This is a genomic window from Streptomyces sp. LBL (assembly GCF_029893585.1).
In the GTDB taxonomy this organism is placed as follows: Bacteria; Actinomycetota; Actinomycetes; order Streptomycetales; family Streptomycetaceae; genus Streptomyces.
Genome location: NZ_JARXYX010000032.1, coordinates 1 through 115,343, shown reverse-complemented (window position 1 = coordinate 115,343; position 115,343 = coordinate 1). Strand labels below are relative to the sequence as shown.

Below are 115,343 nucleotides of genomic sequence, written 5' to 3'. Positions count from 1 at the left end.
GATCCTGGGATCATGTCCCCCTCCTCTTCGGCCTCCGGGTCCGTGTGCTCGGCTGCGGCCGTGAACGAGGACATCCGCGCGCTCCTGCTGCGGCGGCGGGGCAGCCGGCTGAACCGGACGGCCGGGGAGTGTACGAGCGGCTACGGGCGGAGTGGGCGGCGGCGGTACGGGCCGAGGTCGTCGAGCCGGCCTGGCTGCTCCCCGGGCTCCTCCGCCGTGACGGTGTCACCGATCGACACCCACAAGATCTGAGCCGCGCCGATACGAAATCGCCCTCGCGATGGTCGGGCCTGTTGCTCCAGCTCGGTATACGCCAGGCCCGGCTCAGCTGGCTCCATCCTCCGCGGGTCACTCTTTTGCACAGCCTCCGAGCTTGATCACGGTCCGGAACTGATCGTGCTTCGGTGGGTTCTGTAACTCGGACCGCTGCACTGATCAGTGACTGACCAGCTGTGATCAGTTGATCTTCCCGCATGGGTGACCTGCGGAGAACGTGGCTAGCGCGTGGCGTACTCACGTCTCCGGCTACTCCCGATCCCCGTGCGCGTGTGCGTGCTTCAGCGTCATACGGGCGCCCACCCGCCCCGCCGCGACGACCTCCGCCCAGAAACGGTGGCCGCTGACGAAGACCGCGAGTTCGTGCTCGCGCTGCCGGAGCTTCTCCACCTCGGCTTGTTCGTCGGCCGTCCAGCCGGGGGAGGCGGGGCGCTCCACTTTGCGCCAGCCGTTGTCGTCGCTGAAGCCGTCCAGCGGTTCGACCGACCAGGGGAGTCGCTTCAGCAGGGCTGACAGCTCGGTCCGGACCTGATGCAGCTCCTCCTGACCGGCGAGGAGGTCACTCGGAAAGTCATAGGGCGTAGCCACAGGGTAATGCTACGCCTGTTCGATTTTGAGTTGCGAGTTGCTCAGGGAGGTTCTTCGAAGGGTGTGAGCCCGTTTGTCCTGTGCCACTGATCCTTGACCGATTGCCATCGAAGGTGGGTCACCGCTCGGTTCGTGCCATCGAATCTTGATCGCCCTGGTCAGGGCCTCGCCGTGCACTGCCCCCTGCTGGGCGCCGGTCCGGGACACCGCAGGGGGCAGCCGGGTGTCAGTTACTGAAGCTGAGAACGACGCAGCCCGCGCCACCGCCACTGCCGTTGTAGGCGGTGCTACGGCCGCCGTCGCCGCCCGCGCCGCCGGCCCCGGCCCTTGACCCGCAGGCGCTGTAGGGCAGGGAGGTGGTGGCTGAGACGGTGGCCCCGGCGCCGCCCGAGCCGCCGGAGTCGTTGGTGGTCCCGTCGGTACCGCTCTTGCCGTCGCTGCCGGTGTCACCGGCACTGGTCCACCTGCCGACGGTGCAGGCGGTGCCGCCGCCGTCGCCGCCCGCCTGGCCCCTGCCTTCGTAGCCCTGGCCGTTACCGCCGATGAAAATGCCCCTGCTGCCTGCGTTGCCCCCAACGGCGCCCTTGGCTTCTACGAAGGACGGGTCCGCGGTGCCTTCGCCGAACGTGACGCTGGTCGGCTCGCCCGAGCCGCCGTCCAGACCGTGGGCCGAGGGGCTGATACCGCTGCCGCTGCCCACTCCGCCGCTGCCACCCCTGCCGCCGCTGCCCACCTTGATGACGATGTCCTGGCCGGCGATGTACGGACCGCTGCAGGTGATGATGCCTCCGCCCCCACCTCCGCCACCGCCCCCACCGCCGAAACCGCCCATGCCTCCGCCACCGCCACCGCCGCCACCACCAGCGCCGATCAGAGAGACCGTCAGGATGTGCTTGCCCGCGGGCCCCGCGCAGGTGTACGTCCCCGAGTCCTTATAGGTGGTCGGGTTGAAGGTAGTGCCCAGTGCGCAGGTCGACGCTGCTGCCGCGGTCGCAGGACCACCGTCCCAGAGCGCCCCGCCTGCCAGGACCACACCGGCCGTACACAGTGCCGCCGACCGCTTTCGATTCGTGAAGATCAGCTTCATGCGCTGACAACGATCTGCGACACGACCCGTCACCCATGAATCAGCCTGACCAGGCCGATCGAAGTTCGTTGGCACGAACCGCGCAGTGATCCATCTTCGATGGCAATCGGTCAAGGATCAGTGGCACGGGACACCGTTTGGCCGGATGCGCCGAGGCGCGACAGTCGTGACATTCAGGATGGAACGGCCAAGTGACTGCACTGCGGGTGATCAAGGCTGCCCAGTGGGTCGGGCTCACGCTGGAGGAGCCCGCAGAGCTCCTGGAGGTCGGCCGGCCCCGCCATGACCGCCCTGTGGCGGGGCTCCAGGTACGGGTTGCGGCCAACCTCCCCGAGGGTGTCGCGAAGATCGCGGATCGGGCCACCATCCGCATCGCATCGCACCGCCCTGGCCGCGAAAATCAGCGGCACGGGCCGCCGGTAGTCTCACCGACCATGACTGTCGCTCGTTCCCTTGCCCTGTTCGTCGTCGCGGCCCTCTTCGAGATCGGTGGCGCCTGGCTGGTCTGGCAGGGCATCCGCGAGCACAAGGGGTGGATCTGGATCGGCGCCGGCGTCATCGCCCTCGGTCTCTACGGGGTCGTGGCCACCTGGCAGCATGACGACAATTTCGGGCGCATCCTCGCCGCGTACGGCGGGATCTTCGTCGCCGGGTCGATCGCCTGGGGCATGGTCGCCGACGGCTACCGGCCCGACCGGTACGACGTCACCGGCGCCCTGGTCTGCCTCGCCGGGATGGCAGTGATCATGTACGCGCCCCGCAGCCACTGACCCCAGCCGCCGACCCTCCCCGCAGGGCCGGCCAACCAGAACGCCCAGTGGCCGGCCGAGCTGGACATCGACATCGACATCGACATCGACTTGACCTGATCGCCCCCAGGCCCGGTCGCTAGTGACTGTCGGCCTCGGCGGGCAAGGATGCCAGCCACTCCACCAGATGGCCGTTGACCTCCGCGGGGCGTTCCTGCTGGATCCAGTGGCCGCAGCCTTCGAGGAGGTGGGAGGCGTGCAGGCCCGGCAGAGTGGTGGGGAAGGCGTCGATCGCGTCGGACAGCCAGGTCGTGGAGGCGTCCAGGGTGCCGCCGAGGAACAGTGACGGCTGGGAGACCGGAGCGCCGGTGTGGTCGGCGAGGTCCTTCCAGTCGAGGTCCATCGCGCGGTAGCGGTTCAGGGCGCCGGTGAGGCCCGTACGCTCGAACTCCTCGGCGTAGGCGTCGAGTTCATGCTGGCCGAGCCAGGCAGGTCGGCCGTGCGGGAAGCGGTCGCGCAGGGTGCCGCCCCGGCTCACGAAATGCGGATCAGAGGCGTCGGGTGCGGGCATCGTGTCGGCCGACAGGGCGGCGTAGAAACCGGCGAGCCAGCCGCGTACGTCGGGCTCGATCTCCCGCTCGGCCCGGCCCGGCTCCTGGAAGTAGGAGACGTAGAACTCCTCCTCCCCACCGCCCAGTTGGGCGAAGATCTCGGTGGGGCGGGGGCCGCCGGGCGGCGTGTACGGGACGCTCAGCAGGCCGACGGCGCGGAACACGTCGGGCCGGAGCAGGGCGGAGTGCGCGGCGATCGTCGCGCCCCAGTCGTGCCCGACGACCACCGCGGGCTGCCTACCCAGCGGCCCACCCAGCGCCTCGACGACGGCGACGTTGTCCGCCACCAGGTTGAGCATCCGGTACGCGTCCACCGCGTCCGGTTTCGAGGAGCGCCCGTATCCCCGCACGTCCACGGCGACCGCGCGGTACCCGGCGGCGGCCAGCACCGGCAGTTGGTGCCGCCACGAGTACCAGGACTCAGGGAACCCGTGCAGCAGCAGGACCAGCGGCCCCGTCCCCTGTTCCACCAGGTGGATCCGGCCGGCGGGTCCGGGGACCAGGTGGTGGGTGAGGTCTGTGGAGCGGGGGTCCGGTTGCGGCATTGCCTCGTCCTCCGTGGGTCGGGCGCACCGGCCGCGGGACAGGGTCCGGACGGCGGTGCTACGGCGTCTCGTACGCCGATCCTGCGACGGTCCGGGGAGGGGCCGCGAGCGTTTTTGCCAGTTCGGCAAAGCCGTGCGGACCCCCGGGTCGTCGTCCAGGTGGAGGTGCCTCTCGTCGGTCGGCCCTTCGCGGTGGCCGCCTCGCGGGCGATCACCGCAGGCGTCGGGTTCCGGTGAGGGGACAGGTGTCGGCCTGAGGGGTGAGACTGGGGGTATGTGCCGCAGTATCAAGACGCTCCGTCCGCCGGTTCTGCCCGAGGAGGCGACGGAGGAGGACATTCGGGCCGCTGCCCTGCAGTACGTGCGGAAGGTGTCCGGGTTCCGGGCGCCCGCCGCGCACAACCAGGAGGTGTTCGACCGTGCGGTCGACGTGATCGCCGAGGCCACGGCCGAGTTGTTGGCCGGACTGGAGGTCCGGGGGGCGACCGCACGGAGGGCCGGGTGACAAGGGCCGGTGTGGGGGGCGCGACCCTGACCTGGTGCCGGCCTGACCTGGCCTGACCTGGTGCTGTGGTGCATGCGGGTGGCGGGGCGAGCGTGGTCGTCCCTCGTTACGACGCCTCCGCCGTTGCCGGCTGCCGTCGCATCACGTACGCCGCCCCCGCACCCGCGCCGAAGAGGGCCAGCACCGACACCCCCGTCGCCAGCCAGGCCGAGGTCGTGCCGAGCCAGCGGGCGCCGAAGTAGCCGAGGGTGACGCTGTAGGCGGCCCAGGAGAGGCCGGCCAGGGCGGACCAGGGGAGGAAGTCGCGGACCCGGCGGTGGGCGGCGCCGGCGCCGAGGGAGACGACCGAGCGGCCGGCCGGGGCGAATCGGGCCAGGACGACCAGGGTGCCCCCGCCCCGGGCCAGGGCCGTGCCGAGACGTTCCTGCGCGACGCTCAGCCGACGGGAGCGGGAGATCGCGCGGTCGAGACGTTCGCCGCCTCGCCAGGCCAGCCGGTACGCCACCAGGTCCCCCAGCACGGATGCCGTGGTCGCGCAGAACATCAGCGCCAGGATGTCCGGCACCTTGTCCGGTACCTCGCCGGCCGCCGCGCCGGAGCCCGCGGCCGCGGCGGTGGCGGCCGTGATGACCAGGACACCGCTCGGCAGGACCGGCAGGAACACGTCCAGGAGCACCGACAGCGCCACCATGGCGTAGATCCATGGACTGCCGGTCAACGCCCCCACACTCTCTGACACCGTGACTCCCCGTATCCCCGTTTCCCCGTATCCCGGTGTGGCCGGTCGTGCTGCGCTGCCGCGGGTGTCGCGGGGGTGCGGCAGGGGCGTCCTGTAACAGCCATACAGCGTACGCCTGGAGGCTGACAGTCCCTTCACCGGGGCTCGGGGCCCGGGAGCCGGGGCGATCGGCGACACGGAGCGGCGCCCGCCCCCGCGTGAGCCGCGGGAACGGGCGCCGTCGTCACGGGTGGGCCGGCCGGGTCAGGCCGCCACCGGGGTCTGCTGCGTGGACGGCTGCTCCGCGGCGGCCGAGTCCTTGGTGAACAGGCGGTCCAGGCCGAAGGCGCCGGATCCGGTGAAGATCAGCAACAGGAAGGCCCAGCAGAACATCGCGGCGCCCTCACCGCTGTTCTCCATGGGCCACAGGGCGTTGGGCTGGTGCACCTTGAAGTACGCGTAGGCCATCGAGCCGGAGGAGATGAGCGCGGCGACCCGCGTGCCCAGGCCGAGCAACACGAGGCAGCCGCCGACGAGTTCGATGACGGCCGCGTACCAGTTGGGCCAGGCGCCGGTCTCGGCCGTGCCGCCGCTGCCGTCGGCACCGCCCAGGACGCCGAAGAGTGAGGCGGCGCCGTGGCAGGCGAAGAGCAGGCCGACGACGATACGGAACAGGCCGACGGCGTACGGCTGGGCTCTGTTGAGGCGTTCGGTCATGGTCATGGTGGGGGCACTCCTTCGGTTGGCCGGCCCGTGGGGGGCCGGTCGGGGGACGAACCGAGTGGAGCACCTACGTTAGGTGAGCCTAATCGATGCTTGCAAGTTCAACATTCAGCCGCGGGGTCGCCCCCGCTTTCCCTTCCGTCTCGCCTGTCGTCGCACGTAGAACGGCTCGGGCCACCGCGTCCGCGTCCGAAAGCGTGACCGAATCCACACCCGGCCGGGCTCCCGCCGCGGTCACCCAGTGCACACCTTCCGTCGGGACTCCGAAGGCGAACCGCCTTGAGTGCGCGCGTCCTTGACGGTCCATCAGACGGTATGGGCGGCGGGTCACGTCCAACCCCCCGGTTTCGTAACCGTCCACGGTGTGTGGCCGGCACTGCCCGGTCTTCAGCAGGTGGGCGAGCAGTTCGTCGGCGGTCCTGCGCACGTCGGCTTCCGGGAGCCGCGCCTCGACGAGGGTCGTCACGCGTACGGCGGAACCCGGTACCTCGGGCGAGTGGGCCACCCACGCCCCGTCCTCCTCGCGCACCTCCAGACGCGGCCCGAGCACCTCCACCACGCCCGCCGCCACCAGCGCCGCCAACTCCTCGATGCGCCGCCGGGGCGGTCCGATGGAGAGGAACGCGTTCAGCGGGGTGTACCAGCGGTCCAGGTGGTCGCGGCGGGAGGCGCCCCCGAGTCCGCCGTGGTCGACGATCTGCCGCAGCTCGTTGCGCAGGTCACGCAGCACGTCCAGGGCCGCCTTCAGTGGCCCGGAGACATTGCCGAGGGCCGCCTGGACGGCGTCCTCGCGAAGGTGTCCGAGCAGCCACTCCCGCCAGGCATCGGGGTCGCGGAAGGCGTGCTCCGTGTACGGGCGGGAGATCCGGTCCCAGCACCAGCGGTCGTTCTCCGGCACGCCGAACTCGTCGAGCACGGACGCCTCTTCGGGACTGCCGTGCGCGGTGCCGAGGAAACGGTCCCGGAAGACGGAGGGGCCGACCTTGGTGGCCCAGAGGTCCGTGGCGCCGAACTCGCTGTCCCCGACCAGTCCTTCGTAATAGACCGTCTCCACCTCCTTCGCGACCAGGGGCCATATCTCCGCGAGGAAGTCCGGGGCCTCGCCGGAGTCGGCGCGTTTACGGAAGCGGGCGATCACCTCGTCGGTGAGGACCTGCGGGAGGTGACGGCCGTAGGGGCCCTTCGCGTTGTCGCCCCGCGCCTGGTACGGGATGCCGCGCCGCGAACCCGCGTACAGCCGCGGCTCGCGGCCCGATGGCAGGTAACGCAGCCCCTCGCCGTCGGGGACGAAACGGCCGCCGCGGCCCGTCGTCAACAGGGCCGTATGGTCGAAGAAGTTGAGGCCCAGGCCCCGCAACAGCACCGGTTCACCGGGGGATACGGCGGACAGGTCGACGTCGGCCGGGTTGGCGGGCGGGATGTGGCGCAGGCCGTGGCGATCGGCGTACGCGGTGTGCCGCCGCACCGTCGGGTCCGCGGCGACCGGCAGATGGCCCTGGGCGAGGACGACGGCGGACAGGCCGGTCAGGACGCCGCCGTGGTCAAGGGCGAGGGTCTGGCGGCCGTCGGGGGCGTCGTCGAGCCGTACCGCGCGTGCCGTGTGCGTCCGTACGCACAGCCCGGGCGGCGCCTCACGCACCGTCCGGGCGAACACCCACTCCAGGTACCGGCCGTACTCGGCACGGGTCGGGTACTCGTCCGGCCCCAGCCTGCCGCCCGCCCACTCGTGCAGGCTGGGACCCGGCCGGACCGGTCCCGAGCAGTCCACGCTGTCATCGGTGAACAGGGTCACCTGGGAGGCCACGGTGTTCATCAGCAGCTCGGACGACTGAGCGGTGCGCCAGACGCGGCCGGGGCCGGGCGGGGCCGGGTCGACGACATGGACGGTCAGCCGGGTGCCGGGAAGGAGGAGTTCCGGTGCGGAGGCGCAGAGGCGTTCGAGGACGCTGGTGCCGCGCGGACCGGCGCCGACCAGGGCGACGGAGACGGGCGCGTGGTCCGTGGTCGGTGCGGACAAGGGTGGGACTCCCGGGCGTGTGGGGCGCGTGGTGGAGCTCGTTCGGGGCGGGCGTGCGACTGGAAGCGGACGGTCCGCCTCATCATGCCGTCGGCGGCAGCGGGAGCCGACCCCTGAGGGTACGGAGTGTGGGAGGCGTCACGAGCATCACGGGTCACCTGTGCAACAAAGGGGCGCAACGGGGGGATTGCCCTCCAGAGCCGTACCCGCCGGGCATGCGGGGCGGACCATGACGTACGCGGACAACTGTCCGACGGGTACTCGTGGACGCGGTGAATCCCGCGGGTTCGTGAATCCGTGGGCTCGTCGACCCGTGGGCTCGTGAACCCGTGGCTCCGTGAATCCGCGGGTCCGTGTGTCCCCCGGCTCCGTGAATCCGCGGCTCAGGGAGGGGTCCCGTGGCCCCGCGGCCCCGTGAACTACGGGGCGAGTTCGGATTCCATGACCGTCCGCAGCCTGGCAGCTGCTCGCCGCTCTCCGCGCGCCCCCTGCTCTCCGCGTGCACCCTGTTCCTCCGGCTCCCCCCGCTCCTCCCGCGCCTGTTCCAGTCGCAGGAGGGCCGAACGGCCGTGCAGGGTCAGGGTCATCAGCTGATTGCCGAACCAGGGGCCGCCTGTCTTCCGCCAGCTGACCGGTGGCCGGGCGCAGTCTCCGTGCTGGGCGAAGCGCCGGCCGAGGGCCCGGGCCGCGGCGCTCCAGCCGAAGCGGAAGCCGAGCCGTATGGACAGCGGGATGGAGTTGTGGACGGGGGAGCAGGTGAGCTGGAGCACCCGCGCGTCCGGTGACTTCGAGGGCCACGTCGCCTCGGCCACGTACGCGTGGTGCACGTCCCCGGACAGCACCAGCACGGTCGCCGGCGCGTCCGGTCCCGAACCGGCCTCGGCGATCAGGTCCGCCAGCGCTTCGAAGGACGCCGGGAAGGCCGCCCAGTGCTCCAGGTCGGCCGCCCGCCGCAGCTTCTCCCCGAAACGGGCCCAGCGGGCGCCCTTGTCGCCCCGGCACAGGGCGGCGTCCCACGCCTCGGCGTCGTGCACCAGGTGCGGCAGCAGCCAGGGCAGCGAGGTGCCGATGAGGAGGTGGTCGTACGACTCCCGCGCGTCCAGCGCCTGTTCGCGCAGCCACCGCATCTCGCCCGGGTCGAGCATCGAGCGGTTCTCCTCATCGAGGACACGGGCCGCCCGGGAGTCCACCATCAGCAGCCGGACGCGGCCGAAGTCGCGCCGGTAGCTCCAACGCGCCGCGGTGGCGTCGGCATCGGCCTCGGCGGCGAAGGAGCGCAGGACGGCCGTGCCGTCCGGTGCCGCGCGGACGGCCGCGTAGAGCGGGTCGGCGGCCAGTTGGTCGGGGGGAAGATTGCCCAGGTGCTGGTGGACCCAGTAGGACATCAGGCCGCTCAGCAGCCGCTCCTGCCACCAGTCGGTGGCCCGCATGTCCGCGAGCCAGGAGGCGGAGGTGTTCCAGTCGTCGACGACGTCGTGGTCGTCGAAGATCATGCAGCTGGGCACGGTGGACAGCAGCCAGCGCACTTCGGGGTCGAGCCAGGACTCGTAGTAGAGGTGGGTGTACTCCTCGTAGTCCGCGACCTCGTTGCCCGGCGGGTCGCTCAGGTCGCGGCGGGCGGCCAGCCAGCGGCGGGTCGCGGGGGAGGTCTCGTCGGCGTACACCTGGTCGCCCAACAGCAGCAGCACGTCAGGTCGTTCGCCCTCGGGGTCGGCGGCGATCCGGGTCGCGAGGGTGTCCAGGGCGTCCGGGCCGACCGGGTCCTTCTCGCCGGACGGGGGCGCGGCCCACCGGCAGGAACCGAAGGCGACGCGGACGGGTGTCCGGTCGGTCGGGGTGTGGATGGCGGAGTCCGGGAACGGGGAGTCCGGCAGCGGCCACACGCGTGTGCCGTCCAGGTGGACCTCGTACGCCCGAGTCGTGCCCGGGGTCAGGCCGGTCACCGGGACGAGCGCGTAGTGATGGCCCTCGATCTGGAAGGTGCGGGCCTCCCCACCGGTGCCGTCGGCGCAGCGCACCTCCGCGGTGCAGGGTCGGCTCGTCTCGACCCACACCGTCGCGGATGTGCCGTCGACGTACCGCAGCAGTGGCCCCAGGCGCAGTCCCGCCACGTGATCCCCTTCCTCCGTCGCCCCGTACGGTACGGAACGACGGAGGTGGGCGGGGAGGTTCCGCAGGTCACGGTTCGGGAATCCCGGTGTGTGGATCCTGTGGCAGCGGTTCGCGGGAGCCGGAGCCGGAGCCGGAGCCGGAGGAGGAAAGGGAGCGGGAACGGGAACGGGAACGGGAACGGGAACGGGAGGAGAAGATCAGCAGCTCGCGAGGTAGTTCGTGAGCGCGCTCTTCTCGGCCGAGTCGACGGAGAGGTCGTAGTAGTACTTCACCTGGACCCAGGCGCGGACGTAGGTGCAGCGGTAGGCCGTGCGCGAGGGCATCCAGGTGGCCGGATCCTGGTCACCCTTGGACTGGTTGACGTTGTCCGTGACGGCGATCAGCTGCGGGCGGGTCAGGTCGTTGGCGAAGGACTGGCGTCGGGCGGTCGTCCAGGCGTCGGCCCCCGAGTCCCAGGCCTCGGCGAGCGGGACGAGGTGGTCGATGTCGAGGTCGGAGGCGGCGGTCCAGGTGGCTCCGTCGTACGGGGAGTACCAACTGCCGCTGGTGGCGGCGCAGGCGGAGTCGGTGACGACGTTCGTACCGTCGCGCTTGAGGACCGTCTCACGGGTGTTGCAGGTGCCGGACTGGGTGATCCAGAGCGGGAAGAGGTCGCGGTCGTAGCCGGTGCGGTCCTCGGTGGCCACGGTGAGCGAGGCGAGGTAGGTGCGGGCGGTGGCGGCGCTGACCGGGGTGGGGAGGGCGGCGGAGGCCGTCGGACCGTTGAGAACGGCGACGGAGGCCATGACTCCGGTGAGCGCCGCGAGTATGCTGAGTCGTCGACGCGCGTAGAACTTCGGCATGCGAACTCCCTTGGGGTGTGGGGGCGTTGGAGTGCGAGCGAAGAAATGCTCGCCACGCCGTGTTGCCGGGAGATGTGCGTACGGTGAGAAGTTAGTGACGTGTGCATGACATGACAAGGTGTGCGACGTGGAAACTTCGCGTGTGAAGACGTGCGGTGGGGAGTTCTCGTGCGCGAGGCAGGCGAGGGGGCTTCGCGCGCGGGGCAGGTGAGGGGGGCTCGCCTGCGAAGGCGCGTCATCGGGAGGCGTCGCGTACGATGGACGGCGCAGAAGGGGAGTAGCTCTTCGCCGGACCGTCGACATACTGCTCAGCTCGTCTGAGCCGGCGCCCGGAGGTAGGCCCATCGGTGTGGGTCGGCCAGCGAGACCTTCGGCAAGCAGTGCACAACCGTGTCGTACGGCACGGGTGGACCGTGTGCTGCCGTGCCGAGGCGTCTGGTGTGAAGGCTCATGACTCTCGGCGGGGCGGCCCGACCGATTGAGGAACCTTGATCAGCTTCACCGTGACGGCGCTTGTCTTCGGCGTCGTCTTCCTCGCCGAACTGCCGGACAAGACCGCGCTCGCCGGCCTCGTCCTCGGCACCCGCTACCGCGCCTCCTACGTCTTCGCGGGCGTCGCTGCCGCCTTCGCACTCCATGTCGCGCTGGCCGTAGCGGCGGGCAGCGTGCTGACGTTGCTGCCGCAACAGATCGTGCACGCGCTCACCGGTGTGCTGTTCCTGGGCGGCGCGGCCGTGCTGCTGATGGCGAAGGACGAGGACGACGGCGACGCCGGGATCCGCAAGCCGGAGAACCAGTCCTTCTGGAAGGTCGCCGGGACGGGCTTCATGCTCATCCTGGTCGCCGAGTTCGGCGATCTGACCCAGATCATGACGGCCAACCTCGCCGCCCGCTACGACGACCCGCTCTCCGTCGGCCTCGGCGCGGTGCTCGCGCTGTGGGCGGTGGCCGGGCTCGGCATCGTCGGCGGAAAGGCACTGATGAAGAAGGTGCCGTTGCGCCTCATCACCAAGATCGCGGCCGTGCTGATGCTGGGGCTCGGGGTGTGGAGCCTTTGGGAGGCGGTGGCCGGCTGAGCGGGTTCGGGGTGGGCCGGGTGGTGGCTCCGGGGTTGGCTGGATGGGGACTTCGGTGTGGTCGGTCGGGTGGCTCCGGGGTTGGTTGGATGGGGGACTTCGGTGTGGTCGGGTCGGGTGGCTCCGGAGGGTCGGCCGGTCGACTTCGGGGTTGACCGGTCGGGCGGCTCCGGGACCGGGTGAGCTGAATGGCGGGTGAACTGTTTCCGGGAAGGGTGGCGGGAAGTCGGACTGGTTTTGTACCGTGTAGGAACAAAGTGGTTCCCGCCTGTTTTCCCTGACCGGCGGGCGGGGCCACCTTGTCCCTCCAGGGGACGGCCCTCCGGGGGCGGCCGGAAACCCCCTGCGCCCCCTCGTTCCCGTGCCTTGGAGCTTGCCGATGACGGCCACCACCGCGCCCACCGTTCTCACCGCCCGCGCCCTTCTGCTGGACATGGACGGCACGCTCGTCAACTCCGACGCCGTGGTCGAACGGATCTGGCGCCGCTGGGCCGTACGGCACGGGCTGGACGGGAACGAGGTCATGAAGGTCGTCCACGGCCGCCAGGGCCACGCCTCCATGGCCCTGCTGCTGCCCGACCGCCCCGTGGAGCAGAACCACGCCGACAACGCCCGCATGCTCGCCGAGGAGACGGCGGACATGGAGGGCGTTGTCGCGATCCCCGGCGCGCCGGAGTTCCTCGCGTCCCTGCGGGGGCTGCCGCACGCGCTGGTCACCTCCGCCGACGTTCCCCTGTCCACCGCGCGCATGGCCGCGGCGGGACTGGACCTGCCGGACGTCCGGGTCACGGCGGAGTCCGTCGGCGCGAGCAAGCCGGACCCCGAGGGGTTCCTCAAGGGGGCGGCTGAGCTGGGGGTGGCTCCGGCCTACTGCATTGTCTTCGAGGACTCCGGCGCGGGCATTCAGGCGGGGCGGGCGGCGGGGATGCGGGTCGTCGGGGTCGGGCCCCGGGCCGGGTTCCATGGACCGGATGCGGTGGTGCGGGATCTGACGGCGGTGCGGGTGGAGGCTGTGGGCGATGGGGCGGTGAGGGTGTACGTGGGTTAGGGGGCGATACGGGCGGGCCCGGCAGGGGCGGACGCCGGATCACGGCCCGGCCCGGCACGTGTCGGTACGTGCCGTCGGCTCGGCGTCCGTTCTGCCCCGGCCCGGCATTCGCCCTGCCTCGGCTCGGCTCGGCTCGCGCAGCCCTACGGCTCTGACGTCTGCGCCTCCAGGGACGTCCGGGTCTCCGGGTCGTAGACGCCGAGGTTGTCGGTGCCGACGCGGCGGGACCACTGGTAGTTGCGCAGCGCGTCCTCGACCTGGTTGCTGAAGTTGCCGTCGGTCTCGCCGTTGTAGAGGAACAGCTGGTGCAGACGCTGCTGGAGTTCGGTGACCTCGGGACCCTGGTCACCGCGCCGCAGGACGGGGGCGAGGGTGTCCTGGTCGCTGTCGTCGCCCTCCTCGGTGGAGCCCGAGCTCGGGGTGGGACCGACGGCGCTGCTCGTCGGCGTCCCGGTCGGTGTGGCCGAGGTGGAGGGGCTCGGCGAGGCGCTGGACGCGGACGCCGAAGGCGACGACGAGGTGGGCGTGGGGCTCGCGCTGGACGGGGACGGCGTGGTGGACGTCGACGGTTCCGACGCGCTCTGAGTGGCCGGGGACGTGGACGCCGCGCTGGTCGAGGTGTCCGGGACGGCCGCCCGTACGTCCTTGGGCGGTGCTCCCTCCCGGGCGGGCGCCTCGTAGGAGAACAGTCCGCTGGCGATCCCGGCGGCCGCCACGACGGCGATGACGGCCCCACCGACAGCCAGCACGGCGCCACGTCGCCGCCGACCGGTCGGCGGCCGCCCCTCGCCGCCCGGCCCGGACACGGCGGGCCCGCGCCCGCCCGCGCCCGCGTCGAACATACGCAGATCGGTGGCGCTGGGGGAGGTGGCCGGGGGAGCCAAGGGGGTGGGCAGGACGGAGGTCGCGTCGGCGGGCGGTGTGGTGGGTGACGTAGGAGATGTACGGGACCCGCCCGCGCCGGGCAGCACGGTGGTCGCATCCGCCACGTGCAACCGCATGGTCGCGTCGGCCCCGGGCGATCCGGGCGATCCGGGCGCCGTGCCGGCCGTGGGCAGCAGGACGGTGGCGTCGGACGCACCGGACGCACCGGACGCACCGGACGCGCCTGGGGCGTCAGCCGCGTATGCCGAGGGGCCGGCGTGGCCCGCGTGGCCTGCCCCCGGTCCGTCGGTGGTTCCGCCCGGCCCCCTGCCCGGGTTTGCGACGGGCGACGCGGCGGTGGCGTCGACCGCGGGCAGCACGGTGGTCGCGTCGGTGGCGCCGGGTAAGTCGGTGGTGCGGGGATCAACCGCCCGCAGCACCATGGTGGCCTCAACTGCCGCCGGTCCCGCAGTCCTCGACGCTCCCGCCGGACCGGTCGCTCCCGACCCGCCCCCGGTCGGCTCCCCGCCCCCGTCGGCGTCAGTCGCGTAAGGCCACTCGGTGTCGCCTCCAGTGCCGCGCCCGCGCTCCCCCTCCGGCTCGGGCTCCGGGGCCCCCGGCTCCGGCGCCGACGTCGGCTCCCGCTCCGGCGCCGACGTCGGCTCCCGCTCCGGCGCCGACGTCGGCTCCCGCTCCGGTGTCGACTCGGCTGCCGGCTCGGAATCCGGCTCCAGTTCCACATACGGCCGTATCCGCAGCGGATCGAAGTCCTCCGCCGCCGCTGCGTCCGCCGTGCGGGCGTCGCGCAGGGCGTCGGACGCTCGTTGGGTGCAGCCGCAGGCCGACGTGTTGTCAGCTCCCCGCGGCGTTCCGCACTCCGGGCACAGGTGTGGCTTCGGCTCGTTCACGTGTTCGTCCCTCCCCTCGCGACCTTCAGAGATTATGCAGATCTCCTCCACAACGTCTCCCGAAAGCCGTGGAAAGCCCCCGGAGGCAGGGCTTCCAAAAGGACTCAACGGGCCATAATCGGTCACACCGATCACGATGGAGTGGAAACCGGAGCCTCAGGAGGTCTTCATGGCCGGGGACGCGCGCGCTGTGCCGGGGCATGTGCGAGACGGACGGGACGAGCGGGACGAGCACGTGCCCGGCAACGTCCTCGTCTCCCTCGGCGCCCTGCTCCTCGGGATGCTGCTCGCCGCCCTCGACCAGACGATCGTGTCGACCGCGCTGCCCACGATCGTCAGCGAACTCGGAGGGCTGGACCACCTGTCCTGGGTGGTCACCGCTTACCTGCTGGCCTCGACCGCCGCGACCCCGCTGTGGGGCAAGCTCGGCGACCAGTACGGGCGGAAGCGGCTCTTCCAGATTGCGATCGTGATCTTCCTCGCCGGCTCGGCGCTGTGCGGCGCCGCACAGGACATGCCCCAGCTCATCGCCTTCCGCGCCCTGCAGGGCCTCGGTGGCGGCGGCCTCATGGTGCTGTCGATGGCGATCGTGGGGGACCTCGTCCCGCCGCGCGAACGTGGCCGCTACCAAGGGCTGTTCGGCGCCGTCTTCGGGACGACGAGCGTCCTCGGTCCGCTGCTCGGCGGGCTGTTCACCGAGCACCTGAGCTGGCGGTGGGTGTTCTACATCAACCTGCCGATCGGCGTCGTCGCCCTCGCCGTGATCGCCGTCGTCCTGCGGATCCCGCGCAAGTCCACCCAGCATGTCATCGACTATCTCGGCACCTTCCTCATCGCCTCGGTCGCCACCTGCCTCGTCCTGGTGGCGTCCCTCGGCGGCACCACCTGGGGCTGGGGTTCGCCGCAGATCGCCGGCCTGGCGGCCTTGGGCGTCGTACTCGTCGTCGCGTTCGTGACCGTCGAGCACCGGGCCGCCGAACCCGTGCTGCCCCTCAAGCTGTTCCGGATCCGTACCTTCGCGCTCTCCGCGGTCATCAGCTTCGTCGTCGGCTTCGCGATGTTCGGCGCGATGACCTTTCTGCCGACCTTCCTCCAGGTCGTCCAGGGCGTCAGCCCGACCATGTCAGGTGTGCACATGCTGCCGATGGTGCTGGGACTGCTGCTGGCGTCCACCGCCTCCGGCCAGATCGTCAGCCACACCGGCCGCTGGAAGGTGTTCCCGATCGCGGGCACCGGCGTGACCACCCTCGGTCTGCTCCTGCTCCACCAACTCGACGAGCACAGCTCCACTCTCGAGATGAGCGCTTTCTTCTTCGTCTTCGGAGTCGGGCTCGGCCTGGTGATGCAGGTCCTCGTCCTCATCGTGCAGAACGCCGTCTCGTACGAGGATCTCGGCGTCGCCACCTCCGGCGCGACCTTCTTCCGGTCCATCGGGGCCTCCTTCGGCGTCGCCATCTTCGGCACGGTCTTCGCGAACCGCCTCGGCGACCAACTCACCGACGCCTTCAGCGGCACCCGGCTTCCGCCCGGCGTCTCCGTCGGCGCCCTGGAGGCCGACCCGCGCGGTATCGCCGCCCTGCCGGCCGCCCTGCACCCACCGGCCCTGCACGCGTACGCGACCTCGATCACCGACGTGTTCCTGTACGCCGCTCCCGTCGCCCTCCTCGGCTTCGTGCTGGCCTGGTTCCTCAAGGAGGACCGGCTGCGTGGCTCGGTCACGGCACCGGACATCACGGAGACCCTCGCCAGCAACCCGGTGGAGCGTTCGTCGTACGACGAGGTGTGCCGTGCGCTGTCCGTGCTCGGCACCCGCGAGGGCCGACGCGAGATCTACCGGAAGATCACCGCACGCGCGGACTACGACCTGCTCCCCGCGGCGAGTTGGCTGCTGCTGCGCACCAAGAAGTACGGCCATGCGGAACCGGCCGTGCTCGCCGAGCGCGCCACCGTCCCGCTGACCGTCATCATCGAGGCCGCCCGGCAGGTCGAGGAGCGGCATCTGGCCGTCCGCGAGGGCCTCGACCTGATCCTGACCGAGCAGGGACACGAGGTCGCCGACCGCCTCTCCCAGGTCCGTGAGGAGTCGCTGGCCGAACTCCTCGGTGACTGGTGGGGCCCGGACCGGCCGACGGACCTGATCCAGCTGGTGAAGGAGCTGAACGCCGAGCTGTGCGGCTCGGACGCGGAGCGCCCGCACGACGGGCGCCCGGCGACCCGGTTCAGCTGAGTGTTCACCTCGACCGGCCGCCGGCGGCCGGTGACCCGGCGCAGTTGAGCGCCCGCGCAGCAGGTACCAGCGGTCGCTGACCTCCGTGCAGTACGCCCGCCAGAGTGCCGCGGCGGCGGGGGAGTCGAAGGGTTCCGGGGCGATGGTTTATGTCATGTACGCATTCTCGGACCGTTTGGGGGACCGTTGTTGGGGCTACCCGGTCGGGGAACCGGCCCGCACGGAGGGCCGGTTGGCTCGAGAACCCCGGAAGGCATTCATGTCCACTGGCGTGATCATCGCTCTGATCGTGATAGTCGCGGCCGTCCTCGTCATCGCGGCCGTACTGGCCATGAGGGCCCGGCGTGGGCCCGGCGGCCAGAACCTGAAGCGGCGCTTCGGTCCCGAGTACGACCGGGCCGTGGCCCGGCACGACGGGGACGCCAAAGCCGCCGAGCGCGAGCTTGCCGAGCGCGTGGAACGGCACGGTTCGCTGCGCGAGCGGCCGCTGGAGCCGGCCCAGCGCGAGCAGTACGAGGCGCGCTGGACGGCCGCCCAGGAGCGCTTCGTCGACTCGCCGCGGGAGGCCGTGGCCGAGGCTGACCGGCTGCTCGCCGATCTGGCCGGCGCCCGGGGCTTCCCGGACGGCGGGCAGTACGAGGAGCAGCTCGCCGCACTGTCCGTCCACCACGCACACCATGTACATGGCTACCAGCGGGTACACCGCGTCACCCACGCGGGCACCGTCGCCGGTCAGGACGGTGACGGCAGGGCCGGCACCGAGGAGATGCGCGAGGCCATGGTCGAGGCCAGGGCCCTGTTCGAGGACCTGGTGAGCCCGGTCCGGCACGAGAACCACAGCGACCACCGCGACCACCGTGACCACCGTGACGACCGGGCGGAGTCCCGGAAGTCGCTCGAAAGGTCCGACCGGGATACGGCGCCCGCCCGCGCCCACCTGCCGGGCGGATTCACCAGGCGCCACGCGAAGGGGAGTTGAGCGACATGACGGACGCTATGACCGGCCCGGGCGCCGAGGGCGCCCCGCGCGACGGAAAGCAGAGGGGCCGGGCAACGTTCCCGGCCACACCCCCCGGCCACGACCCGGCGACGGAGCCGCCGACGGCATCCCGCCACGGCGAGACCGGCACGGGAACAGGCGCGGCACCGGGCGCCGACACCGCCCGGGGGCGTGAGCAGGTACCGGGCGCCGACACCGCCCGCGGCGGGGCCGACCCGATGGGTGGTGAGACCCTCGCGGGGCGTGACAGCGTCCCGGACTCGTCCGGCGCCCAGGACAGCCAGGCTGCCGGCACCTGGGGCAACCCGGCCGCCGGCGCCCAGGACAGCCAGGCCGCCGGCACCCGGGGCAACCAGGCCCCCGGCACCCGGGGCAACCAGGCCCCCGGCACCCGGGACAGCCAAGCCGCCGCCACCATCACCACCACCACCCCGGACCTGGCGACCACCCGCGACCGGCAAGGTACGCACGGCGGCTCCGCAGGGACTCGTGGCCGTGGCCGTGAGGCCACCGGTGCCGAGGCGGGCGGTCACGACAGTCGGCTGCTTCCGCGGGACGAGTGCGACAAGCTCGCCCAGCAGTTGCAGCACGCCGTCACCGGGTTCGTGGACGGGCCGCGGGACTCCGTGGCCGAGGCCGACCACGTACTGGAGGAGGCGGCCGCCCGCTTCACCGAGGCCGTGACCCGACGCCGCCGTACGCTCCGCAGGTCCTGGCAGGCCACGGACGGCGGCGACGAGGGCAAGCCCGCGACCAGCACCGACACCGAGCAGCTCCGGCTGGCCCTGCAGGACTACCGCGAACTGGCCGACCGGCTGCTGCACCTCTGAGAAACCGCCCACGGAGAGGCCGGCATCTCTGCGACGCCGGCACCATCGTTCTACTCAGCCGCCTCCCGGCGCTCCCGCCACTGCCGTACGACCTCTTCGACGTCGTACGGCTTCATCCCCAGCGGGGGCCCGGGCGGCGGCTTGAACATGACGTCACGGATCTTGACGTTGACGTCCTCGACGAGCTTGCGGACGATCCGTTCGCTGGGTGCCCGCAGCGCCGCCGCGAGCGTGTCCTCGGCCTCCTTGCGCAGGGCCAGGGTCGGCGGCAGCACGGAAAGACCCTCGCGGGCCATCTTCTGCTTGATCCACCACAGTTCGTCGTACGTCGTGTCGGTGCCCTGCGGCAACGGCTTGCCCGCGCCCGGGAGTCGGGCGAACTCACCGCGGCGCTCGGCGTCTCGGATCTGCTTGTCCACCCAGGACTCGAACGGAACACCGGGTGGTTTTCGCTCGGTCATGGGTCCAGTGTGCCGGACGTGTCGGGGCCGGGCGATTTATCATGCGGCGGCTGTACCAACGACACTTCAGGCACTTCAGAAGGAGCGCACGTGCTCGAACTCACCATGGCCGCCGTATCCGCGGCGGACTCGGGCGCCACGGCCGGCATGCTCATGGCCGACTCGCCCAGTGACCCGGGCGCCGTGCTGCGGGTGGGCCGGGACAGATCGGTGTGCCGGCTCTGGACGCCCGACGACTGGCTGTTCGTCTCCCGGGTCCACCTGGAGTTCCTGTGCGGCCCCGAGGGCACCTGGCAGGTGACCTGGCTGCAGGGCTCCCAGCCCGACCCGTCCTCCGAGGTCCGGCTGACCGTCGGGGAGTACGCGCAGCCCCTGTCGTACGGCGGTACGGTCCCGCTGCCCAGGAGCGGCAGCGGCGAGATCATCATCCAGGACCGCACCGCCCCGCGCAGCGTCAACGTCGTCTTCTATCACGAGGAGTGACCCGAGCGTCCAGGGCGACGCGTTCACGCGATCGTCCTGGACGAGGCCGTCGCACGAGCGTCCTGGCGACGGCTTCACGCGAACTCCCGGACCGAAGCCCTCGCCCGAGCACCCCGTCCGACGCCCTTACCCGAGCACCCGGGCCAGCGCGAAGCCGTCGTAGCCCTTGCCGCCCACCGTCTGGATCGCCGTGCCGGTCAACCGCGGGTGACTGCCGATCAGTTCGAGGGCGGTGCGGGTGCCCTGGACGTCCGGCGCGGTGCTGTCGGCGTCGGCCACCCGGCCGCCCCGTACGACGTTGTCGAGGACGATCAGGCTGCCCGCGCTGGTGAGTTTCAGCGCCCACTCCACGTAGTGCGGGTTGTTGCCCTTGTCCGCGTCGATGAAGACCAGGTCGAAGGGGGCCGGGTTCTCGTCGGCCAGCTGCGGCAGCGACTCCAGTGCCGGACCGACGCGTACCTCGACCAGCTGGCCGAGGCCCGCGCGGGCGATGTTGCGGGTGGCGACCTCGGCGTGCCGGGGGCTGTACTCCAGCGTGACCAGCCGGCCGTCGGCGGGCAGCGCGCGGGCCAGCCAGATGGTGCTGTAGCCGCCCAGGGTGCCGATCTCCAGAATGGTGCGGGCGCCCTGGATCTGGGCGAGGAGCTGGAGCAGCTTGCCCTGGGGTGCCGTGACGGCGATATGCGGGAGCTCGGCCGCCTCGCTGTCCCGCAGGGCCGCAACGAGGGCCTCGTCGTCGGGCGAGAGGTGGGCGGTGAAGTAGTCGTCGACGGCGTCCCAGAGCTGCGGCTCGCTCATACACCTGTACCTTTCGTGTGTCTAGTTAGATCCGCTAACTAGCTGCACTAACGAATATAGTCGCGCGTCGGCCACCTGTCAGGAGGCCGCGCCCGCACGCCCACGCGCAGACCGATTTATGAACCTTGTCGTGTTCTGCGGAGGCAATCGCACCGTCCGCCCACTATCGTCATTCGGACAAAAGGAGGAAAAGGGGTCAGGTGGAGTGGGGGTTGCCTGCGACCTCTCCGGGGGTGGTGTGAACCCCATCGGGTTGGCAGAGCACTCCGATGCGCGCGACGCGTGGGACGAACGCAGCGGGAGGCCGACGAGGCGTGGCGAATGCGGAGCACAGCGGGCGACGACCGGCGGAAGCTCTCGGAGCGACGGCCGTCGGCCCGGCGACAGCTGTCCAGGCCCGTCTGCACGCGGCCCGGCTGGCTCTGTGGCTGGTCGCGGTCGTACTCGCCGTACGGCAGGTGGCCGTCGTCCTCGGGACGCCCCGGGGTGAGCGGCTGACGGATCTGGAGACCTGGGTCGGTCCCGCCGGCGTGCTGCATGTGAACGGCTCGCTGTACGACTCGACGCGGTTCACCGGCACCCCCTTCGGCGGCCTGGTCATGAAGCCGCTGACCAGAGCCGCCGAGCAGGCCCTCGGCTGGGGCTGGACCTTCGGCACGCTGCTGCTGGTCGTCGCCCTCGGCCTGGTCGCCGCGCGCGCCCTGCCCCAGCCGGTCAGCAGACGCACCTCCCTGCTCGCCGCGCCGGTCGCGATCAGCCTGCTGATGCTGTCGCTGCCGGTGCGCAACACGCTCTGGCTCGGGCAGACCAGCATCATCCCGGTCCTGCTGGTACTGCTCGGCTGCTTCGCCGTGCGCGGCCGGCGGGCCGGCGGCCTGCTCATCGGCTTCGCGGCGGCCCTGCAGCCCGCTGTGCTGCTCTTCGCCCCGCTGCTGTGGTTCACCGGCCGTCGTAGAGCGGCCCTGTCCACCGGGCTGACGTTCGTCGCGTGCACCGCGGTCGGCTGGGCGGCGATGGCGCAGGACTCGTACACCTACTGGGTGCACCACATGGCCGGCACCGGCCTGGGCGGCGAGGCCGACGGCCTCGCCAACCAGTCCCTGCACGGCGCCCTGCTCCGGGTCGGCCTGTCAGGACCGCTGGAGGTCACGCTCTTCCTGCTGCTCGGCGCGGGCGTCGCCGCCCTCGGCCTGCGCCGCGCCGTGCGCTACGCGCGGGACGGACAGCTGCTGCTCGCCGTCGCGATCACCGGCTGCGCCGCGATCACCGTTTCGCCGACCACCTGGCAGCACCAGCTGCTGTGGGTGCTGCTCGCGGTCGTCGGCCGGGTCGGCAAGCGGGCCTCGGACCGGTTCGTGTGGCCGGTCGCCGTCGTCCTGGTGATGACGCTGCCCGCGAGGATGATGCTGCCGGACATGCCGGCGCTGTATCCCCTGCGGGACAACGCGGTGCTGCTGGCCGCCGTCGTCGCCGCCACCGTCGTGCCCTTCCTCTCCCGCACCTCGCCGTACTACCGGGCACCGGTCCCCACCGAGTACGCGCCCCCGGCGCCCGCCCGCTCCAGGCGCGTCCCGCTCCTGCCCCTCCCACCCTTCCTGCCCCTCCCACCCTTCCTGCCCCTCCTTCGCAGGGTTCTCACCCGCCCGAACCTGCTGCTGGAGCTGCTGCTCATCCGCGTCACGTACGCCGCCTACCAGCAGGTCCGGCTCGGCGTGACCGCCGACCGGGCCACCGCCGAGCACCACGGCCACCAGGTCCACGCGCTGGAGAAGTGGCTGTCCGTCGACATCGAACGCTGGGCGAACCACACCGTGGTGAAGGTGAACTGGCTGCGGAGCTTCTTCGACTTCTACTACGCGTCCTGCCATTTCGTCGTCCCGCTGACGATCCTCGCCGTGCTCTACCTCCGTCGCCCCCTGGACTACCGCTGGGCCCGCTCCGCGCTGGGCCTCGCCACCCTGCTCGGCCTGCTCGGCTTCTGGCTCTACCCCCTCGCGCCGCCTCGCCTGATGCCGGGTCTCGGCTTCAGCGACACGGTCCACGGCGCCCAGGACTTCTCCCGGCCGGACTACGGCGTGATGACCGGGCTCACCAACCAGTACGCGGCGATGCCCTCCCTGCACTTCGGCTGGTCCCTGTGGTGCGGCATCGTCATCGCGGTCCTCGCGCCCAAGCGGTGGATGAAGGCCCTGGGCCTGCTGCATCCGCTGTTCACCGCGTCCGCGATCGTCGCGACCGCCAACCACTGGGTCCTCGACGCGGCCGGCGGCGCGGTCGTGGTCGGCGCGGGCTTCGGCCTGACGCACCTGCTGACAGGACCGCGCGCGGTCGCCGTGACGGCCGCCGCGGACAAGCCGTTCTCCGACGACCGTGGCGTACCGGCGGGGGAGCGGTCACCCACCGGAGGATGACGGGATCGCCGGCCGCGCGCGTGGGGAGTGACCAGCTCGCCGCTTCTCGGGAGGACGTCATCACTCAGCACCTGAACACCGGGGGGCCTTCGCGGACGACGGCGGAGCCCCGCCCGTGACCTCCGGCACGCTCCGACGGGCCGGCCGTCGCGGCACGCGATCGGTGCCGGTCGTGGTCCCCGCGCTGGTCGCCCTCGCCCTGGGCCTGTCAGGCATCGACCGTCGGAACAGCATGTGGCGCGACGAGTCGGTCACCTATCAGGTGGCCCACCGTTCGCTCGGCGACCTGTGGGGCCTGCTGGGCCACATCGACGCCGTACACGGCCTGTACTACGTTCTCATGCACGCCGTGTTCACCGTCTGGGACGACGGCGGCCTGGCGGCCCTCAGGCTCCCTTCGGCCCTGGCGACAGCGGTGGCGGCTGCGGGAGTCGGCGCGATCGGCGCGCGACTGGCGGGCCGCCGCTCCGGCACCTTGGCGGGCCTGGTCTTCGCGGTGATCCCGATCACCCAGCAGTACGCCCAGGAGGGCCGCTCGTACGCGCTGGTCACGGCGGGTGTGACCTGGGCGACGTACTTCTTCGTATGGGCCATGGCGGACCCCCGCGCCCGCTGGTGGACCGCGTACGCCGTCGCTCTCGCTCTCGCCTGCTGGCTGCACGAGTTCGCGGTGCTGGCACTGGTGGCCCACGCGCTGACGCTGTGGCGGTCGCGGGTGCCCCGCCAGGTGTGGCGGAAGTGGGGGGTCGCGGCGACCTGCGTCACGGTGAGCCTGCTGCCGCTGGCCGTGGCCGGCGCCGGACAGGCGGAGCGGCAGCTGGGCTGGCTCGGCCGCCCGAGCCCGAGCGCGTGGCTGCTGTTCCTGGGTCTCTCGGCGGCGGGCGCGCTGCTGTGCCTGCTCCTGGTGCGCACGGGTTCCGGCGAGGCCCTCGCCCGCCTCGCCCTCCCGCTGCTGATCGCGCCGACCGGTCTGCTGATGGTGATCTCGCTGGTCGAACCCTGGTACGTCGACCGGTACGTGCTGTACGGCATGACCGGGCTGGCGTTGCCGACCGGGGCCGCGCTGGCATGGGCGATCGGGCAGCGGCACCGGCTCGCCCCCGTGCCCCGCGCGCTGGCCGCGGGTCTGCTGGCGGGCGCGGCGGTCGCCGTTCTGCTGCCGTGGTCGTCGCTGGTGCGCTCGCCTCAGAGCCGTGAGGACGACGTCGTCGCGGTCGCCCGCGCCGTGGAACGGACCGCGCGCCAAGGCGACGGCGTCCTGTTCATGCCCGCCCGCCGCCGCGAGTGGCTGCTGTCGTACCCCAAGGTCTACGGCCGTCTCGACGACCTCGCTCTCGCCGAGTCACCGGCGTCCTCGCACACCCTCCAGGGCATCGAACTCCCCGCCGCCGAGATCAGCCGCCGCATCCTGGAGTCGGACCGTGTCATCGCCCTCACCGACCCACCGGGGCAGCCACTCGACCCCTTCCCTCAGGAGAAGGCCAAACGGCAGGTCCTGAGGGAGGACTTCGAGGTCTGCGAGCGCGTCCCACTACTCGGCGCGCAGGTCCTCGTCTACGCCCGCCCCGGGCGCTGCCAGCTCCCGGTGCTGCAGGTCCCGGGGCTGTCAGGTCCCGGCACGGCAGACCCGGGGCACTGTCGGCCTTCGGGCACTGTCGGCCCTCGGACACTGTCGGCCCGTGGGTGCTGTCGGCCCTCAGGCACCGACGACCCTCGGGCACGGCCGTGCCGGGGGCACCGCCTGACACGGACGGGCCGACGGCGCCGGGAAGCCGTCGGCCCGAGTAACCCGGGGGCCTCAACCGGTGCTGACCTGGAGCTCCTTCACCCCGTTGATCCAGGCGGAGCGCAGCCGGCGAGGGTCGCCCGTCGCTGTCAGGGTCGGCATGGCGTCGGCGATCGCGTTGAAGATGAGGTTGATCTCCAGCACGGCCAGGGACTTGCCGAGGCAGTAGTGCGGGCCTCCGCCGCCGAAGCCGAGGTGCGGGTTGGGGTCGCGGGTGATGTCGAAGGTGTCCGGGTTCTCGAAGACCTCGGGGTCGTGGTTGGCGGAGGCGTAGAACAACCCCACCCGGTCGCCCTTCTTGATCTGCTTGCCGCCGAGTTCCGTGTCCTGGGTGGCGGTGCGCTGGAAGGAGTTGACGGGCGCCGCCCACCGCACGATCTCCTCGGCCGTCGTCGCGGGCCGCTCCCTCTTGTACAGCTCCCATTGCTCGGGATGGGTGAGGAAGGCGTGCATGCCGTGGGTGATGGCGTTGCGCGTGGTCTCGTTGCCCGCCACCGCCAGCATCAGCACGAAGAACCCGAACTCGTCCGAGTTGAGGTTGCCCTCGTCCTCGGCCGCGACCATCGTGGTCACGATGTCCTTCGCCGGACACTGCTTGCGATCGGCGGCCATGTTCATGGCGTACGCGATGATTTCGGTGGCCGACTCCGCGCCCACCTCCTCGGTGATCGCGTACTCCGGATCGTCGTACGAGATCATCTTGTTGGACCAGTCGAAGATCCTGGCCCGGTCGTCCTGCGGTATGCCGATCAGCTCCGCGATGGCCTGGAGGGGCAGTTCGCAGGCGACCTCCGTGACGAAGTCGAAGGAGCCGGTGCGGGCGCGGGCGTTCGCCGCGATCGCCTGGGCGCGGGAGCGCAGCTTGTCCTCCAGCGCCCGGATGGCCCTCGGCGTGAACACCCGCTGCACGATCTGCCGGACCCGGGTGTGCTCCGGCGGGTCCATGTTCAGCAGGATCAGCCGCTGGGCGTCGATCGCGTCCCGGTCGATGTGCTCGTTGAAGCGGATGATCGCCGTGTTGAGGTACGAGGAGAAGATCTCGGGGTGCGTGGAGACGTACTTGACGTCCGCGTGCCGGGTCACGGCCCAGTACCCCTGGTCCCGGAACCCGGCGAGGTTGCTCGTCTGAGGGATCCAGCGAACCGGTTCCGCCCGGCGCAGCTCGGCGAACTCCGGGAGGGGGACGCGGTGTTGCAGCAGGTCGGGATCGGTGAAGTCGAACCCGTCGGGGAAAGCTGGACAGGGCATGAGCGACTCCGGCTGAGACTCTTGGCCGCATTGATTCTGACGGTCCATCAGGAATGAGGTGTCGTGAAGGTAGTAACGGGTTCCAGAAGTAGCAAGGGGCAGGGGGTGCCCAATTACCTGCATACCCCTTGCGGTTGCGGGCGAGCGGTCAGCAGACTGCAGGTGGAACTAGAACACGTACTAGTTCCGCGTGGCGGGCTGGGCCGGGACGCCCCCGCGCCGCGCGGGTACCGGAGGAGAGGAACTCCGAATGGCCGCGGAACCCGTGATCGTAGAAGCCGTACGCACCCCCATCGGCAAGCGCGGCGGCGCGCTCGCCAACCTGCACCCCGCCTATCTCCTGGGCGAGACCTACCGTGAACTCCTCGGCCGCACCGGCATCCCCGCCGACGCGGTCGAACAGATCGTCGGCGGCACGGTCACCCACGCCGGCGAACAGTCCATGAACCCCGCGCGCACGGCGTGGCTGTCGGTCGGTCTGCCCTACGAGACGGCGGCGACGACCGTCGACTGCCAGTGCGGCTCCTCGCAGCAGGCGTCGCACATGGTCGCCAACATGGTCGCGGCGGGGGTCATCGACGTCGGCATCTCCTGCGGTGTCGAGGCGATGTCGCGGGTGCCGCTGGGCTCGGGATCGAAGCACGGCCCGGGCAAGCCGTTCCCCGACGAATGGAACGTCGACCTGCCCAACCAGTTCGAGGCGGCGGAGCGGATCGCCCGTCATCGCGGCCTGACGCGCGAGAAGGTCGACTCCCTCGGGCTCATCTCCCAGGAACGGGCCGCCGTCGCCTGGGCGGAGGAACGGTTCAAACGCGAGACCTTCGCGGTGCAGGTGCCCACGACGGAGGACGAACAGAGCGCCGGTCAGGGCATGTGGCGTCTCGTCGACCGCGACGAGGGCCTGCGCGACACATCGGCGGAGGCGCTCGCGGGACTCAAGCCGGTCATGCCGAAAGCCATCCATACGGCGGGCAACTCGTCGCAGATCAGCGACGGTGCGGCGGCGATCATGTGGGCGTCGAAACGGATGGCCCGCGCGCTGAAGCTGCGCCCCCGGGCGCGGATCGTGGCCCAGGCGCTGGTCGGAGCCGACCCGCACTTCCACCTCGACGGCCCGATCGACGCGACCCGCGCCGTGCTGGGCAAGGCCGGGATGTCCCTGAAGGACATCGACCTCGTCGAGATCAACGAGGCCTTCGCGTCCGTGGTGTTGAGCTGGGCCCAGGTCTTCGAACAGGACCTGGGGAAGGTCAACGTCAACGGCGGCGCGATCGCCCTCGGGCACCCCGTGGGAGCCACCGGGGCCCGGCTCATCACGACGGCACTGCATGAACTGGAGCGCACGGACAAGGAGTTCGCGCTGGTGACGATGTGCGCGGGCGGAGGCCTGGCCACCGGCACGATCATTCAGCGGCTGTAGCGGCTGTAGCGGCTGTAGCGGCTGTAGCGGCTGTAGCGGCTGTAGCGGCTGTAGCGGCTGGACCGGCTTAAGCGTCCGTAGCCGTCGTACAGCCGTCGTGCAGCCGTAGTGCAGTCGGCGAAGCTGGTGAACGCGGCGGGGCCGAGGGTGAGGACCGGTCCCGCCGGGGTTCCGGAGTCGCACGGGGTGTCGGTCGTCAGGTGACCTTGACCCAGTCCAGCGTGCGCTCCACGGCTCGTTTCCAGCCCGCATACCCGTCCTGGCGTTGCTCCTCGCTCCACTCCGGGCTCCAGCGCTTCGACTCCTGCCAGTGTGTGCGCAGCTCGTCGGTATCGCGCCAGAAGCCGGTGGCGAGCCCGGCCGCGTAGGCGGCGCCCAGCGCAGTGGTCTCAGCAACCACCGGCCGGCTGACGGGCACGCCCAGCACGTCCGCCTGGATCTGCATGCACAGGTCGTTCGCGGTCACACCACCGTCCACCTTGAGCACGTCCAGGTGCACGCCGGAGTCCTGCTCCATGGCGTCGACCACGTCGCGGCTCTGGTAGCAGATGGCCTCCAGCGTGGCCCGGGCCACGTGTCCGCCGGTGTTGTAGCGGGCGAGACCAACCATCGCGCCACGCGCGTCGGAGCGCCAGTACGGGGCGAACAGACCGGAGAAGGCCGGGACGAAGTACATCCCGCCGTTGTCGTCCACCGAGCGGGCCAGTTGCTCACTCTCCGCGGCGCTCCCGATCACCTTCAGCTGGTCACGCAGCCACTGCACGGCCGCGCCGGTGACGGCGATGGACCCCTCCAGTGCGTAGACGGCGGGGCTGCCCGCGAACTGGTACGCCACTGTCGTCAGCAGGCCGTGCTGTGAACGCACCAACTCCGTACCGGTGTTGAGGACCAGGAAGTTGCCGGTGCCGTACGTGTTCTTGGCTTCGCCGGGGGCGAAGCAGACCTGACCGACGGTCGCCGCCTGCTGGTCGCCGAGGACACCGGCGATCGGGACCGCGGCGTTCAACGGTCGCGAGGTGCGGGCCTGGCCGAACGCCTCAGGATCGGACGAGGGGCGGATGACCGGCAGCATCGCGCGTGGGATGTTGAAGATTCCCAGCAGTTCGTCGTCCCAGTCCAGGGTCTCCAGGTTCATCAGCATGGTGCGGCTGGCGTTGGTGACATCGGTGGCGTGCACACCCCCGTTGGGGCCGCCCGTGAGGTTCCACAGCACCCACGCGTCCGTGTTGCCGAAGAGCGCATGCCCCGCTTCGGCGGCCTCGCGCAGTCCGTCCACGTTCTCCAGCAACCACTTGATCTTGCCGCCGGAGAAGTAGGTGGCAGGCGGCAAGCCTGCCTTGTGGCGGATGGTCTCGCCATGGCCGTCGCGTTCGAGGGCGGCGGCGATGCTGTCGGTGCGGGTGTCCTGCCAGACGATGGCGTTGTAGTAGGGGCGGCCGGTGCGCGGGTCCCAGACCACCGTCGTCTCGCGCTGGTTGGTGATACCGATGGCTTTCAGGTCGGCGGCGGACAGCCCTCCGCTGCGGAGGGCGTTCTGGATCACCGTGTTGGTGCGCTCCCAGATCTCCACCGGGTCGTGCTCGACCCAACCGGACTGCGGCAGGATCTGCCGGTGCTCGAGTTGGTGCTTGGCCACCTCGTTGCCTGCGTGATCGAAGATCATGAAGCGCGTGCTGGTGGTCCCCTGGTCCACCGCGCCGACGAATTCGGGCATCGGTACCGCCTCTTCTCGTGGTCCTGGTGTCGTTACGCTCTGGGGCGACGTTTCGGTGGGTCGGGCAGTGCTGTCGCCCGCTCCGAACCATCCGATGAACTGCCGGACGGAGCCTGCTCGGTGTTCTAGAGCTCTTCGGTGGCGGGACCTTCTTCGGCCTCTCCATGCCTGGCCTTGATCAGCGGACTGATGAACAGGTCGTACACGCCGACACCGGCCAGTCCGCCGATGAGCGGTCCGACAATCGGGATCCACCAGTAGCCGCTGAACCACTGGAACGTGCCGGGCAGAGCGATAGAGCCCCAGCCTTCGAAGTATGTGAACAATCGCGGGCCGAAGTCACGTGCCGGATTGATCGCGTACCCGGCGTTGGTGCCGAAGGTCAGGCCGATCGCGACGACCACCAGGCCGATGATGAACGGATGGAGATTGGCCATCGGAGCCGTATTGCGCGTGTCGATGAGTGCGCAGATCAACAGAAGGAGGATTCCGGTTCCCACGATCTGGTCGAGCAAGGGACCCCACCATGAATCTCCGAGATACTCGGCGGGGAACGTGGCGAAGATCGAGTACGTTGCCAACGATTTGTCTCGTGGGACACCCGACTTTGTGATGGCCGCGTCGATGGCCCACCTGTAGGTCGCGTAGACGAGCGCGGCGGCGACGAAGGCGCCCACCACCTGTGCCAGCCAGTAGGGCAGGACCTTCCGCCAGGGGAAAGCCCGTCGCGCCGCGAAGGCGAGTGTCACCGCAGGATTGAGGTGGGCGCCACTGACGCCTCCTGCCACGTATACGCCGAATACCACAGCGAGGCCCCAGCCCCAAGAGATGATGAGCCAGTTGGCGGGCCCGAACTCCACGGCTTGCCGACCTGATCCCGGCAGACCGACGACTGCGACAGCCACCGACCCGACACCCAGCAGAATCAGGACGAACGTGCCCAGGAACTCGGCAAGCATCTCGCCGCCGGTGCCTTCTCGATAACCGCGTCGGCGAACGGTGCGTTCAGCCATCGACCCTCCTCGATTGGAAAGCAATAGAACTGTCCATTCCTTACCCGAAACGTAGGTGAACGGAAGCATATTGAGGCGAACGTACCGGTGAATCAGCAGATTTCCCCGCTATGGAGTAATACGCAGAGCGAATTTCCTGGCAGTGGTGCAAGATGTGGCACCGGAAAGGCCGAGCTCGTCTGCCAAGGACGAAGCCGTGGAACGCCGAGCGGCGGCACGCGGGTTGCGGTTTGCGGTTTGCGGTTTGTGGGTCACGGCCGAGCCTTCCGCCGCGGTGCTGGAGCAGATCACCGAACGGATCGAGACCGGTCGGCTGAAGGTCACCGTGAAGGGCACCTACCCGCTCGCCGAGGCCGCCGCGGCCCACCGAGAGCTGGAGAAGAAGCGCACCAACGGGAAGATCGTCCTCGTGCCGTGACCCGGCCCGACAGGACCTACTCCCGTCCCGACGCCACCACGGCCAACACCCCCACCACCACCGCCGTCACCAGCAACGGAATCCCCAGCCCGTGGTGGACCACCAGCCACGCCCCGAGTGCCGCGCCGCGGCAGACTCCGCACGCTCCTCAACGGGTTTCATACGGTCTCCGGTCGCCGGGTGGACTGGACGGGCAGGGTGCACCCAAGTCCACCACGGGCTCGGGGGACGCAGCGGGCGCGTCGAAGGTGACCGGCGCTTCGAAGGCGGCCCGGCGGGTGGCGCGGCGCAGGGCCCGGAGGATCGCCGGGCCGGCCAGGACGGTCAGGACGACGGTGACCAGGGCCCGGCCCAGGTCCCAGCCCAGCGAGGTGGCCAGGCAGTACGCGAGGAAGCGGGCCAGGTTGGCAGGGACCGCGTCGTCCGGGTCGAAGGCGATGTTCGACGCGTTCGCCTGCATGAAGGGCCAGCCGGCCAGGTTCATCACCGTGCCGTAGGCGAACGCGGCCAGGAAGCCGTACCCGGCGAGGAGCGCGAGTTCGGCGCGGCCGCGCAGGCGGTCGGGGCCCGGCAGCAGGCCCGCACCCATCGCGAACCAGCCCATCGACAGCATCTGGAACGGCATCCACGGGCCCACCCCGCCCGTGAGCAGCGCCGACGCGAACATCGTCACCGAGCCCAGCACGAAGCCGAAGCCGGGGCCGAGGACGCGTCCGCTCAGCACCATCAGGAAGAACATCGGTTCGATACCGGCGGTACCCGCGCCGATCGGCCGCAGCGCCGCGCCCGTCGCCGCCAGCACGCCTAGCATCGCCACCGCCTTGGGACCGAGCCCCGACTCGGAGATCGTCGCAGCGACGACGGCGACCAGGAGGACCAGCAGTCCCGCGAACAGCCACGGGGCGTCCTGCGCGTGCGCGCTGACCTGTGAGGTCGGCGGGGCGAGGAACGGCCAGCAGAAGGCGACCGCACCGACCGCGCTGGCCAGGGCGAGGGCGAGGAGCGAGCGGGGCCCGAGGCGGACGGCGCGGGCCTGGCGGACGGTTCTCGCCGGCGCGGTCACTGGACCGGTCACTGGAGCCGTCATCCCATCGGTCACCGGAGCCGTCGTCGGAGCGGTCACTGGAGCCGTCGTCGGATCGGTCAAGGGATCAGTTTCCGGATCGGTCATGGGAGCGCCTTCCGCACCTGGGCCGCCGTGAGCCACTTCTGCGGCGCCAGGATCTTGGTGACCTGCGGGGCGAAGGACGGGGAGGCGACCACCACGTCCGCTGTCGGGCCGTCCGCGATCACCTCGCCGTCGGCCAGCAGGACCACTCGGTGTGCCAGTTCGGCGGCCAGTTCGACGTCGTGCGTGGCCAGCACGATCGCGTGTCCCTCGGCCGCCAGTCCCCGCAGCAGGTCCACCAGACGGGCCTTCGCCGCGTAGTCCAGGCCGCGGGTCGGCTCGTCGAGGAGCAGGAGGGGAGGGCGGGCCGTGAGCACCACGGCCAGCGCGAGTGCGAGCCGTTGTCCCTCGGAGAGGTCGCGCGGGTGGGTGTCGTCGGTGATGCCGGGGAGCAGCTCGGAGACCAGGGCCCGGCTACTGCCGGGCGTGGCGCCCGCGTCCCGGTCGGCCGCCACGCACTCGGCGGCGACCGTGTCGGCGTACAGCAGGTCCCGAGGCTCCTGCGGTACGAGACCCACCCGGCGTACGAGATCACGCGGGGCCGTGCGATGCGGTACGGCCCCGCCGACCCGCACGGATCCGGCGGCCGGTGCGACCAGCCCGACCAGCGCCGCGAGCAGCGTGGACTTTCCGGCACCGTTGCGGCCCATGAGCGCGATCGTCTCGCCGGGGGCGACTGTGAGGTCGATGTGGCGCAGGGCGTGGACGCGGTCCCGGCGGACGGCGAGGGAGCGGACTTCGGCGACCTGTGGGGGAGGCGGTGCGGTCGGGGGGCGCCTGCGCAGGCTCCAGCGGGAGGGGGCGGGGCGGACGGTCGGCTCGGTGGCGTCAGGTCGTGCGGCGGTCGGCTGTGTGGCGTGAGGCTGTGTGGCGTGAGGCTGTGTGGTGTCTGGCTGTGTGGTGTCTGGCTGTGTGGCGTCTGGCTGTGTGGCGTGAGGCTGTGTGGCGTCTGGCTGTGTGGCGTGAGGCCGTGTGGTGTCAGGCCGTGTGGCGTGAGGCCGTGTGGTGTCAGGTTGCGCGGCGTCGGGCTGCGTGCCGCGCTGCTCCGCCGCATCCCGCGCCAGCCGCTCCCGAAGCGGTGCCGCCCGACGTCGCGCGTCACGCACCGTCAGCGGCAGCGGGGTCCAGCCCGCGAGGCGGCCGAGGTCCACGACCGGTGGGTACACCGGCGATACGGCCATGATCTCGGCCGGGGTGCCGAGCACCGGCGCGGCTCCCGGCGCCGGGAGGAGGGCGACCTGGTCGGCGTACTGGATGACGCGTTCCAGTCGGTGCTCGGCCAGCAGGACCGTCGTACCGAGGTCGTGGACCAGCCGCTGGAGGACCGCGAGGACCTCTTCCGCCGCCGCCGGGTCGAGCGCGGACGTCGGCTCGTCGAGGACCAGGACCCGCGGGTGCGGGGTGAGGACCGAGCCGATCGCGACGCGCTGCTGCTGGCCGCCGGACAGGGTGGCGAGGGGCCGGTCACGCAGACCGGCGAGACCGAGCAGGTCGAGGGTTTCCTCGACGCGGCGGCGCATCACGTCCGGGGCGATGCCCAACGACTCCATGCCGTAGGCGAGTTCGTCCTCGACGGTGTCGGTGACGAAGTGGGAGAGCGGGTCCTGGCCGACGGTGCCGACCACGTCGGCGAGTTCACGAGGTTTGTGCGTACGGGTGTCCCGGCCGGCGACGGTGACACGGCCGCGCAGGGTGCCGCCGGTGAAGTGCGGCACGAGGCCGCTGACCGCGCCGAGGACCGTGGACTTGCCGACGCCGGACGGGCCGACGAGGAGCACGAGTTCCCCCTCCGGCACCTCGAAGTCCACGCCCTGAACGGCGGGTTGAGGAGCGCCGTCGTACGTCACGGAGACGTTCTCGAAGCGGATCACGACGTCTCCTGGGGGGCGAGGAAGGCGGGGAGGAGGCCGAGGAGGACGGCCGCCGCCGGCCACAGCGGGAGGGCGGGGGCGACGAGGGGGACCACACCGGGGTGCAGTGCCCCGGGGTCGTGGGCGGAGGCGAGGGTGAGCAGTGCGGCCACCGCCGCGCCGGAACCGGCGACCAGCCAGGCGCGTAGGTCCCAGCGGTCGGGGCGGTAACGGGTGCGCAGGGAGCGGCGGCTGCCGAGGTGCAGGCCGGCGAGGGCCGCGGCGAGTCCGGCCAGCAGCATGGGAAGGCCGTACCTGCCGCCTTCGGCGGTGAGCAGTCCGTACGTTCCCGCGCAGACACCGAGCAGTCCGCCGAGGGTGAGGGCGGCGGTCGTACGGCGGACGGGGGCGGGAACGTCGGCGGTACGGCCGTAGCCGCGGGCGTCCATCGCGGCGGCCAGGGAGACCGAGCGTTCCAAGGCGCCCTCCAGGACCGGGAGTCCCACCTGCAGCAGGCCGCGGACGCCGTGGTCGGGGCGGCCGCGCAGACGGCGGGCGGCACGCAGACGCTGGACGTCGGCGATGAGGTTCGGGGCGAAGGTGAGCGCGACGACCACGGCCACGCCCGTCTCGTACAGCGCGCCGGGGAGGGACTTGAGGAGGCGGGCCGGGTTCGCGAGGGCGTTCGCGGCGCCGACGCAGATCAGGAGTGTGGCGAGCTTCAGGCCGTCGTAGAGCGCGAACAGGAGGCCCTCTGTGGTGACCCTGCCGCCGAGGCGGATGCCCTGGGCCCAGTGAGGGAGGGGGACTTCGGGGAGGGTGACGAGGACATGGGTGCCGGGGATCGGGGAGCCGAGGACGACGGCGAAGAGGAGGCGGATCACGATCACGGCCAGGGCGAGTTCGGCGAAGGCCGAGTAGGACTGGGCGGTGGGGGTCCGGGGACGGCGGGCGGCCACGACGTAGGCGGAGGTGGCGATGAGGAGCGCGAGGAGGAGGGGGTTGGTCGTACGGGTGGCCGCGGTGCCGAGGGAGAGGGACCAGAGCCACCAGGCCCCCGGGTGCAGGGACGTTCCCCTTCGCTGCTGCCGGGGGGCGGGTTCGCCGGCTTGCGCTGACGGGGCGTCGCTTTCAATGGGCCGGGTTTCGGTGCGCCGGGGTTCTCTGCGCCAGGTTTTGCTGGGCAGGGTTTCGCCGGGCGGGATTTCTCGTAGCTCACCACGACGTGAATCGGCCGCTGTCTGCTTGATACGGCTGTTATCGCTGTTATCGCTGTTATCGCTGTTACGACGCATCCCTGCGCCGCCTTGCCTGCCACACCGCCGCCGCACCCAGCGCCGCCACGGCCGCCACCCCCGCCCACAGGCCCACCGACGGGCCCCCGCCCTCGCCGCCCTTGTCCGTCGGCTCCGTCGGCTCCGTCGGGTTTGTCGGCGTACTTGGTGTCTTCCCCGACGTCACCTGCTCCCCGCACCCCTTCTCCGGGTAACCCGCGATCGCGCACAGGAGGGCGTTGGTGTTGTAGCGGAGGGGTTCGGCGACCGAGGCGAGGGCATCGGCCGCCGTCGCGTCGAGGGAGAGCTGGGCGCACGCCGTACGGAGCGCCGGGGGTGTCTCGCCGGGCGGGGCGTCCGAGGCCGTGCCGAAGTCGATGACCAGGGCGACCCGTTTACGGGCCGCCTTCGCGGGAGTGTCCGCGCAGATCGTCGTGAAGTCCGCCGTACCGCGCGGCCGGGTCGCGTCGCCGGAGTCCTCGCTGACCGCGAAACGGAAGCCCTGGACGTCGCCGTCGACGGGGCGGGCGGTCGAGGGGCCCTGGGTGGCGTAGGCCCACCGGTTGCCGTCGCGGTCCCAGAAGGACCAGTAGCGGTACCCGGCGGCCTGTGCCTGGCCGATGGTCATGGTTCCTGTCAGGAGGACCAGGAAGGTCACGAGCAGCGTGGCGGCACGGCGGCGGGTCACGGCCGCCGCCTCTTGTTGCGGCCGCTGAGCAGGAAACCGATACCGGCCCCGGCGGCAAGGCCCGCGGCGACCATCCACCAGACGTTGCCGGAGCCGCCCGAGTCCGAGGCCGAGGCCGAGTCCGAGTCCGAGCCGTCGGTGGACTCGGCCGTCGCCGCCAGCGGAGCCGGTCCCGTCGCGTTCAGTTGCGTCACCAGGTCCGTGCCGCCGAAGTCACGCGGATCCGTGCCCGTGGCGTGCGCGGCGAAGATCAGCTGGGCGTAGGCGGCGGGCCCGCTCTGCTTCGCCCAGGCGGCGGAGTTCTTCTCCAGCCACGTCAGCGGTCCGGCGGCCCGCCCGGCACCGCCCTGCGCGGCGAGCGCCACGACCGCGTCGGCGGTGTTGCCGTAGTCGGGCAGGTCGGTGGCGCCGGGGAGGGCGGACTTCAGGTGACCGTCCTTGGCGAGCGCCTTGGTGAGGTAGGCGACACCGTTGGCGGCGGCCTGCTGAGGACTCCGGCCCTCACCGCAACCCGCCACCGCGCCCGGCTCGCCCAACTGGCCTTGCTTGCCCGCCTGGCCCTGCTTGCTCGCTGCGCCCTGCTTGCCCGCTGTGGCCGCCAGCCCCTTGCCGAGCGCCCCGACCACACCCGCTGCCGTGGCGTCCGCGTTGGCGGCCAGGCTGTTCTTCTTGTCCGGCTGGAACGCGAACGCGCCCGCACCGTCGCCGTCGCACCGCAGGGCGAGCTTCACCAGGGCGTCGTACGGCGTCCGGTCACCCTTGCGCACATCCTGCGCCTTCTCTCCTACGGCGGTCAGCGCGCCGATGACCACGGACGTCGAGTTGGTGTCGCTGGCGCCGCCGGGCGTGTAACCCCAGCCGCCGTCCGTGTTCTGCACGGACTTCAGCCAGGCGACGGCCTTGCCGGTGGCGGCGTGGTGACCGCCGAGCGCGGCGAGGGCCTGGACGGCGGCGGCCGTGTTGTTGGTGTCCACCATCAGCTTGGCGTCGCACGCCTTGGCGGTGTCGGCGCGGTAGGGGGCGAACGCCCCGTCGGCGCACTGCTGTCCGGTCAGCCAGTCCACGGCCTTCGCGGCGGGCTTCACCCCCACGGTGTGCTGGGCGAGCAGGGCGAGGGACTGGCGCCAGACACCGTCGTACGTCGGGTCCGTACTGCCGTAGAGCTCGGACGGAAGCACGGGAGACGGGGACGGGCCGGCGGCGACGGAGGCGGGCGCGGAGGCGGCGCCGATCACGGCGGTGGCGGCGGCCAGGACCGCGGTGCTGCGGCGGACGTTCATGATCGGCGGGTGCCTCTCCCTGCGGGGAGCCGGGCAGCACGGGACACCCCCGGCGGCTCGGCTCCGTATCCCTCGACGGTGCCGCACACCGGCCGGTTGCCGGTGCGCGTGAGCCGGTCACGTCCCGTGCGGGGCAATCCGGCTCGCCGTCCGCGACGGACGGCTCACGGTTGCGGGTCAGCGCCGGATTCGCACCGGCTTCCCCCCGTACGGGCGTGATGACGACCTTGCCACTCTACCGGGCCGTAGCAAGCGCCCTGAGGGCCGCCTGTCCGCCTGTGAGCGGGCGATACGTCCCGCACATGCGGCCGAGTCAGCTACCCACAGTGTCCGCAGGGTTGGTCCCGTGCCTGTGTGGTCACCCGGCCAGAGGGTGTCACCGTTCTTCCTGCGCGGGGTCGATTCCGGGCTCCCGGCTCCTGGTCCTGGGCGTCACAGCCACCGCTTGGCTGCCTCGACGCTGTCGCCGCCGCTGGTGTTGAACGCGATCGCGGCGTCTGGTGCATGCGGAAGGCATGCCCTGCATGACGATCAGCCGACAACACCGGTTCCCGCCGCACGCAGTCCATCAGGTCCACGGAACCGTTGGTATCAGTGGTGAGGCATCCGGCGCGACCGTTTTACACGGCCATGTACGTCACCGGCTCGCTCCCCGCCACCGCCTCCGCGCGTCCCAGTTTCACCAGTCGCCGCAGATGCGCCTCGGCCTCCGAGACGGCGATGTTGCGGGAGCCGTACGGGATCTGCTCCCAGGGACGGTTCCACTCCATGCGCTCGGCGAGCTGCCACGGCGTGAGGGGGTCGGCAAGGAGGGAGAGGAGGCCGGTGAGCCGGTCCTCGTGGTGGGTGAGCAACTCCCGTACGCGGGAGGCCGCGTCGGTGAACGCGTGCTGGTGGGCCGGGAGGACCTCGGCGGGGGCGAGGCGGCCGACGCGTTCCAGGGAGTCGAGGTAGTCGCCGAGGGGGTCGGTGACGGTGGCGTCGTCGGGGTCCTCGTACAGGCCGATGTGCGGGGTGATCCCGGGGAGCAGGTGGTCGCCGGAGAACAGGCGGCCGTGGCCCGGGAGGCGGGCCGGGTGCTCCTCCTCCAGGTGCAGGCAGACATGGCCGGGGGTGTGGCCCGGCGTCCAGATCGCGCGCAGTCGGCGGCCGGGGAGGGTGAGGAGTTCGCCCGGGACGATCTCCCGGTCGGGCAGGGCGGGCGCCAGACCGGGCACGGAGCGGGGGAGGCCGGTGCGCAGGGGCGCCAGGTGTTCCTCGGGGGCGCCGGCCGCCTCCAGTTTGGCGCTCATGTAGGTGAGCCAGCGGTCGGGGTTCGTCGAGCGGGCCCGCCGCACGATCGCGCCGTCCGCCGCGTGCATCGCGATCCACGCGCCGGACGCCTCCCGGACCGCGCCCGACAGGCCGTGGTGGTCGGGGTGGTGGTGGGTGATCACCACGCCGTGGATCTCGCCGGGGGAGGTGCCGCAGGCGGCCAGTCCGTCCGCGAGGGCGTCCCAGGAGGCAGGGTCGTCCCAGCCGGTGTCGACGAGGACCGGTCCGCGGTCGGTGTCGACGACGTACACCAGGGTGTGGCCGAGGGGGTTGTCCGGGATGGGGACCCGGAGGGAGCGGACGCCGCCGCCGTGGTCGTGCACCTGCGTCATGGGCTCCCCAATCGCCGCGTGATCGCCGTCGTCCGGCCACGCGAGGCCGAGTATAACTAGAACGCGTTTCGATGGGAGCCCGGGACGACCTTCTCCTTCCGGGGTGATCTTCTCGCCCCTGTCCCGCCCGTGGACTCCCCTGTCCCGCCCGTGGACTCCCCTGTCCCGCCCGTGGACTCCTCGTCCCGCCCGTGGACTCCTCCGAGTGGAACTGGTATCAGTTCACTATCTGACGAACCGTCAGAGACAGTCGCTCCGGGAAGGCGGTCGCCATGGCCGAGCTCGTGGAACACGGACAGCTGTTCATCGGCGGGGAGTTGACCGACCCGCTGGGCGCGGAGGTCATCGAGGTGGTCTCGCCACACACCGAAGAGGTCATCGGACGCGTGCCGCACTCCTCGACGGCCGACGTGGACCGGGCCGTCGCCGTCGCGCGCGCCGCCTTCGAGGAGGGACCCTGGCCGCGGATGTCGCTCGACGAGCGGATCGAGGTGGTCACCCGGATCAAGGACGCGATCGCCGTACGGCACGAGGAGATCGCCCGGGTGATCTCCTCCGAGAACGGGTCGCCGTACTCCTGGAGCGTCCTCGCCCAGGCGCTCGGCGCGATGATGGTCTGGGACTCCGCGATCACGGTCGCCCGGAACTTCACGTACGAGGAGACACGCGCCGGAGCGCTCGGGAGGATCCTCGTGCGGCGCGAGCCGGTCGGGGTCGTCGCGGCCGTCGTCCCCTGGAACGTCCCCCAGTTCGTCGCCGCCGCCAAGCTCGCACCCGCGCTGCTCACCGGCTGCACGGTGGTGCTCAAGCCGTCGCCGGAATCGCCGCTGGACGCCTACATCCTGGCCGACATCACGCGCGAGGCCGGTCTGCCGGAGGGGGTGCTCTCCATCCTCCCGGCCGACCGTGCGGTGAGCGAGTACCTGGTCGGGCATCCGGGCGTGGACAAGGTCTCCTTCACCGGCTCGGTCGCGGCCGGGAAACGCGTGATGGAGGTCGCCTCCCGCCATCTGACGCGGGTGACCCTGGAGCTGGGCGGCAAGTCGGCGGCGGTGGTGCTGCCGGACGCGGACGTGGAGACGGCGGTCGCGGGGATCGTCCCGGCGGCCTGGATGAACAACGGGCAGGCGTGCGTGGCCCAGACCCGCATCCTGGTGCCGCGTTCGCGCTACGAGGAGTTCGCCGAGGCCTTCGCGGCGGCGGCCGGCGCGCTGGTGGTCGGCGATCCGCTGGACCCGGCGACGCAGGTGGGCCCGCTGGTGGCCGAGCGCCAGCAGCGGCGCAACCTCGACTACATCCGCATCGGCCAGGAAGAGGGCGCGAAGATCCTCACCGGCGGCGGGCGACCGCCGGGCCTGGACCGGGGCTGGTACGTCGAGCCGACACTCTTCGGTGACGTCGACAACTCGATGCGGATCGCCCGCGAGGAGATCTTCGGCCCGGTGATCTGTCTGCTGCCCTACGGCGACGAGTCCGAGGCGGTGAGGATCGCCAACGACTCCGACTACGGCCTCAGCGGCAGCGTGTGGACCGCGGACGTCGAGCGGGGCATCGAGGTGGCGAGGCGGGTGCGCACCGGAACCTACTCGGTGAACACCTTCAGCCTCGACATGCTCGGCCCGTTCGGCGGCTACAAGAGCTCCGGGCTGGGGCGCGAGTTCGGTCCCGAGGGCTACGGCGAGTACCTGGAGCACAAGATGATCCACCTGCCGGCGGGCTGGGAGGGCTGAGCGGATGGGCGACCGCTGGCGGATCGAGGTCGACCGCTCCCTGTGCATCGGCTCCGCGAGCTGCGTGCACCACGCTCCCGACGGCTTCCACCTCGACACGGCCCGCCAGTCCCACCCCGCCGAGCCGGAGGCCGACGCCAACGAGAAGGTCCTCGCGGCGGCGGAGGCCTGCCCGGTGGAGGCCATCATGATCACGCTGCTGGGGAGCGGGGAGCCGGTGTTCCCGCCGGAGGAGTAGGGGACCCCTTGTGGGCCTTCCCTGAGGGCGGAAAATCATGGTGGAAAATCATGGTTCAGGGGGGTTCCTCCCCCACGTAAACGTACTATCGTGGGAAGTGGCCTACGGGACGAGTGAGGGAGTTCGACCGGAGTAGCCGACTGTGGCGAGACGCTCAGGCATCCGCCGCGGCCGACGTCGACGGTCGGGCTGAGAGGCTGGACGGCAGCAGTCGGGCCAGAAGGCGACCCCCAGTACCTGATCCGGGCAATACCGGCGAAGGGAACCCGTCTCGTAGGTTCTTCGCGCGCCCGGAGAGCAGTGCTCCTGCGGCGTGGCTAACCCTCGCGCCCCGGGTCCGTCAGGTCGATCAGACGGCACACCGTTTCGATGTCGATCTTCACCTGGGCGATGGAGGCGCGGCCGGAGAGCCAGGTGATCAGCGCCGAGTGCCAGGTGTGCTCGATGACGCGGACCGCCGAGAGCTGGTCCGGGGTCGGGTTCTCCAGGCCCATCGCGTCCAGGATGATCGCCGTGGTCTGACGGGAGACCTGGTCCACCTCGGGGCTGACGCTCCGGTCGGCGAACGTGAGCGCGCGGACCATCGCGTCGGCCAGATGCGGTTCGCGCTGCAACGCGCGGAACGCCCGCATCAGGGTCTCCGCCACCCGCTGGGCCGGCACCTCGCCCGTCGGCGGCTTCTTCCGCAGCGTGCCGTGCATGTGCTCCAACTGGTCCTGCATCGTGGCGACCAGCAGATGCACCTTGGACGGGAAGTAGCGGTACAGCGTGCCGAGCGCCACCTGAGAGGACTCCGCGACCTCACGCATCTGCACCGCGTCGAAGCCGCCCCGGCTCGCCAACTGCGCGCTCGCGTGCAGGATTCGGCGGCGGCGCGCCTCCTGACGCTCGGTGAGGGGCGAGGACAGCGCCTTGTTCGCCTTGACTTCCGTAGGCATGGGTCCCGTTCCGTGACAGTCGGTGATCACACAGCATGGCAGGCGCGGCCCGTCGTGGCGTGAATCACCTGATCCACTGCTCACACTGCCCCTACCTGCCGGTAGATTCGGAGCCGACTTAACGATCAAGTCTGAAACTTGTTCTAGATTAGCGTCCCGTCGTAGTCTCGCGGGACAGTGCAGGCAGAAGGGGGCCAGGAGTGACCGCTGAGGCCAGTCAGGCGGGGTCCCGACCCGACCTCGCTGCGGACGGCGAGCGACCGCTCAACATCGCACTTCTCACCTACAAGGGGAACCCGTTCTGCGGGGGGCAGGGTGTCTACGTACGGCACCTCTCGCGTGAACTCGCCCGCCTCGGCCACCGCGTCGAGGTCATCGGCTCCCAGCCCTACCCCGTCCTCGACGAGGGCCACGACGACCGCCTGACCCTCACCGAGCTGCCGAGCCTCGACCTCTACCGGCAGCCGGACCCCTTCCGCACCCCCGGGCGCGGCGAGTACCGCGACTGGATCGACGCGCTGGAAGTGGCGACGATGTGGACCGGCGGTTTTCCCGAGCCGCTCACCTTCTCCCTCCGTGCCCGCCGCCATCTGCGCGCCCGGCGCGGCGAGTTCGACGTCGTCCACGACAACCAGACGCTCGGATACGGCCTGTTGGGCGACGTCGGAGCCCCGCTCGTCACCACCATCCACCACCCCATCACCGTGGACCGGCAGTTGGAGCTGGACGCGGCGGAGGGGCTGCGGCGCTCGTACTCCATACGCCGCTGGTACGCCTTCACCCGCATGCAGAAGCGCGTCGCCCGCCGCCTGCCGTCCGTGCTCACCGTCTCCGGCACCTCCCGCCAGGAGATCGTCCACCACCTCGGCGTACGCGGGGAACGCATCCACGTCGTCCACATAGGCGCCGACACCGACCTCTTCTCGCCCGACCCCTCGGTGCCGGTCGTGCCGGGCCGGATCGTGACGACGTCCAGCGCGGACGTACCGCTCAAGGGCCTGGTCTTCCTCGTCGAGGCACTCGCCAAGGTGCGTACCGAGCGGCCCGACGCCCACCTGGTCGTCGTCGGCAAGCGGCCCACCGCGGGGCCGGTCGCCCAGGCCGTCGAGCGGTACGGCCTCGAAGGCGCCGTCGACTTCGTCAAGGGCATCTCGGACGCCGAACTGGTCGACCTGGTGCGCTCGGCACAGGTCGCGTGCGTGCCGTCGCTGTACGAGGGCTTCTCCCTGCCGGCCGCGGAGGCCATGGCGACGGGCACCCCGCTGCTCGCCACGACCGGCGGCGCGATCCCCGAAGTCGCGGGCCCGGACGGGGAGACGTGCCTGGCGGTCCCCCCGGGCGACCCCGGAGCCCTGGCCGCCGGCCTGAGCCGACTGCTCGCCGACCCGGAGCTGCGCGCCCGACTCGGCGCGGCGGGCCGGGAACGGGTCCTGGCCCGCTTCACCTGGGCGAAGGCCGCCGAGGGAACGGTGGCCCGGTACCGCGAGGCCATGACCCGCTCCGCGGACACAGCCGTAAGCCGCTCCGCGCCCCGCCCTCCCGACCGCTCCGCGGCCCAGCCTCCCGACCGCTCGGCGGCCGCGGAAGGTGCTGACGTTGTATCCGATCGCGAAAGCAGGGCTACGTGCTGACCGTCGACTTCTCCCGGTTCCCGCTCGCCCCGGGTGACCGTGTCCTGGACCTCGGCTGCGGTGCCGGCAGGCACGCGTTCGAGTGCTATCGACGGGGTGCCCGGGTCGTGGCCCTCGACCAGAACGCCGAGGAGATCCGCGAGGTCGCGAAGTGGTTCGCGGCCATGCAGGAGGCGGGAGAGGCCCCCGAGGGCGCGACCGCCACGGCGATGGAGGGGGACGCCCTGGCGCTCCCCTTCCCGGACGAGTCCTTCGACGTCGTCATCATCTCCGAGGTGATGGAGCACATCCCGGACGACAAGGGCGTACTCGCCGAGATGGTACGGGTGTTGAAGCCGGGCGGCCGGATCGCGATCACCGTCCCGCGCCACGGCCCCGAGAAGGTCTGCTGGACGCTGTCCGACGCCTACCACGAGGTCGAGGGCGGCCACATCCGCATCTACAAGGCGGACGAGTTGCTGGCGAAGATCCGCGAGGCCGGCCTCAAGCCGTACGGCACGCACCACGCGCACGCGCTGCACTCCCCGTACTGGTGGCTCAAGTGCGCGTTCGGCGTGGACAACGACAAGGCGCTGCCGGTGCGGGCGTACCACAAGCTGCTGGTCTGGGACATCATGAAGAAACCGCTGGCCACCCGGGTCGCCGAACAGGCGCTGAACCCGCTGATGGGCAAGAGCTTCGTGGCGTACGCGACCAAGCCGCACCTGCCGCGTCTTTCCGGGACCGCGACGACCAAGACCCAACCCCATCCCCAGTCCCAGACCAAAAACGAAGCCGAGGCGGCCGCCAAGTGACCACCCCCCGGACAGAACACCTCGTCCTGCCCGGGGTCCTCACCGCCGAGCAGGCTGCCGCCACCGTCGCCGGGCTGCTGGACGTGCAGCGGGAGGACGGGGCGATCCCGTGGTTCCGCGGGCACCACCTCGACCCGTGGGACCACACCGAGACGGCGATGGCGCTGGACGCGGCCGGGGAGCACGAGGCTGCCGAGCGGGCGTACAACTGGCTGGCGCGGCACCAGAACGAGGACGGCTCCTGGTACGCGGCCTACGCCGACGGGAACTTCACGGACGTCACCGACCGGGGCCGGGAGACGAACTTCGTCGCCTACATAGCCGTCGGCGTGTGGCACCACTACCTCTCCACCGGCGACGACACGTTTCTCGACCGGATGTGGCCGACCGTCTACGCGGCGATCGAGTGCGTGCTGCAGCTTCAGCAACCCGGCGGGCAGATCGGCTGGAAGCGGGAGGACGACGGGACGCCCGTCACGGACGCGCTGCTGACCGGTTCCTCCTCGATCCACCACGCGCTGTGCTGCGCCCTCGCGATCGCCGAGCAGCGTGAAGAGCCGCAGCCCGACTGGGAGTTGGCGGTCGGAGCGCTGCGGCACGCGATCCGCCGGCACCCGGAGCGGTTCCTCGACAAGGACCGCTACTCGATGGACTGGTACTACCCGGTGCTCGGCGGCGCGCTGACCGACGCCGAGGGCAAGTCCCGTATCGAGGAGGGCTGGAACCGTTTCGTGGTGCCGGGGCTCGGCGTGCGCTGTGTCGTACCCAACCCGTGGGTCACGGGCGGGGAGTCCGCCGAACTCGCCCTCGCGCTGTGGGCGATGGGCGAGTCCGACCGGGCGCTGGAGATCCTGCAGTGGATCCAGCGCCTGCGTGACGCGGAGTCCGGCCTGTACTGGACGGGCTACGTCTTCGACGACGAAGCCGTCTGGCCACAGGAGCTGACCACCTGGACGGCCGGCTCCCTGCTCCTCGCCGTCGCCGCGCTGGGCGGCGACGAGGCGACCTGCCGAGTGTTCGGCGGCCACCACCTGCCGAAGGGTCTCGACCCGGACTGCTGCGCCTGAACACGTCGGCGAGCACCCTCAGACCCCCGGATCACGGGACCAGTCGGCGGGTCGGTCAGTGTGAGGTGGGAACTGTCGGGGCGGGCTGTCAGTGTCGCTGTACGCGGTTGGCGATGGCGTGGCCGATGAAGAGGTACACGACCGCGGCCAGGCCGTAGCCGGCGACGACGCGGGCCCAGGCGTCGTCGAAGGTGAACAGGTCACGGGACCAGCCGGCGAGCCAGTTGGCCGCGTCGTGGACGAACTGCACCAGGTCGTTGCCCCGGTTGGCGTCCAGCAGATACATCAGGATCCACAGTCCGAGGATGACGGCCATGATGTCCGCGACGACGGCGATGACCGTACCGGCGGAGTTGGAGCCGCTGCGATGTCGAGACATGCCTACCAGGTGACCTCGAATCCCTGTTTGAAACCAGGGGCAGGGAATGTTCTAGGAGTTGAGCTCTGCCAGCACCCGCAAGGTCTCCGGGTCCGGGGCCAGCGCCAGCAGGTCCGTCACCGGTCCCTTGCGCCACAACTCCAGCCGTTCGGCGATGCGTTCACGTGGCCCGATCAGGGAGATCTCGTCGGCGAAGGCGTCCGGCACGGCGAGCACCGCTTCCTCCCGGCGGCCGGACAGGAACAGCTCCTGGATCCGCCGGGCCTCCTCCTCGTACCCCATGCGGCCCATGAGATCGGCGTGGAAGTTGCGGGCCGCGTGGCCCATTCCGCCGATGTAGAAGCCGAGCATCGCCTTGACGGGCAGCAGCCCTTCGGAGACGTCGTCACAGACCCGCACCTGGGCCATGGGCGCGACCAGGAAGCCGTCCGGCAGATCGCCCACCGCGTCCCCGTACGCCTCGGGCCGGCCCGGCGACCAGTACAACGGCAGCCATCCGTCGGCGATCCGGGTCGTCTGAGCCACGTTCCTCGGGCCCTCCGCGCCGAGCAGGACGGGGAGCGTGGGGCGCAGGGGGTGCGTGATGGACTTCAGGGGTTTGCCGAGGCCCGTGGCGTCCGGGCCGCGATAGGGCAGGGGGTGGAAGCGTCCGTCCAGCCGCACCGGAGCCTCCCGCCGCAGCACCTGCCGTACGACGTCGACGTACTCCCGGGTCGCGGTCAGCGGCGACTTCGGGAACGGCCGCCCGTACCAGCCCTCGACCACCTGCGGGCCGGACAGGCCGAGCCCGAGCATCATCCGGCCGCCGGAGAGGTGGTCCAGGGTGAGGGCGTGCATCGCCGTGGTGGTCGGAGACCGGGCCGCCATCTGTGCGACCGCCGTGCCCAGTTTGACGGTCGAGGTCTGCGCGGCGATCCAGGTGAGCGGAGTGAACGCGTCCGAGCCCCAGGACTCCGCGGTCCACACGGAGTCGTAGCCGAGCCGCTCCGCCTCCCGCGCCAGCGTCACATGGTCCGCGCCGGGGCCGCGCCCCCAGTAGCCGAGTGCGAGCCCGAGCCGCATACGCCCTCCAGATGTCTGACGGTACGTCAGTTACGGGCTGCGACTGTACGACAACGGCCCCCCGCCCGGAAGGGCGAGGGGCCGTACCGACCTTGGCGGACCCACCGGCGGCCGACGAACGGCGAACGGCGGCCGTCGGCGGACGCACCGGCGGACGGCCGGCGGCGGCCTCAGCCGCGCTGGATCCCGCTGGTGTCCTGCAGCACGCCCCGACGGCCGTCCTGCGTCTGCGCGACCAGCGCCTGACCGCGCTGCTCGACCGCGAGGTACCAGGTACCGGGGGCGAGTTCGGCGATCGGCGCCGGCGAACCGTCCTCCGCGAACAGCGGACGCGGCACCGGAACGGCGAACCAGAACGGCGAGAACTCCGGCGCCGCTGCCGCCGGCGGCTGGGCCTGCGCGGGCTGCGGCTGGGCGCCGTAGGGCTGGCCCGGCTGCGGCTGACCGCCGTACGGCTGACCGGCGTGCGGCTGACCCGGCTGCGGGGCGCCCGGGTAGCCGTAACCACCGGGGGGCTGGGCACCGTAGGGCTGCGGGGCGGCGGGCTTGGGGGCGGGGATGAGAGCGCCCTTCAGGGCCGGGACGAGAGGACCGGCGACGGCCGCAGCCGCCATGATCAGGGTGGCGATCAGCATCAGGATCAGACCGACGCCCGCGCTCAGGCTGTCGTCGTTGAAGCCGGGCATGTTGTCGAAGCCGCCGGCCGGGTCGAAGAGGTTCCCGAGTGCGCTCCACGCGGCGAAGATGGTCAACGCGACCCCGAACTGGCCGAGGTCGAGACCGGCCGGCTTCGGCAACTGGGGCAGGCCCCGGGACACGACGACGAGCGCGGCGCCGAAGATGCCCGCCAGCACGACACCCATCAGGATCGGACCGCTTCCCCAGGCGTTGGGGAAGGCATAACTGTCCGGGGCTCCGTCGGCCGAGTAGATGTCGAGGAACGACGCGATCAACAGCAATACCGCTGCTCCGATCACCACGCCGTCGCCTCTAGTGAGGGAGCGGATATTCACTTCAAGGTCCTTCGGTTCAGTCGTCTCGTCATCGGTGGAGGCGTCGCTGTCACCATGCTGCCGTCAGGCCCCGGTGCGAAGCGTGGGGATGACCCCTCATCGTAGGGGCGACACTATCGTCCGCCCGAACAGGGTGTCCGCCCGGATCAGCGCGCTGATGACTACCCGCGCAGGAAACTCACGATTCCCTCAGAGATCCCCTGCGCCGCTTTCTGCCGCCAGGCGCCACTGGTCAGCAGTGCCGCGTCCGTGCTGTCGCGCATGTTGCCGCACTCGATGAACACCTTGGGCACCGTTGACAGATTGAGACCGCCGAGGTCCGTGCGGGTGACCAGTCCGGAACCGTCCCCGATGTAGTTGGACGGCGCAGTGCCCGTGACGCGCACGAAGTTGCCCGCCACGCGCTCGCCGAGCTCACGCGAAGGAGCGACGATCGTACGGGTGTCGGCGGCGCCCGCGTGGACACCGCCCGGCAGGATCACGTGGAAACCGCGGTTGCCGGCCGCCGAGCCGTCCGCGTGGATCGACACGACGGCGTCCGCGTGCGCCTGGTTGCCGAGCCGGGCGCGCTCGTCCACGCACGGGCCGTACGGCCGGTCGCCGTCCTGGGTCAGCTTCACCGTGGCGCCCTGCCGCTGGAGCAGCGTGCGCATCCGTTGGGCCACGTCCAGCGTGAACTTGGCCTCCTCGTACCCGGAGTTGGTGGCCGTCCCCGTGGTGTCGCACTCCTTCGAGTTCGTTCCGATGTCCACCGTACGGTTGATCGCGGCGGTGTGCTGGAAGTTGCCCGGGTTGTGCCCCGGGTCGATGACGATCACCTTGCCCGTCAGTCCGCCCTTGAGCGAGCCGGAGCCGGAACGGGCGGCGGGCGTGGAGACCGACGGGGCGAGGGTCGGCTTCGCGGAGACGCTCGCTTTGTCGTCGTCACGCGTGGGCGTCGTGGGGGAGGCGGGCGCGCTCGCCGAGGCGGCGGCTCCCACCGCGCCGGCGGAACTGCCGGAGCCCCCGCCGGTGCCGCCCACCGCCTCATACACCAGCCACCCCAGCAGGGCGCCCGGCACGAGCGCGGCGAGAGCGACGGTCAACGGGCCGCGCCGGGGACGGCGGGACTCGGACGTTTCGAAGTCAGGGCCTACGTACGACACGTCTGCGACTCTAACCGGGCCCTCAGATCCCCGTCCCCGTTCGCCGCAGCACGCGCAGCGAATCCGTCGCCGAGACCTCCGTGAACGCGCCGGACGCGAGGGCGCGGAGGTGGACGCGGTAGGGGGCCTGGCCGGTGAACTCGTCCACCGGGTCCGGGAACACGTCGTGGATGAGGAGCAGCCCGCCCTCGGCGACATGCGGCGCCCAGCCCTCGTAATCGGCGTTCGCGTGCTCGTCGGTGTGCCCACCGTCGATGAAGACGAACCCGAGGGGGGCGCCCCAGACCTTCGCGACCTGGGGCGAGCGGCCGACGAGCGCGACGACGTGCTCCTCCAGGCCCGCCCGGTGCAGCGTGCGGCGGAACGTGGGAAGCGTGTCCATCAGGCCGGTCTCGGGGTCGACCGTCTCCGGGTCGTGGTACTCCCAGCCCGGCTGCTGCTCCTCGCTGCCGCGGTGGTGGTCGACGGTGAGCGCGACGACCCCGGCCGCACGGGCCGCGTCCGCGAGCAGGACCGCGGAACGCCCGCAGTACGTGCCGACCTCCAGCAGCGGCAGCCCGAGCCGCCCGGCCTCGACGGCCGCCGCGTACAGGGCGAGTCCCTCACCCGTGGGCATGAACCCCTTCGCGGCCTCGAAGGCGGCCAGGATCTCGGGCTTGGGGGCCGCGGGCATGGGGGTCCTTTCGGTCGTACGGGGGTGCCGGTGGTGCACGGCGGTGCACGGCGGTGCACGGCGGTGCACGGCGGTGCACGGTGCATGAGCGTGTGGGAGTCAATGCTGCCGCACCCCCTGCCGCGGATGCGACAGGGGGTGCGGGGAGGGGACGGCGGGTACGGGAGCCCGGGGACGTCAGACGGAGACCGCCTGGCCCGGCAGCGCCAGGTCCAGGTCGACCGGCCGGTCGTCGCCCGCGTGGGTGGCGGACGAGGCGAGCGGGCCGTGGCCGGTGGCGCGGGCGGCCAGGACGTACGCGCCCTGGGTCGGGACCGTGAGGGCGTAGGTGCCGTCCTCGGCGGAGAGCGTCGCGCCGGCCTGCCGGCCGCGGCGGTCGATCAGGGTGACGTTGGCGCGGGCGACCGGGGTGCCGGCGGCGGACAGGACCCGGCCGCGGAAGCCGCGCAGGACCTCCTCGGCGTGCTCCAGGTTGGCGTCCTCCTCGCTGCTGGCCCGCAGCTGCGGGCCGGCAGCCGGGCGGGTGCGGGGCAGGAAGAAGGCCAGGACCATGCCGAGGACGACGGCGCCGGTCGCGATCATGAAGGAGACCCGGAAGCCGTGCATGGTCGGGATCGCCACGCCGTTCACGTTGTTCGCGGTGTTGGCGAGAACCATGCCGATGACGGCGCTGGAGACCGACGTACCGATGGACCGCATCAGGGTGTTGAGGCCGTTCGCCGCGCCCGTCTCCGAGGCCGGGACCGCGCCGATGATCAGCGCGGGCAGCGAGGAGTAGGCGAGGCCGATGCCCGCGCCCAGGAGCACCGCGATGACGAGGCTCTGCCAGGCGGCGCTCATCAGGACGAGGCCGGAGCCGTAGCCGATCGCGATGATCAGCATGCCGAGGATCAGGGTGAACTTGGGGCCGTACTTCGCGGACAGCCGGGCGTAGACGGGAGCCGTGAGCATCATGGTCAGGCCGAGCGGCGCGACCAGCAGGCCCGCGGTGACCATCGACTGGCCGAGTCCGTAGCCGGTGGCCTTCGGCAGCTGGAGCAGCTGCGGGAGAACCAGCGAGACGACGTAGAACGAGACGCCGACCATGATCGAGGCGAGGTTGGTGAAGAGCACGGCCGGGCGGGCCGTGGTGCGCAGGTCCACCAGCGGTGCCTTGAGGCGCAGCTCCATCACGCCCCACAGGACGAGCACGACCGCCGCGGCGCCGAACAGGCCGAGCGTGGTGCCGGAGGTCCAGCCCCAGTCACTGCCCTTGGTGATCGGCAGCAGGAAGAGGACGAGGCCGACGGACAGGCCGATCGCGCCCAGGACGTCGAAGGTGCCCTCGGCACGCGCCGGGGACTCGGGAACGACGAGGAGGGTGAGGACGATGGCGAGGACACCGAGGCCGGCGGCGCCGTAGAAGAGTGCGTGCCAGTCGGCGTGCTGGGCGATCAGGGCCGCGCCGGGCAGCGCGAGGCCGCCGCCGACGCCGATCGAGGAGCTCATCAGGGCCATCGCCGAGCCGAGCTTCTCGCGGGGCAGCATGTCCCGCATCAGGCCGATGCCGAGCGGTATCGCGCCCATCGCGAAGCCCTGGAGGGAACGGCCCGCGATCATGGCGAGCAGGTCGTTGGTGAGAGCGCTGAGCAGGGCGCCCGCCACCATCACCGAGAGGCTGAAGATCAGCATGCGCCGCTTGCCGTACAGGTCGCCGAGGCGGCCCATGATCGGAGTGGCCACGGCACCCGACAGGAGGGTGGACGTCAGGACCCAGGTGGCGTTGCTGGGCGAGGTGCCCAGCAGTTGCGGCAGGTCCTTGATGACCGGGACGAGCAGGGTCTGCATCACCGCGACCACGATGCCCGCGAACGCGAGCACCGGGACGACGGCCCCGCTCGCTCCGCGTGCGGGTTGGTCGGTCGACGAGTGCGTCATGAAGTGAGGCCTCCAGGCCTGGGAACGGATTCGTACTGCTTACTGCTGATCCGTGACGGAGCCGGCGTCGGAGTCGTGCTGTCGAACGTCGTGCCGCTGATCCGTAACGGGATATGTGCAGGGTGAACCACGTGCGCCCGGGCAACTATTCCGATGCTTTGGCGCACTAACGATTTTTTTAGCTTCTCTTGGGGATCGGGGGTCCGGATCTCCGGGTCTCCGGGCGGGGGAGGGCTGAGTTCTGGCTGATCAGGGTGTCCTTCGGGTGCCTACAGCCAGCCCTGGCGGCGGGCCTCCCGCATTGCCTCCATGCGGTTGCGGGTGTGCGTCTTCCCGATGGCGGAGGAGAGATAGTTGCGGACCGTGGACTCCGAGAGGTGGAGGCGGACGGCGATGTCGGCGACGGTCGCGCCGTCCGCGGAGGCATTGAGGGCGTCGCACTCGCGGGCGGTGAGCGGGTTGGGTCCGGCGCTGAGCGCGGCTGCCGCGAGCGCCGGGTCGATGACCGTCTCGCCGGTCAGAACGCGACGGATCGACGCGGCCAACTCCTCCACGGGGCCGTCCTTGACGAGGAAACCGGCGGCGCCCGCCTCCATGGCCCGCCGCAGATAGCCGGGGCGGCCGAACGTGGTCAGGATCAGCACGCGGCAGTCGGGGGTCTGGTCGCGCAGTTCGGCGGCGGCGTCCAGACCGCTCTTGCCGGGCAGTTCGATGTCGAGGAGCGCGACGTCCGGGCGGTGGGCGAGGGCCGCGTCCACGATCACGTCCCCGGCCGCCACCTGAGCGACGACCTCGATGTCGTCCTCCATCCCGAGCAACAGCGCGAGCGCCCCGCGCATCATCCCCTGGTCCTCCGCAAGCAGAACCCTGATCGACTTGGCGGGCCGGCGCTCCCGGGGCATCTCGTTCACGGCCCAAGGGTAGAGCGCGAGCGACAGGCCGGAGCCCGTCGTGTTCAGCGGTTCTGCCCACCCCACTGACCCGGGTGTCTCCACCCGCCACGGCTGACTCCGACGGCTCCGCTCTTCCCGTCGGCCCCAGGCCCTGCGGCCCTGTTCACCGGCCTCGCCGATTCAGCCGTGTCCACCGATCTCAAGGCCCCGTCGCGCCGACTGCCTCCGTCGCCCCAGATGCCCCCACCGTGTCCACCGGCCCGACAGTCTCCGTCGGCCCAAGTGCCTCCACCGGCAGTTCCGCCTTCACCACGAACCCGCCCCGTGTCCCCGGCCCGGCCGTCAGTGAGCCACCGGCCGCAGCCAGGCGTTCCGTCAGCCCCTTGAGCCCGGTACCGCCGAGAACGCTCCGGAACCCGACGCCCGAGCCCACGCCCCCCGAGGCCGCAACTGATGCCGAAGCCGAAGCCGATGCCGATGCCGATGCCGTATCCGATACCGATGCCGAAGCCGGTGCCGATGCTGTATTCGGTGCCGCACCCGACACCGGTGCCGCACCCGACACCGATACCGGCGCCTGAGCCGACGTCTCCGCCCCGACCCCGTCATCCGTCACCGTCGACCGCACACGTTCCCCGGCGCCTGCGCCTGCGCTCGCGCCTGCCCCCACCCCCGCCACCGCGACCCTGCACCGGTTCGCCTCGCTGTGCCGGAGGACGTTGGTGACCGCCTCGCGTACCACCCACCCGAGCAGGACCTCCGTCTGTGGGGGCAGCGGCGGGCCCGACTGGCTCAGGACCAGTTCGACGCCCGCCGCGGACAGCGCCGAGCGGGCCCGGTCCAGTTCCGTGGTGAGGCTGACCGGGAACCACAGGCCGCCTACCACCGCCAGCCCCAGGTTGCACACCATGTTCGCCACGCCCGTGGTCTGCGCGGTCAGCCGGTAACCGTTGCCGAGCCCGAGCAGGGTGAAGGGGGTCGAGCCGAGCCACAGCAGCACCGCGACGAGCGCCCACTGCCATACGTCCAGCCGTACGCCGTTGAGCAGCCCGCCCGCCTCGAGCACCGCGACGATCGCCGGGAGCACCGTCACGGAGCCGGCCAGCGCCCGGCCGATCACGACCTGGTGCGAGGTCATCGGCGTCACCCGCAGCTGCCGCAGCCAGCCGGTCGCCCGGTCTTCGGCGACCCCGCGGCCGGTGTTGAGGGCCGAGCCGACCGCGCCGTACGCGGCCATCTTCGTGATCGGCGGTGTCGCGATGCCGGTGAGACATACAACCCGTACTACTGATCCCCGCTCAGCTGCCTCCGGGAAGACCGGTGAGGCTGGCGGGACATCGAGCCGCTACACCCTGGAAGTCACGTGCAGTCACCGGTGGACTGGGGTGATCTTCCACTCGTGCGAGCTCTCGTCCCAGGACACTTCGACAGCGCTCCCCATGGTCTGTCGGATCACAGCGAAGTCCAGATCGGCCAGTTGCCGCAGTGCCTCGTTGGAGACGTGAGCGGATATCCGCAGCACCACGCCTTCCATGCCTGCTTGTTCCGGGGGACTTTCCGGGGTCGGTGATCGGCGGAGCGTCGTGGCCCACCGATGGATCATGGCCCGCGCCGCCTGGTAGCTGTCTTCTCCCGCCTTGCTCACCATGGTCTGGAGAAAGGGAACCAGCGCGCCGGTGAGTACCGCTGTCGTGACGACTTCCGCCAGCCCGGCGGGCGGGTTCCGGCGTTGATCCTCCTCGGCTTCGGCGAGGAACGCATCGGCTTCAGCCACCTTCCCCATGGCCAGCAGGGCGGCAGCACGCTTGTGAGCAACCCCGGGCTGCCTGCTCGCAAAGTCGATCGGTCGAATCCGCTCTCCCAGAGGTGGCTTCCAGGTGGAACCGGGCGGGTCGTCACCGTAGTAGGCCCGGCAGTACCAGGTCTCGGCTTCCTCGTACGCCCTACGCGCTGAGAGGAGGTCACCCAGATGCTCCGCGGCCGGCCGCACGTCGTAGCTGCCGTCGGTCGCCAGCGCGGCCCGGCGGTACCAGCCTTCGGCCTCACCATCCCTCCCCTGACGGGCCAGGAATTCGGCCAACATGAACTTGCTCGGGCTCTCTATCTCCGGTTCCTTTGCGGCAGCGGCACGGAACCACGTCTCTGCCTCCGTCAAAGAACCCTGGCTCAGCAGTTTGACTGCTTCGGCGTCAGCATCTCTCCCAAGTGCGCGCAGTCTGGCTGCACATTTGGTCAGGAAGGGCACTCCATAGCGGTCGCGCTCCCAAGATGCGAATTGGTCGACTTCCTGCTGTTCCATCGCGATTAGCCCCCTGGCGCTCTCTCTGCTTCCTCGTCTGGCGTGGTCCGGTGCTTGCCGACGCACATCTATCTAGCGATTTCTGCCACGTCCAACGGCCGCAAACACCATGGCAGCCGAGGCTAGTACTACAGCCGGTGGTAGTACTAGTGGGCGGTGGATTGGGTCTACCTGGCGAGTGTCACGGAGCGGGAGGCGGTGGGAGCTGGGTTGAAGCGTGGTCCCGGTAGTCCCTTGGTGGTATGCCATAGGTGTTGCGGAACGTACGGCTGAAGTCGGCGGCTCGTGGGAAACCCCAGCGAGAGGCAATTACGTGGATGGGGGTGCTGCGTAATATGGGGTCGGTCATGTCTCGGCGGGCGTTCGCCAGACGTTGCTCACGGATCCAGGATGAGACGGTGATGCCCTCTCCCTGGAAGACGCGGTGCAGGTAGCTGACGGAGATGTGGTGCGCGGCGGCGATGGCCGGTGGGGCCAGTTGGGGATCTTGCAGGTGCTGGCGGATGAATGACTGGATCTGCAGGAGCAGAGCGCGCCGGGCGCTGTTGGGCGCGCTGCTGGCGTCCGCGTCGAGGTGATGGGCGAACAGCACGGTCAGCAGTTCGAGGAGTGCCGCCTCCAGTCGCGGGCCGTCGGACGAGCGGTAGGAGGCGGTGTCGTGGGTTAGTTGCAGGAGGAATCCCGACAGCAGGGCCCCGACGCCTTCCCGGCCCGGTATTCGTTGGGTGAGGAGGCGGTCCATCCAAGGAGCGGGCAGCGGAAATCCGGCCTTGGGAACGTCGGCCCCGATCAGGGAAACCGATGGGCTGCCGAGGAGACGAAGGTGAACGGGCCGGGAGGAGTCCAGGACGTGCATGTCGAAGGGGCCGTGGACGGCTTCCCGGTCGGCCTGGGCCACTTCGGTTCTGCCACTGAGCGGCAGGAGCAGTGTGTAGACCCCAGGATCGGACTGACGGACGAGTTCCCGTGTACGCCGGATGGTCGCGGGGTCCACGACCGTGGACCACACGCGTGAGCCACCGAGCCTGAGCAAGCGTGTCTCCGCCCGGAAACCGTCCCCCTGGTTACTGCTGGAGCCGAGAGGGGGAGACGTCCCTGCCTAGTCGTTTGCGCCACGCATTGAAGCGATCGGCCGAGGGCACGTTGTCGCTCCGGAACACCTTCTCGATCATCGTAAACCCCGTTTGGATGCGGCCGAGCAGGGACGAGGGACACTAGTCAGACGTTGGTCGGCACTGGCTATTTAGCAAAAACCGCAGGTAAAGCCCTGGGGTGGAGGCTAAATTTACCCAAGCAACCGTGTCAACGGATGTCGGCCCGCAGGCGCCAAAAATGGCCAGCCGTGAGGCTGCCGCCCGTCCGGCAGCCGGCGTCGCGGCGGGAACCGGCATCGACCAGCGGCTGCTCCTATTGCCCGCGGACCCAGCCCGCTGCTGCAAGCGGCGCAGTCTCTTCAGCTCGAGTAGACGCATCTCCAAGTCACCGACGACTCAGCGCTAACGACATCCCCATGATTCGTACGGCAGCCTGTTGGTGAATCCGAAACGGACTCTCGGCCATTCCGACCGGCAGGCCGAGTCGTATCGTAATGAATCCGATCGCAGGAGGAAGAATCGATTGGGCGGCGATTGTTGGGGGCGGCCACGTCAGTGTTTGCTTGTCTGTCTTCATGGACGCTCGTGCCGAGTCCAGCGCAGGCGGCCAGTAGTCCGCACTACTGGATGTACGCGAACGAGTTCAGCACCGTAGGTAAGGGAGGAAGGGTCGATTTCTGGCCGGTCGGTGACGTCGTCGAGCTGTGTGACGGTTTGCGTGATGGCAGAAGTGCGAAACTCGGCGTCTTCGACCAGACTGGTTTCTTCACCAAGTATGAGATAGAAGCTTCCTGCTATGGAAAATACACAAAGGTCAGCGCCTTACGCGGGAGTTATTTAAACCTAGCAGAGAATCACTGTTTCAAGTTCGAAATGTATCTTCTGGATGGCGACGGAGATATCGTTCCCGGTAGCGAAGATGACGCCTGCTGGCGTAACCGTAATGACGCCAAGGTGAATTGCGATCCGTGAGCTCTGGGCTAGGTGTGCGAAAGGCGAAAAATGGATCGCGCGCTATGGAATTTCAAGGTGGCGCGGATTCACTGCTGACGACGCCTCGGCAGGCCACTCGTCAGTATCAGAAGGACCGCATGTCGACACTTTGGTATGCATTTTCGGCGCACGACCGTGACGCCGAATCATGCGCCATACCTAAAGAAGGGTGATCATGAAACGCGCAAAGAGTCTCCTGTATTCCATCGGTATCGCCGTCGCCATCGCAGGTGGCGGCGCCGCATCACCTGCGGCAGCCGAAGGCCACCCTCCTGTCGCTGCTCCGCTGGACGAAGCCATGCCGGTGGCGACACCACTGGACGAGGGCCACACGCCTGTAGTGACACCGTGGGACGCGGCCCGGCAGCCCCGGGCTACCGGTTCTGTCTGCCGCTCGAGGATCCAAACCGCCATCGCTCTCAATGAGAAAGCCCTGGCAGCCGACGGTCAGCGGCCTGACGCGGACGAAGCCGCAAGGTACAACCGGAGGACGCAGGCCGAGATCAGTTCAGCGCAAACTGACTGTCGTGGAGCGAGCCGCGCCAGGGAGATCAAGCGAGAGTTGGACGCGGCGCAAGATTCGGCGAAGGCGGCAGAACGGCACAACAAAGCCGGGGATGAGGTGCCTGCCAGGCACGCCGAGCGGGACGTGAAGGCTCACCTCAGCGAGGCCAGGGGCATGGCGTGATCGCGAGGTGTCCGGTTACGACCTGTAGACGGTGTGAGCCGGTGCAGGGACGCGGGACACCCCGCCTGAGCACACTGCGGAGCCGCAGCGGACGCGACGTGAAAGGCGCCGAGCGTTGACCCTGCGTCAGTGGCGGTGGAAGGGGCTGCTTCCTTCATGCCGAGGCGGCCCCGCCCGCTCGTCAAACAGCGGGTGGTTGGGGGTGCGTGCGCAGAATGCGGACCTTGCGGGGGGTGTTCGGTGAGTTGTTGCCGGAGTTGGCGATTCTCCACCATTGCTTGGTGCAGCGTTCTGACGAGGGCGTTCTCGGCCTGGGCGCCCAGCTGGGCGGCGTGGTGGTCGGTGCGCGCGATGTTCGCGCAAGTGGACACGCGGCGGTCCAAGGTGGGGGTGTCCCTGGTGCCGACGCGGTGGCAGAGGGCCTTGTCGCGGTTGTAGACGCACATCAGGAAGGCGTGGGGGTTGTTGCAGACGGCAAGGCTGGGGTTGCGCAGGATGGCCCTGGTCTCGATGTCGAGGAGGTCGTGGATTCCATCGCGGCTTCGCGCGGCGTAGCCAGCGCTGACCGCAGTGCGCATATGGCCGTACTGGATGGCGAGGGCGACGAGCCCGCCGGGGCGGCGAGCGATGTGCCAGGCCAATGTGCCGGGCCATGTGCGGGGTCGCGAACGGTGGCTCGGCCATGACATCCGCCAGCACCGTCTCGCACCGTTGCGAGGCCGTGCGGAAGACGTTCTCCCACGGCGCCGGGCGGAACGGCAATCCGGACTCATTCAGCCACAGCCACAGCGGTTCGGGCCCATCCGGCCCTTCGGTGAAGTACGTCATCCGCTCAGCGACGGTGGCTTCGCCCAGCGGGGTCTGGCCGACGACATCGTCCTGGTCGCGCCAGTGCAGCATCCGCCGCAGCCGCCCGCTTTGGTGCGTCACAAGCCGGCACTCGGCAAGCCGGTCGTAGCGGCCCCGGGCCTGAGCACGGCGTATCACGTCCGTCCGCGAGGACTCCACGTAGCCTTCGATCTCGCCCAGCACCACGGCGGAGGCGTAGAACGTGCGGGCCTTCTTCGTTTTGGTCACCGCTCGGGTCAGCCGGGCCGCTGTAGTAGCGGCCTCCCTCCAGTCGCGTGCGGGAAACTTCGAATGTCAGCAGTGAGGCCGCCTCGGTCAGGCGCATCCCCGACGACAGCAGCAGGTCCGCGTAGGCGCTGTTGCGGTCTTCAAGTCGGCCCACCCATCCGGCATCTGGCCTGCCCTCGGCCGCAGGTCGATCCCGTCGACGGCGCGTACCTCGCCGTACGTCCTGACTGCCCCCGTGAAGGACACAGCCGGTGGTGTCCCCTTCGTCCCCGTCGTCTTCGTCGTCCCCGTCGTCTTCGTCATGCCTACGACGCTACGGATCCCGGGCCCCCGCCCGGCAGATGCGCTTGTACGGACTCGGGCAGGACAAATGTCACCGAGCCCGCGAACTGACGCACCGTCAGTAGCCTTCACAAGTGGCGGACGCTCGGCTATACAGAGGGCGCCGGACTGGAACGCGTTCTAGATCGGCCCGTGACGACCTCGGTGCGGCCGACGGTGCGGACGGCCGCACCGGGGTCTTTCGCCGCCACTGTCAGGAGCCCCATGCCCATCGACGCAGCGCAGGCCCTCGGGGCCGAACCCCGGACCGGCGAGATCGCCTGGGACCACAAGGACGTGCAGCTCTACCACCTCGGCGTCGGAGCCGGTATCCCCGCCACCGGCCCCGACGAACTGCGCTACACCCTGGAGTCCCGGCTGCACGTCCTGCCGAGCTTCGCCACCGTCGCGGGCGCCGGTTCACCGGGCGTGATCGGCGGCCTGTCCATGCCGGGCGTCGACGTCGACCTCGCCAGGGTCCTGCACGGCGGCCAGGCGCTCACCCTCCACCGTCCGATCCCGGCCCAGGGAGCCGCCACCGCCACCTCCCGCATCGCCGCCGTGTACGACAAGGTCAAGGCCGCCGTCCTCGTGATGCGCACCGAGGTCACCGACGCCGACGGCCCGCTGTGGACCAACGACGCCCAGATCTTCGTACGGGGAGAAGGCGGCTGGGGCGGCGACCGCGGCCCCTCCACCCGCCCGGAACCGCCCACCGGCGAGCCCGACCGAACCGTCGAACGCCCGATCCGCGAGGACCAGGCCCTGCTCTACCGCCTCTCCGGCGACTGGAACCCGCTGCACGCCGACCCCGAGTTCGCCAAGCTCGCCGGCTTCGAGCGGCCCATCCTGCACGGGCTGTGCACCTACGGCATCACGCTCAAGTCGGTCGTGGACACACTGCTCGGCGGGGATGTGAACCGGGTGCGGTCGTACGCCACCCGGTTCGCCGGGGTCGTGTATCCGGGGGAGACCCTGCGCATCCGCATGTGGCGGCAGGACTCCCCGGCAGTAGCCCCGGCGGCGCCCCGGCCGGCAATCCGGGTGGCGGTCAGTGCTGTCGATCGGGACGACGCACCCGTCCTCGCCGACACCGTCGTCGAACACACCTGAGCCATCGAGAGCACTTGAGTCGTCGAGAGCACTTGAGTCGTCGTGAGCACTTGAGCCGTTGAGCCATCGAGCGCCGTCGATCCATCGAGCCTTGAGTCGTCGAAAGTGTTTGAGTCGTTGAACCGTTGAGCCGCTGAACCGTTGAGCTTTCCGAGGGGAGCCGCACCATGCGCGCAGCCGTACTGCACGAGATCGGCCAGGACAAGCTGGAGATCCTCGACGACGTCGAGGCGGTGGGCTTCGGCCCCGGCAAGGTGCGGATCCGGGTGCGGGCCACCGGGCTGTGCCACTCGGACCTGTCCGCGATGAACGGCGTCCTGCCCCAGCCGGCCCCCTTCGTGCCGGGGCACGAGGGCGCGGGCGAGATCCTCGAAGTCGGCGAAGGCGTCGGCCACTTGAAGGCCGGCGACCGGGTGGTCGTGTGCTGGCTGCCGGCCTGCGGGACGTGTCCCGCCTGCAAGCGGGGGCAGACCGAACTGTGCCTGGCCGGGTTCATGAACGCGGGCACCCCCAACTTCAAGCGCCCCGGCGGGGACCTCTTCGGCTTCGCGGGCACCGGCACCTTCACCGAGGAGGTCGTCGTCGACGCCGGCTGCGCGGTGCCGATCCCCGACGACGTGCCCTTCGACATCGCCGCCCTCATCGGCTGCGGGGTGACGACCGGGCTGGGCGCCGCGCTCAACACCGCGGACGTGGAGGCCGGTTCGTCGGTCGCCGTCATCGGCTGCGGCGGGGTCGGCATCTCCGCCATCCAGGGGGCGCGGCTCAAGGGCGCCGCCGAGATCGTCGCCGTCGACCCGGTCGCCGCACGGCGCGAGGCCGCCCTCACGTTCGGGGCCACCAGGGCCGTCTCACCGGACGAGCTGCCCGCCACCAAGCAACAGGTCACCGCCGGCGAGGGCTTCGACTACGTCTTCGAGGTCGTCGGCAAGGCCGCCACCGCCCGGACGGCATACGACAACACCCGGCGCGGCGGCACGCTCGTCGTGGTCGGCGCGGGCGCCATGGACGACTTCCTCCAGCTCAACATGTTCGAGCTGTTCTTCGACGAGAAGCGGATCCTGCCGTCCATGTACGGCGGCGGCGACGTCCTGCGTTCCTACGAGCGGACCATCGCCCTGTGGCGGGCGGGCCGCGTCGATCTGGCCGGCCTGATCACCCACCGGGTGCCGCTGGCCGAGATCAACGAGGCCCTCGACCAGATGCGCACGGGGGCCTCCCTCCGTACCTGCATCGAGATCTGAGGCCGGCATGTCGCTGTCACCGTCACCGCCACCGCCGCTGCCACTGGAGGGGCTCTCCGCGATCGTCACCGGCGCCGGACGCGGGCTCGGCCGGGCCGAGGCGCTGGAACTGGCCCGGCTCGGCGCCGCCGTCGTCGTCAACGACTACGGGCAGCCCGGCCGGGACGGCTCGGGCGAGGCCTCCACCGCGCCCGCCGAACAGGTCGCCGCGGAGATCCGCGCCGCGGGCGGAACGGCCCTGGCCCACACCGGGGACGTCGCCGACTTCCACCAAGCCCGCCAACTGACCGAGTTGACGGTCGCGGAGTTCGGGAAGCTGGACATCCTGGTCAACAACGCGGGCATCCTGCGCGACCGCATGGTCTTCTCCATGACCGAGAACGAATGGGACGCGGTGATCCGGGTCCACCTCAAGGGCCACTTCAACACCACCCACTTCGCCGCGGCACACTGGCGGGAGCGGTCCAAGGCGACCGGCGGGCCGGTGTACGGGCGGATCGTGAACACCTCCTCGGAGGCGTTTCTCGCCGGATCGGCCGGACAGCCCAACTATGCGGCGGCGAAAGGCGGAATCGTCGGGCTCACCACGTCGACGGCCCTCGCGCTCGCCAAGTACGGCGTGACGACCAACGTCATCTGCCCGCGCGCCCGCACCCGGATGACCGAGGACGTCTTCAACGGCCTCGCCCGCCCCGATGACGGACTCGACCCGCTCGCCCCCGAGCATGTCGCCCCGCTCGTCGGCTACCTGGCCTCGCCCGCCGCGGCCCGCGTCAACGGACAACTGCTCGTCGTCCACGGCGGAATGGTGGCGGTCGTCGAACGACCGCGCGTGGCCGCGAAGTTCGACAGCAAGCAGGACACCTTCAGCTACGACGAGCTGGACGCCCTGCTCACCCCGCACTATGCGGGACGCCCGGACGGCGAGACCTTCGCGGCGGCCGAAGTGCTGGGCCTCAAACGGGAGTAGGCCTCGGGAGCAAACCTCGCGAGCAGGCTTCGCCTCGAAAGCAGGCCTCGAACGAGAGTGGACACAAACCGGCCCCGCCCCTTCGACGAGGGGCGGGGCCGGGTGCCGTTCAGGCCGCCGACTCGGCCTGCTCGGCCGGTTTGCGGTGACGGCCGCTGGCCGCCCTCTCGCCGTCGTGGTCCGCGACCGGACCCCGGTGTTTGCCGTGTCCCGTGGAATCCTGGACGTCGGCGGTCGGCTGGTTCGTGCTGGCGTCGTTCATCGGAAGTAACTCACCCCGTCAACATGATCCTTCTTACAGCCGGGCGAGTTTATCCAGCCCCCCACGGACCGGATCCAGGCGGCCACGCCAACTGGCACTAGTTCGTTACAAGACGTCCCAACGGCGCCTGCTGCAAGGGCACAGGGCGGGGTGCGACCGGGGCCGGAGGTTCCGGTGGTGAGGGTTCGCCCCACTCCGGGAAGTAACCCCCCGACCCCGTCCGTACGGCCGTACCGCCACCCTCGACCGGCTCCTCCGGACCACCGCCCACCGGGCCTCCCGCCCCCGCGGCTCCAAACCCCACGGCCCTCGCGCCCACGGCCCTCGCGCCCACGGTTCTCGCCCACGCTGTTCCCCCCGCCGCGCCCGCGCCCCCTGTTCCCCCGGTCTCCACCGTCTCCGCCGTCTCCCCCGTCTCACCCCTATCTCCTGTCTCTCCCGAAGGGGCATACACCCGTGCGAGTCCGCAGGGCGCCTCGGCCGTGGCGTACGGCAGGTGGAGCACCTCGTCCTCGGTCCAGCGGCCGGCCCCCGCCAGCCACCCCTCGGGCGCCCGAAGGTGTTGGATCTGCCGGGCCGCGGGTCGCCACACGCCGATCCAGCCGCCCAGGGGAGCGTCGATCCTGAGCGCCACCGCGCAGCTCTCCGGCGCCAGGATCTGCCCCGGCTGGATCGCGAACGGCGTGACCGTGCAGCCGTCCACTCGCAGGCACTCGGGGAAACGCACCGGCAGCGTGCTGCCCAGCACGCCCCAGCCGAGCCGTTCCCGCCCCGGCGAGGGCGCGTCCGAGCGGATCAGCAGCAGTCCGCTGTCCGGGTCGGCGAGCAGCAGCCGGTCATCGCTGTCCGCCGCGATCTGCAGCAGCGGCGAGACCTCACCGGCGCGCTCCAGGTCCACCACGACCGTCTTCGTCCGGCCCCCGATCTCCCGGTCCAGCGCCAGCATCCGTCCCGTGCCGTCCAGCCACACCCCGCCCGAGCAGCGGCCCGGCACCTCCGCGAGGTGCTCCGGCCCGAAGGCACCGCCCGCCACCTGCCACACCGCGCTGGACCGCCGGCCGACGGCGAGGGCGTACGCGGTGGCACCGCCCGGCGCGGGCGGCAGCAGCCGCAGCCGGGTGCCCTCGTCCGGGCACTCGACCGCGCCGAGCGGCAGCTCACCGGTGTCCGGGCCGGTCGGGTACAGCAGCGAGAAGGTGTGCCGCCCGTCCGTCAGCCGCCGGATGAGCACCCGGCCGTCGCCCATCGGCTGCACCTCGGTTCCGGGCTCCTCCGGCTGGTTGCCGGGCAGCGGTACCGCGTACGGCTCGGGGCCGTCCAGGGTCCAGCGCTCCGGGAACAGGGAGCCGCCGCTGCGGGCGAGGCGGGCGGCGTAGCAGCCGTCGAATGTGATCGCGCACCCTGCCTGCGGGGTCCGTCCGTCTTCGTCCGCCATGGCGGGCTCGGCCGCACAAACCGTCATTGTTCGGTCACCTCCGGCGAAGAAGCTAGTTTTCGTACGCACGGACGCGGGACCGACGGGCGGTCACTTCACACAAAGGGATGGCCCAGGAACGATTCGCCTGAGGAGGTCGGGGCGAGTGTGCTGGGCGGGGGCACCGGCGGCGGCCCCGGTTCAGCGCCGGAGAGCGGCCGCCCCGGTTCAGCGCCGGAGAGCGGCCCCGGTTCAGGGGCAGAGCAGCGCCGGTTCAGTAGGGAAGGCGGTACCGGTTCAGTAGGGAGAGCGGCACCGGTTCAGCGAAAGAGAACAGCCAGGTAGCCTAGCCCCGTGCCCCGTCTGCCTGAAGTCATCGCCGCTCTGGAGAACCTGTGGCCCGCCGAGCGGGCCGAGTCCTGGGACGCGGTCGGCACCGTCGTGGGCGACCCCGGCCAGGAGGTCACACGGGTCCTGTTCGCCGTCGACCCGGTCCAGGAGACCGTGGACGAGGCGGTGAAGCTGGGCGCCGATCTGCTGGTCACCCACCACCCCCTCTACCTGCGCGGTACGACGACGGTCGCGGCCTCCACCTTCAAGGGCCGTGTGGTGCACACCCTGATCAAGAACGACATCGCGCTGCACGTGGCCCACACCAACGCGGACACCGCGGACCCGGGCGTCTCCGACGCCCTCGCGGGCGCGCTCGACCTTCGTGTCGTACGGCCGCTGGTGCCGGACCCGACCGATCCGTCCGGCCGCCGGGGCCTGGGCCGCGTCTGCGAGCTGGACCATCCGTTGCCGCTGAGGGACTTCGCGGCCCGTGCCGCCGAACGCCTGCCCGCGACCGCGCAGGGCATCCGCGTGGCCGGCGACCCGGAGGCCACCGTCCGCACGGTCGCCGTCAGCGGAGGCTCCGGCGACAGCCTCTTCGACCAGGTCCGCGCGGCCGGCGTCGACGCCTTCCTCACCGCGGACCTGCGCCACCACCCGGCCGCGGAGTTCATGGCGGCTGACGCCGGCCGTCCCCTCGCGCTGATCGACGCGGCGCACTGGGCCACCGAGTGGCCCTGGTGTGAACTGGCCGCCGCCCAGCTCGACGAGATCTCCGACCGGAAGGGATGGGACCTGAGGGTCCACGTCTCCAAGACGGTCACCGACCCCTGGACCGCCCACGCGGCGTCCTCCGCCCACCCGTCACCCGCCACCACCCCTCCGAGGAGCGCTTCGCGCGCCCCCTCTGACTCCGACCCACTGGGAGCCCCCAACTGAACGCCGAGCCCGCCGACCAGATCCGCCTCCTCGACGTCCAGGACCTCGACGTCCGTCTCCAGCAGATCGCGCACAAGCTCCGGTCGCTGCCCGAGCACGCCGAGATCGAGTCGCTGGCCAAGGACCTCACGCAGCTGCGCGACCTGCTCGTGGCCGCGCAGACCGAGGAGAGCGACACCGCCCGCGAGCAGATCAAGGCGGAGCAGGACGTCGACCAGGTGCGTCAGCGTGCCGTCCGCGACCAGCAGCGCCTGGACTCCGGCGCGGTCACCTCCCCGAAGGACCTGGAGAACCTCCAGCGCGAGATCGTCTCCCTCGCCAAGCGGCAGGGTGACCTGGAGGACATCGTCCTGGAGGTCATGGAGCGCCGCGAGTCCGCGCAGGAGCGGGCCGCCGAGCTGACCGAGCGGGTCGCCTCCGTCCAGTCGAAGATCGACGACGCGACCGCCCGCCGGGACGCGGCCACCGAGTCGCTGGACGGCGAGACGGCCACGGTGACCAAGGAGCGCGAGGTCGTCTCCGCCACGATCCCGGCCGACCTGCTCAAGCTCTACGACAAGCTGCGCCAGCAGGTGGGCGGCGTCGGCGCGGCCAAGCTGTACCAGCGCACCTGCCAGGGCTGCCGCCAGGAACTGTCGATCACCGACTTCAACGAGGTCCGCGCGGCCGCGTCCAACACGGTGGTGCGCTGCGAGAACTGCGGCCGGATCCTGGTGCGCACGTCCGAGTCCGGCCTGTAGGGGCTGCTGCGGTGCGGGAGTTCATTGTCGAGGCCGACGGCGGGTCCCGGGGCAACCCGGGGCCCGCGGGCTACGGCTCCGTGGGTGTGGCGGAGTCTGCCGGGGGAGGAGCCGCCAAGGACGGGGCCAAGACCGGGACCAAGACCGGGACCGAAGCCGGGACCGAAGCCGGGACCAAGACCGGGACCAAGACCGGGGCCAAAGCCGGGGCCGATGTCCGTGCCGCGCGGACCGTGGCCGCCCCCGGGTGGGCTCCCGCCGACATGGGACCGCCCGCGACTTTCGTACTCCTTCGGCACGGGGAAACGCCGCTCACGCCGCAGAAGCGGTTCTCCGGGAGCGGGGGCAGCGATCCGTCGCTCTCCGACACCGGGCGCGAGCAGGCCCGGCGGGCCGGTGAGGCGCTGGCCCGACAGGGCACCGTCCAGGGCATCGTCGCCTCGCCTCTCGCCCGTACCCGCGAGACCGCCGGGATGGTCGCCGCCCGGCTCGGACTCGACGTCACGATCGACGACGGACTGCGGGAGACCGACTTCGGGGCCTGGGAAGGGCTGACCTTCGGCGAGGTGCGCGAGCGTCACCCGGACGACCTGAACACCTGGCTGGCCGACCCGGACGCCGAACCCACCGGCGGCGGTGAGAGCTTCGTGGCGACCGCCGCCCGGATCGCCGCCACCCGGGACCGGCTGGTCGCGGCCCACGGGGGCCGTACGGTACTGCTGGTCACCCACGTCACGCCGATCAAGACCTTCGTACGGCTCGCCCTCGGCGCCCCGCCCGAGTCCCTGTTCCGCATGGAACTGTCGGCGGCCTCCCTGTCGGTGGTCGCGTACTACGCCGACGGCAACGCGAGCGTCCGGCTCCTCAACGACACGTCACACCTGCGTCCGTGAACCGTCCCTGAGCCCTGCCGCCTCCCGGGCCAGCGCCTCGACCCGCGCCCAGTCCCGCGCCTCGATCGCGTCCTGGGGGAGCATCCACGTCCCGCCCACGCACCCGACGTTGGGCAGCGCCAGATACTCCGGCGCGTTTCCCGGGCCGACCCCGCCGGTCGGGCAGAACCGCGCCTGCGGCAAGGGGCCGGCCAGCGCCTTCAGATACGCCGTGCCGCCCGCCGCCTCGGCCGGGAAGAACTTCATCTCCCGCACCCCGCGCTCCAGCAGCGCCACCACCTCGGACGTCGTCGACACCCCCGGCAGGAACGGCACCCCCGACTCCCGCATGGCATCGAGCAGTACGTCCGTCCAGCCCGGGCTGACCAGGAAACGCGCCCCGGCCGCCACGGCCTCGGTCACCTGCGCCGGCGTGATCACGGTGCCCACGCCGACCACGGCGTCCGGCACCTCCGCGACGATCGCCCGGGCCGCGTCGAGCGCGGCGGGCGTCCGCAGGGTCACCTCGATCGCGGGGAGCCCGCCGGCGACCAGCGCGCGGGCGAGCGGTACGGCGTCGGCGGCGTCTTCGACGACCACGACAGGGATGACGGGCGCGAGATCCAGCAGAGACCCGGACCCGGACCCGGACCCGGACTCGGATACGGACCCGGACGCGGACGCGGGCGTGGACGACGGGGGCGAGGAAGGCACGGAGGCGGGCATGGCCTCATCGTGCCCTGGAGCAGCAACATACGCAAAGGGTGTTGCGCATGCTGCAACAGGCCGGTTGTGCGAGGTCGAGCGGGTTCAGCGACGTCGAGCGAGGTTCAATGGACCTCGGCCACCAGCACGTCCAGCGCCCACACCGCCCCCGCCGTCACCGGCGGCGCCACCTCCACCACGTACCCGAGGTCCCGCAGCGCCTCCACCAGCTCCGCCGGGCCCTTCGGAGCGGCCCCGGCGGACAGCAGACTGCGGACGATCTTCCCCTTCGTCGCCTTGTTGAAGTGGCTGACGACCTTCCGGGTCGGCGCGTGCAGCACCCGTACCGTCGCCGTCCGCCCGGCGACCTCACCCATCGGCTTCCACGCGGCCGCGTACGCGGAGGACCGCAGGTCCAGCACCAGCCCGCCCCCGGCCGCCTCCGGCAGCGCCGACGCCATCGGCGTACGCCAGTGCGCGCCCAGCGCGCCGAGACCGGGCAGCTTCACGCCCATCGAGCAACGGTAGGAGGGGATCCGGTCGGTGACCCGGACCGCGCCCCACAGCCCCGAGAAGACCAGCAGGGACCGGCCGGCGCGCCGCTTCGCCGCCGTCTCCAGGGACGCCAGGTCGAGGGCGTCGTACAGCACCCCCGTGTAGATCTCGCCGGCGGGCCGCGCGCCGGCCGTCCGCAGCTCCGTGTTCTTCGCGACCTCGCCCCGCAGCCCCTCGCTCAGCCCGAGCACCTCGCGCGCCTTGTCCTCGTCGGCGGCGCACAGCTCCACCAGCTCCTCGATCACCGCCGCACGCGCCTCGGTCAGCTCCGGCAACGCCAGCGACTCCAGCTTCAGCGGGGCGCCGCGTCCGGACGAGGCCTTGCCTTCGGAGGGCGGCAGCAGGACAAGCACGGGATCGATCTCCTTCGATTGAGCTCCGGACAGCGTACGGCGGCGTGCCACCACCCCGCCCCGGCCCTCCGCCGCACCGCACCGCACCGCACCGCACTGCACTGCACCGCACCGCACTGCACTGCACTGCACGGCCCCGCCGGACTGGAGAGCGGCTGCCGCTGGGGGAACGGCTGCGGATGCGGCTCACGCAGCGCGATCCGACAGCGGCACGAGCGCGCGGCTTCCTCGCCCTGCACACCCCGGAGGGATTCCGGGCGGAGCTGGTCGAGGGGGAGATCGTTGTGACGCCGCTGCCGGACGGGGATCACGAGGACTACATCAGCCGGATCGCCAAGCAGGTGATCCGGCGGTCCGGGACCGACATGGACTTCTCCGGGAACAAGGGCCTGAGGCTGAAGAGCGGGGGCGCCTGCCCGAAGAACCATGCGATTCCGGACGTCACCTTCGCGCCCGCGCACCTGCTGCTCTTCCGGGGCGCCGACGCTTGGATGCCGTGCGAGGGCGTCGCCATGGTCATCGAGGTGACCTCCACCAAGCCGGTGGCCGACCGCGAGGCCAAGCGCCATTGCTACGCCCGCGGAGGCGTCCCCCTCTATCTGCTCGTCGACCGCGACGACTCCTCGATCACGCTGTTCAGTGACCCGCAGAAGGACGAATACCGCCAGCACTGCACCCTCCCCTTCGGCAAGCCCCTCGCCCTCCCCGAGCCCTTCGCCTTCGACCTGGACACGAGCGACTTCCTCTGAGCCGCGCCGCACGGCATGAAACCGGGACCTGAAAGCGTTGCATCCCCGAGGATTCGAGGACGTCAGGGGGACGACGATGAGAGCACGGGAACAGGCCCGGTGGACCAGGGCCCGCCTCGGCCGCTGCGGACCGCCCCTCGACCTCCTCACCGCCCGCTTCGACCGGCACGTCTACGCCTCCCACGCACACGACGAGTTCAGCATCGGGGTGTGCGTGGACGGCTCCGAGGTCATCGACTACCGGGGCGGCCGCCTCCGGCCCGGCCCGGGCGCCATCGTCGTACTCGCCCCCGGGGAGATGCACACCGGCGGCCCCGCCGCGTCCGACGGCTACGCCTACCGTGCCCTGTACCCAGATCCCGCCCTCCTCGCCGACGGCGCCCTCGGCGGTCACCCGTACTTCCGCGAGCCGCTCGTCGACGACCCCGAACTGGCCGCCGCCCTCAGCTGCGCCCACGCCGAACTCAGCGCGTGCCCCGACCCGTTGGAGGCGGAGTCCCGCCTGCCGTGGCTGCTCACGGCGCTGACCCGGCGCCACTCCACTGCCCGCCCGGCCGGCGATACGATCCCCGGCGCGGACCGTATCGCCCACGCCGTACGCGACCGTCTCGCCGACGACCTCCTGGCACCCCCCTCCCTCGCCGACCTCGCCGCCGACCTGGGCCTGTCCCGCTACCAACTCCTGCGCGCCTTCCGTACGACGATGGGGATACCGCCGTACGCCTGGCTCGCCCAGTACCGGGTGACCCGGGCCCGCGGACTCCTGGAGTCCGGCCTGCTGTGCCCTGGGCGCCGCCATCCTGCTCCCCTTCGCGATACGCGGCGGCGGACTGATCCGGACCGTCCGCACCCACTGGCTGCCGATGCTGGGCTTCGCGTGCATCGAGATCATCGGCCCCTGGTTCACCCTCACCGACGCCGAACGCCACCTGTCCAGCTCGACAGCCGGTCTGCTGATCGCGGGCGTCCCGATCGTCGGAGTGGTCACGGCCCGTTTCTTCGGCGACACGGAACGCCTGGGGGCACGGCGGGTGAGCGGCCTGGTGCTGGGCCTGGCCGGCGTCGCCGTACTCACCGTCCCCCACCTGACCGGCGGCGACGCCCGTTCCCTGGCGGAGGTGTTCCTGACGGTGGTGGGCTATGCGACGGCGCCCTTGATCGCCGCCCGGTGGCTGAAGGACGTTCCGACGCTCCAGCTGACAGCCCCCTGCCTGGCCCTGGCGGCCTTGGTCTATGCGCCGGCGGCGGCAGTGACCCGGGCGAGCGAGACGCCCTCTGCGTCGGTCCTCACGGCCCTCGCGGGACTGGGCGTGATCTGCACGGCGCTCGCGTTCGTCGCCTTCCTGGAACTGATCAAGGAGGTCGGCCCTACCCGGGCGACGGTCTTCACGTACGTCAACCCGGCGGTGGCGGTGGCCGCGGGAGCCGCGTTCCTGGACGAACCCTTCACAGCCGGGATCGCGGTCGCCTTCACCCTCATCCTGGCGGGCTCGGTACTGGCGACGGCCGCCGGGCCTGCCGTGCCTGCCGTGCCTGCCGGTCCTGCCGGTCCTGGCGGTCCGGGCAAAGGCACACGCCCGGTAGCATGGTCGACACGGCAGACGAGCCGGGCGGACGGCCGCGTGGAGTGACCCTGACGGGACACTTCCCGAGGAACGTCCGGGCTCCACAGGGCAGGGTGATGGCTAACGGCCACCCGGGGTGACCCGCGGGACAGTGCCACAGAAAACAGACCGCCCAGCGCTTCGGCGCTGGGTAAGGGTGAAACGGTGGTGTAAGAGACCACCAGTGCCCAGGGCGACCTGGGCAGCTAGGTAAACCCCACCCGGAGCAAGGTCAAAAGGAAACACCCCGGTGTTTCTGCGCGGACGTTCGAGGGCTGCCCGCCCGAGTCCGCGGGTAGACCGCACGAGGCCGGCGGCAACGCCGGCCCTAGATGGATGGCCGTCTCCCCGGGCTCCGCGAGGAACCCGGGCGACAGAACCCGGCGTACAGCCCGACTCGTCTGCCCCTAGGGGCCTTTGATCAGTGAACATGCTGGTCAGCAGCCATTTTTTGTGGGTCAGAAGACTTGATCAAACCCCGTTCCGCACCGGTTCAAACGGGGTCGCACGGCTACGTACGTAGCCATGAAAGTAGCCATGGGCCGCGAGGGTGGAGATTGGCAGCGCCGGGTTCTGACCTGCGGCAAGCGGCCTCTGCCCTGCGTGATTCGAATGGTCCGGCCGCAATGCCAGGGCAGAGCGCGAAGCCTCGTGAGCTTGTACCTCTTCGACAATCCCGCTTCGTGGGGAGCGTGGGGCGAGGCGATCGGGGAGCTGACCGAACTGGCCCGGCACCTGGCGGTCGAGGTTTTCGAAGGCATGCACATCCCTTCGCAGTTTGGAGCAATGGCGATGGCCTGCGGATCGCACGATCCGCAGGCCATCGCCATTGCTCCAGTCGTTACGCCGCGTCGCGTACGAGGGCCAGCTTCGGCCGTGCAGTCAGGTCGGCGGCTATCGCGCCGTGGGTGTCGGCGTGGTCCCTCAAGAGGTGGCTGTACGTACGGCGCAGCTCCTCGACGGAGTCGCCCACCCACGCGGCCACGGTGTGCTCTGGGATTCCGTTCTGCAGGCATGTGGAGATGAAGGTGTGTCTGAGGTCGTGGAAGGTCGGAAGGTTTCCCTCCTCGTCCTTGATGCCCAGCTTGAGAAGCGTCGGCTTCCACGCGTCGTCGTTGAAGTGGTTCCGGCAGACGAGGTTCATGCGGCGCGACCAAAAGAGCGCTCGTACCGAGCCGCGCTCACAGTCGGCCATCGTCTTCTTGTGCTCCCACAGGACGTTCTTTGCGGGCCGTGGCGGGAGCCGCTCCATGTGCTCGTCCAAGGCGCCCTGGAGGTACGGAGGGATCGGCACGTCCTTCGTACTGAGCCGCGGGCTCGTCTTGAGTCGGTCCACGATGGTGGGTCTGTAGTTCGTTTCCTTGGTTCTGAGTACCTGGCGACGAACGGTGAGTAGCTTTCTGTCTGTGTCGATCACCTCGTCGCACACGGCGAGTGCCTCCGCCTGTCGGAGGCCGCAGGCGAAGCCGAGCATGGGGATGGCGCGGTACTGCTCTGGGAACGCGTCGTAGATCGCCCAGCACTCGTCCGCGCTGAAGACGTACGAGGCCGACTCTTCGACGTAGGGTCCATCGACCTCGTAGGTGGGGTTCGAGGCGATCTTTCCGTTCTGGAGGGCATCCTTGATGACCATCTTGAAGACCTTCCAGTGACCCTCCGCCGTGGAGTTGGCGATGGTCTTGTTGGCTTCCATCTCCAGAACCCAGGCTTCGACCTGGGCCTTCTTGATGGTCCGTAGGCGTTTGCTGCCCCAGCGGGGATTGAGGTGTACGCGGATGGCCGACTCGTAGGCCTGGACGCTGACCTCCTTCGCCCGGCGTCTACTGAGCCAGTCGGCTGCCCACTGGCGAAAGGTGAGGTTCGTTTCGACGGGTTCGGGAGCCACACCTGGGGCCATGCCGTCGAGAATGGCCTGAGCCTGTGCCTGAGTTAGGCCAACTGACTCGGGAATCGCCGCGCGCGTGCGGTTGCCTTCGTCGCTCGTGCGGTTGTAGGACCAGCTATGGGGGCATCCGCCCACCTTCTTGGGCCTGTTCTGATCGGAGCAGTCGCAGCGCTTGTAGACAGTGGGCTTGCGTGCCACGGGACGCCTCTCGTGATCGCGGTCGGTTGTCGGTACTCCCTGGCCAGGGGAGTTGGACTTTACGTAGGCGTAGCCATGACTCGTCAAGCCGTCACCAGAGGGGCGGTGTCGTCGACGTGACGCCCTGTACGCACGGGAATAACTCGAGTGCCAGCGCCCGAAATTCATTCCGCACGTGCATCCAGCCATGCCTCGAAATCGCGCTCCCGCACGCGGAGAATTCGATCGCTGATGCGTATGACAGGGATGTCCCAACTCCTGTAGTTGTCGAGCACGGTGCGCTTTGGGACTTCCATGCGTTCGGCAATCGTCTCGAAACTCAGCAACACATTTGAACCACCGCGAGGCATATCCGTCCTTGTTCATTCGTAGGTGCCCCCGGGCGGACCGATCCGTCCGGATGGAGCCGGTTGCGTCCAGGCCGGCACCGACAAGTACGTGGATCGGCCGAATCTGTTACACCCGGGTGAGTCCAGCGCGCCTGCCGTACGACGAAGTCGGTCCGGCGGGTGGCGTCATCGTTGGCTGGCGTTGGTCGGGCCGGCGGCTGAGGCCTTGAACGTTGGCGACCTCATCGACGGCCCTGGGCGCACAAACCGTTGCCCGCTGGTGGTTCCGTCGACGAAAGCCGCGCCATGGGACGGAGCATGGCCGCTCGTGCTCGCGCTCCGGATCTTGTGGCACCGCGTTGCTCTCCCAGCGCCTGTCCGAACCATGGGCGCCAGAGCGTTGCGAGGAATCGCTGACCTGTTCGATGGAGTCCGTGAAGGATTGGTTATGCTGCCTCAGCGCCGCATCGGAACGTGATCTTCCATTGGTGGGGAGACTGTGGAGGTACGCCCGAGCGCGGCGCTGTAGCTGACATCCGCAGCACCGGCTTGGGGGGGACATCACGCCGTGACCGACGTTCTGGAGGCTCTCGTCGCACGCGCCGCAGCAGGCGGGGAGGACGGAGCCGACGCCATCGCGGCGTTATATGACGAGCTCAACGACACCGTGTACCACTGGGTGCGGTTCTACATCCGCGACGGGCACGTCGCGGAGGACCTGAGCCAGGAAGTTTGGCTGAAGGTCGCCCAGAACGTCAGCAAGTACCGACCGGGCACGAACCTGTTGGGCTGGCTGCGCACGATCACGAAGAACACCGCGCTCGACTACCTGCGCTCCATGCAGCGACGCCCGTCGGAAGCGCTGTACTCCGATCACCTCGAACTCGACCGGCCGCGCTTTGACCAGAGTCCGGAAGAGTACGCCGAAAGGCGTGTACTGGCCCAAGCTGTTGCATCTCACCTGCAGAAACTGCGGCCCCAGCAACGGCAGGTCTTGATCCTGCGGTTCTTCGACGGACTGAGTCCGGGGCAGACTGCGCAGATCATGGGAAAGTCGGACGGCGCTGTCCGTACATTGACGGTACGGTCACTGCGCAGGCTCGCCGAGGTCATGCCGGTCGGGGAGTCGTCTTCCCAGTTGGTCGAGGAGCTGCTGACGGCGGCAGTGGCCAGGAGCAGAGTTGTCGGAACGCGGGCTAAGACACGAGAGGCGAGGGCGCATGTCTCGACGCGCTGACCAGAGCGAGAGCTTGGAGCGGGCGCTCGATGGCGGACCCATACCTCACGATGAGGCCACCCGTCAGATGCTGGCTGCCGCGGGCGCGCTGCAACCGGGCTACAAACGGAGCCCTGAGCGGGTGAGTGCTACCAAGGACGCGATGCTCCGCGAGTTCGCGCGCGCCCAGAAGCCGCCGGAAGCCCGCGAGGACGCCGGATCGGGTGACGGTCTGGACGAGTCCGTGATCCACCGTGAGGAGATTGAGCTGCCCGACGGCGGTCACCTCATCCTCACGGATATCGAGGACATCACGCCCAAGCGTGCCGCGACGACGGCTGCCCGCATCGCTCGCATTCTGGAGAGCAAGGAAAGAGACCGGCAGAGGTGAGCAGCGCATTACCCGGCGGCCCCAGCACCAGGAGTGGCCGTGACTGAGTCGCACCCGTCCGTCCAGATCCACATCGTGCGCCCTGGGGACGAGGACTACGATGAACTCACCGACGTGGGCTTGGCCAACCTCGCAGGCGAGCGCCACCTGTTCCTGAAGCCTCAGCGCTTCGAATCGGCCGTACGGCAAGTGAGTTCGGCGATGCCTGATCTCCCGATGGAGCACGTCGAGCGCCTGCTGCGGGAGCACCCCGAGGACTTCAAGGACTTCGACGAGCTGTTGGGCTCGATCGAGCCTGCGCCGCCCCTGGACATCACGCCGTTGCCAAATGGACCTATCCAATCCGCGCGTCCGCACGGCCGCGCGAAGCGGTGGATGATCGCCGCAGCGCTGGTGCCTGCGCTCGCGGGGAGTTGGGCGCTGGGCTACTTCACCGCCAGCAGTCCGGCTGGCACAGCGGCGAGTGCACCGGACGTGAGCCCGTCGGGCGTGGAGCCCGCGGCGAAGCCGTTCGTCGGCCCGGAGTTCCTCGACTTCTCCAAGGCCGGGCAGATCGACTGCAAGCCGATCGCCAACCTGGAAGCGGAGTGCACCGACGCGGACGGCATGGTGATGGCGAGCAAGGCGGCCACAGGGCCGGACAGCACGATCTTCACGTTCTCGTACGGTTCAGAGCGCATCGGACTAAGGATCTTCGGTGACGCGCGCTACGCCGCGACGTGGGCGCGACAGGAGGGCACGACCGAGTTGTACCCCAACCTTTCCCGCTCCGGGCGGTACGTGCTGTGGGGCACGGACGAATCGCGGTTGTCGGAGTACGCGGATTTGCTCCATGCAGAGGCGACCCGCCAGTCGTCGACCGTGAGCAAGATGAGTGCCCTGACGCCGCTCCCACCTCGTCTGGCCGCGCTCACCCTGGGTACGTTGGGGCTGGACGCACGGGACGTGGAGAGCATCTTCTACTCGCCGCACAGCGCGCCGGTTGACGAGCCCGTTCTCCTGGCCGCGCAAGCGGTGCTCGGTGTCCGGACAACCGTTCCGTGGTTCACAGGCGGCGACGACCTTGTGGCGATTGCCGCTGGTCTGGATCGGCCGCCGGCGGTGCCGCCGCCCGAGCACACCGCGGACATGGACCCCCCGGTGGTGCCCATCGCGGACGAGGGCACTCCTTCCACGCCGACCACGAGCCCCGCAGGGACGCCGCCGACTACGACGTCGCCGGTTCCTGCGCCAGAACCGGACGCGGAAGCCCCCCAGACCGAGCAGCCTGCGTCTGCACCTGCTCCGGTCGAGCCAGCAGCGCCGGAACAGCCTTCGCCTCCACAGACGTCGCCCCCCGAGCCGGCAACGCCCCCGGCTTCCGATCCGGTTGAGGAGACGCCCGCTGCCGCGGAGACACCGGCTGCCGGGGAGGCCCCGACAGCCGGTGTCTCCGAACCAGTCGAGGGCTCTCCGGCTACTCCTGAGAGCCCGGCGCCGTCCGACGAGGGCTCCGCCCCAGTGGCGGAGACTCCGGCCCCTACGGATCTGCCTGCAGACACTGCCGCTCCCGCCGAGGAGTCGACCTCGGCGGGCTCCGCGGACCCCGACACGGGACAGGCTGGGGACGATCTGTTGATCCTGGACTCGGCCTGGACCGTCGCGGCTGCCTGAACAACCGGAAGGGGCCCGGACATCGGTCCGGGCCCCTTCCGCATGCACAGATCAGAACGGCGGCTCGTCCCCGTGCGGAGTGGCCCACGGGTCGTTGGCTGCGGGACGGTCCTGTGCCACGGCGGCGGGACGCTGCGCGCCGCCCCCGGTCTTGGTGACCTTCGCGGTGGCGTTGCGCAGGCTGGCGCCGACCTCCTCGACGTCCAGCTCGCAGACCGTGCGCTTGACGCCCTCACGGTCCTCGTAGGAGCGCTGCTTGAGGCGCCCCTGGACGATGACACGCATACCTCGTGTCAGGGACTCGGTGACGTTCTCAGCCGCCTGCCGCCACACGGCACAGGTCAGGAACAGGCTCTCGCCGTCCTTCCATTCGTTGGTCTGCCGGTCGAAGGTGCGGGGCGTGGAGGCGACGCGGAACTTGGCCACCGCGGCGCCGGAGGGGGTGAAGCGGAGTTCGGGGTCGTCGACCAGATTGCCGACGACGGTGATGACGGTCTCGCCTGCCACGGGCGGGCCTTTCGGGGGTGGGGCGGCCCGCGGGTGCGGGCCGGCTTGGGGCGGATCAGGAGAACAGGCGGGACCAGGTCTCGGGGCCCGGAAGCCCGTCGGCGTTGGTGCCGGTCCAGCCCTGCGCGCGCTGGAAGTCCTGGACGTTCTTCCGGTCCGCGTCGCTCCACTTCGGGCCGGGGCCGTCGGTGTAGTGCTTGCCGTAGCCCTTGCGGACGAGCTGCTGACCGAGCTGGGTGATGTACGTGTTGGACTTCCCCGGGCCGAACTTGTCCTGGTCGGGGAACTTCGGCGGGGTCGGCTTCGGCGTGACCGTGCCGGGGATGGTGCCCAGGAGCTTCTTGAGGGAGATCTCGCCGGGGACGCCGTCCGCGGCGTCGCCGCTGAGCCCCAGGGACTTCTGGAAGTCCTGGTAGTTCAGGGTGTCGGCGTCCGTCCAGGTCGGGCCGGCGCCGCTGGTGTAGTGCTTGTCGAACCCGGCCTTGATGAGGGCCTTGCCGACCTTGGTGACGTGGTCGCCCTTGGCGCCGTAGCCGTACTCCAGGTCGTGGATGGTGACCTTGTATCGGGCCACCGTGGAGCCGCCTCCGCTGGGGAGGGAGCCGCCCGGATTCGGGGCGGGCGCGTAGTCGCCGGCGGGCATGCCCGCCTTGACCCACGCGTAGAGCTTGGTGCCGGGGCACGCGGTCGCGAACCCGTCGCGGTGCCCCTTCTTCGCGAGGGTGCGGTCGGTCTTCTTGCACGCCTCCTCGTACAGCGCGCGGCATGCCGCCAGGGCCTTGGCGCTGGGCTCCTGGTCGCCGCCGATGGCGATCTGGACGCCAATGCCGCTGACGTTGTGGTCGGGGCAGTGCGCGCCCTGCAGGTTCCAGCCGCGGCCCTCGTAGATGTTGCCCGCCTGGTCGACGACGAAGTGATAGCCGACGCCGCTCCAGCCGTTCCCCAGGTGCTCCGCCTCGATGGCACGCATGATCGCGTAGCCGGTACGCGTGATGTGTGCGCCGCCGTCGTAGTGCACGAAGAACTCGGTTCGCTTCGACAGCGGGACGGACGCCGGGGTGCCGTTCCACGGCTTCGCGCCCCAGGTGGCGCGGGAGATGATCGTGGTCATGGGTGGTGTTCCCTCCGCTCTGGTGATCAGGGAGGGCACGGTGCAGGGCGGGCGGGGTTAACGTCGCGTGCTGCCGATCAGGGGTCGACGACCTTGGCGTCGACGACGCTTCGGTCCTCCAGCTCCGGCGGGTACTCGACGGCGTACAGGGTCTTGTCCAGCCGTTCGGCGAGCGCCGAAAGGTCGATGGGCTGCTCGTCGTCGCCGGCCGGTCCGCCGAGGCCGGTGATCTCGATGGCCACCGCGGCGTCCTTGCCGTAGTGCTCGCGGTGCTGGCGCTCGAGGTACCAGGCGTCCGCGCGCCAGTCCGGTGAGGTGCGGTCCTCGACGGTCTCCTCGACGATTTCGCCGGTGACGGAGTCGCGGAACCGGCGGGTGGTGACCTTGGTGACGAATCCGCCGTCCGCGACCCTGCGGATGTTCGCCATGGCGCGCGAGGCCGCGTGGGCGCGGGCGGTGCGGACCTTCTCGTACAGGGCGGCGTACTCCTCGGCCTCGGCGTCGGGTTCCTCGCCTGCCTCGCGGGCCTCGATCTCGGCGCGGCCCTGGGCCATCCAGCGCAGGAAGCTGGTGCGGGAGATGCCGGCCATCTCCGCGGCTAGTTCGACGGCGATGCCCGTGCGTGAGGCGTTGACGAGGCGCGCCTCGACCTCGTCGGAGAGGAGGCGCGGGCGGCCGGCGCGGCTCTGTGGCCGGCGGGCCTTGCGTCGAGTGGACATGGCAGGACCTCAGCGGCGGGTTCAGCGGCCGGTGTTGAACAGGTGGCCGCAGGCGGGGCAGGTGGTGTGTGCGGCCCGGCCGTCGTCGTCGGGGCTGAGGCCGTCCCCGTGGTCGCCGTCGTCGGGCAGGTGGAGGGTGGGCGGTTCGTTCTCGCGGATGCCGCCGGGCAGCGTCTCGGGGTCGACCTGGCCGAGCATCTTGTCGATCTCCTCGTGTGGGATGGCGAGGGAGTCGAACAGCTCCGCCGCGTTCGTCGCCAGGTCCTCGAGGACTTCCGCGAACTCGCGGGGGTCCCAGCCGCCTTCCCCGGGGAGCCGGTTGAGCTTGATGGCCAGGGCCTCGGCTTCGGCTTCGGTCTTGGAGGCCCAGCCGCGCAGCACGGGGACGAGCCAACCGCCGTCCTCGTCAACGACCATGCCGCTGGGCAGCGACATGCCACGGTCCTGCATCTCGATCAGGGACTCACGGCGGCCGTGGCCGTGGAGGGTGCGCTGTGTCCGCTCGTCGACGACGGGTATCTCGACCAGGCCGTGCATGGCGATCGAGTCGATGATCAGCTCAAGTTCGTGGCGCTTGGGGTTGCGGGCGGCCGGGTGTAGATCGGTGAGTGGCACGTAGGCGACGTAGCGCGGTGCGGCGATCGTCTCGGTCACGGCTGGTGCGGTCCTCTCCCATGCGTCGGTGCCGGCAACGGGCGGGGACTGCGAGCCCGCGGACTTCAACCGCGGCGCCCCGCCTCGCAAGCGGGACATGCCGTCATGGCCGATCCCCGCCCGTCGCCGGGCCGGTGCCGCCCTCGTTCCGGATGGGGCAGCACCGGGGCTCCGCCGGTTCCCGGTGACGTCGCCGGGATGGTGGGGCCGCCGAGGAAGGTAGGAAGCCACACCCCTAGCGTCGCCTTCTACACACGCGCGTCTCATTGCTGTACTATTCGAGTGGCTGGGAGAGCGACTCAGCTACCTGGGCCTAGGTGTAACAAAAATCGGCGGTTGTCGTACCTCTGTGCGACGCCCCCGAGACACCCCGCCCGGGACAGTCCCAAACCCCTGGGCTCTGGCGTCCGGGGAAAGGAAGGATCACCGCATGGCGAACGACGCCGCCACCGAGGAATCTCGGGCTGAGCAGTCGGCCGGACCGTCTCTTTCCGACATTGGCTTGGTCGGAGCCCTCGCCCGTCTGTTGGACGAGCAGATGGTGAAGAAGGAGATCAAGCCGCGGATCGACGGGCCGAAGGTTCCTCTCCTTAAGGCGTACGAGACCGGGCAGTCCGAGCTTGCGGTCCGCGTCGGGGGCGACCTGATCGGCCGATACCGAGTCAACCTGTCGCAGCCGAAGGTCGTCGTGGACGAGGACAACGAAGCCGCGCTTAACGAGTACGCCGACAAGCACGGCGGCACCAAGGTCGTCATCATGCGTGACGAGACCTGGGAGAAGGCGCTGCTGGAGTTCGCGGAGTACGACGAGGACACGGGCCTGATCATCGACACCCGGACCGGCGAAGTGGTCCCGGGCCTCAAGTATGAACCGGGTGGGCAGCCCACAGGCAGCCTGACGTGGACGTGGGAGAAGAAGGACGTCGGCAAGAAGCGGCTCATGCGGCACTACCAGGACGGTGCCCTCAACCACCTCCTGACGGACATGCCGCAGTTGATGGCCGGGCCCCGGCCCGCCGCCGAGGACGCCCAGCACTGACCGCCCCGGGCCCGGTCCCTGGCGACCGGGCCTTGCTCCCAAGGATTCCCCTGATGGCTACTCCCACTGACGTGCTTGCACCGGCACTTGCCGGCGGCATTTCCGATCGCGCGTTCCGTTTGTTCTGCGTTCTCGTCCTCCGCACCGACGGCGGCTGGGTCCCCGTCCCACGGTTCGCGGCGATGTGCGGGATGACGTCCCACCAGATCCGAATGTTCCTCGCCGAACTCCGCGCTGCCGACATCGTCGAGACCGAACGCCGCTATGAACCGGGCGACACCGGCCGAAAGACGTGGCACACGTACCTCCGCCTGGTCGACGACGCCCCTGCCGAGGTCGCCGCATGAGCCGGAACAATGCCCCCGGCTCAGTCCGGCACAAGCGGCGTACACCGTTCGTCATCATCGAGTCGGCGACCGCCCGGGACGCCCGTCTCAGTTACCGCGAACTCGGCCTGCTGACATACCTCTTGGACCAGAGCGAGGACTGGCAGGTCCGCTCCGAACAGCTCTCGCAGGGCGAGGGACGCGAGGGGCGGGACGCCGTCCGCAAGTCCCTACACAAGCTCGCTTGGTGCGGGTACTACCGTCTGGAGCGCCGCCGGTACCGCAACGGCAAGACCGCCATGGGCACGGCCATCTCCGACCACCCCGTCGAGCAGTGGGCGGCCGACTATGTGACGTTCGGCAACAAACTCGATATCCCCGTGGTGGAGCAGGAGGACGGCACCTTCCTCGTGAAGTACGCGGACGGCACCCTCGGCAGCGACGGATTCGACGCGCCCGCCGAGGACGTCGAGCCCCCGGCCGAGGGCGAGGAGGAGCCGCAGGCCGTCGAGGAGGAGCCGGAGCCCCCGGCCGTCGCCGCACCGCCGGAGCCAAAGCCCGCCGCGAAGAAGGCCGCGGTACCGAAGAAGACCGCGGAGGAGAAGGCGGCCGAGGTCGAGGAGAAGGCCGCCCAGGAGAGGGCCCTCGACGAGGCCGCGCACACGGTCGCCACTTGGTGGTGGGAGCACGCCGAGAAGCACCTGGGGAAGTACGTCGGGCAGAAGGGCGGGTTCGTCGCTGTCCGCAAGATGGTCCGCCGTGCCCTGGACGCGGGCTACAGCCAGCTGGAGTGCGCAAAGGCCCTCCAGCACGCTTGCGTGCACTTCCCGGCAGCGCAGCAGTGGCAGAACGCCCTCGGCGTCGTCACCAACCACATCCAGCCGAAGCAGCCGCACGGCCGCATCCCGTATAGCGACTCGTCCACCTGGACCATGCAGGGCGATGACTCGTCGACCACGACTGTCCCCGACGACGACGCTGACGACGCCACCTTTGGCGTCCTCGAACGACTGTAAGGAGCGTGACCCCGATGTCTCTCACCACGGACGCCCCGGCCCGCGGCCTCAACCCGCTCGGTGACCTCAGCGCGCACATCCTCGCGGTGCTGGAGCGTGGCGGCGCGGACATGGCCAAGATCGGGGTCCCCGCTCAGCCGGAACCAGAAGACGGACTTTGGACCGACGTGGCAGTGCCGCAGGCCCGCGCGCGCCGGAATCTGTGGAAGGGCAGCATGACGGACGCAGCACACGACGAGTACTTGCAGTTCCGCTTCGAGCACCTGGACCCGAGCCAGAAGCCGAACACCATGCGGAACTGGCTCGGCTCCCTCGTGGAGGCGAAGAAGCGCGGGGCGCGGCCGGAGGTCCTGAACCTGATCGTGCCTGGCAACATCGGCAGCGGGAAGACCGCCGCGGTGTGCGCCCTGGGCAATGAGGCCGCGGAGCAGGGCCTGGTCGTGCGGTTCGTGAAGCACGCCACTTACCTGACGTGGCGTAGGCCGGACTCCGCGCCGCACAACCTGACCGCGTACCAGGTGCGGGAGCGGTTCGGTACTTGCGATCTGCTCATTTTCGACGAGCTGTGCGGCGAGATGGACATGACCGCCACGGAGTTCGCGCGGAAAGAGACGGTCGACTTGATCGACTCCCGGCTGGCGGCCGGCCGCGCTACGGCGTTCTCGACAAACCTGCGCAGCCGCCGCACGCCAGAGCATCCCGGGCTCGGGATCGTGGACATCCTCGGAGAGCGGCTGTTGTCGCGGCTCGAGGCATCCGCGCACCTGGTCAAGATTCAGGGGCCGGACCGGCGGAAGCCGGCGAAGCCGCTCGACTGGTAACCCCGCCTCTTGAGCGAATCCGCTTATAGCGGGCTGAAACTGACGTGGTGTGAGCGACGTCAGAGCAGGGGAATGAAAGACGCTATATCGTTTGATCGACCCGGGCGGCCATGAGCATAAGCCGACCGGGGCGACCCGAACGAAGGGATGGTGTCTTGTCGAAGCAGTGGTTTGCCCGCGCCCGAAAGGGCAGCAAGCAGGAGTCGCCGGAGCCGCTCACCGAGGCTGGCGTACCGCCGCTCACCCGATGGGAGCGCTTTGGCGCTGCCCTCACCGCACTGCTCGCCGTCGCTGTCGGTGCCCTGGGCTTTTACGCGTCCTTCGACGCGGTCTCCCTCAAGGCCGAGTCGTGGGGGTTCGATGACCCATGGGTGCTGCCCGTGTCCATCGACTCGGCGATTCCCGTGTTCACCGCGGCCAACCTCTACCTGATCCGTATGGACATGGCTTTGGCATGGGTGCGGTTCGTGCCCTGGGCGCTGAGCCTGATCACTTGCGCGCTGAACGTCGCCGCTGGCAACTCCCTGTGGGCGAAGGTCGCGCACGGCGTGATCTCGCTGCTGTGGGTCGGCGTCTCCGAGATCGCCGCGCACATCTACGCCGTCCGTATCGGTGCAGCGACCGGCCGGCGCCGCCGCCTGGACAAGGTCCGATGGAAACGCTGGCTGCTCGCCCCGTGGCCCACGTTCACGCTGTGGCGCCGCATGAACCTGTGGGAGTTGGCGTCGTACGACACCGTCCTCAATCTGGAGCAGGAGCGACTGGTGTACCAGGCGAAGCTCCGCGGCAGGTTCGGCCGGGCCTGGCGCCGGAAGGCACCGGTCGAGGCGTTGCTTCCTCTGCGGCTGGCTCGCAACGGCATCCCTCTGGCCGAGACAGCCTCAACAGGGCTGGCCGCCGCCGGCATTGACCCGTTCCATCTGCCTCGCATCCTGCCCGCGGCGTCTGCCTCCGCGGCGAAGACGTTGCCTGCCGCTCCGGCAACGCGGGCACCAGCCCGAAGGGTGGCCGCGACCGTTCCCGCCCCCGCACCCACTGCTGCTCCGGCTGTGGCAGGTCCCGCTCCTGCACCGGTCCCGACGGCATCGACGCCTACGCCTCTCACAGAGGCGCAGGTATACGAGATGATCAAGGAGGCGATCCGAGTCCGTGACGCGGACCGCTTCAATGCGGGGGACCTGACCGGCTCCGCCATCGGGCGAGCGATGGGCCAGACCGCGCAGAACGGGCGAAAGGTTCGTCGCCGTTTGCTCTCCACATACGCAGCCAACGAGGCGAGTCAGACCCTGCCCGACAACTTCACGGTCGAGGACGTGATGGCCGTAGCGCAGCCGTAGGGCATCTTGCCTCCACCCGTAACGATGCGGCGGGCCCCTCCCCAGGGTGCCCGCCGCCTGCATGATCGGACCCACCATGACACCGGAGATCCTGGCCCGGATCGCCGCCGCCCGTGCCGCCCGCGACCTTTCCGACCTGGCCCGTCAGGAGGTCGGCACGACAGCAGAGACCACCAGCCCCACCGAGCGCATCGAGAGGGCGCGCCGCATGCGGACGATGCTCAACGCTTACGTCGACCTCGTCGTCCTGGCCGAGGCTCTGGCCGGTGCTGACTGGCGCGAGATCGCCGAGGCTCTGGGGCGGCGGGACCCGGGCACGGTCGCGGAGGAGTTCGCAGTCGCCGGGGCGCCCTCCCCGAGGAGGAGGCCAACGGGGCGGCCGCCGACTCTGAAGACCTGGACGCCTGGTATGCCCGGCACCGCGAGGACCACGACCCTGACCTCGAGAAACCTGTCGCTGATCTACTGAACAGGCATTGAGTCGGACCTTCGTGCGGGTAGAATAGTGAAGCAATGAGACGACGAGAGCTTAGGGCTGTCGCTGTCTCATTCTGCGCGGGAGAGCAACCCGCGCGTCCCGAACGAAGGATCACCGATGCCTGGTATCACCACGCCCTTGCGTGAGCGCAAGTCCCGGAAGCCGACCGGTCTCCCCAACCCTCCGATGATGCTGCTGGTTGGGCCGGAGAAGTCCGGCAAGAGCTACGAGGCGGCCGCAGGTACCGGCTCCAACCTGATCGGGATGACGTACTGGATCGAGATCGGCGGCTCCGAGGGCACCGCCGACTACTACGGCCGTATCAAGGGCGCCCGGTACGAGATCGTCCCTCATGACGGCAGCTACCAGGACATCCTCGACGCCATCCGGTGGGCTGTGGCGCAGCCGCCCGCGAACGGCAAGCCGAACATGATCGTCGTCGACAACATGACGGTCCTGTGGGACATGCTCAGCGACGAACAGGCCCTCTTCGCCCGCCGCCGGGCGGCACGCAAGGCCCAGGAGAACCGGCGCCGCGCCCCGAGTCTCGACGACCCGATTGTCATCGACTCCGACCTCTGGAACCGCGCCAAGGACCGCTGGGGCGAGGTGCTGTGGATGCTCCGGCGTCACTCCGGCCCCACCCTCCTGCTCGCCCGCCAGGAGATCGTCACCGCGTTCGAGAACGACAAGCCGACCCGGGACAAGACGAGGAAGATCAAGGCCGAACGGAACCTTCCCGCCGCCGTCGACGCCATCGTCGAGCTGCACGGGTTCGGCGAAGCGCACCTGACCGGCGTGCGCACCCTCCACTGGGACGCCAAGCCGGGCGAGACCGTCCCCTTCCCGGACTTCAGCGTCGACACCCTGTTGCGCCGTCTCGGCTTCGAAGACGCCGTCCAGATCCGGCAGGTCACCGAAGCACAGCCCGAGGCGTACCTGCAGGAGCGGGACCAGCAGAGCATGCAGCAACAGCCCCTGCGTGGCCAGCAGCAGCGGCCCCGAGAGGACGAGCTGACCGGCCCGAAGGCGGCTGCGCTCATCAAGAAGGCGCTGGAGGACCCGACCGACCCGGAGGCCGCCCTGCAAGGCATCCGAGGGGAGTGGGGCATCCGCACCCTCGCGCAGGTCCCCACCGAGTCCCGGCTCGGGAAAATGAGCGCGGACGACCTGATCACCCGCTCCCTCGCCTACATCAAGGCGCAGGCCGAGAAGCGTCAGCAGGCGACGGGAGACCAGCAGCGGCAGCAGGACGGCACCGGCACAGAGGAAGGCGAGAGCGAACCGGGCACCGGCACGCCGGCCGTGGTCGAGGAGGACCAGGCGCGCGAGCACCGTGAGGAGCCGTCCGATCAGCAGACTCCCGATCCGGCGCCGGACGAGCAGACGCCGCCGGACGAGCGCGGCGCGCCTCCACCGCCGGACCCCGAGGGCGAGGAGCCTCCGCCCGCCGAGTCCCCGGAGGACACCAGCGCGGCCGAGGAGCCGCAGACGCTCCCGCCTCAGCGGGCAACGAAGGCCCCAACCTCCCGGAAGAAGGCGGCCGAAGACCAGGCGCGCCAGGCGCTGCTCGATGAGGCCGACATCCAGGCCCGGGTGAAGTTCGTGACGGTGGGTGAGCATCTGGGGCCGATCACTGAGGCCGGAGAACCCGGCCTGGGGCAGCTCCGGGACTACATCCGGGCTCACCGCGCGGAAGTGATCACGCTTCTGGAGGAAGCCGACGAGCCGGTCCTGGCCGACGTCTACCGCCGGGCACCAGTGCCGGATCTCGGCATCAAGCAGAAGTTTGCCGCCTACCTCGACCGCGCGCCGTCTGCGCAGTGAGGTGACGTGAGGTGATACGCGCCCGGGGCCCCCGGGCGCGCCCACCGCCCCGGCGCGGTTCCCCTCCTCTCGTCACCTCACCTCACCTCACAGACGCGCCGCGCGCCCTCCCGCCCCTCGTGCGGGCGCCCGGCCCCGGCGATCGGTGCGCCCATGATCGCCGCTCGAAGCGCGCCCGCGCCGCGCGCTCGCACCCTTCGGCGCGCGCCTTTTTGATCACGGCGCGCCCCCGTCAGACGCGCCGCGCGCCGATCATGGGCGCGCCATCCGCGCGCGATGGGGCGCCCCGACCCACGGCCGCGCGCCCGGACCGCCGCGCGGCGCGGGCACCGATCCGCGCGGCGCGGCGCGCCTGATGGGGGACGAGCGCGCGCCGCGCCCCCGCGGCCGCTCGGCATGGCGCGCCCACGAGGGCGCGCCATGCGAGGGACAGCACGCGCCCCGTGACCTGTGAATTCACTAAGGCGCGCCCCCTGCCGGTCGCTGGCGCGCGCGTGCAGGGCGCGGACGATCGTGGCCAGGCGGGAGGCGCGCGGCGGGCTCGGCGCGGTCCTTGAGCGCGCGCCGTCGACCACGTGGGCGGGCGCGCGCCGCACGGCCCGAACCCGGTCGGGGGCGCACTGATTCGCTCGAGCGCGCCTTCGCGGCGCGCCTGGCGACGCGCGTGAGGCGCGCCCGGAGACGACGAAGGGCGCGCCCCCCAGGCGCGCCCTTTCCTCCGATCCGCTCCACGCGGCGCGCGCCTACCGCGCGCCCTGCCCCTCTGCCCGACGGACTGCGCGCGCGTCCCGGCGCGCCGCCTTCTTCCCGTCCTTCAGTTCCGCGCGGACCTCGCGCAGAAGGCTCGACAATTCCTCCGGGTGTCGCTGGCCGAGGAGACGCAGAGCACGCAGCCGGACGTTCGGCTCACTCGGCATCCGGCCGTGGCGCGCCTCGGCGTACTGGATGCCGTACCGCAGGAAGCGCGCTTCCACAAGGACCCGGTCGCGGAACTCCTTGACTCGGGCGTCGCGCACCTTGCGGCTCTCGCCGTCCTCGGCCTTCGGCAGGAACCGGGCCGGCTCCTCCATCATGAGGCGGCAGACCGCCTCAGCCCTGCCCGCTACTCTCGGTGAACGAAAGGCGAGGGCCTGCACCCGCCGCGGCACCGGTCCGGTGATCGGCTCGTCACGGACGAACGCCGTCCATCGGCGGGCGAACGTCTCGTCGTCGAGCGCCGCGAGTTGCTTGGCCTCCTCGTGCGCCAGGTCGTCGAGGACGTCCTCGTACGGGCGGGTGGCAGCCTGGAGAGCTGCCCGGAACCGAGCGATGCGGGCCGCCTGCTGGCTCTTGCTCTCGCCCTCGTGGCGAGGCGTGAAGCTGCGCACCCGCTTGATGGCCAGCTCCAGCGCATCGAGGGTCCACGGGGCCATCCGAGGCGAGGCCAGTGCCGTGCCCTGTACGTCGCGCGGGGCGCCGGTCCTGGACCCGCCGGTGACGTACTGGACGACCGCGTTCATCAGGCCGTCGGGAGACATGCCCGACAGGCGCTTGATCTCCGCCTCGATTTCCTGCGCTTCGGCCATGCGGTCTGTTCCTCCTCGGTTTGGGCCCGCTGCTCTCGGGCCCAAAGTGCACGTCTTTCTGTCGGGGCAGCAAGAGGTGGCCGTACCGAGCCTTGCGACAGCGTGTGCCGGCTCATCGCTGAGCAGTGCTCCCCGGCCCCGAGTGCTCTGCACGCACCCGGTGCTCTCGATGCCTGGTGTCAGGCGCGTCCCTGGAGAAGGGCCACCGCGGTGTCCGTATATCCAATGACGCCTGACGGCGATCTCAACGCTGTTGTCGCGGCAGCGGTACGGCCACCTCGAGTGCTGATGGTACCCGCCGGCCGGGGGCCGGTCGGGAGTCATGGGCCCTATTCGACCTGCTGAGCCGTTTTCTTGGTCGTCAGGGCTTCGATCATCGGGGCGAGCTTGCTCGGCTTCCAGACGAGGTCGTAGCTCGTCTGGGAGGCTGCCAGGACGCCGAGGAGGGTCACGGCCGTGAGCTGCCCGTGCTGGAACTGGGCCCATCCGCCGTCCGCCGCCACGGCGAAGACGCTGGCGACGAGTGCGGCCACGAGCGCCACGACCTTCTTGTACTTCGCCGACCAGGCGGGCTTCTGTACAACCGCGGTGAGGAGCGGCAGCACGGCGCCTACCTGGGCGCCGTTGGAGAGGGATTCGAGCGTCTGCGACATGAGGTCCTGCCCTTCATGAGGTTGCGAGTCGGGCGGACTGTGCGCGCGGCGGGCGCCTTGCGTCGTGTGCTGGATCAACCGTCGGGCCCGTCGCCCAGGTCCTCGGCGATCTCGCGGGGCGCGGCCGGAGCAGGGCGCTCATAGAGCTTGACGACCAGGGCGCGGAGCTGGTGGATGTAGTCGACGGCCGCGGCCTTCCAGCGCCTCCACTGCCGCTGTTCCTCTTCCAGGCGTTCGACCCTGCTTTCCAGCGTGCTGACCCGCTCGAGCATCTGGGTGTTCGTCGCGCGGTGCTGTTCCAGGAGCTGGGTGAAGCCCTGAGTCATGGTCTGCACCGAATCCACGGTGTCGGTCTTGCGCTGGTTTCCCCGGTACACCATCCAGGCCCCGCCCAGCACGCCGGTCATGCCGAAGATGGGGGTGAGGACAGGCGCCAGAGAGGTGAGCCACTCCACGGGGCGCCTCCTCAGTGATCGGTCGTCAGTTGGGGTGCGCGGGAGCCGGGGCACGAAAGCCCGCGGCTCCCCGCAGCCCGAACGCTGCACGACTGGGCGCCCTAGCGTCCCGGCCTGACTTCCGCTCAGGCCACCGGCCCGGTAATCGGAGTGATGTCGGTGATGGCCTGGTCGCACTGCCCGCATGCGGCGCGGTAGATGGGCAGTGCCGGGTTGGCGTACAGGTTGGCGGACCGGACCACTTCCGCAAGCCCGCATCCCTCGGTGTGGCAGATGACGACGCACTTCGTCGGAGTGAGTTCTTCTTCCGGCACTGCTGTCTCCTCTACTTGGCGATCATGAACCACCACACGTTGGTGGCCGTGGCGGTACTCCGGTTGAGCCAGAGCGTGAATCCGTCCGCCGTGGCATCGGTGGCCGTAGGCGTGCGGAGAACGGAGGGAAGGCCGGAGTTGATCGTCAGGAACACCCGGTAGCTGCTCGCGTCGACCAGTCCAACGCCGGTGATCGTGACGGACGAATCTGCGTTGGCCGACGGGGTGATGCTCACTGAGCCCCACGCCATGTTTTTTGCGCTGAACTGGCCAGCGACCTTCACGTCGCCGACGAAGGTGGTGCTGTCAGTGTTGAGCACGGCCGAGGTGCTGGCGCCGATCCGCTTGAGGACGAGCCCGTAGTCCACGGCGCTGTCCGTTTGCGGACCCCAGATCGACAGCGACGTGTCGGAGCCCTTCGGCTCGATCCGGCCCGGCGAGTACTCGTTCGCGGCCCCGGTGTAGAAGTACAGGATTCCGCTGGGTGCCATGACGATGCGGTGGCCACCCGAGGCGCTCTGCACGGTGGAGCCAGTGATCGTCTTGCCGTTGATGGCGTCCGCGTCCAGCTTGTCCGCGGTGATCGCGCCGTCCGCGATCTGCACCTGGCCCAGCACGGGCTGGATGACGCTGTTGTCGAACATGACGGTGCCGGCGTTCGAGTCGTACGTCGCCAGCCGGATTTCGACGGCGACCGTGCCGGGCGGGGCCGTCACGACACCCGCCATCGTCGACCACGCTCCCTTGGCGGGGGTGGTGTTGGTGACAAATCCGAAAAGGACACCTCCCGCCGAGTCGAACCACCGGGCGTAGATGCGGACGCTGTTGCCGTTCCAGTCGGTCGAGGGGTTCACGTCGGTGGCGAGGCGGAGCTGCTGGCCGGGCAGGATCGAGAACGTCGCCAGAGTCAGGGTGCGGATCACAGCGTTCGGGTTCACCGCGTTGACCTGGACGCTCTTGGACGACCCGTTGCCGGCATTCGTGATCGTCCAAAACGTTTGTCCAGCGACGAGCGCAGCCCCGCCTGGCCCCTCAAATGATGGGTCGGGCAGCATGTTGTTCCCGCCGACGATCGCGAGCCGGTCCGCGGTGATGGCTCCGGCCTTGATATGGGTGGCGTTGATCACCCCCGCGGCGATGGCCGTGGCCGTCACCGAGTTCACTGCCAGCTTGTCCGCCGTGATCGACAAGGCCGCCAGCTTGTCCGTGGTGATCGCCAGCGAAGCGATTTTCTCGGCGGTCACGGCCAGGGCGACGAGTTTGTCGGTCGTGACGGCCCCGGCGAGGATCTTCGGGGTGGTGATCGCGTCGTCGGCGAGCGTGGTGGTCCCGACCGCACCCAGGGCGATCTTCGCCGTGGTGACCGCGTTCTGGGCGAGTTTGACCTCTGTGATCATCTCGTCGACGAGGTCCTGCCCCACGGCCTGCCGCGCCTGTCCCTGCACCGCGTCCGACGGATCACCGGTCAGCGCTGCGGTGTTCACCGCGACCAGGCGCACCCACACGGGGTCGTAGCCCTCGATGTGTACGGTCGTCTTGCCGCCGGTGACGTCGTTGATCTGCGAGACCTGGGTGGCGGCGTTCGGAGTGAAGTCAGCGGGGGTTCCGACGTGGACCTGGACGAGGCTGAAGTCAGCGGGTGAGGCCTCGGAGTCGGCCCACTGGCCGGACCATGTGATGTCCAGTCCTGCCAGGGCGGAATCGACGGTCGGTGCGGCCGGCGTGGGGGGCGGGTCGGTGTTCTGCGGTTCGGGGACCAGGGCCACGGTGCCGTCGCCCTGCACGCCGACGGAGCCTTTGAGCAGCCCGTCGTCGTCGTAGATGTCGAGGGCGCCGCCCTCGATGCTGGCGTTGTTGAGCTGGTTGGCCCGCTCGAGGTTTGCAATCCGGTCCTCGAGCTCTTTGAAGTAGGAGGCGAACTGTTTGCGTTTTTCCCGCTCGTCCAGGTTGAAGGACGACACTTGTCCTCCCCTCCGTGTCCCTGCGGCCGCCGGGATGTCCGGGGCAGGCGGAGAGTGGAGGGTCGAGCGGGTTAGTGTCGCGGCCTGGTCAGCCGTGGAAGTCTGCGCGTGTCAGTGAGAGGACCGCGGTGCCGGCGGCTGGGTCGATCTCCTCGGCCGTGATGCGGTGCCAGATCGCGAGTTCACCTACCCACGGGATATCGACGTGGACGAGGATACGGTCGCCGAGAACCCACGAGCCCAGCGGTGCGTTGGGGTGATGGCGGATCGCGATGGACGGGATCGTGAGCTGCTCGGAGTGCTTGGCGCGTTCCTTCTTGCCGTACTCGGTGAGCGTTTTCGCGTGCGCCGTCGACTTCCGGGTGATGATCTTCGCCCGGCGTAGGCGTTTGTCGTCGGCGATGACGCGGACCCTGGCCGTCTTCTGGCCTGACCCCTTGCCCAGGACGTAAATGTTGTTCGCGAAGAAGTCGCCCTGATAGGACGGGGTCGCGATCTCGATGACGTTCTCGCCCTGTGCGAAGCGCAGGTCGTGGCGGCCCTTGCCGAGGCGCCTGGAGCCGAAGTCGATGTGGTGGAGGATCTTCTCCTTGCTGCCGTCCCAGTAGTGCCGTTCGAGGAAGTCGGCTTTCGCGAGGTTCATCACGTCGGTGATGGTGGAGCCGCAATCGGGGCTGTCCCACCACAGCAGCTCCCACGGGTCCTTGCCGCTGGCTGCGCCGAGCTTGTAGCCGGAGTCGTGCTTGTCGAGGGTGACGCCCAGTGCGCCCATCTTGTAGCTCTGGAGGTGGGTCCAGATGGTCCGGACGACGTCGAAGGCGTCCCACCGGACGCCGATCTTGTCCTTCGGCTTCTTCGGCATCTTCCGCTTCGGGTGGCTGCCGTCGATGTAGCCATCATGATTTTTATCTTTTCCGTCGTATGCCCACTTCTGGGCGATGGTGGCGCCGGAGCGGATCACGGTCCCGAGGTACGGCATCCCTGCCGGGTAGGCGGTATAGCCAGCGCACGTGACCTTCATCGACTGGTTCTCGAAGGAGACGTTCGTGAGCAGCCCGCCCCACCGGATGCGGCCCGCGAACTCCGCGAACAGCGCGGTCGACCACTCCGCCAGGACGGGCAGGCCGTCGGGCTTGCCCGTCAGCCGCATGTACTCCGGCGAGATCGTCCCCGTCATCTGGCCGGGTCCGTTCAGCTCCCGCCGGGGCGGGGAGTCAGCGACGAACGGGACATCCCAGTCCAGGAAATCGCCCGTGGCCGCGCGCATCGCAATGTAACGCCACCCGCTCATCAGGCGCTCACCGGCTCCTGCGAGTAGGTCACCTCGAGCGACAGCACCGTGTAGGCGTCCGCGCGCAGTACGCCGGTGTAGTCGGCGGTGCCGGTGGCCTCGACGTCGATGTCGAGCATCGTCCCGCGGTCGGCCGGGTCGAGGGTGAACTTGCCTCCCGCCTGCACCGCGAGGCGGCCAGCCTGGGCCGCGCTGAACGGCATCCCCACACCGTGCTGGGTGTCGGCGAACGACACCCTGAGCTGCCCGCGGGCCTCCACGGCGTCCGGGTGGAGCAGGCCCGTAATGGACACGTGCACCGCAACGTGGGTGGCCCACTCCGGGACCTTCTCCGTCCAGGTGGAGCCGAGTGGGAAGCCCTCCCAGGTGTCGGTGATCGCGCCGACGTCGTCCGGAGTCGACCATGCGCCCGGCAGGTATCGGCGAGAGGTCTGCGACCGCGGCCGCGCGAGCTGCCGCAGGTCGGTGACCATCGCCGCAGTGATGTTCGTCGTCCCCGCCGGCATATCGACCCGGGCGAGGGTGACCGCGGTGGAGTCAGGGTCGATGTCGAGGATGCTCGTGGTGCCGACCGGCACATCAGGAATGACCCGCGTGAAAACGTACGGGCCGACCCCCGGGTCCTCCGGCGCTGGCCACGCCTCCCCGCCGTACGGGTCTTCTACGCGGGCAATGATCAGGTCCGAGCGGCCGCCGTCCACCGACGTCGGCTCGATGTCCACCTGCTCCACCGTCGGCATGCGTGCGGCGTAGCTCTGGCTGCCCCCGCCTGCCGCCGCGCGACGCCTCGCGACCATAGCGCCCGGCCCGACCTGCACCGAGCCGGCCGGCGCGTCCAACGCGGTCACCAGGAGGTCCGCGGGGCTGACGATGCCTTCCCCGCCGCACGCGGCGACATCGGCGATCAGGCGCAGCACCTCCTCAGACGCTGCCGTGTTTTCCACGAACCAGGGGATCGGGTCCCACGTCATACTGCTCTCCTTCTCCGTACGGGAGGGGAGAGAGTGAGCGGCCGGATGGGCTACTGTCGCCCGCTCACCACCAGTTGTAGGCGTCCCGCCAGTTGATGAGGATGCGGGGCCCGTCGTGGGAGGTGGCACCGGCGGTCTTGGTGTACGACAGCGATGCCGACCAGAGACCGGGCGGAATGAACATCTGCGCCAGGCGGGGCGAGGCCCGGGTCAGCTTGTCCGCCACCGACTTCGAGTCCGCCCCGCTGCGAAGGGTGACCGTGCGGATCCACGGCCGCGGGTCGATACGGACGTAGGCCCCTGCAGCGATCGTCATGTCGAGCTGCACCGCCCACAGGCCACCCATGGTGATCTTGGGGTTCTTGCACGGCCCATAGACATCGATGTAGGGGTATGTGTGCATCGTGCCCTTCTGCTGGAACACGATGGTCTTCTTCGACGTATACAGCCACTCAGGGCGGGAGCCTCGGCCCGGCCGCCACGGCAGGGAGACCGCCACGTGGTCGTAGAGCTCGACCTGCTGCGCCGTCTCGTCGTAGAAGCGATCGTCGACCGCGACGAAATCGGCGACGACGGGCGTGTACCCCTGGGACGAGAGCCTGGAGTGCGAGACCGCGAACTTCCGCGGGCGGCCGTACAGCCGGCGGGTGCGGCCGCCGGTCTTGTGCGCGAGCCAGGAGACGCGTCCTGCCCTGCCACGGATGGCGTCGGCCCGCCACACCTGGCGCAGCAGGTTCACGCCGTCCAGACCCCGCACAGCGGGACTCTGGTCGTCTTTTTTCACGAACGCCAGCGCGGCCTCCATGTCGGTCCATTTGCCGACCCGGTCCTTTGGACCGGGACGCAGGGGCCAGTGCCGGTCAATGAGCGTGTGGCTTCCATCGACGCCCAGCTCGAACGTGGCGGTGGCGCTGCGCTGGTAGTCGCGGCCCATACGGACGCCGTCCTCGCCCGGCAGCGGCGCGTCCGCGACGTCGACGTCCGCGAACGCGATATCCGGCTCCGACAGGCAGTAGATGCCCGTATCCTCCCGCCCGAAGTGCAGCAGCGCGCCCGGGTAGTTGCTGTAGGCGTAGTAGCCGATGTACCAGTCGCCGTCACGCATAGCTGCCTCCCAGGCGAATCCGACGCAGCTCGAACATTGCGTCGTCCAGTGCGGTGCCCGTTGAGTCCACGGCGCCGATGTTGAGGTTCAGGTCACCGCCGACGAGGGAGGCCGCTGCCGCCGTTCGCTGCCGGACGGTGGTGGGGCGTGCCGACGTCCTGATGCCGCCGTTGGCGAACGTGGACAGCCCTCGCTGCGGGTACATGACCGCACCGCCGAAGTACTTCGCGACCGTGGCGAGGATCTCCTCGGACCGCTTCCGCTTGGACGGCGCCAGCGGGATGTACGCCTCTCCGGGGTAGGTCTCCGGCTCTGCCCACAGCCGCATCTCACCCGCCTTCGCGATCTGCGCGATGTGGTTCTCGGCGCCGTTCGCGAAGGCCTTCACTCGGCCGGCCATACGGCGGATGCCGCCGTTGGCGTACTGGACGATTCCGCCGTCAGCGTGCTCGGAGACGTACGGCTTGCCCTGCGTCGTGTATCGGACGGTGACGGTGACGGTCCTGCCTGTGAGGCTGTTGATCTTCCCCTGGATCGCCTGCACCTGAGAGATGGGCAACCTGTTCGGGGCGGTGATCCGGACCGTCTTACCGTGCGCCCCGTCGACGGTGCTGATCTTGTACCCGAGGGATTTCAGCGCGGCCTGGGCGGTCTTCGTCGGCGCCTTGACGTCGATCGATTTGCCCTTGGGTAAACCCGCGACCTTCTGCTGGACGTTCTTCAGGTCGCCGGCAGCCTGCCTGACGATCGCCTGAACGGTGACCCTCTTCTTGTCCGGCGCGGCGGCGATGTCCTGCGCCAGGGCCTTGATGTTCACGCGGGCGCCGCCGGTCGGGGCGGTGACGGAGACGTTCTTGCTGCCCGGGATGCGCTGCACCGTGAAGCCCAGGGCCTGGAGCTGTTCGCGTGCACCGGCCGTATGCGTCGTGATCTGGATGGCCTTGCCCGGCTTGATGCTCTCGAGCTTCCCGCGCAGGCCCAGGACCTCGGCCGTCGTCTCCGGGATGCCGGTCGCGGTGACGAGTGTATTGATGGTGTCCGGGACGAACCCCATCTGATCGGCGAGGGCCTTAGCCTGGTTCTTCGGGATGTCCATATCCGCGGCGAGCTGGAGCGCTTTCGCACGGGCCCGGTCCATCGCGGTCTGGCTCTTGTCCATCGCGTCGGACATAGGCATCAGGCCCTGATCCGCGGCTTCCTGCGCCCGGGTCGCCACGCCGAGCATGCCGTCGCGCAACTCCGTCAGCTGTCCGTTGAGGGTCTGCCCGTTCTTCGTCGAGGTGTTGACCAGACCGTCGTTCGCGACGAGCGACCGACCCCAACCGTCGGCCTTCTCGATGTTCGACTTCATCGTGTCGTCGATCTGGAGCATCACCGAGTTGAGCTGCGTCTCCGCATCGTGGAACGACTGTGTGTTGCCGTTCAGTGCATCCAGCGCCCGCTTGAGGGCGTCGACCCGCTCGTCCGCCGACTTCGTCTTGTCGCCGAAAGTCGTCACGGCGGACTGCAGTCGGCCGTACGCGCTCGTGCCGGTGGCTCCGGACTGGTTGATGGCGTCAGCGAGTTCTTTGTGCTTCTTCTGGCTGTCCTCCAGCTCGCCCTTGACGGTTCCGATGGCGTCCTTCGCGCGGATCGCGGCCAGGCCCTCATCGTCCCAGGACTGGGCTGCCCCCTGCGCGGTGGTCATCCATACCTCGTGCGAGTCGGCCGTCGACTGGAGATTCTTCTGCAGCTCCTTGAGAGACGTGCCCTGGCCGAGGTAGGCGTTCGTCAGCTCTCCGAGACTGACGCCCGCCTTGCTCATCATGTCGACGAGCTTCCCTTTGCCGTCGGCGAGTTCCGTGTCCTGCAGGAGCTGCGCGGCCGACGCCCTGACGTTGGCGTCGATCGCGCCGCCGGACGCGCCGAGGGCGTCCGTCAGCGACTTCACGCGTTCCTGGTGCGCCTGGGTGGCGCGGGCGGCCTCTTCCTGCCGGGAGGCGAGGAGGCCGAGACCGATGGTGACGCCGGCGAGCGCGATACCGAGCGGACCGCCGAGGGCCGAGGTGATGCCGCCGATGGCGTTCGAGGCAACACGGTTGGCCGCGCCGATCCCACGCATGACACCGGTAAAGCGGTTTCCCTGTGCTGCGGCGCCCTGGTAAGCGAGGCCCATACGCTGCCACATGGTGATCTGCGGTCCGATGATCCCGGTCGTGCCGCGCATGGTGTTGCTCATGGTGCGGACGGAGGTGCCCGCGGCCACGACGGAAGTGCCGAAGGAGCGCAGCATGTTGCCCACGGCCGTGACGACCTTGAGGGCAAGCATCGTGCCCAGGAACGTCGCCAGGACGGTGTTCGCCCCGGGGATGATGCTCATCAGCGTGTTGAAGACATTGAGCAGGCCACTGAACGCTACGAGCAGTACCCCGAGGCCGGAGCCGGCCGCCGAAAGGTTCCCAATCGCTGTGGCGATGTTCGAGATCACGGAGATGATCGCGGGCCCGACGGTCTGCCCGAGAGCGTTGAAGAAAGTCCCCAGGGCAGGCATCAGCTCGGTGCGGATCTGCCGCACCAGGTCGGTGATGCCGCCATCCTTCATCGAACGGCCGAGCCCGCGCATGAGGTCCCCGAAGAGGAGGTTGACCTCGTGGAACGCGGGTGCTGCGTCGGAGAAGAACTGTTTCATGGCCTTTTGGCCAGCCCCGGAGTTAGCCCAGCGCTCGAACCGGAGCATGCTGCCCTCGAGCCCGTCGAGCAGCGCGTTACCGGTGTCCATGGCGGCCTTGCCGACGCCGCCGAGTCCCTTGATCAGGCTGCCGGTGGTCCGGCCGAGCTGCGCGGCTTTGTCCCCTGCGTGGTCGAGGAACTTGGCGAGGCTTCCGGTTTCCCGGCCAGCCGCCACGGAGGCCCGGACCCACTGGGTGAACTTCTCGCCGGCCTGGCCGACCCGCTCAACGAACGGACCGCCGGCCACCAGGAAGTCCGTGGTGGCCCGGCCCATGTTGGCCAGGCCGTCGGTCAGGTTACCGACAACGCGGGAGTTCGTGCCCGCGATCGTCTTGAAGTCCTTGCGGAAGACGCCGGTCTGCATGAACTTCGCGCCGCGCTCCGCCAGGGTTCCCATCTGAGAGGCGGAGTCTCCGAGTGTCTCCTGCAGGAGCGGGAACACCGACTTGGCGAGCGGCTTGATGTCGTCCGCGACCTTGGAGAAGAACCGCTCACTGACGGCCATGCGGACCTTGCCCCACGCCGCTTGCAGCGAGGAGACGCCGGAGACCGCCTCACGGGCCGACGGCGCGAGCCTGTCCAGAGCAGCTTTGAGCTTCTTCTGCTGCGCCTCGGTGACCTTGCCGTCCGAGGCGAGCATCTGCTGCGCCTTGACCGACTCCTTGAGGGCGTCTCCGAAGCCGTTGAAAGCGACCTTCGTTCCGATTGCCGCGGTGCCCGCCGCGGCAATCAGTCCGGGGATTGCGCCGAGAACTCCAACTGCGGGTGCGGCCGAGGAGACGAGGGCGGTCAGGCCAGCGCCGTACTGGCCGATGAGGGCAACCGCGGGCTGCAGCAGGGACACGATGGCCCCGATACCGAGCATGCGCAGACTGCCGCGGCCCGACCCCGGCATCCGCATGTTGACCGGGACGTTGACGGGGTTGCGGTCTGCCTCGCCCTGGGCGCCAGAGATGAGGCCGCGGAGCCGGGCGAGAAGGCCGCCGCCGCCGCGGCCGCTGTCGCCGTCCCCGTCTGGGCGGACGGGGATATTCAGGTCGGTGTCGTCGATGCGGCGCCGGATGCCGTCGAGCGTGGTCCAGAACCGCTCCTCGTCGATCTCGACGCGGATCTTCGCGGTGACGCCCTTGGACGCCTCATTGACCGCTTCCTTGAGCCGCCGACGAAGCCCCTTAGAGTCGACTTCGACTTTGACCTTGGCGGCCAGGCCCTCGGCCGCCGTCTCGACAGCGGTGCGCAGCCGCTGCGCGAACCCCGAAAGGTCGGCGACGACCGGCACGTCAAGGCGGCCGGCCTGTAGGCCCTCAGCCACTGCGGACCATTCCTGTCTGCATGGCCGCCATGAGCATCTGTCTGTGGCCGGTCATGCGGGGCGCCTGCGGTTCCGGGGCGGGCTGCGTGGGCCGGGGCGGCGTGCCGGGGCCGATGCGCCGCTCGGTGCCGAAGCGAGGCGGGCGAACGATGGTGGTTGGCTCCACGCGCCGCTTGTCTGCGGCGAGGAGCCCGATTTCCTCGACGATCAGGGCCATGAGCTCGAGGACCTTGGTCCAGCCGCCGAGAGGGGCTGAACGGACCCGGGAGTCGTCTGGCAGGCCGTCGACGAAAGAGATCAGTCGTCGGAGGCCGAGGAATCCGGGCTGTCCGGGACGAAGCCAGACCCGTCGGGCGTCGACTCCGTGGAATCGGGAGAGGTCGGACTCGACGTCGCTCCATCGCTCTCGGAGGAGTCGGCCGACCGAAAGAACTTTCCCAGCTCCACCCCGTAGACCCGGGCCAGACCGGTCGTCAGGCGGACGTAGTCCGGCACGGACGGCTTCCGCTTGAGGAACTCCTCGTTCTGGTCATCGAGGAGGAGCGCGTATGTCTCGCGGATCGCCTCGAGGAACTTCCGTGGCAGGGCTGGGCGCCGGAAAAGAGCGGCGACGACTTCCTTGATGCCGGCGTCGCCATCGGCGGAGTTGATGACGTCGCCAAGGAGGCCGACCAGGTCCAGCTCGTCGGACAGGATCGGGTCGAGGGCTGCGGCCGGCAGCTCTGCCGGGAAGATGAACTGTTCTCCGCCGAACTTGACCGGGATGCCGTCGGGGTACTGAACCTCGCGGCGCTCGGCGTCCAGGTCGATGACGAACGACATGTGCGTGACCTCTTCTTAAGTGCGTAGCTGGGTTGCCGGGTGCAGCAGCGCACGGACAGTGCCAAGCCGCGGGGGCTTGTGTCGCGCGCTGCCGCGAAAGGTCATGCCGCGGGCGCGAACGCCGGGTCGTCGGTGAGGACGTACCAGGCATCGAGGTCGTCGCCTCCCTGGACCGCGAGCCGTAGAGGCAACACGGCCTCCTTGGTCTTGGCGAGGTCCTTGGAGACGCCTTCCATCTGCATGCAGCGGGGAATGACGTACCGGTAGTGCTTGCCGCCGTCGATGACCTCGATGACGGCCATCACTTCGGTGCGGGAGCCGATGCGCGGCGGGGTGAACTTGTAGTGCTTGCCGGTGCCGCCGCCACTGGGCGTAATTTCGGCGATCTCACCACCGCCATACACCGAGCGGAAGTTCGCGCCAGACCACTGCTGCAGGTCAACCTCGATAGTTGCAGCGTCGGAGGTCTGGAAGGTCCGCGTCGGGTACGAGGACTGGGCTGACTTGACCTGCTCGAAGTTCGGTTCGGAATTGAACTTCAACGAGTCCTCGGTGGTGAGTCCGACGCTTCGCAGTGCGGCGGGCATCGCCACGGTGGCGTCGTCCGGGGCGGTCGCGCCGACGGGGGCCAGATAGAGCCGGGTGATCGACGGAATGACGATCTGGTTGTTGTTGGTGGTCTCGCCTGCCATGACGGGGGTCTCCAAGGTGTCCGGTGCTAGGGCGCGGACACCTTGGAGAGCCGGGGTGGTTAACGTCGCGTCGTCACGGGTGCAGGGTCACCGAGAGATGCATCAGCCATCGGGGTTGGCCGTTGACGAGCGGCGACCAGACCAGAAGGCCGGATGGCTTCACGCCGTTGACGACGGGCAGGCCGGGGGCCTGCGGCGCCTCGACGATGCCCTGGACAACCTGAGCGCACCGTACGAGGGTGCGGCGCAGCTCGGCCTGACCGGGCCAGCCGCCCGGGTCGCCGTGGACCTCGAGCGTCACCTCGGGGGCCGTCGCCCAGTTCAGGTCCCGTAGGTCTCCGCCGGGGCCATGGCCGATGACCAGGTGCGGCCACGGCGCCTCAGAGATGCCGGACACGCGGCCGGGGCCGCCGAGGGCGTCGGCGACCTCGGCGCTCTGCTGGAGCCACGCCAGAAGTACGGAGACCGGATCGGCGTCGGCGAGGGTCGGCTCTGTCATCAGCTGCGGGCGATGAAGCCCTGGCCACGCAGGCGGCGGGCATAGTCGGGGGACACGGTGATCTCGGCGCCAGGGGTGTAGTCGGTGCCGTCGATGCGCAGGTGATGCGACAGGGTGACGGTCTCCGGCTGCTGTCCCTCGCCGAGGGCGGGACCGACGACGTCCGAGGTACGGCGGGTGCTGCGAAGGGGGCGGGCCTCGGTAATGTCGGTGACGGCCGCGGCGGACTCTTCTGCCTCGACGGTGGTCTTCTTGGTGGTGGTGTTATTCGTAGCCATGGCGCGCACTGTGCGGACGCGGTCGGCTTGTGTCGCGTCGTCCTCAGTGGCGGGCGGCGACGATGGCTGCCGCGCGGGACATGAAGTGTGCGCCGTCAGCGCGAAGGTTGCCGGGGTAGACGGTGCCCACTTCGGCTTCGACGACCTTCGGGGCCTGCACGGAGACGGTGACGGTGACCTTCTTCCCGGCCACGATGGGCTGACCGGTGTTGATGTGCCGGGCGATGCCGTCGGGGTCCTTGTGCGTGGTGCAGCGGCAGTTCTTGAGGTTGGCGACGGCCCGGGAGGACTCGTCGCGTGGCTCGAGCATGTAGGTCTGCCCCCCGACGCCGCGGTGTTCGATGTCCCAACGCATGGAGTTGATCGAGAAGCGCAGGTTCCCGGGGACCTCCTGGCCCTGCGCGGCAACGTGGGTGGGGCGGACCCTGTCGTCGCCCACGGTCACCCACCGCTTGGTGGGCGGGGCCAGCCTCTTCGCCTCGATCTCGACCTGGTGCGCAATGCGCTGCACCGTTGGGGCCAACATGCGGGCCAGAGCCTCCTCGAGGCCCTGGGTGGGCGTGAACTTGGCCCCTGCCATCACCGCACCTCGGGCGGGTTGAGGGTCGCGGTGGCCTGGACGTAGTTGACATCTGGGCATCCGGGCACCGCGTGGTTGCGGGGGGCGTTCGTCAGCGTCCAGGACCGGCCGGTCTCGTCGCTGATGGTGTCGCCTTCTTTGACCGGCCAGGCATGCGGGTCGAGCCGCACGGTCCATGAGCCGTCGTCCTGCTGGAGAACCGATCCGGGCCAGGTACCGCGCGGGGTGGGCTTCTGGTTGGGGTTCGGCGGGACGGGCGCGCCGTTTGCGTCCCGCCCCCAGGGGTGGGCGAGCGCGTACACGGTCAGCAGTGCGTTCGGGAGGACGACGGCCATGGTCAGCCCGCCCCGGCGGCTACGAGGGCCTTGGAGATGCCCAGCTTGACCGCGGTTACGTAGGTCGTGAACGCCGCGGTGGTGTTCTTGCGGTTGGCGCGGGTCATGTCGCCGTTGAGGAAGAACGCCGCGCGTTGGAGGGTGCTGATCTCGAGCTGGACGCCCATGCCGCGGCTGTTCCGGTTACCGAGGTTCTTGGGGTCGCTGCCGTTCAGCTCCTCGGTGGCGAGCCGTACGGTGAAACCGGCGTCTTTGAGGCCCTGGCCGATCTGGTCGCGGAGGTTGTAGTCCAGGCCGCCGAGGTAGGTGAAGGCCGTGGTGCCCGTCGCGCCGTGCCACGACACGGTATGGGTGGCGGCCCGCGCCATCGCGAGGGCCTGCGGCTCGTCGTATCGGGTGGAAGTGATGTGCAGGTCGCTATTGCTGCCGGAAGGCTTGAAGGCGTCGAGACTGTAGAAGTCGTGGATGTCGGCGGCGGCCGCGTCCGCAAGTTCTGTCGTACCCGTCTCGATGCCGCCTCCGTGGATGGCGAGGTGCAGCAGGGTGGAGACCTGGGAGATGCGCCAGATCCGTTGGTAGTCGATGCCCTCGATCTGGCCGCCGGCCATCTCGCCGTAGGACTGGTAGAGGTCGCCCATCGGGCGCGCTCCTTTCGTGGGTCAGCGGCGGCCGCGGTACGTGGAGTACGGCCAGGGCGGGCGCGGCGGGCTGTTGAGTGGCTGGTAAAGGCGGCGGCGTAGCCGGTTCAGGGAGTCCAGCGTGGGCAGCGCTCCGGCCTGTCCTTCGGTGGGTGTGGTCTCGTAGGAGATGGACTGTCCCTCGGCGCTCACCGAGGACACCCGGCGTCCCGAGTTGCCCACTCCACCGGGCCGTTGCCGCTCGGACTCTGCGGCGTGCGCGGTGACGTAGCGGACGATGGTTTCCTCGGTGGCGCCGTTGAGGCCCACCAGGAAGTCGACGTCGTAGGTGCCATTTCCGTGCGGCCGGTAGGCGAGGACCTGGACGAGGTCGTCCTGATCAGGCAGGGGCCAGGAGTCCGCGTCGTCGAGGTTGGCGGTGTAGAACGGCGTGGCGGCGCGCAGGGTGACGGCCTTCGGCACGAGGGGGCGGTTGAGGTGGGCCACCACGTCGGCCTGCGCGTTGCGGATGGATGTCTCCAGTGCGCTGCGCTGGTCGGCGGTGATGGGGAGCGATACACCGAGTGCGTCGGCGACGGCTTCCGGGGAGGTGACGAGGCCCATGCCCATGGGCAGGTCGAGGCGCACGGTTGTGTCCTTGACCGGCTGGGCCCCGTCGCTGGGGGTGAAGGTGACCATGCCCCAGTAGCGGCCGGGCGGTACCTCGGGCAGATCGAACCGGTATGCGCCGGGTCGCAGCCGAGTGACCGTGGTCGCTGCGGTGACTACGGGTCCGCTGCGGTCGGCCGTGCCGTACAGGTCCAGGCGGCTGACGACTCCGCCGGCCGGTTCGGGGTCGTAGTGGGCCCCGGCGTACATGGGTTCGTAGTCGAAGACCGACACCCCGGTCCTTCCTTAGTTCTCGGTGTCCGTTGCGGCGGCCTGGGCGACCAGGCGCTCGTGGATGCGGGCGGCGACGCTCTCGGAAACGTGGGCGCCCTTGGGCTGCAGCAGCCGCTCGATCGGGTTGCGGTGCGGTCCGACGTAGGTCCGCTCGATCAGGCGGATGGTGCATCGAAGGGTGGAGCCGTACGGGGTGACGGGCTGGAACACGGCGTCGACGTCGGCCGGGGGCTGCTTGGTGGCATCGTCGAGGATGACCTCGGCGATGTCGTCGGGGATGACTTCGGTCGGGGAGACGTAGCCGGGTTCCGTCGGGGGCTTGGGCGCCTCGTGGACGGTTGGCGGCTCCAGCGGGGCCGCGTCGGGCGCCTTCGGGCCGCTCTCGGTGGCGGGTGTCTCCTCGGCGGCCGCGGCCGTGGTGGTCTCCTCGGTGGCAGGATCGCCCGCGGGTTCCGCGGTGGTCAGCTTGGCCTCGGCGACGGAGCCGTCGCCCTCGTCTGCGGGCGTCGCCGCGGTGGTCTTACGGGTTCGGGTGGTGCCTGCCATGGTGGCTCCCTCTCGGGGTGGTGGTCCGGTCGGCGCGCACCCTGCCCACCGGGTGGCGCTTGTGTCGCGTCGTGCCTCTGCGGGGTGGCGCGGGCGTACGGTGACGTCCGACGGCCCCCTGCCCGAGCGGGGGGCCGTCCGGGCGCCCGAGGTCAGGCGGTGTAGGTGAAGCCGCTGGTCTTGGTGACGTTGCCGGCGTCGTCGACGAGGACGACATTTACCGCCCCGGCCGTGCCCGCGGGCGTCTTCACGCGCAGTTCCGTCGCGGAGACGACGTTGAGTTCGGTCCCTGCGGTCGCGCCGAAGTTCACCGCGGAGACCCCGTCGAGGGCGGTGCCGGTGATGACGACGGTGGTTCCGCCCGCGGCCGGGCCGGTGGCCGGTGCGACGGTGGCGATGGTGGCCGCGGTAAACAGGCGGTCGATCACGGACTGCGGGACGAGGTCGCCGGCCTCGTAGATCAGGTGACGACGGGATCCCTCCGGGCGGCCGTCGCCGCGGCCGTACGGCTCGGTCAGGTAGACGTTCTCGGTGATGCGCTTGGGCGGGTCGGAGAGGGCGATGGCAGGGAATGCCGCCTTCGTGATCCGCTGCCCGTTCTCTCGGTAGAGGCCCATGGGTGTCCTTCCGCTGCTTCCTCTGTGATGGCCGCGGAAGGATGGGGGACGGGGAGGGCTACGGTCGCGCCCTACCGATAGGCGCTCTTGCACAATTGTGCAAGAACGATCATGGTCCCCCCTCACAGGAGTCGAAGGTCGTCCCAACCGTCGGGGCCGACGCTGAACACGAGGAGCCCGGAGGCGGACACCTCTCCGCTGCGGGCGGTGTACCAGTCGGACCCGTTGTCGAGGGTGGGTGCCTGAATCCACAACCGGCCGTTGCCGACCTGCTGGGCCCGGAAGTGGTGGAAGTGGCCCGTGACCAAGACATCCGCGTCGGCGATCGGCTGGCGGCCGAAGGTCTGCCCGCGCCACCAGTCCACGGCCTTCTCCGGCCGCGGATACTGGTGCCCGTGCGCCAGGCCCACGATGGTGCCGGCGACGTCCAGCGACACCGACTCCCGCCACCGCTCGGGCATGACGAAACTGACGTGGCCGTAAGCGGCTTCGTTGCGGGCGTATGCGTCGGCGATCTGGGATAGGACCTCAATGCCCCAGTCGTCGCTGGGCGGACCGACAGCCTCGCGGCCGCGGCGGACCCGACCGTGGTTCGAGCCGCAGGTCGCAGCGACGACCCGGCCGAAGCGTCCGGCGAGACGGTCCAGGCCCTCGAACGTCACCCTGCGGTGGACGCGGATCATCTCGGTCATGGTCAGGTCGTTGGTGTACGCCTGCTGCGCCGTGTTCTCGTAGTTCTCCACGCAGTCCCCGGCGTCCAGCCAGTACGCGGTTGAGGGGGCGCGGCCGATGGCCTTGAGGTCGCGCAGGTGGTCGTCGAGCTTGTCGAAGCGATCGGCGACGCGTGCGACCAGCTCGGGAGTGCCGCCATCCCGGCCGACCTTCCCGGCCTGGGCGTCGGCGTAGACGACCACCAGGGCGCGGTCCGCGGCGTCGGCGGCCGGGCGGGGTTTGCGGCGGCGGCGCATCGCATCGCGTACGAGGGCGTCGACTTCGCCGGCAGACTGCCAGGCGGGCGCGGCGGGCTCAATGAGGTAGCGGCAGCGCCACACGGCGCGGGTAACGGCGTCGTCGCCCTGGTTGTCGCGGTGCCACGCGGCCGGGTCGTGCTTGGCCTCTACAAGGCGGACGCGGAAGCCGTCTGGGATGGCGAGCCCCATCTCCTCCACGCGCTCGCGCCAGTCGGCTTCGCCGCCGGGCTGGGTCTCGGTGGGCGGGGTGGTGACGACCATCGTGCCGCCCGGCTCGTACCGCACGCCTGCCTCCCAGCCGCGGGGAACGGCTGGCTGGAGGCGCTGCGTCTGCGCGGGGTGGCTCTGTTCCTGGGAGGCGGGTTCGAGGAGAGCCTGCAGGTCGCTGTCGAGGCTCATCGTTCGCACCGGCATCCGTTGGACTGCCCGCGGCGCCGGTGCCGGGCGACGGTATACGCGGTGACTGCGTCGCCGTACCGGCTCAAGGTGTCGGCGATGGACTTCGCCGTGACTCGGTCGGAGCCCAGGGCCGCGCGCAGGGAGGCCGCTGCCTTCTCGTCTGCGGTGGCCAGGAAGGCACGGATGCTGCACTGGGGGCCTCGGTGGGTGGTGGGGACGCTGGCGAGCGCGTCCAACTCATCCGCGAGGCCAAGGGGTTGCTTCTCGATCACCGGCGTCCTCCGTCGTCGTGGTGGTGGTACGTGGAGGGGGTGCGCCCGCAGCCGGGCGCACCCCCTCACCCGCGGTCCGGTCAGCCGGTCGGCGTGGTCCAGGTGCCGATGACAAACGACTCGGGCCGCGGGATCTCGAGCGCCAGGCGCTCGTCCGCGCGGAAGGTGATCAGGCCCTTCTCAAAGTTGTCCGCGTTCTCCGAGGAGACGGTGACGGAGACGTTCTCCCTGTCGTGGAGCTGCGCGCCGAGACCGAAGGCGCCGATGAGGAAGTCCCCATCCGACATGGCCGTGGTCTCGACGACGTTCAACCTCCAGACCTTCTTCTCCGCGCCGATGGCGACGGCGATGGCGACGCGGAATGCGCCGTTGTCGTCCTCTTCGACCTCGACGTGCTCCCACATCGTGGGCGACAGGACGATGCCGGTCGGCTCGTACTCGGCCAGGAGCGCCTTCGTGATGGCACGCCGGATCTGGACGCTGTACTTGTCGGACGACAACCCCGTGTACTGCTGGACACCGGGGGTGTTGTAGATGCCGGTGAGGGACTGGCCGTCACCGACGGAGTGGAGCAGGTCCCAGTCCTCCTGGTACTTGACGCCCTCGACCATGCGGCCGTTGATGAACGTCTTGAGCCTCGGCTCGTCGCTCAGGATGTTCTTGTGCGCGTCGATCAGGTGCGCGACCTCGGCGACCGGGTACATCACCGGGGTCAGGGACAGCTTCGACCGAGGCGCGCGGCCCCAGGTGTCGGTGTCCGCGCCGGTCGCCGGGCTGGTGCCGTCGGCGGCGTAACGCTCTTTGACCTGCCGGGCGTTGTTCGTCCAGCCGGTCTCCCGGGCGCCGTAGAGCACGGCCTGCTTGGTGGACGACTTCGGGAACAGGTCCCGGATGTGCCACTTGCGGTAGGCCCGCTCGGCGATGCCCAGGTTCTGGACGCTGCCGAGGGTCTGGTGCGTGACGGTGCCTGCGCTCAGGGAGAAGATCGACTTCCCCTCCATCGCGGCGCGGATGTACGGGCGGTCGTCGAAGCCGGCCGCGCTGGCTCGCTTGAAGGAGTCCGAGTCGACGAACAGGTCGCCGAGGGACTTCTCCTCCATGGTCGGCGTCCTGCCGTAGTGCGCAGCCGCGGCCGGCGTGGACTCCGGGGCGTCGAGGTACTGCTTGACCTCGATCAGGCCCTGCTCTGCGTCGATGAGGCCCTTGATCTCCTGCGCCTCGCCAGAGACCTTGCGGAACTTCGCGGCCTGCTCGGTGGAGACGACGAAACCGCCGTCCTCGACCTTGAAGGACTTGCTGATCTCCTCGGCCTCGGCGCTCTTGGCCTGGAGCTGCTTCTGCAGTTCCCTGATGCGAGCGTTGTCGGGCATTGCTGCTCTCTCCCTGATGCTGGGGTGCGGTTGACGTGCGTCGCTCCGCCCGGCCAGCACCGGGACAGCCTCAACGCGAGGCCGAATGGAAAAGGGAGAGAGGGGTTAACGTCGCGCGCTGCCCGCTCAGGTAGTCAAGAGCGGGCAATACATAGGGGTTTGACCTGGTGTTTTGCTGTGGGCGACTCAGGTCGCGCTCGGTGGTGTATGACGCTGAGTCGCGCGACTCAGCTCCGCATCAGGGCCAGTGCAGCCTTCACTTCGTCCTCGTCCAGCCGGACCGAGCCCGCGTCGTCGTCCTCGTCGACGTCGTCCTCGGCGGGCGGCGGGGTCTCCTCTGTGGGCACCTCGTCCTCCTCGTCGTCGAAGGAGTAGTCGTCCCACAGGTCCATGCCGGTCGGGCCGGCCGCGCGGTCCCGGCCGGGGGCGGGCTTCGGCTTGCTCTCCTCGTCGGCGACGTCGAGGCCCTTCGCGGACAGGGCGGCGATCAGAGTGCGCACCTTGTCCCGTACGCCGGAGAGCTGATCCGGCCCGGCCTCGGTGTTGCTGATGCGGGCGGTCGCGTCGGTAAGGGCTTCCTCGGTGGGCTGGACGACGCGGGCGTGGACATCCTCGGCGTCAGTGGCCGCGCGCTGCGCGCTGGTCCCCTCGGGCAGTACGACCGTAGCGAGTTCGACGGGCTGAGGCATACCGAGGCTGATCTCGCCCTTGGCGGTGACCGTGTAGGGGATGGTGTAGTGGTTGCTGCGACCGGGGTCCTCACTGTGCACGGACACGATGACGCGGTCCTGGTAGGTGCCTTCGATGCACGTCCACGACTCGCCGTCCTGGTCGAGGAGTTCTCGGACGCTGTCGCCGAGGCGGGCACGGAACTGCTCCTGGGACTCGGGCAGGGGGGTACTGGGCATCACAGAAGCCTCCGGGTGGGACGTGAAGCGGCTCTTGGCCTCGGCGACCGTGGAGCGGGCGGACTTGTGCTCGAACTGCGGCACGAGGGCACGGGCGGCGGACACCGCGGCGTGGGCGGACTTGGCCTCTGCGGCGCCGAGTGCGGCGTAGGTGTTCATTACGCCGGCGGCGAATTGCTGGGCTTCGGCGCTGGGCTTCTTGCTCGTTGGGCCCTGGGGGAGGCGGGCGCCCGCCAAGAGGGACCAGGGGGTGTCTCGGCACGCGGGCCGGAGCAGGGACATGTCGGGGAGGGCGGTGATCGGCCACCAGGCGGTGACCTCCGGGGCGTCGCCCTTGGGGTCGTCGGGGTTGGCAACGCGCTGCTCGTCGTGAGGCGGATTGAGCGGTATGTAGGACTCGCCAGGGACGACCGCGACGAACCCGCGGTAGATGCCGTTCGGGGCGGTCCAGGAGCCGACGATGCTCGTCGAGCCGGGCAGTTCTGCCCCGGTCTCCTCCTGCCACTCGCGCACCGCGGCGGCGAGCGCGTCCTCGTCCTCCTCCAGGTGCCCGCCGGGGAACTCCCAGGTTCCTGCAGCCGGGTCGTCATCGTCGAGGGCGCGCTGGATGAGCAGGACGCGGCCGGTGTCGTCGGCCTTGACCACGAGTCCGGCAACCTTGGTCCGGTCGGCGTCCTGCTCGGTGTCGAGTTCCACGACGTTCGGCGTCGCCTTGTACTCCATGCCGGGGTTGGCAGCGGACTTCACCTCGAGCGCCCGGGTCATGGGGTGGGCGCCGTGCAGGACGGGGCTGACCTCGAAGAGGTCGAGGCGGTGGATGACGCGGACGCCGTCAGCGCGGCGGGTGGCTCCGTCGGTGGGTACGCGGTAGCCGATGGAGAACGCGGCCTCGTTGTGCTCGTACCACTGCTTGACCTGCTCGTAGGTGTCGCGCCCCTTGCTGGTGCGCCGGTTGTACTCGACAGTGGCGACCAGGGCGCCGGCCTCGGCGGGCCAGTCGGGGACTTCGGCGAACCTGGTGTCGCCGGGCATCCACTCCTCGACGGCCAGGACGACGCCGACAGCGTCCTTCCATTCGTGGTGCCACACCGCTTTGACGCGACGGGTGGCCAGGGTCTGAGTGAAGGCGCCAGGGACGATGAGGTCGTTGACCTCGTCGACTACGCCGGTGACGGCGTAGATTGCCCGGCTGGTGCCTCGCAGGGTGTTCGGGTGTGACGATCTTGTGGGTGGAGCGCTCGGCACGGCGGGAAACCTCCGGCGATGGACAGTGGGCCGCCGGGCACCGTGCCGTTCGCTTTGGCCTAACGTCCTGCGCTGACTCCGGCCTCCTCCTGGGCTCCCTCAGCCTTGGAACGCGCGCTGACCCAGCCGCGGGTCCAGAACTGGTAACCGAACTGCTGCTCCGAGTTGCCGAGTCGGTCGTACGGGCTGGAGTCGTGCGGGTCGCCCTTCGCGAACGCGGCCTTGCCTTCCTGCTGCAGCGCCAGGGCTGTCTGGCGGTTCAACTGCACGTCTTCAGCTCCTTCACTGGAACATCGAGTCCTGTACGCCGCGGCTGGCCGTCGGGGCGGCCTCGGGCGGACTGGCGGCTTCCTCGCCCCGCCTATGGATGTTGGTCATGTGGGCGCCGTCGACGTCGACTGCCCACGCGTCCGGGTCGGTGTAGCGCCACACCTGCCCCGTGCTGTCCCTCACCCACCCCGTCAGTGTGCCGTCTTGGGACGCTTCCAGCCATGCTTCTTCGCCGTTGCTGCCCTTGTAGGCGGACCAGGCGTCATCCGGGTCGGGCTCGTCTCCCTCGTCGTACATGTCGCCCGCCCAGGGGCGGCCGTCGTCTATCGGAGGTTCTGGCGCATCGGCCGGCGGCTCACCTTCGGCCGGAGCCTCGACTCCCTCGGGAGGCGGTTCGGCAACCGAGCCTTCCGTGGGCGCGGCCGGGTCGTCCGGCGGTGCGGCCGGGTCCTTGGCCATGTCGGCGGAGGGGTCCTCAAGGGCCGCTGAGGGGTCGGTGTCCTCGAGCGACTCCTCTTCGGTGCCCTCGGGCTTCTCGTCGTCTTCTTCATCCCCGAACGGCTTACCGCCCTTGGGGAGAGCTTTGATGGCGAATCCGTATCTCATGACGGTTGAGAATGACGGGCGCGGCCGCTTGTGTCCCGGCCACGATTCGCCCTCCAGCCGACCAAGATCGTTCTTGCATAATTGTGCAAGCTCCCGAGTCACCCCGGAATGCGCGCCTTCCTCGGCGCACCCGGCCCCTCTTCAACGACATGCGTGTACTCCCGCAGCACTGCGAGGACGGTCGCCTCATCGTCCCCGGCCACCGACCGCCGGGGTCCTGTTGGGGACAGCAAGATGGGGCCGCCTTGGTGGAGCTCGACCAAGGCGGCGGCGCGGCGCGACCCGATCACCGGACGATCGGACCGCCCGGTGATCTGCACGGTGTAGGTCGCCCCGTCATCGAACGCTCCGGTGACGGTGAACGGCATCACTGTCTCCTCATCATCGTGTGGCGAGCAGGCCCAGGAGGAACGCCCGAAGGTCGTCATCCAGGTACCAGTCGCCGTTAAACATCGCCTGAACGGATCGAGCGAGGGTGTCACCGGTGTCCGGTTGCGTCTGCTGCCGCGACAGGAGACGACTCAGGGCGCTGCGCCGCATACGCCGGGCGCCCGGCCGGCCGGTGTGGGTCTGGGTGAACCAGAAGACCCGCTGAGCGGCGTCCAGGTCGCCGAGGTGCTGGGCAAGGTGCTGCGCCAGGGCGTGCCCGGCAGCGCCCAAGCCCTCGTCGGCGAGGTCGGCGACGGTGATCCGCTGCCCGGCAGGCTCGTAGCGTCCCTCATCGCCGTCCACGGCCGTCACACGGCGTGTTGCCGGGGTGGTGAGCCACGACCGCGGCACAAGGCGCTGCACGCCCCGTACAGCCCGCTCGGCGTCCGGGGTGGTGTCCGGGTCGAAGACAAGGCCGACGTTGCCCTCGGGGCCCATGTCGCGGATCTCTGTGAGGGCCGCCGCGACCACGCCCGGAACCGCTGTGGCGTACCGGGTACGGAGGTCTGCCCACTCGCGGCGCGCGGCGGCGGCTGCCGCCCGTGCAGCGGTGATCTCGACCTCGAGGTCCGGGTCATCTGGGAGGGTGCCGCCGGTGCGCGCCGCTTGCAGATTGACCAGGCGGCGCTCGGTGGTAGCCACGTAGTCGTCTGCGTGTTGCAGCGTGGCGTGCGGGTCGCCGCCGAAGTCATCACCGAGGGCGTCGGCGAGACGCCGGGTCACCTCTCGGTCGACGTCCCCGCCGGCTGCCCGCAGCGCTGCCATGTGGCGCAGCGCGGTCAGCCCAGGGCCACCGTCCGCGGCTTGGTCCGGCGACCATTGGATGCGGTCACTGCGTCCCGGGAGCCGTCCAGCGGCGAGCTGCCGCCACGTGGTGGGCTTCCACCAGGTGACACGGCGCTGTGTCTGGCCGAAGCGTCCCGGCTCGGGCATCAGGCCGACCCAGTGGGAGACACGGGCTGCCAGGGACTCGCCGTCGACTGCGGGCAGGTCGAGCGCGCGGTGCAGGCGGGCCAGGCGCCGGGACTCCGGCCACTCACGGACCCGGCGAACGAGTCGGCCGAGGAAGGCTCGCAGGCGTCCTAGGCGCTCCTTGGCGCCCCGCCACTTTTCGGCGATCTTCCGGGCTCCGGCCCTCACCAGCTCCGCGAGGCGCTTGGCGAGGCGGATGAGGGCGGCGACGATCCGCGCGAGCAGGCCCGGCTGGCGGCCGGTCTGCGGCGAGACAGCGGTGACGCGCTGGGCGATCCGGCGGGCAGTGGCCTGCCGGGAGCCGTCCATCTGCTGAGTTAGGGTGCGCGTGATTCGCTCGGCGTCACCCGGGTCCATGCCTGCCGCTTGGAGCTGCTGCAGGAGTGCGTTCACGGCGTTGTTGGCGTGCCCGGCGACGGTGTGGGCGACGTCAGGGTCGCCGTCGGGGGTGCCTCTGCGGCTGCGGAGGAGATCCCGGAACCCTGAGGCGATGGAGATCTCGTCGGGGATGAGGCTGAGCAGGTCACGGGCCCGCGCGGCGAGGTCCTCGTCGCTCTCGTCGGGTAGTGGCTCCAGATCGTTGATTGTGCGCAGGGCAGCGCGCACCGTGTGGGTGTGGGCCTCCTGGCGGGCTCGCTTGAGGGCCTGCAGGGTGGCGGCACGGTCCCGTCCGGTGATGCCAGCAGCGTCGAGGGCCGTCACGGCGTCCCGTCGGGCTGTCTGCCGTGCCGTGCGCAGAGCCTCGGCGGTGAGGCGCTGGGCGATCTGCTCGCGCAGGGCGTGGATGTCGCCGGGCGGGTCGGTGCCCGCAATCGCCTCGCCGATGATGCGCGCGGCGACCGCCCGGGGGTGGTCGGCGACGATCCGGTCGGCTTCGGACTGCGGGACCGGGTTGGGGTCGCGCGGGGCACCGGACGGCGGGAGGTTCGGGGTCGGCCGGTTCCGCTCGTACACGTTGACGTCGCGCCCGCTGTGCAGGCCGAGGTCTTGCACGTTGCCGTCGTTGTCCACACCGGTCAGCGCCATCCACCAGCCCTGACGCTGCGGGGGCGTAATGATCGTCAGCCGGCGGTGCCCGTTGAACTGGTAGCCGGCCCGGCTGACGGGGGCGTCGATGACGTCGCCCACCCGCAGGCTTCCGGGCCGGGCCCGGGCCACGGGCGGCGCCGGAGTGTCCGGGGCTTCCGGTCCGGCCGGGACCAGGGCGGTGTCGTCGGTATCCGGCGCGGCAGCACCGTCGGGCCGGGCCTCACCGAGCTGCCACAGCGGCATCGCTCCGTGGACGACGCGGCGGCGCGTACGGCCGTCCTCGTTTTCCAGGAGGAGGCTGCGCACCCCGCCGGGCCCGTCCTCGACGCCGCGGACCCGGTAGACGCGCACGCGGTCTCCTCGGTCATCCGGGATGGCGACCGTGTCGTCTTCCGCCACTTGGGAGGCGTTCGACGGCCGGGGCCGGCCGAGTTCGGCGGGGGGCGTCCGGCCGACGGCGCGGTCCAGGTGGTCAGTGGCGCGCAGGACGGCGCGGCCCTCCGGCGTCGAGGGGTCGGCAAAGTTACGGAGTTGCGCGGCGAGCGCGGCGGCCTGCTCGGGCGTGACGGGGAGGTCCGAGGTGATACGAACGGCTGCCTGCTGGGCGTCCAGGTCGTCGTCCGGGCCGTCGGCGAGGTCACCGATGACGTCCCGGTCGCCCGTGGTTAGCTCCGGATCGACGGTCGGACTGGTCACCGGGTCCACGACGACAGGCGTCGGGTGGACGATCAGGTCGTCGTCGGCCTCGGGGGCGTCGTCCGAACCGAGGGCGGGGGCATTTCCGTCGACGCCCTGGGCCCGCGGCAGGACAGTGGCGGCGTCCATGTCGATCTGGCTTATCTCCCCCGTGGTGGTGTCGGCGTAGTCGATGGTGACGCGGTCGCCGTCACGGCTGGTCCCTGTGACAACCACGGCGGTGAGCGTGCCGTCGAGGTCAAGGATCACGACGTCGCCGTCCTTGAGGCCCGCGGCCGCTTGGTCGGCGACGCCGGTCACGGGATCGACGTCGGGAACGTCATCGCGGACTTCGCCCGTGACACGGAGGTCTCCGGCGCTGCGCGTGATGGTGCCCTCGGTGGTCGTGATGGTGACGCGGTCTCCGTTGACCTGGTTGACGGGCCCGAGCAGGGCGCCGTCGGTGTCGGAGACGATGTGTCGCGGCGTCACCCGCTGGCCGGTCGTGGTCCAGCCGTCGGGGCGGTCGCCGCCGGTCACCGTGAGGGTGGTTGGCGACAGGCCGTCAGCGGTGTCGTCGTTGTTGTCCCAGCGCACGGACACCGTGGTGCTGGTGGCGCCCGTGACGGTGCCTTCGCGGGTCCGCAGCCCGTCAACGCCCGTGACGGTACTGCCTGGGAACAGGCCCCGGCCGTTGCGGTCCGCGGGGACCGAGTCGGGCAGGTTCCCGGTTTGGATGCTGCTCTGGGCGCTGCTGACCGGCGAGCCGGGTACTACGTCGTCGGGTGCCTGGGCTCGTGCTGCGGTGGCGTTCAGCGGCGTGAAGACGTTGCCGCGCTTGCCGGTGCCGTCCGGGTTTTCCGTGACGTACGTGCGCCACATGTGCTCGGTGCGGCTGTTGCGGGTGACCTCCACGCGCACCGGTCCGGTGTAGACGTACCCGGAGCGTGTGACTGCGCGGCCGTTCATCGTCCTGCCGTCCACGCGGACCATGTCGCCGGGCACCAGGTCGCTGACCCGGGCCCAGTGCGCGGGCTGGCCTCCCACGGGCTCAGGCTCGGCCTGCGGTTCGTTGGCCGGCGCGGTGGGCGCTGCGGTCTCTGCCTCCGCGGGGGCACGGTCCGGGGTGGGATGTCCCACCGCGGCGGGGGCCGGGGGCTGTGGCATCTCCGGCTGCGGCGTCTCCGCCCGGCCGTTCTGTTCCTCTTCGCCCGGACGCGGTCGGCGGAAAGCCGTGGGCCGGTCCGGGGTGTTCCGGAAAAACAAGTGGTTGAACGGGGTTTCCCTGGTCTTGTCTCTCTTCCGTGCAAGGTCGGTCCTCGTCACCCTGTCTTCGGTGCTCGCCCCGTAGTCCGAGCCGATCGTGAAGGGCCACGAACCGGTGAGGTTCGCCTGACGGGCTTGGACAGGCTCCGTAAGGCGGCCGCGCTGTGTCACAGGACGGTCGGAGCCCCCGGGGCTGAGAGCGGTGATGTCGTCGCCCGCCTGGACGTCTGCGACATCGACGGGAATCGTGTAGCCGTCTGCTTCCTGCTGCGCGCGCCAGGCGTCGTAGTACCCGTCGAGCTGGTGTTCCCGGTCGAGGTAGCGCTGCGCGTACTCCTGCCAGAAGTCGCTCAGGCCCTCAGCCGGGCCACGGTCGCTGACCTGTCGGGCGACGGCTTCACCGAGGTTGTCCCCGCCGGGCCCGCGGAAGGTGAGGGCTCGGTCTGCCGCGTCTGGCGCATCCCATGGGAAGGGGCGCCCGTCCGAGTCTCGGATACCTTCCAGGACCCTCGCGTACGCGAGTGCATCGTCGCGGCTGAAGGCTCTGGCTACCTCTTCCATCGACCCGGTGGTCATGACTCTCCAGCCCGCTCCGGGACCCGAAATGGCCTGAACGATGGCCAGGCGACCGCCTTCGGACATCTCAAGTGTCGGATTGTCCGCGTAGCCGTCTCGGAAGCGCTCCTCCGGCACGACCGTGATGTGGCTCGGCGTGTCCAGTTCACCGCGCCGCCACCGGTCACGGACCTCGTCGACAGTGCTGAAGCGCGGCTGGTCCGTACCCGTCTGCGGCACATCTGTCGCACTAACGGTGGCCTCGGAGTCGGCAGTGTTCTCCGGGACGTTGGTCCCTGCCTCGGCTTGTTGAGCTTCCGCCTTGCGACGCTGCTCCTCGTCGAAGATTTCGCGGTCCCTGCGGTCCCTGCGGTCCCTGCGGTCCCTGCGGTCCCTGCGGTCCCTGCGGTCCCTGCGGTCCCTGCGGTCCCTGCGGTCCCTGCGGTCCCTGCGGT

General features: G+C 70.2%; 102 protein-coding genes, 1 other RNA gene, 5 pseudogenes and 2 riboswitches. Of the genes and pseudogenes, 38 read left to right on the top strand and 70 right to left on the bottom strand.

The genetic code is table 11. The annotated features are described in order from the left end of the window. Positions 1–525 precede the first annotated feature (525 nt). Positions 526–864, bottom strand: coding sequence for a hypothetical protein (locus tag M2271_RS32670; RefSeq protein WP_280891018.1), 339 nt, complete (start codon positions 862–864; stop codon positions 526–528). A gap of 226 nt (positions 865–1,090) precedes the next feature. Continuing rightward, the gene (locus tag M2271_RS32665) at positions 1,091–1,951 is read right to left on the bottom strand and encodes a hypothetical protein (protein ID WP_280891017.1); all 861 of its coding nucleotides are present in this window, start codon (positions 1,949–1,951) and stop codon (positions 1,091–1,093) included. 434 nt (positions 1,952–2,385) lie between these two features. On the opposite strand from M2271_RS32665, the gene M2271_RS32660 reads away from it, so the two are divergent. Continuing rightward, positions 2,386–2,721 (top strand): YnfA family protein, encoded by a 336-nt coding sequence (locus tag M2271_RS32660; protein ID WP_280891027.1) that lies wholly within the window; start codon positions 2,386–2,388, stop codon positions 2,719–2,721. A 118-nt stretch (positions 2,722–2,839) separates the two neighbouring features. On the opposite strand, the gene M2271_RS32655 is transcribed toward M2271_RS32660, so the two are convergent. After that, on the bottom strand, positions 2,840–3,856 hold the full coding sequence (locus tag M2271_RS32655) for an alpha/beta hydrolase (protein WP_280891016.1): 1,017 nt from the start codon (positions 3,854–3,856) through the stop codon (positions 2,840–2,842). A 274-nt stretch (positions 3,857–4,130) separates the two neighbouring features. Here M2271_RS32655 and M2271_RS32650 point away from each other — a divergent pair, with 274 nt between their 5' ends. Continuing rightward, positions 4,131–4,361: a DUF2277 domain-containing protein gene (locus M2271_RS32650; RefSeq protein WP_280891015.1), complete on the top strand. Its 231-nt coding sequence runs from the start codon at positions 4,131–4,133 to the stop codon at positions 4,359–4,361. Positions 4,362–4,467: 106 nt separating this feature from the next. On the opposite strand, the gene M2271_RS32645 is transcribed toward M2271_RS32650, so the two are convergent. The 5 genes from M2271_RS32645 to M2271_RS32625 form a co-directional block, all read right to left on the bottom strand. Beyond that, a complete protein-coding gene (locus M2271_RS32645) occupies positions 4,468–5,100 on the bottom strand; it encodes a VTT domain-containing protein (protein WP_280891014.1) in 633 nt (210 codons plus the stop codon). 243 nt (positions 5,101–5,343) lie between these two features. Then, positions 5,344–5,796: a DoxX family protein gene (locus tag M2271_RS32640; protein ID WP_280891026.1), complete on the bottom strand. Its 453-nt coding sequence runs from the start codon at positions 5,794–5,796 to the stop codon at positions 5,344–5,346. Between the two features lie 88 nt (positions 5,797–5,884). Continuing rightward, complete coding sequence (locus M2271_RS32635) at positions 5,885–7,819, bottom strand: FAD/NAD(P)-binding protein (protein WP_280891013.1); 1,935 nt, start codon at positions 7,817–7,819, stop codon at positions 5,885–5,887. 419 nt (positions 7,820–8,238) lie between these two features. After that, on the bottom strand, positions 8,239–9,930 hold the full coding sequence (locus M2271_RS32630; protein ID WP_280891012.1) for an alkaline phosphatase D family protein: 1,692 nt from the start codon (positions 9,928–9,930) through the stop codon (positions 8,239–8,241). 198 nt (positions 9,931–10,128) lie between these two features. Continuing rightward, on the bottom strand, positions 10,129–10,773 hold the full coding sequence (locus tag M2271_RS32625) for an HNH endonuclease family protein (protein ID WP_280891011.1): 645 nt from the start codon (positions 10,771–10,773) through the stop codon (positions 10,129–10,131). 488 nt (positions 10,774–11,261) lie between these two features. Between M2271_RS32625 and M2271_RS32620 the strand changes: the two genes are divergently transcribed. Both M2271_RS32620 and M2271_RS32615 read left to right on the top strand, forming a co-directional pair. Further along, positions 11,262–11,849, top strand: coding sequence for a TMEM165/GDT1 family protein (locus M2271_RS32620; protein WP_280891009.1), 588 nt, complete (start codon positions 11,262–11,264; stop codon positions 11,847–11,849). Between the two features lie 379 nt (positions 11,850–12,228). Then, positions 12,229–12,897, top strand: a complete 669-nt coding sequence (locus M2271_RS32615; RefSeq protein ID WP_280891007.1) for an HAD family hydrolase — start codon at positions 12,229–12,231, stop codon at positions 12,895–12,897. A 143-nt stretch (positions 12,898–13,040) separates the two neighbouring features. Here the strand turns inward: M2271_RS32615 and M2271_RS32610 are convergent, their stop codons facing one another. Beyond that, a complete protein-coding gene (locus M2271_RS32610) occupies positions 13,041–14,669 on the bottom strand; it encodes a peptidoglycan-binding domain-containing protein (protein ID WP_280891005.1) in 1,629 nt (542 codons plus the stop codon). A gap of 169 nt (positions 14,670–14,838) precedes the next feature. On the opposite strand from M2271_RS32610, the gene M2271_RS32605 reads away from it, so the two are divergent. Further along, positions 14,839–16,896, top strand: coding sequence for an MDR family MFS transporter (locus M2271_RS32605; RefSeq protein ID WP_280891004.1), 2,058 nt, complete (start codon positions 14,839–14,841; stop codon positions 16,894–16,896). A gap of 36 nt (positions 16,897–16,932) precedes the next feature. Here the strand turns inward: M2271_RS32605 and M2271_RS32600 are convergent. After that, positions 16,933–17,040: pseudogene (locus tag M2271_RS32600) on the bottom strand (GNAT family N-acetyltransferase); the annotation flags it as partial. Between the two features lie 115 nt (positions 17,041–17,155). On the opposite strand from M2271_RS32600, the gene M2271_RS32595 reads away from it, so the two are divergent. Both M2271_RS32595 and M2271_RS32590 read left to right on the top strand, forming a co-directional pair. Continuing rightward, the gene (locus tag M2271_RS32595; protein ID WP_280891003.1) at positions 17,156–17,875 is read left to right on the top strand and encodes a hypothetical protein; all 720 of its coding nucleotides are present in this window, start codon (positions 17,156–17,158) and stop codon (positions 17,873–17,875) included. A 5-nt stretch (positions 17,876–17,880) separates the two neighbouring features. Beyond that, complete coding sequence (locus M2271_RS32590; RefSeq protein ID WP_280891002.1) at positions 17,881–18,726, top strand: hypothetical protein; 846 nt, start codon at positions 17,881–17,883, stop codon at positions 18,724–18,726. A 50-nt stretch (positions 18,727–18,776) separates the two neighbouring features. Here M2271_RS32590 and M2271_RS32585 read toward each other — a convergent pair whose 3' ends face one another. Continuing rightward, a complete protein-coding gene (locus tag M2271_RS32585) occupies positions 18,777–19,187 on the bottom strand; it encodes a DUF1992 domain-containing protein (RefSeq protein ID WP_280891001.1) in 411 nt (136 codons plus the stop codon). Between the two features lie 90 nt (positions 19,188–19,277). On the opposite strand from M2271_RS32585, the gene M2271_RS32580 reads away from it, so the two are divergent. After that, entirely contained in the window at positions 19,278–19,670 is a 393-nt protein-coding gene (locus M2271_RS32580) for a hypothetical protein (protein WP_280891000.1), read from the top strand. Between the two features lie 126 nt (positions 19,671–19,796). Here the strand turns inward: M2271_RS32580 and M2271_RS32575 are convergent, their stop codons facing one another. Then, positions 19,797–20,468, bottom strand: coding sequence for an O-methyltransferase (locus M2271_RS32575; RefSeq protein WP_280890999.1), 672 nt, complete (start codon positions 20,466–20,468; stop codon positions 19,797–19,799). A gap of 314 nt (positions 20,469–20,782) precedes the next feature. Here M2271_RS32575 and M2271_RS32570 point away from each other — a divergent pair, with 314 nt between their 5' ends. After that, complete coding sequence (locus tag M2271_RS32570; RefSeq protein ID WP_280890998.1) at positions 20,783–22,879, top strand: bifunctional glycosyltransferase 87/phosphatase PAP2 family protein; 2,097 nt, start codon at positions 20,783–20,785, stop codon at positions 22,877–22,879. A gap of 232 nt (positions 22,880–23,111) precedes the next feature. After that, positions 23,112–23,600 (top strand): annotated as a pseudogene (locus M2271_RS32565) (glycosyltransferase family 39 protein); the annotation flags it as partial. A gap of 1,077 nt (positions 23,601–24,677) precedes the next feature. Here M2271_RS32565 and M2271_RS32560 read toward each other — a convergent pair. Continuing rightward, entirely contained in the window at positions 24,678–25,913 is a 1,236-nt protein-coding gene (locus M2271_RS32560) for a cytochrome P450 (protein ID WP_280890997.1), read from the bottom strand. Positions 25,914–26,163: 250 nt separating this feature from the next. On the opposite strand from M2271_RS32560, the gene M2271_RS32555 reads away from it, so the two are divergent. After that, positions 26,164–27,333, top strand: a complete 1,170-nt coding sequence (locus M2271_RS32555; protein ID WP_280890996.1) for a steroid 3-ketoacyl-CoA thiolase — start codon at positions 26,164–26,166, stop codon at positions 27,331–27,333. A gap of 196 nt (positions 27,334–27,529) precedes the next feature. On the opposite strand, the gene glpK is transcribed toward M2271_RS32555, so the two are convergent. Both glpK and M2271_RS32545 read right to left on the bottom strand, forming a co-directional pair. Continuing rightward, the gene (glpK, locus tag M2271_RS32550; protein ID WP_280890995.1) at positions 27,530–29,047 is read right to left on the bottom strand and encodes a glycerol kinase GlpK; all 1,518 of its coding nucleotides are present in this window, start codon (positions 29,045–29,047) and stop codon (positions 27,530–27,532) included. Positions 29,048–29,172: 125 nt separating this feature from the next. Then, positions 29,173–30,060, bottom strand: a complete 888-nt coding sequence (locus M2271_RS32545) for an MIP/aquaporin family protein (protein ID WP_280890994.1) — start codon at positions 30,058–30,060, stop codon at positions 29,173–29,175. A 142-nt stretch (positions 30,061–30,202) separates the two neighbouring features. On the opposite strand from M2271_RS32545, the gene M2271_RS32540 reads away from it, so the two are divergent. Then, positions 30,203–30,478, top strand: a complete 276-nt coding sequence (locus M2271_RS32540; RefSeq protein ID WP_348539207.1) for a zinc-binding dehydrogenase — start codon at positions 30,203–30,205, stop codon at positions 30,476–30,478. Between the two features lie 148 nt (positions 30,479–30,626). Here M2271_RS32540 and M2271_RS32535 read toward each other — a convergent pair whose 3' ends face one another. The 6 genes from M2271_RS32535 to M2271_RS32510 form a co-directional block, all read right to left on the bottom strand. Continuing rightward, positions 30,627–31,553 (bottom strand): ECF transporter S component, encoded by a 927-nt coding sequence (locus M2271_RS32535; RefSeq protein ID WP_348539206.1) that lies wholly within the window; start codon positions 31,551–31,553, stop codon positions 30,627–30,629. 92 nt (positions 31,554–31,645) lie between these two features. Beyond that, the gene (locus tag M2271_RS32530) at positions 31,646–33,517 is read right to left on the bottom strand and encodes an ABC transporter ATP-binding protein (RefSeq protein WP_280890991.1); all 1,872 of its coding nucleotides are present in this window, start codon (positions 33,515–33,517) and stop codon (positions 31,646–31,648) included. Next, positions 33,514–34,791: an energy-coupling factor transporter transmembrane component T gene (locus tag M2271_RS32525; RefSeq protein WP_280890990.1), complete on the bottom strand. Its 1,278-nt coding sequence runs from the start codon at positions 34,789–34,791 to the stop codon at positions 33,514–33,516. Before M2271_RS32525 ends, M2271_RS32530 begins: the two co-directional genes overlap by 4 nt. After that, positions 34,781–35,458: an SCO2322 family protein gene (locus tag M2271_RS32520; RefSeq protein WP_280890989.1), complete on the bottom strand. Its 678-nt coding sequence runs from the start codon at positions 35,456–35,458 to the stop codon at positions 34,781–34,783. Before M2271_RS32520 ends, M2271_RS32525 begins: the two co-directional genes overlap by 11 nt. After that, positions 35,455–36,738, bottom strand: a complete 1,284-nt coding sequence (locus M2271_RS32515) for a terpene cyclase/mutase family protein (RefSeq protein ID WP_280890988.1) — start codon at positions 36,736–36,738, stop codon at positions 35,455–35,457. Before M2271_RS32515 ends, M2271_RS32520 begins: the two co-directional genes overlap by 4 nt. A 131-nt stretch (positions 36,739–36,869) precedes the next feature. Next, a riboswitch (cobalamin riboswitch) is annotated at positions 36,870–36,943 on the bottom strand. Positions 36,944–37,358: 415 nt separating this feature from the next. Beyond that, on the bottom strand, positions 37,359–38,384 hold the full coding sequence (locus tag M2271_RS32510) for an MBL fold metallo-hydrolase (RefSeq protein WP_280890987.1): 1,026 nt from the start codon (positions 38,382–38,384) through the stop codon (positions 37,359–37,361). Positions 38,385–38,656: 272 nt separating this feature from the next. On the opposite strand from M2271_RS32510, the gene M2271_RS32505 reads away from it, so the two are divergent. Both M2271_RS32505 and M2271_RS32500 read left to right on the top strand, forming a co-directional pair. Further along, the gene (locus tag M2271_RS32505) at positions 38,657–40,114 is read left to right on the top strand and encodes an aldehyde dehydrogenase (protein WP_280890986.1); all 1,458 of its coding nucleotides are present in this window, start codon (positions 38,657–38,659) and stop codon (positions 40,112–40,114) included. Between the two features lie 4 nt (positions 40,115–40,118). Further along, a complete protein-coding gene (locus M2271_RS32500; protein ID WP_280890985.1) occupies positions 40,119–40,352 on the top strand; it encodes a ferredoxin in 234 nt (77 codons plus the stop codon). Positions 40,353–40,457: 105 nt separating this feature from the next. Then, positions 40,458–40,633: riboswitch (TPP riboswitch) on the top strand. Positions 40,634–40,669: 36 nt separating this feature from the next. On the opposite strand, the gene M2271_RS32495 is transcribed toward M2271_RS32500, so the two are convergent. Beyond that, positions 40,670–41,290: a TetR family transcriptional regulator gene (locus M2271_RS32495; RefSeq protein WP_280890984.1), complete on the bottom strand. Its 621-nt coding sequence runs from the start codon at positions 41,288–41,290 to the stop codon at positions 40,670–40,672. A 200-nt stretch (positions 41,291–41,490) separates the two neighbouring features. Here M2271_RS32495 and M2271_RS32490 point away from each other — a divergent pair, with 200 nt between their 5' ends. From M2271_RS32490 to M2271_RS32480, 3 genes are read left to right on the top strand one after another with little or no spacing between them, the layout of a single operon-like run. Continuing rightward, positions 41,491–42,921: a glycosyltransferase family 4 protein gene (locus tag M2271_RS32490; RefSeq protein ID WP_280890983.1), complete on the top strand. Its 1,431-nt coding sequence runs from the start codon at positions 41,491–41,493 to the stop codon at positions 42,919–42,921. Beyond that, positions 42,915–43,715 carry a class I SAM-dependent methyltransferase gene (locus M2271_RS32485; RefSeq protein ID WP_280890982.1) on the top strand — a complete coding sequence of 267 codons (801 nt, stop codon included), beginning with the start codon at positions 42,915–42,917 and terminating at the stop codon, positions 43,713–43,715. Before M2271_RS32490 ends, M2271_RS32485 begins: the two co-directional genes overlap by 7 nt. Next, positions 43,712–44,782, top strand: coding sequence for a prenyltransferase (locus M2271_RS32480; protein ID WP_280890981.1), 1,071 nt, complete (start codon positions 43,712–43,714; stop codon positions 44,780–44,782). The genes M2271_RS32485 and M2271_RS32480 overlap by 4 nt, the downstream gene beginning before the upstream one ends. A gap of 88 nt (positions 44,783–44,870) precedes the next feature. On the opposite strand, the gene M2271_RS32475 is transcribed toward M2271_RS32480, so the two are convergent. The 10 genes and pseudogenes from M2271_RS32475 to M2271_RS32430 form a co-directional block, all read right to left on the bottom strand. Further along, positions 44,871–45,161 (bottom strand): hypothetical protein, encoded by a 291-nt coding sequence (locus M2271_RS32475; protein ID WP_280890980.1) that lies wholly within the window; start codon positions 45,159–45,161, stop codon positions 44,871–44,873. Positions 45,162–45,212: 51 nt separating this feature from the next. Then, the gene (locus M2271_RS32470; protein WP_280890979.1) at positions 45,213–46,223 is read right to left on the bottom strand and encodes an LLM class F420-dependent oxidoreductase; all 1,011 of its coding nucleotides are present in this window, start codon (positions 46,221–46,223) and stop codon (positions 45,213–45,215) included. A gap of 170 nt (positions 46,224–46,393) precedes the next feature. Further along, positions 46,394–47,236, bottom strand: coding sequence for a DUF5336 domain-containing protein (locus M2271_RS32465; protein ID WP_280890978.1), 843 nt, complete (start codon positions 47,234–47,236; stop codon positions 46,394–46,396). A 161-nt stretch (positions 47,237–47,397) separates the two neighbouring features. Then, complete coding sequence (locus M2271_RS32460; protein ID WP_280890977.1) at positions 47,398–48,381, bottom strand: N-acetylmuramoyl-L-alanine amidase; 984 nt, start codon at positions 48,379–48,381, stop codon at positions 47,398–47,400. A gap of 22 nt (positions 48,382–48,403) precedes the next feature. Further along, positions 48,404–49,054 carry a class I SAM-dependent methyltransferase gene (locus tag M2271_RS32455; RefSeq protein ID WP_280890976.1) on the bottom strand — a complete coding sequence of 217 codons (651 nt, stop codon included), beginning with the start codon at positions 49,052–49,054 and terminating at the stop codon, positions 48,404–48,406. A gap of 177 nt (positions 49,055–49,231) precedes the next feature. Beyond that, the gene (locus tag M2271_RS32450) at positions 49,232–50,971 is read right to left on the bottom strand and encodes an MFS transporter (RefSeq protein ID WP_280890975.1); all 1,740 of its coding nucleotides are present in this window, start codon (positions 50,969–50,971) and stop codon (positions 49,232–49,234) included. Between the two features lie 269 nt (positions 50,972–51,240). Beyond that, on the bottom strand, positions 51,241–51,873 hold the full coding sequence (locus M2271_RS32445) for a response regulator transcription factor (protein WP_280891025.1): 633 nt from the start codon (positions 51,871–51,873) through the stop codon (positions 51,241–51,243). 844 nt (positions 51,874–52,717) lie between these two features. Further along, a pseudogene (locus M2271_RS42625) lies at positions 52,718–53,101 on the bottom strand (ABC transporter permease); the annotation flags it as partial. 132 nt (positions 53,102–53,233) lie between these two features. Further along, entirely contained in the window at positions 53,234–54,163 is a 930-nt protein-coding gene (locus tag M2271_RS32435; RefSeq protein WP_280890973.1) for a hypothetical protein, read from the bottom strand. Positions 54,164–54,344: 181 nt separating this feature from the next. After that, positions 54,345–55,196 (bottom strand): helix-turn-helix domain-containing protein, encoded by an 852-nt coding sequence (locus M2271_RS32430; RefSeq protein WP_280890972.1) that lies wholly within the window; start codon positions 55,194–55,196, stop codon positions 54,345–54,347. Positions 55,197–55,884: 688 nt separating this feature from the next. Between M2271_RS32430 and M2271_RS32425 the strand changes: the two genes are divergently transcribed. The 5 genes from M2271_RS32425 to M2271_RS32405 all read left to right on the top strand — a co-directional run bounded on the left by M2271_RS32425 (position 55,885) and on the right by M2271_RS32405 (position 61,663). Beyond that, a complete protein-coding gene (locus M2271_RS32425; protein ID WP_280890971.1) occupies positions 55,885–56,229 on the top strand; it encodes a hypothetical protein in 345 nt (114 codons plus the stop codon). 196 nt (positions 56,230–56,425) lie between these two features. Further along, complete coding sequence (locus M2271_RS32420; protein ID WP_280890970.1) at positions 56,426–56,938, top strand: hypothetical protein; 513 nt, start codon at positions 56,426–56,428, stop codon at positions 56,936–56,938. A 1,623-nt stretch (positions 56,939–58,561) separates the two neighbouring features. Continuing rightward, the gene (locus M2271_RS32415; RefSeq protein ID WP_280890969.1) at positions 58,562–59,449 is read left to right on the top strand and encodes a MaoC/PaaZ C-terminal domain-containing protein; all 888 of its coding nucleotides are present in this window, start codon (positions 58,562–58,564) and stop codon (positions 59,447–59,449) included. 167 nt (positions 59,450–59,616) lie between these two features. After that, complete coding sequence (locus M2271_RS32410; protein ID WP_280890968.1) at positions 59,617–60,693, top strand: Zn-dependent alcohol dehydrogenase; 1,077 nt, start codon at positions 59,617–59,619, stop codon at positions 60,691–60,693. A 7-nt stretch (positions 60,694–60,700) separates the two neighbouring features. After that, on the top strand, positions 60,701–61,663 hold the full coding sequence (locus M2271_RS32405) for a 3-oxoacyl-ACP reductase (RefSeq protein ID WP_280890967.1): 963 nt from the start codon (positions 60,701–60,703) through the stop codon (positions 61,661–61,663). A 109-nt stretch (positions 61,664–61,772) separates the two neighbouring features. Here M2271_RS32405 and M2271_RS32400 read toward each other — a convergent pair whose 3' ends face one another. Next, entirely contained in the window at positions 61,773–61,925 is a 153-nt protein-coding gene (locus tag M2271_RS32400; RefSeq protein ID WP_280890966.1) for a hypothetical protein, read from the bottom strand. Positions 61,926–62,022: 97 nt separating this feature from the next. Continuing rightward, positions 62,023–63,387 carry a hypothetical protein gene (locus M2271_RS32395; RefSeq protein ID WP_280890965.1) on the bottom strand — a complete coding sequence of 455 codons (1,365 nt, stop codon included), beginning with the start codon at positions 63,385–63,387 and terminating at the stop codon, positions 62,023–62,025. Positions 63,388–63,693: 306 nt separating this feature from the next. On the opposite strand from M2271_RS32395, the gene M2271_RS32390 reads away from it, so the two are divergent. From M2271_RS32390 to M2271_RS32380, 3 genes and pseudogenes are all read left to right on the top strand, one after another. Then, positions 63,694–64,611 carry a Nif3-like dinuclear metal center hexameric protein gene (locus tag M2271_RS32390; RefSeq protein WP_280890964.1) on the top strand — a complete coding sequence of 306 codons (918 nt, stop codon included), beginning with the start codon at positions 63,694–63,696 and terminating at the stop codon, positions 64,609–64,611. Then, positions 64,608–65,351, top strand: a complete 744-nt coding sequence (locus M2271_RS32385; protein ID WP_348539208.1) for a C4-type zinc ribbon domain-containing protein — start codon at positions 64,608–64,610, stop codon at positions 65,349–65,351. Before M2271_RS32390 ends, M2271_RS32385 begins: the two co-directional genes overlap by 4 nt. Positions 65,352–65,587: 236 nt before the next feature. After that, positions 65,588–66,244 (top strand): annotated as a pseudogene (locus tag M2271_RS32380) (histidine phosphatase family protein); the annotation flags it as partial. Here the strand turns inward: M2271_RS32380 and M2271_RS32375 are convergent. After that, positions 66,227–66,949 carry a bifunctional 4-hydroxy-2-oxoglutarate aldolase/2-dehydro-3-deoxy-phosphogluconate aldolase gene (locus M2271_RS32375; RefSeq protein WP_280890962.1) on the bottom strand — a complete coding sequence of 241 codons (723 nt, stop codon included), beginning with the start codon at positions 66,947–66,949 and terminating at the stop codon, positions 66,227–66,229. The pseudogene M2271_RS32380 and the gene M2271_RS32375 sit on opposite strands and share 18 nt — an antisense overlap. A gap of 104 nt (positions 66,950–67,053) precedes the next feature. Then, a complete protein-coding gene (yaaA, locus tag M2271_RS32370) occupies positions 67,054–67,836 on the bottom strand; it encodes a peroxide stress protein YaaA (protein ID WP_280890961.1) in 783 nt (260 codons plus the stop codon). Between the two features lie 179 nt (positions 67,837–68,015). Here yaaA and M2271_RS32365 point away from each other — a divergent pair, with 179 nt between their 5' ends. The 3 genes and pseudogenes from M2271_RS32365 to rnpB all read left to right on the top strand — a co-directional run bounded on the left by M2271_RS32365 (position 68,016) and on the right by rnpB (position 70,593). Beyond that, entirely contained in the window at positions 68,016–68,585 is a 570-nt protein-coding gene (locus M2271_RS32365; protein WP_280890960.1) for a Uma2 family endonuclease, read from the top strand. A 76-nt stretch (positions 68,586–68,661) separates the two neighbouring features. After that, positions 68,662–69,363, top strand: a pseudogene (locus M2271_RS32360) (AraC family transcriptional regulator); the annotation flags it as partial. An 824-nt stretch (positions 69,364–70,187) separates the two neighbouring features. Continuing rightward, positions 70,188–70,593, top strand: an RNA gene (gene rnpB, locus M2271_RS32355) — RNase P RNA component class A. A gap of 437 nt (positions 70,594–71,030) precedes the next feature. Here the strand turns inward: rnpB and M2271_RS32350 are convergent. Together M2271_RS32350 and M2271_RS32345 are read right to left on the bottom strand one after the other, a co-directional pair. Continuing rightward, positions 71,031–72,272 (bottom strand): tyrosine-type recombinase/integrase, encoded by a 1,242-nt coding sequence (locus M2271_RS32350; protein WP_280890959.1) that lies wholly within the window; start codon positions 72,270–72,272, stop codon positions 71,031–71,033. Between the two features lie 164 nt (positions 72,273–72,436). Then, on the bottom strand, positions 72,437–72,601 hold the full coding sequence (locus M2271_RS32345; protein ID WP_280890958.1) for a hypothetical protein: 165 nt from the start codon (positions 72,599–72,601) through the stop codon (positions 72,437–72,439). Between the two features lie 568 nt (positions 72,602–73,169). Here M2271_RS32345 and M2271_RS32340 point away from each other — a divergent pair. From M2271_RS32340 to M2271_RS32330, 3 genes are all read left to right on the top strand, one after another. Continuing rightward, positions 73,170–73,838, top strand: a complete 669-nt coding sequence (locus M2271_RS32340) for a sigma-70 family RNA polymerase sigma factor (protein WP_280890957.1) — start codon at positions 73,170–73,172, stop codon at positions 73,836–73,838. A gap of 121 nt (positions 73,839–73,959) precedes the next feature. Next, positions 73,960–74,208, top strand: a complete 249-nt coding sequence (locus M2271_RS32335) for a hypothetical protein (protein ID WP_280890956.1) — start codon at positions 73,960–73,962, stop codon at positions 74,206–74,208. A gap of 39 nt (positions 74,209–74,247) precedes the next feature. After that, a complete protein-coding gene (locus tag M2271_RS32330; protein ID WP_280890955.1) occupies positions 74,248–75,861 on the top strand; it encodes a hypothetical protein in 1,614 nt (537 codons plus the stop codon). A gap of 51 nt (positions 75,862–75,912) precedes the next feature. Here the strand turns inward: M2271_RS32330 and M2271_RS32325 are convergent, their stop codons facing one another. The 4 genes from M2271_RS32325 to M2271_RS32310 all read right to left on the bottom strand — a co-directional run bounded on the left by M2271_RS32325 (position 75,913) and on the right by M2271_RS32310 (position 78,852). After that, a complete protein-coding gene (locus M2271_RS32325) occupies positions 75,913–76,368 on the bottom strand; it encodes a single-stranded DNA-binding protein (RefSeq protein WP_280890954.1) in 456 nt (151 codons plus the stop codon). A 55-nt stretch (positions 76,369–76,423) separates the two neighbouring features. Then, complete coding sequence (locus M2271_RS32320) at positions 76,424–77,479, bottom strand: peptidoglycan-binding protein (RefSeq protein WP_280890953.1); 1,056 nt, start codon at positions 77,477–77,479, stop codon at positions 76,424–76,426. Between the two features lie 77 nt (positions 77,480–77,556). Beyond that, positions 77,557–78,198: a hypothetical protein gene (locus tag M2271_RS32315; protein WP_280890952.1), complete on the bottom strand. Its 642-nt coding sequence runs from the start codon at positions 78,196–78,198 to the stop codon at positions 77,557–77,559. A 21-nt stretch (positions 78,199–78,219) separates the two neighbouring features. Continuing rightward, the gene (locus tag M2271_RS32310) at positions 78,220–78,852 is read right to left on the bottom strand and encodes a hypothetical protein (RefSeq protein ID WP_280890951.1); all 633 of its coding nucleotides are present in this window, start codon (positions 78,850–78,852) and stop codon (positions 78,220–78,222) included. Between the two features lie 430 nt (positions 78,853–79,282). Here M2271_RS32310 and M2271_RS32305 point away from each other — a divergent pair, with 430 nt between their 5' ends. The 7 genes from M2271_RS32305 (at position 79,283) to M2271_RS32275 (ending at position 85,696) form a co-directional block, all read left to right on the top strand. After that, the gene (locus M2271_RS32305; protein ID WP_280890950.1) at positions 79,283–79,891 is read left to right on the top strand and encodes a hypothetical protein; all 609 of its coding nucleotides are present in this window, start codon (positions 79,283–79,285) and stop codon (positions 79,889–79,891) included. Between the two features lie 53 nt (positions 79,892–79,944). Next, the gene (locus M2271_RS32300) at positions 79,945–80,238 is read left to right on the top strand and encodes a hypothetical protein (RefSeq protein WP_280890949.1); all 294 of its coding nucleotides are present in this window, start codon (positions 79,945–79,947) and stop codon (positions 80,236–80,238) included. Continuing rightward, positions 80,235–81,233, top strand: coding sequence for a hypothetical protein (locus M2271_RS32295; RefSeq protein ID WP_280890948.1), 999 nt, complete (start codon positions 80,235–80,237; stop codon positions 81,231–81,233). The genes M2271_RS32300 and M2271_RS32295 overlap by 4 nt, the downstream gene beginning before the upstream one ends. A 14-nt stretch (positions 81,234–81,247) precedes the next feature. Beyond that, positions 81,248–82,054, top strand: a complete 807-nt coding sequence (locus tag M2271_RS32290) for an ATP-binding protein (RefSeq protein ID WP_280890947.1) — start codon at positions 81,248–81,250, stop codon at positions 82,052–82,054. Between the two features lie 155 nt (positions 82,055–82,209). Further along, entirely contained in the window at positions 82,210–83,391 is a 1,182-nt protein-coding gene (locus tag M2271_RS32285; protein WP_280890946.1) for a DUF2637 domain-containing protein, read from the top strand. 61 nt (positions 83,392–83,452) lie between these two features. Then, a complete protein-coding gene (locus M2271_RS32280; protein WP_280890945.1) occupies positions 83,453–83,860 on the top strand; it encodes a hypothetical protein in 408 nt (135 codons plus the stop codon). Between the two features lie 126 nt (positions 83,861–83,986). Beyond that, positions 83,987–85,696, top strand: a complete 1,710-nt coding sequence (locus M2271_RS32275; protein WP_280890944.1) for a hypothetical protein — start codon at positions 83,987–83,989, stop codon at positions 85,694–85,696. 743 nt (positions 85,697–86,439) lie between these two features. Here M2271_RS32275 and M2271_RS32270 read toward each other — a convergent pair. From M2271_RS32270 to M2271_RS32135, 28 genes are all read right to left on the bottom strand, one after another. After that, a complete protein-coding gene (locus M2271_RS32270; RefSeq protein ID WP_280890943.1) occupies positions 86,440–87,261 on the bottom strand; it encodes a hypothetical protein in 822 nt (273 codons plus the stop codon). 329 nt (positions 87,262–87,590) lie between these two features. Then, complete coding sequence (locus M2271_RS32265) at positions 87,591–87,914, bottom strand: hypothetical protein (RefSeq protein ID WP_280890942.1); 324 nt, start codon at positions 87,912–87,914, stop codon at positions 87,591–87,593. Between the two features lie 74 nt (positions 87,915–87,988). After that, positions 87,989–88,369, bottom strand: a complete 381-nt coding sequence (locus tag M2271_RS32260; RefSeq protein ID WP_280890941.1) for a hypothetical protein — start codon at positions 88,367–88,369, stop codon at positions 87,989–87,991. A 125-nt stretch (positions 88,370–88,494) separates the two neighbouring features. After that, positions 88,495–88,683 carry a hypothetical protein gene (locus M2271_RS32255; protein ID WP_280890940.1) on the bottom strand — a complete coding sequence of 63 codons (189 nt, stop codon included), beginning with the start codon at positions 88,681–88,683 and terminating at the stop codon, positions 88,495–88,497. 11 nt (positions 88,684–88,694) lie between these two features. Continuing rightward, positions 88,695–90,644 carry a hypothetical protein gene (locus M2271_RS32250; protein ID WP_280890939.1) on the bottom strand — a complete coding sequence of 650 codons (1,950 nt, stop codon included), beginning with the start codon at positions 90,642–90,644 and terminating at the stop codon, positions 88,695–88,697. 88 nt (positions 90,645–90,732) lie between these two features. Further along, positions 90,733–91,911 (bottom strand): hypothetical protein, encoded by a 1,179-nt coding sequence (locus M2271_RS32245; RefSeq protein ID WP_280890938.1) that lies wholly within the window; start codon positions 91,909–91,911, stop codon positions 90,733–90,735. 23 nt (positions 91,912–91,934) lie between these two features. Beyond that, positions 91,935–92,906 (bottom strand): hypothetical protein, encoded by a 972-nt coding sequence (locus M2271_RS32240; protein ID WP_280890937.1) that lies wholly within the window; start codon positions 92,904–92,906, stop codon positions 91,935–91,937. 64 nt (positions 92,907–92,970) lie between these two features. After that, a complete protein-coding gene (locus M2271_RS32235) occupies positions 92,971–94,011 on the bottom strand; it encodes a hypothetical protein (protein WP_280890936.1) in 1,041 nt (346 codons plus the stop codon). Beyond that, entirely contained in the window at positions 94,004–98,032 is a 4,029-nt protein-coding gene (locus M2271_RS32230; protein ID WP_280890935.1) for a hypothetical protein, read from the bottom strand. The genes M2271_RS32235 and M2271_RS32230 overlap by 8 nt, the downstream gene beginning before the upstream one ends. Beyond that, positions 98,025–98,249, bottom strand: coding sequence for a hypothetical protein (locus M2271_RS32225; RefSeq protein WP_280890934.1), 225 nt, complete (start codon positions 98,247–98,249; stop codon positions 98,025–98,027). The genes M2271_RS32230 and M2271_RS32225 overlap by 8 nt, the downstream gene beginning before the upstream one ends. Before the next feature lie 80 nt (positions 98,250–98,329). Then, positions 98,330–98,854 carry a hypothetical protein gene (locus M2271_RS32220; protein ID WP_280890933.1) on the bottom strand — a complete coding sequence of 175 codons (525 nt, stop codon included), beginning with the start codon at positions 98,852–98,854 and terminating at the stop codon, positions 98,330–98,332. A gap of 101 nt (positions 98,855–98,955) precedes the next feature. Then, positions 98,956–99,546 carry a hypothetical protein gene (locus M2271_RS32215; protein WP_280890932.1) on the bottom strand — a complete coding sequence of 197 codons (591 nt, stop codon included), beginning with the start codon at positions 99,544–99,546 and terminating at the stop codon, positions 98,956–98,958. Positions 99,547–99,619: 73 nt separating this feature from the next. Further along, positions 99,620–100,045 (bottom strand): hypothetical protein, encoded by a 426-nt coding sequence (locus tag M2271_RS32210; RefSeq protein ID WP_280890931.1) that lies wholly within the window; start codon positions 100,043–100,045, stop codon positions 99,620–99,622. Continuing rightward, entirely contained in the window at positions 100,045–100,323 is a 279-nt protein-coding gene (locus M2271_RS32205; RefSeq protein WP_280890930.1) for a hypothetical protein, read from the bottom strand. Before M2271_RS32205 ends, M2271_RS32210 begins: the two co-directional genes overlap by 1 nt. Before the next feature lie 43 nt (positions 100,324–100,366). After that, entirely contained in the window at positions 100,367–100,903 is a 537-nt protein-coding gene (locus tag M2271_RS32200; protein WP_280890929.1) for a hypothetical protein, read from the bottom strand. After that, positions 100,903–101,238 carry a hypothetical protein gene (locus M2271_RS32195; protein WP_280890928.1) on the bottom strand — a complete coding sequence of 112 codons (336 nt, stop codon included), beginning with the start codon at positions 101,236–101,238 and terminating at the stop codon, positions 100,903–100,905. The genes M2271_RS32200 and M2271_RS32195 overlap by 1 nt, the downstream gene beginning before the upstream one ends. Before the next feature lie 2 nt (positions 101,239–101,240). Next, positions 101,241–101,876, bottom strand: a complete 636-nt coding sequence (locus M2271_RS32190) for a poly-gamma-glutamate hydrolase family protein (protein ID WP_280890927.1) — start codon at positions 101,874–101,876, stop codon at positions 101,241–101,243. A 21-nt stretch (positions 101,877–101,897) separates the two neighbouring features. After that, positions 101,898–102,758 carry a hypothetical protein gene (locus M2271_RS32185; protein WP_280890926.1) on the bottom strand — a complete coding sequence of 287 codons (861 nt, stop codon included), beginning with the start codon at positions 102,756–102,758 and terminating at the stop codon, positions 101,898–101,900. A 12-nt stretch (positions 102,759–102,770) separates the two neighbouring features. After that, complete coding sequence (locus tag M2271_RS32180; protein WP_280890925.1) at positions 102,771–103,304, bottom strand: hypothetical protein; 534 nt, start codon at positions 103,302–103,304, stop codon at positions 102,771–102,773. Between the two features lie 152 nt (positions 103,305–103,456). After that, complete coding sequence (locus M2271_RS32175) at positions 103,457–103,921, bottom strand: IPT/TIG domain-containing protein (RefSeq protein ID WP_280890924.1); 465 nt, start codon at positions 103,919–103,921, stop codon at positions 103,457–103,459. A 122-nt stretch (positions 103,922–104,043) separates the two neighbouring features. Next, entirely contained in the window at positions 104,044–105,291 is a 1,248-nt protein-coding gene (locus M2271_RS32170) for a hypothetical protein (protein ID WP_280890923.1), read from the bottom strand. Further along, positions 105,288–105,563, bottom strand: coding sequence for a hypothetical protein (locus M2271_RS32165; protein ID WP_280890922.1), 276 nt, complete (start codon positions 105,561–105,563; stop codon positions 105,288–105,290). The genes M2271_RS32170 and M2271_RS32165 overlap by 4 nt, the downstream gene beginning before the upstream one ends. Before the next feature lie 80 nt (positions 105,564–105,643). Continuing rightward, positions 105,644–106,933, bottom strand: a complete 1,290-nt coding sequence (locus M2271_RS32160; protein ID WP_280890921.1) for a phage major capsid protein — start codon at positions 106,931–106,933, stop codon at positions 105,644–105,646. Between the two features lie 227 nt (positions 106,934–107,160). After that, on the bottom strand, positions 107,161–109,086 hold the full coding sequence (locus M2271_RS32155; RefSeq protein WP_280890919.1) for an NUDIX domain-containing protein: 1,926 nt from the start codon (positions 109,084–109,086) through the stop codon (positions 107,161–107,163). A gap of 59 nt (positions 109,087–109,145) precedes the next feature. Next, positions 109,146–109,355, bottom strand: a complete 210-nt coding sequence (locus M2271_RS32150; RefSeq protein ID WP_280890918.1) for a hypothetical protein — start codon at positions 109,353–109,355, stop codon at positions 109,146–109,148. A 13-nt stretch (positions 109,356–109,368) separates the two neighbouring features. After that, positions 109,369–109,962: a hypothetical protein gene (locus M2271_RS32145; RefSeq protein ID WP_280890917.1), complete on the bottom strand. Its 594-nt coding sequence runs from the start codon at positions 109,960–109,962 to the stop codon at positions 109,369–109,371. A 98-nt stretch (positions 109,963–110,060) separates the two neighbouring features. Continuing rightward, positions 110,061–110,330: a hypothetical protein gene (locus tag M2271_RS32140; protein ID WP_280890916.1), complete on the bottom strand. Its 270-nt coding sequence runs from the start codon at positions 110,328–110,330 to the stop codon at positions 110,061–110,063. Between the two features lie 13 nt (positions 110,331–110,343). Then, positions 110,344–115,128 (bottom strand): hypothetical protein, encoded by a 4,785-nt coding sequence (locus M2271_RS32135; RefSeq protein WP_280890915.1) that lies wholly within the window; start codon positions 115,126–115,128, stop codon positions 110,344–110,346. Positions 115,129–115,343: the final 215 nt, after the last annotated feature.

Bases quoted from the DNA above. Each gene is read 5' to 3' on its own strand.
- M2271_RS32595 (WP_280891003.1), top strand. From the start codon at position 17,156: ATGTCCACTGGCGTGATCATCGCTCTGATCGTGATAGTCGCGGCCGTC.
- M2271_RS32450 (WP_280890975.1), bottom strand. From the start codon at position 50,971: ATGACGCACTCGTCGACCGACCAACCCGCACGCGGAGCGAGCGGGGCC.
- M2271_RS32545 (WP_280890994.1), bottom strand. From the start codon at position 30,060: ATGGCTGAACGCACCGTTCGCCGACGCGGTTATCGAGAAGGCACCGGC.
- M2271_RS32315 (WP_280890952.1), bottom strand. From the start codon at position 78,198: ATGTCCACTCGACGCAAGGCCCGCCGGCCACAGAGCCGCGCCGGCCGC.
- M2271_RS32500 (WP_280890985.1), top strand. From the start codon at position 40,119: ATGGGCGACCGCTGGCGGATCGAGGTCGACCGCTCCCTGTGCATCGGC.
- M2271_RS32160 (WP_280890921.1), bottom strand. From the start codon at position 106,933: ATGCCCGACAACGCTCGCATCAGGGAACTGCAGAAGCAGCTCCAGGCC.
- M2271_RS32365 (WP_280890960.1), top strand. From the start codon at position 68,016: ATGCGGCTCACGCAGCGCGATCCGACAGCGGCACGAGCGCGCGGCTTC.
- M2271_RS32605 (WP_280891004.1), top strand. From the start codon at position 14,839: ATGGCCGGGGACGCGCGCGCTGTGCCGGGGCATGTGCGAGACGGACGG.
- M2271_RS32585 (WP_280891001.1), bottom strand. From the start codon at position 19,187: ATGACCGAGCGAAAACCACCCGGTGTTCCGTTCGAGTCCTGGGTGGAC.
- M2271_RS32470 (WP_280890979.1), bottom strand. From the start codon at position 46,223: ATGCGGCTCGGGCTCGCACTCGGCTACTGGGGGCGCGGCCCCGGCGCG.
- M2271_RS32435 (WP_280890973.1), bottom strand. From the start codon at position 54,163: ATGGAACAGCAGGAAGTCGACCAATTCGCATCTTGGGAGCGCGACCGC.
- M2271_RS32495 (WP_280890984.1), bottom strand. From the start codon at position 41,290: ATGCCTACGGAAGTCAAGGCGAACAAGGCGCTGTCCTCGCCCCTCACC.
- M2271_RS32560 (WP_280890997.1), bottom strand. From the start codon at position 25,913: ATGCCCTGTCCAGCTTTCCCCGACGGGTTCGACTTCACCGATCCCGAC.
- M2271_RS32295 (WP_280890948.1), top strand. From the start codon at position 80,235: ATGAGCCGGAACAATGCCCCCGGCTCAGTCCGGCACAAGCGGCGTACA.
- M2271_RS32290 (WP_280890947.1), top strand. From the start codon at position 81,248: ATGTCTCTCACCACGGACGCCCCGGCCCGCGGCCTCAACCCGCTCGGT.
- M2271_RS32410 (WP_280890968.1), top strand. From the start codon at position 59,617: ATGCGCGCAGCCGTACTGCACGAGATCGGCCAGGACAAGCTGGAGATC.
- M2271_RS32455 (WP_280890976.1), bottom strand. From the start codon at position 49,054: ATGCCCGCGGCCCCCAAGCCCGAGATCCTGGCCGCCTTCGAGGCCGCG.
- M2271_RS32210 (WP_280890931.1), bottom strand. From the start codon at position 100,045: ATGACAGAGCCGACCCTCGCCGACGCCGATCCGGTCTCCGTACTTCTG.
- M2271_RS32525 (WP_280890990.1), bottom strand. From the start codon at position 34,791: ATGCGTCGTAACAGCGATAACAGCGATAACAGCGATAACAGCCGTATC.
- M2271_RS32265 (WP_280890942.1), bottom strand. From the start codon at position 87,914: ATGTCGCAGACGCTCGAATCCCTCTCCAACGGCGCCCAGGTAGGCGCC.
- M2271_RS32300 (WP_280890949.1), top strand. From the start codon at position 79,945: ATGGCTACTCCCACTGACGTGCTTGCACCGGCACTTGCCGGCGGCATT.
- M2271_RS32640 (WP_280891026.1), bottom strand. From the start codon at position 5,796: ATGACCGAACGCCTCAACAGAGCCCAGCCGTACGCCGTCGGCCTGTTC.
- M2271_RS32650 (WP_280891015.1), top strand. From the start codon at position 4,131: ATGTGCCGCAGTATCAAGACGCTCCGTCCGCCGGTTCTGCCCGAGGAG.
- M2271_RS32225 (WP_280890934.1), bottom strand. From the start codon at position 98,249: ATGGCCCTGATCGTCGAGGAAATCGGGCTCCTCGCCGCAGACAAGCGG.
- M2271_RS32555 (WP_280890996.1), top strand. From the start codon at position 26,164: ATGGCCGCGGAACCCGTGATCGTAGAAGCCGTACGCACCCCCATCGGC.
- M2271_RS32180 (WP_280890925.1), bottom strand. From the start codon at position 103,304: ATGGCAGGCACCACCCGAACCCGTAAGACCACCGCGGCGACGCCCGCA.
- M2271_RS32220 (WP_280890933.1), bottom strand. From the start codon at position 98,854: ATGTCGTTCGTCATCGACCTGGACGCCGAGCGCCGCGAGGTTCAGTAC.
- M2271_RS32175 (WP_280890924.1), bottom strand. From the start codon at position 103,921: ATGGGCCTCTACCGAGAGAACGGGCAGCGGATCACGAAGGCGGCATTC.
- M2271_RS32195 (WP_280890928.1), bottom strand. From the start codon at position 101,238: ATGGCCGTCGTCCTCCCGAACGCACTGCTGACCGTGTACGCGCTCGCC.
- M2271_RS32575 (WP_280890999.1), bottom strand. From the start codon at position 20,468: ATGAGCGAGCCGCAGCTCTGGGACGCCGTCGACGACTACTTCACCGCC.
- M2271_RS32400 (WP_280890966.1), bottom strand. From the start codon at position 61,925: ATGAACGACGCCAGCACGAACCAGCCGACCGCCGACGTCCAGGATTCC.
- M2271_RS32660 (WP_280891027.1), top strand. From the start codon at position 2,386: ATGACTGTCGCTCGTTCCCTTGCCCTGTTCGTCGTCGCGGCCCTCTTC.
- M2271_RS32215 (WP_280890932.1), bottom strand. From the start codon at position 99,546: ATGGCAGGCGAGACCACCAACAACAACCAGATCGTCATTCCGTCGATC.
- M2271_RS32505 (WP_280890986.1), top strand. From the start codon at position 38,657: ATGGCCGAGCTCGTGGAACACGGACAGCTGTTCATCGGCGGGGAGTTG.
- M2271_RS32415 (WP_280890969.1), top strand. From the start codon at position 58,562: ATGCCCATCGACGCAGCGCAGGCCCTCGGGGCCGAACCCCGGACCGGC.
- M2271_RS32205 (WP_280890930.1), bottom strand. From the start codon at position 100,323: ATGGCTACGAATAACACCACCACCAAGAAGACCACCGTCGAGGCAGAA.
- M2271_RS32420 (WP_280890970.1), top strand. From the start codon at position 56,426: ATGAAACGCGCAAAGAGTCTCCTGTATTCCATCGGTATCGCCGTCGCC.
- M2271_RS32240 (WP_280890937.1), bottom strand. From the start codon at position 92,906: ATGACGTGGGACCCGATCCCCTGGTTCGTGGAAAACACGGCAGCGTCT.
- M2271_RS32280 (WP_280890945.1), top strand. From the start codon at position 83,453: ATGATCGGACCCACCATGACACCGGAGATCCTGGCCCGGATCGCCGCC.
- M2271_RS32655 (WP_280891016.1), bottom strand. From the start codon at position 3,856: ATGCCGCAACCGGACCCCCGCTCCACAGACCTCACCCACCACCTGGTC.
- M2271_RS32270 (WP_280890943.1), bottom strand. From the start codon at position 87,261: ATGGCCGAAGCGCAGGAAATCGAGGCGGAGATCAAGCGCCTGTCGGGC.
- M2271_RS32190 (WP_280890927.1), bottom strand. From the start codon at position 101,876: ATGGGCGACCTCTACCAGTCCTACGGCGAGATGGCCGGCGGCCAGATC.
- M2271_RS32445 (WP_280891025.1), bottom strand. From the start codon at position 51,873: ATGCCCCGGGAGCGCCGGCCCGCCAAGTCGATCAGGGTTCTGCTTGCG.
- M2271_RS32515 (WP_280890988.1), bottom strand. From the start codon at position 36,738: ATGAACGTCCGCCGCAGCACCGCGGTCCTGGCCGCCGCCACCGCCGTG.
- M2271_RS32275 (WP_280890944.1), top strand. From the start codon at position 83,987: ATGCCTGGTATCACCACGCCCTTGCGTGAGCGCAAGTCCCGGAAGCCG.
- M2271_RS32305 (WP_280890950.1), top strand. From the start codon at position 79,283: ATGGCGAACGACGCCGCCACCGAGGAATCTCGGGCTGAGCAGTCGGCC.
- M2271_RS32510 (WP_280890987.1), bottom strand. From the start codon at position 38,384: ATGACGCAGGTGCACGACCACGGCGGCGGCGTCCGCTCCCTCCGGGTC.
- M2271_RS32320 (WP_280890953.1), bottom strand. From the start codon at position 77,479: ATGACCACGATCATCTCCCGCGCCACCTGGGGCGCGAAGCCGTGGAAC.
- M2271_RS32405 (WP_280890967.1), top strand. From the start codon at position 60,701: ATGTCGCTGTCACCGTCACCGCCACCGCCGCTGCCACTGGAGGGGCTC.
- M2271_RS32235 (WP_280890936.1), bottom strand. From the start codon at position 94,011: ATGCGTGACGGCGACTGGTACATCGGCTACTACGCCTACAGCAACTAC.
- M2271_RS32615 (WP_280891007.1), top strand. From the start codon at position 12,229: ATGACGGCCACCACCGCGCCCACCGTTCTCACCGCCCGCGCCCTTCTG.
- M2271_RS32665 (WP_280891017.1), bottom strand. From the start codon at position 1,951: ATGAAGCTGATCTTCACGAATCGAAAGCGGTCGGCGGCACTGTGTACG.
- M2271_RS32145 (WP_280890917.1), bottom strand. From the start codon at position 109,962: ATGAGATACGGATTCGCCATCAAAGCTCTCCCCAAGGGCGGTAAGCCG.
- M2271_RS32425 (WP_280890971.1), top strand. From the start codon at position 55,885: ATGTACGCGAACGAGTTCAGCACCGTAGGTAAGGGAGGAAGGGTCGAT.
- M2271_RS32375 (WP_280890962.1), bottom strand. From the start codon at position 66,949: ATGCCCGCCTCCGTGCCTTCCTCGCCCCCGTCGTCCACGCCCGCGTCC.
- M2271_RS32140 (WP_280890916.1), bottom strand. From the start codon at position 110,330: ATGCCGTTCACCGTCACCGGAGCGTTCGATGACGGGGCGACCTACACC.
- M2271_RS32395 (WP_280890965.1), bottom strand. From the start codon at position 63,387: ATGACGGTTTGTGCGGCCGAGCCCGCCATGGCGGACGAAGACGGACGG.
- M2271_RS32625 (WP_280891011.1), bottom strand. From the start codon at position 10,773: ATGCCGAAGTTCTACGCGCGTCGACGACTCAGCATACTCGCGGCGCTC.
- M2271_RS32200 (WP_280890929.1), bottom strand. From the start codon at position 100,903: ATGGCAGGGGCCAAGTTCACGCCCACCCAGGGCCTCGAGGAGGCTCTG.
- M2271_RS32475 (WP_280890980.1), bottom strand. From the start codon at position 45,161: ATGTCTCGACATCGCAGCGGCTCCAACTCCGCCGGTACGGTCATCGCC.
- M2271_RS32590 (WP_280891002.1), top strand. From the start codon at position 17,881: ATGACGGACGCTATGACCGGCCCGGGCGCCGAGGGCGCCCCGCGCGAC.
- M2271_RS32170 (WP_280890923.1), bottom strand. From the start codon at position 105,291: ATGAGCCTCGACAGCGACCTGCAGGCTCTCCTCGAACCCGCCTCCCAG.
- M2271_RS32245 (WP_280890938.1), bottom strand. From the start codon at position 91,911: ATGCGCGCGGCCACGGGCGATTTCCTGGACTGGGATGTCCCGTTCGTC.
- glpK (WP_280890995.1), bottom strand. From the start codon at position 29,047: ATGCCCGAATTCGTCGGCGCGGTGGACCAGGGGACCACCAGCACGCGC.